Origin of the sequence: Streptomyces sp. NPDC051921, from assembly GCF_040680975.1 — a bacterium.
Classification (GTDB): Bacteria; Actinomycetota; Actinomycetes; order Streptomycetales; family Streptomycetaceae; genus Streptomyces.
In genome coordinates this window covers 1-115,049 of the sequence record NZ_JBFAXU010000028.1, presented here as the reverse complement: position 1 = coordinate 115,049, position 115,049 = coordinate 1, and the positions used below count along the sequence as shown (strand labels likewise).

Here is a 115,049-nt window from a genome sequence, read left to right as displayed (position 1 = left end):
CCACCGGTCTCCTCGACGGGTGGCAGCGCCTTTCGGTCCCTCGTGGCACGGCGCGTCGGGGCGTCAGGAACACAACCGAGAAACCCAAGGAGATACGGCCATGGCCGTCGTCACGATGCGGGAGCTGCTGGAGAGCGGCGTCCACTTCGGTCACCAGACCCGTCGCTGGAACCCGAAGATGAAGCGCTTCATCTTCACCGAGCGCAACGGCATCTACATCATCGACCTGCTCCAGTCGCTGTCGTACATCGACCGCGCCTACGAGTTCGTCAAGGAGACCGTCGCGCACGGCGGCTCCATCATGTTCGTCGGTACGAAGAAGCAGGCCCAGGAGGCCATCGCCGAGCAGGCGACCCGCGTCGGCATGCCGTACGTCAACCAGCGCTGGCTGGGTGGCATGCTCACCAACTTCTCGACCGTCTACAAGCGTCTGCAGCGCCTCAAGGAGCTCGAGCAGATCGACTTCGAGGACGTGGCCGCCTCCGGCCTCACCAAGAAGGAGCTCCTGGTCCTCTCCCGCGAGAAGGCCAAGCTGGAGAAGACCCTCGGTGGTATCCGCGAGATGCAGAAGGTGCCGAGCGCCGTCTGGATCGTCGACACCAAGAAGGAGCACATCGCCGTCGGTGAGGCGCGCAAGCTCCACATCCCGGTCGTCGCGATCCTCGACACCAACTGCGACCCCGACGAGGTCGACTACAAGATCCCGGGCAACGACGACGCGATCCGCTCCGTCACCCTGCTCACCCGCGTGATCGCCGACGCCGTCGCCGAGGGCCTCATCGCCCGTTCCGGCGCCGCGACCGGCGACTCGAAGCCGGGCGAGAAGGCCGCGGGCGAGCCGCTCGCCGAGTGGGAGCGCGACCTCCTCGAGGGCGAGAAGAAGGCTGACGAGGCCCCGGCCGCCGCCGAGGCCGAGGCCCCGGCCGCTGAGGCCCCGGCTGCCGAGGCCCCGGCCGCTGAGGCGCCGGCCGCCGACGCCGAGCAGGCCTGACCCTTCCGGTCCCTCAGGACCTTCGGGTGACGACGGCGGGGGCCCACGAAGCCCCCGCCGTCCACCCGTGGACCAGCCCGATCTTTCAGACTTCGAAAGAGAACAAGACTCATGGCGAACTACACCGCCGCTGACGTCAAGAAGCTCCGCGAGCTCACCGGCGCCGGCATGATGGACTGCAAGAAGGCCCTGGACGAGGCCGAGGGCGACGTCGACAAGGCCGTCGAGGCCCTGCGCATCAAGGGCCAGAAGGGTGTCGCCAAGCGTGAGGGCCGCTCCGCCGAGAACGGCGCCGTGGTCTCCCTCATCGCCGACGACAACACCTCCGGTGTCCTGGTCGAGCTGAAGTGCGAGACGGACTTCGTCGCCAAGGGTGACAAGTTCCTCGCCGTCGCCAACGCGCTCGCCGCGCACGTCGCCGCCACCTCCCCGGCCGACCTCGACGCGCTGCTCGCCTCCGAGATCGAGGCCGGCAAGACCGTCCAGGCGTACGTCGACGAGGCCAACGCCAACCTCGGCGAGAAGATCGTCCTCGACCGCTTCGCGCAGTACGGCGACGGTTTCGTCTTCGCGTACATGCACCGCACGATGCCGGACCTCCCGCCGCAGATCGGTGTCCTCGTCGAGTTCGACAAGGCCGACGCCGACGTCGCCAAGGGTGTCGCCCAGCACATCGCCGCGTTCGCCCCGAAGTACCTCACCAAGGAAGACATCCCGGCCGAGGTCGTCGAGTCCGAGCGTCGCATCGCCGAGGAGACCACCCGCGCCGAGGGCAAGCCCGAGGCCGCGATCGCCAAGATCGTCGAGGGTCGCGTCAACGGCTTCTTCAAGGACGCCACGCTGCTCGGCCAGCCGTACGCCCTTGACAACAAGAAGTCCGTCCAGAAGGTCCTGGACGAGGCCGGTGTCACCCTGAAGCGCTTCACCCGCATCAAGGTCGGCATCTGAGTCCGTACGCAACGGACACCGGACCCGGGTAGGGTCTGAGGCAGTCGTCCGCGCACGCGTGGGACGACCGCAGATCTGACGAGGAGGCCATTGCCGTACGGGAAACCGCAAGGACCCACAGGCAATGGCCTTCTTCGTATGTGCACGAGGAGATCTCCATGAACCAGGGCGCCGCACAGGGCGACGACAACAACGGCAAGAAGGCCGGCCGCTACATGCTGAAGCTGTCCGGAGAGGCCTTCTCCGGCGGTACCGGCCTCGGGGTCGACCCGGACGTCGTGCACGCGATCGCGCGCGAGATCGCCGCCGTCGTCCGCGACGGCGCGGAGATCGCGATCGTGATCGGCGGCGGCAACTTCTTCCGCGGCGCCGAGCTCCAGCAGCGCGGCATGGACCGGGCCCGCTCCGACTACATGGGCATGCTCGGCACCGTGATGAACTGCCTCGCCCTCCAGGACTTCCTGGAGAAGGAAGGCATCGACTCCCGCGTCCAGACCGCCATCACCATGGGCCAGGTCGCCGAGCCGTACATCCCGCTGCGCGCCGTGCGCCACCTGGAGAAGGGCCGCGTGGTCATCTTCGGCGCCGGTATGGGCATGCCGTACTTCTCCACCGACACGACCGCCGCGCAGCGTGCGCTCGAGATCGACGCCGAGGCCCTGCTCATGGGCAAGAACGGTGTCGACGGGGTCTACGACTCCGACCCGAAGACCAACCCGGACGCGGTCAAGTTCGACGCACTCGAGTACGGCGAGGTGCTCTCCCGCGACCTCAAGGTCGCCGACGCCACCGCCATCACCCTGTGCCGCGACAACAACCTGCCGATCCTCGTCTTCGAACTGCTCGCCGAGGGCAATATCGCGCGCGCGGTGAAGGGTGAGAAGATCGGCACTCTCGTGAGCGACCAGGGCACCCGGGCCTGACCCGAACCGGGAACCGCCCCGCGAGGGGGATGGACAGAGCCCTGCCGGTCGTACACCGTGCAGGACACAACGCGACGACACGCAGGAGCAAGTGGTGATCGAAGAGACCCTCCTCGAGGCCGAGGAGAAGATGGAGAAGGCCGTCGTGGTCGCCAAGGAGGACTTCGCCGCGATCCGCACGGGCCGTGCGCACCCGGCGATGTTCAACAAGATCGTGGCGGACTACTACGGTGCCATCACCCCCATCAACCAGCTGGCGTCGTTCTCGGTGCCGGAGCCGCGCATGGCCGTGGTGACCCCGTTCGACAAGTCCGCGCTGCGCAACATCGAGCAGGCCATCCGCGACTCGGACCTCGGCGTCAACCCGAGCAACGACGGCAACATCATCCGTGTGGTGTTCCCCGAGCTCACCGAGGAGCGCCGCCGCGAGTACATCAAGGTCGCCAAGGGCAAGGCCGAGGACTCCAAGATCTCGATCCGCTCCGTGCGCCGCAAGGCCAAGGAGACCATCGACAAGCTCGTGAAGGACGGCGAGGTCGGTGAGGACGAGGGCCGCCGCGCCGAGAAGGAGCTCGACGACACCACCGCGAAGTACGTGACGCAGGTGGACGAGCTGCTGAAGCACAAGGAAGCCGAGCTGCTCGAGGTCTGATGAACGACTCTTCCTGGGGGGCCCCGGCCGGAACCGGCTTCGGGGGACCCGACCAGGGGCCTGCCCCGGCGGGTCCCGCCTACGAAGGGCGGCAGGCGGCGCAGACTCGGCCCATGCCCATCGCGTCCGACGTTCCCGCCGGCGACAACCAGGACGATCACGACCGGGGGGCCGCTCAGCCGAGCGGTCCCCTGTTCCGTGACGAGACGCCGCACGAGCACCCGCAGGAGCCCATGTCCAGCCCGTCCCAGCCCGCGCCTGCGCCTTCGCCCCGGCAGAAGCCGCGGCAGAAGAAGAGCGCGGGTCGTGATCTGGGCGCTGCGATAGGGGTCGGTGTCGGGCTCGGAGCCGTGATCATCGCGTCGCTGTTCATCTGGAAGCCGGCGTTCGTCGGCGTGATAGCGGTCGCCGTGGTGGTCGGTCTGTGGGAGCTGACCTCCCGCCTGCAGGAGCGCAAGGGCATCAAGGCCCCGCTGGTCCCGCTCGCGGTCGGCGGTGCGGCGATGGTCGTCGCCGGTTACGTGCGGGGCGCGGAGGGCGCGTGGGTCGCGATGGCGCTCACGGCGCTCGCGGTGCTCGTATGGCGCATGACGGAGCCGCCCGAGGGCTATCTGAAGGACGTCACGGCCGGTGTCTTCGCCGCGTTCTACGTGCCGTTCCTGGCGACCTTCGTGGCGATGCTGCTGACCGCCGACGACGGGCCGCAGCGGGTGCTCACGTTCCTGGTGCTGACCGTGGTCAGCGACACGGGCGCGTACGCGGTCGGCTGGCGCTTCGGCAAGCACAAGCTGGCCCCGCGCATCAGCCCCGGCAAGACCCGCGAGGGCCTGGTCGGCGCGGTCGCGTTCGCGATGGCGGCGGGCGCGCTGTGCATGCAGTTCCTGATCGACGGCGGCACCTGGTGGCAGGGCCTCCTGCTGGGCCTGGCGGTCGCGGCCAGCGCGACCCTGGGCGACCTGGGCGAGTCGATGATCAAGCGTGATCTCGGCATCAAGGACATGGGCACGCTGCTGCCCGGCCACGGCGGCATCATGGACCGCCTGGACTCCCTGCTGCCGACGGCGCCGGTGGTGTGGCTGCTGCTGGTGCTGTTCGTGGGCAGCGGCTGACCCGCGATCCTCCTGCGCGAAGGGCTCGTCGTCCCCCCGGGCGGCGGGCCCTTCGCGCAGGCGAAAGGGTGTTCGTTTTTCTCCAATACGCGCCCACGTCCGGGGTGTGATTCTCGGTCTCCCACCGGAGAGATCAAGGAGCATCACGATGCGTTTCATGCGGAAGGCGATGATCGGCGCCGCCGGTCTCACGCTTGCCCTGGGCGTCGCGACCCCGGCGAACGCCACCGAATGGGAAGGGATCATCTACAAGAACGTCGCGGGCTGCCACGCCAACATGCGGGTGCAGGACTTCGACAGCTCGGAGACCTATCAGGCCCGGGGCGAGTTCTTCGCGGACGACTCGGTGCCCCTGGGCAGCGTCTGCCACTTCTGGCTGGAGCGCCGCACGCTCAGCGGCGGCTACGTGTACAAGCAGGTCAGCGGAACCCACCACCTGAAGCGTGGGGACCAGTGGAGCTACACCTACTTCTACTACGACGGCCCCGGCTACCGGATCCACGCCTGCGTGCAGCGCACGAACCAGTACGGCCAGGAGACGGCGTTGGGCTGCGGCGACGAGTACTGAGCCGCCACCGCCGGGGGGCCGGCCGGCAGGCCTGCTCACTGGCACCGACGGCCGGGCGCCGGCGGGGGTGACCCTGTTCACGGCCGCCGCTGACCGGGGTGCCGGCGGCCACCGCCGGCACCCCGCGCGGGGGCGCACACGGGTCTCAGGACCGGTCGCCCCCGCTTCCGGGGCGTCCCCGTCCGCCCGTCCGCCCGGCCTCCGAAGGCTCGCGGACCGGGTAACCGGCCGCCGTCTGCGACACTGGTAGCACCATGCCCAAGCCCGGAGAACTCACTTTCGTCGCCCCGCGCGGAGCCAAGCAGCCCCCGCGGCACCTCGCCGACCTCACGCCCGCAGAGCGCAAGGAGGCGGTCGCCGCGATCGGCGAGAAGCCGTTTCGCGCCAAGCAGCTGTCCACGCACTACTTCGCGCGGTACGCGCACGACCCGGCCGAGTGGACCGACATCCCGGCCGCCTCGCGCGAGAAGCTCGCGGGGGAACTGCTGCCCGATCTGATGTCGGTGGTGCGGCACGTCTCCTGTGACGACGACACCACCCGCAAGACGCTGTGGCGGCTGCACGACGGCACCCTCGTGGAGTCGGTGCTCATGCGCTACCCGGACCGGGTGACCATGTGCATCTCCTCGCAGGCGGGCTGCGGAATGAACTGTCCGTTCTGCGCCACCGGGCAGGCCGGGCTCGACCGGAACCTGTCGACCGCCGAGATCGTCCACCAGATCGTCGACGGCATGCGCGCGCTGCGCGACGGCGAGGTGCCCGGGGGCCCGGCGCGGCTCTCGAACATCGTCTTCATGGGGATGGGCGAGCCGCTCGCCAACTACAAGCGGGTCGTCGGCGCCATCCGGCGGCTGACGGACCCCGAGCCGGACGGGATCGGTCTGTCGCAGCGCGGCATCACCGTCTCCACCGTCGGTCTGGTGCCGGCCATGCTGCGGTTCGCCGACGAGGGCTTCAAGTGCCGGCTCGCCGTCTCGCTGCACGCGCCCGACGACGAGCTGCGCGACACGCTCGTCCCCGTGAACACGCGCTGGAAGGTCCGCGAGGTCCTCGACGCGGCCTGGGAGTACGCGGAGAAGTCCGGCCGCCGGATCTCCATCGAGTACGCCCTGATCCGGGACATCAACGACCAGGCCTGGCGCGGCGACCTCCTCGGCCGCCTGCTCAAGGGCAAGCGGGTGCACGTCAACCTGATCCCGCTGAACCCGACGCCCGGATCCAAGTGGACCGCGTCCCGCCCCGAGGACGAGAAGGCGTTCATCGAGGCCATCGCCTCCCACGGTGTTCCCGTCACCGTCCGCGACACCCGCGGTCAGGAGATCGACGGTGCCTGTGGACAGCTGGCCGCCGCCGAACGCTGACCTTGTACTCTGAGCTCGAACACATCTGCATATTCCGACAGGGGAGCGCCACAGCGCTGAGAGTGCGGTGACCGTCAGACCGCAGACCCTCTGAACCTCGCCCAGGTCATTCTGGGTAGGAAGTTCGGTCGTAACTCGAGCTGTTGCGCCCTGCCCGCGTCCGCCGCCCGGACGCGGGCAGGGCCGCGTCTCTTCCTGGTCACACCCAGGAGGAAGAACACGTGAACACCAAGAAGGCCGCCGCCGCCGCGCTCGTCGCGGCGCTCGGCGTCACCACCCTCGCCGCGTGCGGCACCGAAGGCGCCAGGGGATCGGCCGGCAAGAGCGGCGAGCCCGCGCCCAAGACCGTGACCCTGGTCAGCCACGACTCCTTCAACGCCTCCAAGGAGGTGCTGGCGGAGTTCACCAAGCAGACCGGCTTCACGGTCAAGGTGCTCAAGAGCGGCGACGCCGGCGAGGCCGTCAACAAGGAGATCCTCACCAAGGGCTCCCCGCAGGGCGACGTCTTCTTCGGCGTCGACAACACCCTGCTGTCCCGGGCCCTCGACAACGGCATCTTCACTCCGTACGAGGCCAAGGGCCTGGACCGGGTGCCGGCCGCGCTGCAGCTGGACAAGGAGCACCGGGTCACCCCGATCGACACCGGAGACATCTGCGTCAACTACGACAAGCAGTACTTCACCGACAAGAAGCTGGCCCCGCCGCAGACCTTCGACGACCTGGCCAAGCCCGCGTACAAGGACCTCCTCGTCGTCGAGAACCCCGAGCGCTCCTCCCCGGGCCTCGGCTTCCTGCTCGGTACGGCCGCGAAGTACGGCGACGCCGGGTGGCAGGACTACTGGAAGAAGCTCAAGGCCAACGGTGTGAAGACCGTCGACAGCTGGGAGCTCGCCTACAACCAGGAGTTCTCCGGCTCCGCCGGCGGCAAGCAGGCCAAGGGCGACCGCCCGCTCGTCGTCTCGTACGCCTCCTCCCCGCCGGTCGAGGTGCTCTACGCCCAGCCGCAGCCGAAGGTGGCCCCCACCGGCGTCTCCACCGGCACCTGCTTCCGGCAGACCGAGTTCGCCGGCCTCCTGAACGGGGCGAAGAACCCCGAGGGCGGCAAGGCGCTGATCGACTTCCTGATCTCCAAGAAGTTCCAGGACGACATGCCGCTGCAGATGTTCGTCAACCCGGTGGCCAACGACGCCTCCCTCCCCGAGCTGTTCACCAAGCACGGCGTGGTGATCGACAAGCCGGAGACCATGGCGCCCGAGAAGATCGCCCAGAACCGCGACCAGTGGATCGAGCAGTGGACCTCGCTCGTCCTGAAGTAGGCCGGGAAGGCCTCCCGGCGGTCCCCGTCCGAGCGGACCGCCGGGGGACGGCGGCGCGGTTGGCCCTCATGGTGCTGCCGGTCGCCTTCTTCGCCGTCTTCTTCGCCTGGCCCGTCGTCTCGATCGTCGAGCGCGGGCTCAGGCCGGACGGCCACTGGGAGCTCGGCCGCTTCGGCGACACGCTGGCCCGGCCGGAGATCCTCGACGTCCTGTGGTTCACGCTGTGGCAGGCGCTCGCGTCCACGGCACTCACCCTGCTGGTGGCGTTGCCCGGCGCGTACGTCTTCGCCCGGCTCGACTTCCCCGGGAAGCGCATCCTGCGGGCGGTCGTCACCGTGCCGTTCGTGCTGCCCACGGTCATGGTCGGCACGGCGTTCCTCGCGCTGGTCGGGCGGCGGGGCCTGCTCGACGAGTGGTGGGGCGTGCGGCTCGACACCACGGTGTGGGCCATCCTCATCGCCCACGTCTTCTTCAACTACGCCGTCGTCGTGCGCACCGTCGGCGGCCTGTGGTCCCAGCTCGACCCGCGCCAGGAGGAGGCCGCGCGGGTGCTCGGCGCCTCCCGGTGGCGGGCCTGGCGAACGGTGACGCTGCCCGCGCTCGGCCCGGCCGTCGCGGCCGCCGCGCTCATGGTGTTCCTGTTCACCGCCAGCTCCTTCGGCATCGTGCAGATCCTCGGCGGCCCCGCGTACTCCACCCTGGAGACCGAGATCTACCGGCAGACCGCGGACCGGCTCCAGCTGTCCACCGCCTCCGTGCTCACGATGGTGCAGTTCGTCGCCGTCGGCGTGGTCCTCGCCGTGCACGCGCGGATGGTGCGGCGCCGGGAGACGGCGCTGAGGCTCGTCCCGCCGGAGCGGACCGCGGCCCGGCCGCGCGGCGCCGGACAGTGGCTGCTGCTCGGCGCGGTCCTGCTCTCCGTCGGCCTGCTGATCCTCGCCCCGCTCGGCGTCCTCGTCGAACGCTCCCTCGCCACCCCCACCGGCTACGGCCTCGACTACTACCGGGCGCTGCAGCACGTCGACGAGAACGGCACCTTCCTCGTGCCCATGACCGACACCATCGTCAACTCGCTGCAGTACGCGCTCGTCGCGACCGCCGTCGCCGTCGTCATCGGCGGCCTCGCCGCAGCGGCCCTCACACGGCGGGCCGGGCGGCTGGTCCGCGGCTTCGACGGGCTGCTGATGCTGCCGCTCGGGGTCTCCGCCGTCACCGTCGGCTTCGGCTTCCTCATCACCCTCGACGAGCCGCCGCTCGACCTGCGCGCCAGCTGGATCCTCGTCCCCCTCGCCCAGGCCCTGGTCGGCGTGCCCTTCGTCGTACGGACCATGCTGCCCGTGCTGCGGGCCGTCGACGAACGCCTCCGGGAGGCCGCCGCCGTCCTCGGGGCCTCGCCCTGGCGGGCCTGGCGGGAGGTCGACCTGCCGCTCGTGCGGCGGGCGCTGCTCATCGCCGCCGGCTTCGCCTTCGCGGTGTCCCTCGGCGAGTTCGGGGCGACGGTGTTCATCGCCCGCCCCGACAACCCGACCCTGCCGGTCGCCGTGGCCCGGCTCCTGAACCGGCCGGGCGAGCTCAACTACGGCCAGGCCATGGCCCTTTCGACGATTCTCATGGTGGTGTGCGCGGTGTCCCTGCTGCTGCTCGAACGCCTGCGCACCGACCGCACCTCGGGGGAGTTCTGATGCTGACGCTCGACCGGGCGACCGTACGCTTCGGGGACCGCGCCGTCCTCGACGGGGTGCACCTCGACGTCGCCGACCACGAGATCGTGTGCGTGCTCGGGCCCAGCGGCAGCGGCAAGTCCACCCTGCTGCGGGTGGTCGCCGGACTCCAGCCGTTGTCCGCCGGCCGGGTGCTGCTCGGCGGGGCGGACCAGGCCGGGGTGCCCGTGCACCGGCGCGGGGTCGGCCTCATGTTCCAGGACCACCAGCTCTTCCCGCAGCGGGACGTGGCGGGAAACGTCGCCTTCGGGCTGCGCGTGCGCGGCGTCGCCAGGGCCGAACAGGCGGCGCGCGTCGAGGAGTTGCTCGACCTCGTCGGACTGCCCGGCGCCGGCCGCAGGGCCGTCTCCGCGCTCTCCGGTGGCGAGCAGCAGCGCGTCGCCCTCGCCCGGGCGCTCGCGCCCCGTCCCCGGCTGCTGATGCTCGACGAACCGCTCGGCCAGCTCGACCGCGGCCTGCGTGAACGCCTCGTCGTCGAACTCCGTCGACTCTTCGGGCAGTTGGGCACGACGGTGCTCGCCGTCACCCACGACCAGGGCGAGGCTTTCGCCCTCGCCGACCGGGTCGTCGTGATGAACGACGGCCGGATCGCCCAGACCGGCACGCCCCTGGACGTGTGGCGGCGCCCCGCCTCCGAGTTCGTCGCGCGCTTCCTCGGCTTCGACAACGTCGTCCCCGCCACCGTCACCGCCGCCGCGGCCGACACCCCGTGGGGCAAGGTCCCCGTCCCCGACGGCTCCCCCCAGGGCGACCGCCGGCTCCTCGTCCGCCCCACCGGAGTCCGGCTCGTCGCCCCCGGCGAGGGACTGGCCTGCCGCGTCGAGACCCGCGTCTTCCGCGGCGACCACGTGGCCGTCACCCTCCGGCCGGCCGAGGGCCCCCCGCTGGAAGCGGAGTTCACGCTCCGGGACGCCCCCGAGGAGGGGGCCGAGGTGGAGGTGGAGTTCCACGCGGAGGACGTCGTCGTCCTCGACGGGCCGTAGGCCCGTCCTCCGCCTACGCCCCCAGCCGTCCCAGAGCCTGCGGTGCCTCGTCGATGGAGTCGACCAGGGCGATCCGGTCCGCCATCGGGCGGTCGGCCGCCAGGGACCGGAGGAGGGGCCAGGCGGGCAGGGCCTCGGTCCAGTGCGCGACGTTCACCAGCACCATCGGGGTGGGGGCGGTGCGGGACGCGTAGTAGTTCGGGGTCGCGTTGTCGAAGATCTCCTGCACCGTGCCCGCCGCGCCGGGCAGGAACACCACGCCCGCGGTGCAGCGGGCGAGGAGGCCGTCCTCGCGGGTGGCGTTCGCGAAGTACTTGCCGATGCGGGCCGCGAAGGGGTTCGGCGGCTCGTGGCCGTAGAACCAGGTCGGGATGCCGACCGAGTCGCCGCCGCCCGGCCAGCGGGACCGCACCTCGAAGGCGGCGCGGGCCCAGTCCGTGACCGACGGGGTGAAGGAGGGGGACTTCGCGAGGAGTTCCAGCGCCTCGTCCAGGACCGCGTCCGGCAGCGGGGCGGTGTACGCGCCGAGGTTGGCGGCCTCCATGGCGCCCGGCCCGCCGCCCGTCGCGACCGTGAGGCCCGAGCGGGCCAGGGACCGGCCGAGCCGTGCGGCGCCGGCGTACGCGTCGGTGCCGCGGCCCATCCGGTGCCCGCCCATCACGCCGACGACCCGCGCCCCGGCCAGATGCTCGTCCAGCGCGTCCGTCACGGCGTCGTCGTGGAGGGAACGGAGCACCGACGAGAAGATGTCGCCGTCCGCCTTGGTCCGCTGGAACCAGGCGTACGCGCGGGCGTCGGGGGTCTCCTCGTACGGGTGCCCGGCGATGCCCTCGAACAGTTCCTCGGGGGAGTAGAGCCGGGACCGGTAGGGATCGAACGGCACATCCGGCACGGGCGGGAACACCAGCGCCCCGTCGGCGCGGACCTTGGTCGCGGCCTCCGGCTGCATGGCGCAGCCCAGGAAGACGGCGTCGTCGGTGGAGACGGACAGCAGCGCGAAGGTGCGGTCCGTGAGGTCCACGGACTGGATCCGGAAGCCGGCGAGGGACGGGCGCGAGCCGAGGGCCGCGTCGAACTCGTCGAGCGAGTGGATCTCCCGGTCGTGCCGCTGGGTCGCCATGGGCCCACGATAGGCGCGCCGGACGCCGGACGCCGGACGCGCCCGTCAGCCCCGCAGGGGGATCGCCGCCAGCGCGCCCACCGTCCAGGTGAGGGGGACGAAGACGACGAGCAGCACGCCGGCGCGGAGCAGCGCCGTGGTGCGCAGGACCGTGGGCGGGGCGCCGAGGCGGAGGAGGGCCTCGGTGGTGTGGGTGCGCGACTGCTTCGACTCCAGGGCCGCGGTGAGGAGGGTCGCCGTGGTGCAGCCGACGACGAGGACCGAGCCCAGCCAGGTCAGCGGGCCGGGGACCGCGCCGCCGTGGAGCGACAGGGCGGCGACCGCGCCGGAGCCGACGGCGCAGACCACGCCGAGCGGGCGTCCGATGCGGCGGGACTCGTCCATCAGGACGCGGCCCGCGAGGAGGCGTACGGCTCCGGGACGGATCATCTGCAACAGGCGCCCGCACCAGTGCGTCAGGCCGGGGCCCATCATCGCGAGCCCGACGGCCGTGAGGATCCAGCCGGCGAGGACGCCGCCGCCGTCGCCGCGGGCCGTGTACGTCTCGACGGCCAGGCCCAGGGCGAGGAGCGCCACGCCCCAGGGCAGTCCGGAGGGTACGCCCGGCGCCTCGGCCGGTGCCTTCCTCGGGCGCAGGGCCAGGCCGGCCGCCGCCGCGCCCGTGACGGGGACGATCGCGAGGAGGGTGAGGGCCGCGGCGAGGGGGACGGGCTGATCGGCGGCGAGCAGGTCGGCGGCCGCGCCGTCGAAGGGGAGGCCGGTGATGTCGCCGCGCAGGTGCAGGTAGAAGAGCAGGGCGACGGCGGAGCCGAGGGTGCAGGCGACGGCCGTGGAGGCCGCGGCGATGGCGGTCAGCCGGGCCGGGCCGAGGCCGATCGCGGAGAGCCCCGGCCGCGGCCGGGTGCTGGGGTCCGTGCGGGCCACGGCCACCGCCAACTGCACCGTCGCGGCGAGCGGCAGCACGCACCACAGCAGGCGCAGCACGGCGGCGGGGTCCGCGGGGTGCCCGACGGCGAAGCCGAGGGCGCACAGCAGGAGGAAGCCCACGCCGGCGGCCGCCGCCGCCACCAGGAGGCGGCGGAGCTGGACGACCGGGTGGGTCCCGCGGACTAGACGGAGAGCGAGCACGCGGCGACGCCCTCCGCCCCGGTGGCCGGCGGTACGGAGCCGACGCGGCGTCCGTCGAGGAGCCCGACCGTGCGGTCGGCGAGGCCCGCCACCTCGGCGTCGTGGGTGGCGAGGAGCACGGTGATGCGGTGGGAGCGGGCCGCGGCGGTGAGGGTGCGCAGCACCTGCGCGCCGTCGGCGCGGTGCAGGGTGGCGGTCGGCTCGTCGGCGAAGAGCACGGAGGGCGTGGTGACGAGGGCGCGGGCGATGGCGATGCGCTGGCGCTGCGACTGGGTGAGGGCGTGCGGGCGCTTACGGGCGCACGCGCCGATGTCGAGGCGGTCCAGCCACTCGCCGGCGGCTGCCTTGGCCGCCCGGTGCGACACCCCGCGCAGCAGCAGGGGGAGGGCGGCGTTCTCCCAGCCGGTGAGCTCGGGGACGAGCCCCGGTTGGGGGTCGATCCAGCCGAAGCGGTCGCGGCGCAGGCGTTCGCGCTGGGGCCCGCTCAGGGTGTGGATGGGGGCGCTGTTGAACCAGACCTCGCCCTGCTCGGCGACGAGCTGGCCGGAGAGGCAGCGCATGAGGGTGGTCTTGCCGCTGCCGCGGGGGCCGACGAGGGCGAGGATCTCGCCTTCGCGCACGCCGACGGAGACGCCGGTCAGTACGTCCGAGCCGCCCAGGGCGCAGCGCAGGGAACGCGCCCAGAGCACGTCGTTGTCCGGTGGGGCCATCGCGTACACCTCGATGTCGAAGCCAGTCCGTGTCCGTTCCCCCGGACGGGGGAACGAATGGGCGGGCCGGTCGGTCACTGGGGTCTTCCCGGCACCGTAAGGATTCAGATCGGGTTGTACGGACAGCACGCGGCCCGGGCCGCCGCCATCCACTCGGATGGCGGCATGCCCGGGCCGGGGTCACGCCGTGAGGGCGGCGTGAGGTCCTACGGGATCAGAGCTTCGTCCACGCCTCGGTGAGGGTGGCGCGGAGGATCTGCTCGATCTCGTCGAACGTGGACTGGTCCGAGATCAGCGGCGGAGCCAGCTGGATGACCGGGTCGCCACGGTCGTCGGCGCGGCAGTACAGGCCGTTCTCGAAGAGCGCCTTCGAGAGGAAGCCGTACAGGACGCGCTCGGTCTCCTCGTCGTTGAAGGACTCCTTGGTGGCCTTGTCCTTGACGAGCTCGATGCCGTAGAAGAAGCCGTTGCCGCGGACGTCGCCGACGATCGGCAGGTCGTGCAGCTTCTGCAGCGTGGAGAGGAAGTTGCCCTCGTTGTCCAGCACGTGCTGGTTGAGCTTCTCCTTCTCGAAGATGTCGAGGTTGGCGAGGCCCACGGCCGCGGAGACCGGGTGGCCGCCGAAGGTGTAGCCGTGCAGGAAGGTGTTGTCGCCCTTGTAGAACGGCTCGGCGATGCGGTCGGAGACGATGCAGGCGCCGATCGGGGAGTAGCCCGAGGTCATGCCCTTCGCGCAGGTGATCATGTCCGGCACGTAGCCGAACTTGTCGCAGGCGAAGGTGGTGCCGAGGCGGCCGAAGGCGCAGATGACCTCGTCGGAGACGAGCAGCACGTCGTACCGGTCGCAGATCTCGCGGACCCGCTGGAAGTAGCCGGGCGGCGGCGGGAAGCAGCCACCGGCGTTCTGCACCGGCTCCAGGAAGACGGCGGCGACGGTGTCCGGGCCCTCGAAGAGGATCTGCTGCTCGATCTGGTCGGCGGCCCAGCGGCCGAAGGCCTCCGGGTCGTCGCCGAAGAGCGGGGCGCGGTAGATGTTGGTGTTCGGCACCTTGTGCGCGCCGGGGACCAGCGGCTCGAAGGGGGCCTTCAGGCCCGGCAGGCCGGTGATGGACAGGGCGCCCTGCGGGGTGCCGTGGTAGGCGACCGCACGGGAGATGACCTTGTACTTGGTGGGCTTGCCGATGAGCTTGAAGTACTGCTTGGCGAGCTTCCAGGCGGTCTCGACCGCCTCGCCGCCGCCAGTGGTGAAGAAGACCTTGTTCAGGTCGCCCGGGGCCTCGTCGGCGAGGCGCTCGGCCAGCTCGACGGCCTTCGGGTGGGCGTAGGACCACACCGGGAAGAACGCGAGCTCCTGGGCCTGCTTGGCGGCGGTCTCGGCGAGCTCGGTGCGGCCGTGTCCGGCCTGCACGACGAACAGGCCGGCAAGGCCGTCGAGGTACTTCCTGCCCTTGTCGTCGAAGATGTACGTGCCCTCACCGCGGACGATGGTGGGGACGGGGTTGTTCTCGTACGACGACATGCGGGTGAAGTGCATCCACAGGTGGTCGTAGGCGGTCTTGGAGAGGTCCTGGCTCACGGCTATCGGGTTCCCCACATATAGGTCTGCTTCTTGAGCTTCAGGTAGACGAAGCTCTCGGTGGAGCGCACCCCGGGGAGGGTGCGGATGCGCTTGTTGATCACATCCAGGAGGTGGTCGTCGTCCTCGCAGACGATTTCCACCATGAGGTCGAACGAGCCCGCGGTCATCACCACGTACTCGCATTCGGCCATGGCCGTCAGAGCGTCCGCAACCGGATCAAGGTCACCCTCGACGTTGATGCCGACCATCGCCTGCCGCCGGAATCCCACGGTGAGCGGGTCGGTGACGGCGACGATCTGCATGACGCCCTGGTCGAGCAGCTTCTGGACGCGCTGCCTCACGGCGGCTTCGGAGAGGCCGACGGCCTTGCCTATCGCCGCGTAGGGACGGCGACCGTCCTCCTGGAGCTGTTCGATGATCGCCAGGGAGACGGCATCGATCGTCGGGGACGAACCGGATGCGGTCCTGGACTCTGTGCTTCGACTGGCCACGACCTCACTGTGCACCGAACCTCGTCGTTCTTGCAAGCCCAGAGCGATGAAATTCGTTGTCGAAGGCTGTTGATCTCACTGAATCCGAAGTTGAGGGGGGTCGGGCCTGTTGAAAGCGTCAGTGGACCGATTAGGCTGGGGTGTCTCGCCCATCGGGACACCGCACGATGGAGTGCGGAGACAGAACGTGACAGGAGGGGTGGCAAGTGACCACCGAGCTGCGCCGGCTGCGCAACTACATCAACGGGGAGTTCCGGGACGCGGCCGACGGCCGCACGATCGACGTGATCAACCCGGCCACCGGTGAGGTGTACGCCACCTCCCCGCTGTCCGGCCAGACGGACGTCGACGCCGCCATGGAGGCCGCCGCGGCCGCCTTCCCCGCCTGGCGTGACACCACGCCGTCGGAGCGCCAGAAGGTCCTCCTGAAGATCGCGGACGCCTTCGAGGAGCGCGCCGAGGACCTGATCGCCGCCGAGGTCGAGAACACCGGCAAGCCGGTCGCCCTCACCGCGAGCGAGGAGATCCCGCCGATGGTGGACCAGATCCGCTTCTTCGCGGGTGCCGCCCGGATGCTCGAGGGCAAGTCCGCCGGCGAGTACATGGAGGGCATGACCTCGATCGTCCGCCGCGAGCCGGTGGGTGTCTGCGCCCAGGTCGCGCCGTGGAACTACCCGATGATGATGGCCGTGTGGAAGTTCGCCCCGGCACTCGCCGCGGGCAACACGGTCGTCCTCAAGCCCTCGGACACCACGCCGGCGTCCACCGTGCTCATGGCCGAGATCATCGGCGCGATCGTCCCCAAGGGCGTCTTCAACGTCATCTGCGGCGACCGCGAGACCGGCCGTGCCATGGTCGAGCACCCGACTCCGGCGATGGCCTCCATCACCGGCTCGGTCCGCGCCGGCATGCAGGTCGCCGAGTCGGCCTCCAAGGACGTCAAGCGCGTCCACCTGGAGCTGGGCGGCAAGGCCCCGGTCGTGGTGTTCGAGGACACCGACATCGACAAGGCCGTCGAGGACATCGCGGTCGCCGGCTACTTCAACGCCGGCCAGGACTGTACGGCCGCGACCCGTGTGCTCGTGCACGAGTCCATCCACGACGAGTTCGTCGCCGCCCTGGCGAAGGCCGCCACGGAGACCAAGACCGGTCAGCCGGACGACGAGGACGTGCTGTACGGCCCGCTGAACAACGCCAACCAGCTGAAGCAGGTCACCGGCTTCATCGACCGCCTCCCGGCGCACGCCAAGGTCGAGGCCGGCGGTCACCGGGTCGGCGACAAGGGCTACTTCTACGCCCCGACCGTCGTCTCCGGCCTCAAGCAGGACGACGAGATCGTCCAGAACGAGGTCTTCGGCCCGGTCATCACCGTCCAGTCCTTCAGCGACGAGGCCCAGGCCCTGGAGTTCGCCAACGGCGTCGAGTACGCCCTCGCCTCCTCCGTCTGGACCAAGGACCACGCCCGCGCCATGCGGATGTCCAAGTCCCTCGACTTCGGCTGTGTGTGGATCAACACCCACATCCCGCTGGTCGCCGAGATGCCGCACGGCGGCTACAAGAAGTCCGGCTACGGCAAGGACCTCTCCGCCTACGGCTTCGAGGACTACACGCGCATCAAGCACGTGATGACCTCCCTGGGCTGATCCGCCCGACCCGCGGCCCCGGCACCTTGATCGACAAGGTGTCGGGGCCGCGGCGTCCCGGTCGACGGAGCGTCCATTGCCGCCCTTCGCAACGGCGGACGATGCTGTCGGGGTGACAGCGAACGTTCCCGCCAGGAAGACCGTGTCCCGCCGTGCGCTGCTGCGGGGGATCGGCGGCACCGGCACAGCGGCCCTGCTGGCCGGCTGCGGGGTGCCCCCCGCGTACGTCGACCCCGAGGACCGGGCCGGCCGCGACCTGTCCGCGCGCGACCGGGTGCTCGACTTCGCCAACTGGCCGCTCTACATCGACACCGACGACGCCGACAGGTCCAAGCGGCCCACTCTGGACGCCTTCCGGAAGCGCACCGGCATCTCCGTGCGCTACACGGAGGAGATCAACGACAACGACGAGTTCTTCGGCAAGATCAGCCCCGCCCTGACGAACCGCCAGGAGACCGGCCGGGACCTCGTCGTCGTCAGCGACTGGATGGCCGCCCGCTTCGTCCGCCTCGGCTGGGTGCAGGAGATGGACCGCGCCAGGCAGCCGAACGTCGCCCGGTACCTGGACCCGCTGCTGCGCTCGCCCGCGTTCGACCGGGGCCGACTGCACTCGGTGCCCTGGCAGTCCGGCATCACCGGCATCGCGTACAACCGCAAGCGGCTCGGCCGGGAGATCCGCTCCACCAAGGAGCTGTGGGCCGACGACCTGCGCGGCAAGGTCACCCTGCTGTCCGGGCTCGACGAGTCCATCTCCCTGCTCATGCAGGGCAACGGCGTCGACGTCACCCGCTGGACCGCGGACGACTTCCACGCCCTGTGCGAGCAGATCGAGGGGCTCGTGCGGAGGAGGCACATCCGCCGTTTCACCGGCAACGACTACGTCAAGGACCTGTCGACCGGCGACGTGCTCGCCTGCCAGGCCTATTCCGGCGACGTCATCCAGCTCCAGGCCGACAACCCGGACATCGAGTTCGTCGTGCCCGAGGAGGGGGCCGAACTGTGGGCGGAGTCGCTGATGATCCCCAACCTGGCGCGGCACAAGGCCAGCGCCGAGCGGCTCGTCGACTACTACTACGAGCCCGAGGTCGCCGCCGAACTCGCCACCTGGGTCAACTACGTCTGCCCCGTGCCCGCCGCCCGCGACGTCCTCGCCGACTCGGGCGACGAGGAGCTCGTCGCCCTCGCCGAGGACCCGCTGATCTTCCCCGACGACGCGATGCGCAAGCGGCTCGCGATCGCCCGGGACATCACGGCGGAGGAGCGGACCGGGTTCGCCAAGCGCTGGAACGCGATCGTCGGCCTGTGACCGCCAGGGGTACGGGCGCCGCCCGGGACGGCATGCCGGCGGCGCGGGCGGTGACTGCTCGGTCGGGGCCGGCGCCCGGCTCGCCTCCGGCCCTGACGTACCGGCGGCGCGGGCGGTGACTGCTCGTTCCGGCCCGGCGCCCGGCTCGCCTCCCTTACGTCGGCGCGGCCAACCCTGACGTCCGCGACGAGCGGCTTCAGGGCTGCGCCCCGGTCCACGCGGAACACCTGGGGAACCGGCGGGCCACCAGCCTGCCCGCGCCGGGCCGGACGGGCGAACCCGAGGGGCCGGACGGGTGAGGTGCGCGCGCCGTGCCCCGTGACGTCACCCGGATCGCCCAGTCCGCCGAGCGGCCGGACGGGGGCGGGGCAAGTCTGGCGGTGACGTCTCACCTCAGTTCCCAGGGAGGGCCCATGGCATCGATGGACGTCCCGGCCGACGTGCCGAGGCAGCCGGCGCGAGCCGCGACGAGACCGGCCACGCCGGTGATGACCTGGGTCACGCTGGCACTGATGACCACCGCGTCCGTGGCGAGTCTGCGGGCCGCGCCGACGATGGCCGTGTACGGCCTGGCGTGCGTGTTCCTCTATCTGGTGCCGGCGGTGGTGTTCCTGCTGCCCACCGCGCTGGTCTCGGCCGAGCTGGCGTCGGGATGGTCGGGCGGCGTCTACCGATGGGTGAGCGAGGGGCTGTCCAAGCCGCTCGGATTCCTCGCGGTGTGGTGCCAGTTCGCCATGACGATCTTCTACTACCCGAGCCTCCTCGGGTTCGTCGCCTCCACCATCGCGTACATCATCGATCCGGCCCTCGCCTCCAGCGGCCCCTACACGGCGATCGTCATCGTGGTCCTCTACTGGACCGGCGTGTGGGTCTCCTCGCGCGGCACGAAGGCGCTGGCCGGGCTCGCCAGTTGGGGTCTGATCATCGGCACCCTGATCCCCGGCACGCTGCTGGTGGTCCTCGGCATGGTCTTCCTCGGGCAGGGCAACCCCTCGGCCGCTCCGATGACGGCCTCCCACCTGCTTCCCCAGTGGACGGGTCTGGCGAGCCTGGTCCTGATCGTCAACAACTTCCTGTCGTACTCCGGCATGGAGATGAACGCCGTCCACGTCTCCTCCCTGAAGAACCCGGGCAAGGAGTACCCGAAGTCGATGTTCCTGGCCACGGGGCTGGTGCTGCTGATCTTCATCCTCCCGGCGCTCGCGATCAGCTGGGTCGTCCCCGCCGACCAGCTCAGCCTGACCGCCGGAGTGATGCAGGCCTTCGACGCCTTCTTCGCCTACTTCGACATCGGCTGGATGACGCCCATCGCCGCCGTGATGCTGATCTCCGCGTCCCTCGCGGGCATGCTGACCTGGCTGGCCGGACCGTCCAAGGGCCTGTTGGAGATCTCCCGCCAGGAGGGCTACCTGCCCCCGTTCCTGCAGAAGCTCAACAAGTACGGCATCCAGCAGAACATCCTGGTCACCCAGGGCGTCGTCACCACCGTCATCGCCCTGGGATACGCGCTGATCCCGAACGTCTCCAGCGTCTACTGGATCTTCTCGGTCATCACCACGCAGGTGTACCTGATCGTCTACCTGCTGATGTTCGCCGCGGCGATGCGGCTGCGGAAGACCCAGCCCGACCACCCCCGCGGCTACCGGGCGCCCGCCCTCGGCGTCCTGTGCGTCGTCGGCCTGCTCGCCTCCCTCGCCGCGCTCGTCATCGGCTTCGTCCCGAGCTCGCAGTTCGGCAGCGGCAGCGTCTGGGTGTACATCGCCATCGTCGGCGGTGGCCTGGTCATCCTGGGCTTCCTGATCCCGTGGGCCTTCCTCAAGTTCCGCAAGCCGAGCTGGCGCACCGCGTCGGCGGCGCAGGACGGAGAGCTGTCATGAGCCCCACCGAGTTCGCCGCCCAGCACAAGTGGATCTACATCGGCGCGATCGTGCTGCTGGTCGCGCTGGCCGTCGCAGGCATCGTCAAGTACGCGACCGTCACGACCTCCAACCAGTCCGTGGCGAAGGCGAACCAGCTCGCCGACGCCGCCGTGGCGGCCGGCTACCCCCGCCCCGACACCGACGTCATCGAGCAGGTCCTGGGCACGGACGGCGGCGCCGTCTGCGAGGATCCCGCCTCGGCCCTGAAGACGGCCCTGTGGAGGATCAACCTCTCCAACGGCGCGGCCTTCGTGGGGCAGCGGCCGGTCATCGCCGACGGCCGCGTCCTGCGCGCGGGAGCCAAGATCATGGAGATCTACTGCCCGGACGAACTCGACGACATCCTGGACGAGATCGAGGGCCTGAAGACCGACGACACCGTGCGGCCCAGGTGAGCGACCCGGCCCCGCCGTCCCCGGGAACCGGGTCGGCGGGGCCGGGAGGCCCGAAAGATCGCCCCCCATTTTTGAACGCGTTCATGAGGGGCGTACGCTGCCCTCATGAGCGACACGAACGGGCCGAGAGCCCTCCTCAAGCGCATCCGCGTCTGGCTGGTCGTCTTCATCGTCTGCCTGGTGCTCAGCGGAGCCACCGCGTTCCCCCTGGTCACCGAACTGCGCCTGGTCGACGGCGCACTGGACTCCTGGGCCGCGCCCCTCGCCGACACCTTCCCCGGCCTCGCCGAGTGGATCACCCGGGTGCGGACCGGGATCGAAGGGGCCGACGCGCAGGCTCCGTACCTGCTCTACGGCACCGACTGGCTGGCCTTCGCCCACCTCGTCATCGCCGTCGCCTTCTACGGGCCCTACCGCGACCCGGTCCGCAACATCTGGGTGATCGAGTTCGGCATGATCGCCTGCGTCGGCATCATCCCGCTCGCCCTGATCTGCGGACCCGTCCGCGGCATCCCCTTCTGGTGGTCGGTGATCGACATGTCCTTCGGGGTCGTCGGCATCCTGCCGCTGCTCGCCGTCCGCCGGCTGATCAAGCGCCTCGAAGCCCTGCCGACCGCGCCGCCGCTCACGCCGACGGCAAGCCGTACGTCGCCAGCATGACGTTCATGGCGACCCTGTTCATGCCCTGGCCCTTGGCGTCGGTGGCGTTGACGCTGTAGACGAGGGTCCGCTCGCCGTGGCGGGTCGAGGCGATGGCCGCGTTGTAGCCCCAGCGGCCGCCCGTCTTGCCCCACACCTCGCGCCCGCCCAGCTTCTTCATCGACAGACCCACCGCGTACGCGGCCGGATCGCCGGTCGTGACGTCCTCGACCTTCGGCAGCGTGAACATCTCCTCCAGCAGCGGTCCGCGCACCACCCGGCCGGCGAACAGGGCCTTCGTGAACCGCTCCAGGTCCGCGGTGGTCGAGATCAGGTCGCCGGCCGCCCAGCCGTCCGTCGTGCCCCACACACTGACGTCGCGCAGGCCGGTCGTCCCGTCGTCCAGCTTCATCAGCTGGTAGCCGTGGTTGTGCCGGCCCTCGATCCGGGGGTTCGTGCCGGGCGCGTACGTGTCGCGCAGACCGAGCGGCCGCAGCACCCGCGCCGCCAGCTGGTGCTCGTACGAGTCGCCCGTGACGCGCTCGACGATCAGCCCGGCGATCGTGTAGCCGATGTTCAGGTAGTGCTGCTTCTCGCCGGGGGCGAACTCGCGCGGCTGCGCGGTCGCCGCGCGGACCAGATCGCGCGGGTCGTACTCCACGAAGCGGCGCTCGTACCACTCCTCGACCGTCTCGCCCGGCAGGTTCGCCGCCGGGATGCCGTGGGTGTGGTTGAGCAGCTGCCGCACCGTGACCCCGGCGTACGCCGCCGGGATCAGCTCCGGCAGGTACGAGCGGGCCGGCCGGTCCAGGTCGATCCGCCCCTCGCCCGCCAGCCGCAGGACGACCGCCGCGGTGAACACCTTGGTCACCGAACCGGCCCGGAAGCGGGCGCCCGGGTCCGCCGGACGCCCGGTCCTCAGGTCGTGGACACCGGCGCTGCCCTGCCAGGAGCCCTCCGAGCCACCGACCCGCACCAGGGCCGCCGTCGCGTCCTTCGACGGCAGTCCGGCGATCGCCGCCTCCAGGCCGGCGAACGAGGAGGCGGACACGGGCGCGACCGTCGGCGCGGCCGGCGCGGCACCGGCCGGCAGGACCGCCGGGCCCCCGGCGACCCCCAGCACCAGGGCGGCGGCGAGCAGCGTGCGGGTGGTGTTCCTCATGGTCAACTCCGTGGGTGTGAGCCGTCGTTCTCGATGGCTCCATCCTGCTGACCAGCGGCGATGAGCGGATCGCCCGCACCGGCGGTCTTCGCCGGCCTAGTTCCTCGCCCGCCCGGGGGAGGCGCCCGCGCCCCTCCCTCCCCCGCCCGGGGGACCGCCCGCCGCGACCAGGCCCGTCTCGTACGCGCAGATCACCGCCTGGATCCGGTCGCGCAGCCCCAGCTTGGCGAGCACGTTCCCCACGTGCGTCTTCACGGTGTGGTCGCTCACCACCAGCTCGGCCGCGATCTCCGCGTTCGACAGCCCCCGCGCGAGCAGCAGCATCGTCTCCCGCTCCCGCGCCGTCAGTACGTCCAGACGCGGATCCGTCCGCCGAGGGCCGCCCGAGGTGTACTGCTCCACGAGCCGCCGCGCCACCGACGGGGCGAGCAGCGCCTCGCCCTCCGCCACCACCCGCACCGCGTGCACCAGGTCGTCCCGGCGCACGTCCTTCAGGAGGAAGCCGCTGGCGCCCGCGTGCAGCGCCTCGTACACGTACTCGTCCGAGTCGAAGGTCGTCAGCATCACCGTCCGGCAGGCGGACTCCGCGGAGATGATCCGGCAGGCCTCGATGCCGTCCATCCGGGGCATCCGGATGTCCAGGAGCGCGACGTCGGGCCGGTGCCGCCGGACCGCCGCCACGGCCTCCGCGCCGTCCCCGACCTCCGCCACCACCTCGATGTCCTCCTGCACGTCGAGGATCAGCGCGAAGCCGCTGCGCACCAGCTCCTGGTCGTCCGCCACCACCACGCGGAGCGTCATCCCCGCACCTCCCGCACGTCCCGTCCGTCCAGCGGCAGCACCGCCCGCACTTCGAAACCCCGCCCGTCCGGGCCGGGCCCGGCCGAGGCCGCACCGCCGTGGGCGGCCGCCCGCTCCCGCACGCCCACCAGGCCGTGGCCGCCGGATCCGCCGGGCCGCGGCCCGCGCCCGTCGTCCGTCACGCGTACCTCCACCTCGCCCGTGCCGTAGCCGAGGCGCACCGTCACCGAGCCGGCCTGCGCGTGCTTGACCACGTTGGTCAGCGCCTCCTGCACGATCCGGAAGACGGTCGCCCCAGTCGCGGCGGGCAGCGGCCGTACCGTGCCCCGCGTCGCGTACCGCACGTCGAGCCCGCCGCCCCGTACCCGCTCGACGAGACCGGGCAGTTCGCCGACGCCCGGCTGCGGGTCGCGGGGCGCGTCGCCGTCGCCCTCGTCGCGCAACAGGCCCAGCATGCGCCGCAGTTGCACCATGGCGTCCCGGCCCGTCTCGGAGATCGCCTCGAACGCGGCCTCCGCCCGCTCGGGCGCCGCCCGCACCGCCAGCGGTCCGGCCTCCGCCTGCACGATCATCAGGCTCACCGCGTGCGACAGGATGTCGTGCATCTCCCGGGCGATCCGGGCCCGTTCACGGGACGCGGCCCGCTCCGCCTCGATCCGGTGCGCCCTCTGCCGGGCGTCCGTGAGCCGCCCGAAGGCGTACGCGGCCCCGAACACGAAGAGGGAGAAGGTCAGTTCGCGCGCCGACTGGGTGTTGAGCCAGACCGAGAAGGGCACCGCGACCAGCATCAGCAGACCCGTCGCCAGCCGCTTCCGGGGCGGCGAGAGCACGGCGATCGTGTAGACGATCACCAGGCCCGTGTACGGCAGCGGCTGCCCCGGCCCCTCCAGGGCGAGCCGGTACAGCGCACTCGTCGCGAGGATCGCGAGGAGCACCGCCATCGGCGCCCGCCGGCGCCACACCAGCGGCACCACCGTGAGCGTGGTGAGCCCGTACGCCGGCCAGGTCGCCGGCTCGATGTCGGGCGGGCGCGGCACCACGAACGGCATGGTCATCGCCGCCTGCACGAGCAGGGCGAGCCCGATGTCGACGGCCCACGGATTGGCCGCGGCCCAGCCGCGGACCTCCCGGATCCGCGCTCTCCCCCCGCTCCGCATTACGGCTTGCGGCCCACCGCGCCGAACTGCGCCACCTCGGCGGCCTCCGGGGCGCGCCAGCGCGCGCACGAGACGATGCCCGGGTCCAGGACGTCGAGGCCCTCCAGGAAGCCCGCGAACTCCTCCCGGCTGCGCGCCGTGATCGGCGGGGTCGCGTGGGCGTTCCAGAACTCCATCGCCGCCACGTTCGCCTCCCCGCCGAGGTCGGCGTCGTACGTCGGGTGGGTCAGGACCAGATGGCTGCCCGACGGGACGGCGTCCATCAGGGTCCGGACGATGGCCCGGGCCTCACCGGTGTCCAGGACGAAATTGAGGATGCCCAGCATCAGGACCGCCACCGGGCGCGAGAGGTCGAGCGTCCGGGCCGCCGCCGCCAGGATCTTCTCCGGGTCGTGGGCGTCCGCGTCCACGTACTCCGTGGCGCCCTCCGGCGAGCTCGTGAGCAGCGCCCGGGCGTGCGTCAGGACGATCGGGTCGTTGTCGACGTAGACGATGCGCGCGTCCGGCGCGATCCGTTGCGCCACCTCGTGGGTGTTGTCGGCCGTGGGCAGCCCCGTGCCGATGTCCAGGAACTGGCGCACGCCCGCCTCGGCCGTCAGATGGGTCACGGCCCGGCCCAGGAAGGCCCGGTCCGCGCGGGCCACCGCCCCGATGCTCGGGTGGAACGACGTCACCTGGTCGCCGACCGCCCGGTCCACCGGGTAGTTGTCCTTGCCGCCCAGCCAGTAGTTCCACACGCGGGCGTTGTGCGCGATGTCGGTGCGGATCCTGTCGGTCATTCACGGACCTTTCGCAGTACGGCGGTCAGCGCGTCGACACGGTTGGTCGTGATCGAGTCGACGCCGTTCCTGATCAGCTTACGCATGTTGCGTTTCGTGTCCGGCGTCCAGACCGAGACCATCAGGCCGGCCCGGTGCACCCGCTCCACCAGCTCCCGACTCGCCAGTCCGAAGCGGTAGTTGAGCCATCGCGGCCGGACCGCGTCGAGCAGGACGGGGCGGGGCGGGGCCAGGGTGTTCCAGGTCAGCGCGATCTCCGCGGACGGGTCCGCCGCCCGCACCTGCAGCATGGCCGTGCCGCCCGCGCAGTAGTAGACGCGCTCGCCCGCGCCGCACTCGCGGACCGTGCCCACGATCGTGCGCACCGAGTCCTCGTTCCCGCCCGGCAGGTCCAGCATCAGGCGCCTCGGACCGGCGGCGATCAGGGCCTCGCGGAGGGTCGGCACCCCGCCCTCGGTCAGCTCCGCCAGCTGGGACACGGTGAGGGAGGTGAGCGGCCGGTCGTGGCCCCACAGGCGTTTCAGGGTGTCGTCGTGCAGCAGCACCGGAACGCCGTCCTTCGTCAGCCGGACGTCGACCTCCACCGCGTCCGCGCCCCGCGCGATCGCCGACAGGACCGAGGGGAGGGTGTTCTCGCGGACGCGGTAGGGGTCACCGCGGTGGGCTACGACAGTGAGAGGGGCCATGCCCTCATTCTGCTGGGGTTCAGCGCGCCAGCCACTGCTCCGTGTACGTGTCGATCTCCTCCGTGAGCCGCGCCTTGCCGGTCTCGTCGAGGAAGGAGGCCTCCACCGCGTTCTTCGCGAGGGCCGCCAGACCGCGCTCGTCCAGGTCCAGGAGGCGGGCGGCGACCGCGTACTCGTTGTTCAGGTCCGTGCCGAACATCGGCGGGTCGTCGCTGTTGATCGTCACCAGCACGCCGGCCTCCACCATCTGCTTGAGGGGGTGGTCCTCCATGCGCTCCACCGCGCGGGTGGCGATGTTCGAGGTCGGGCAGACCTCCAGGGCGATCCGGTGCTCCGCCAGGTGCTTGAGGAGCTCCGGGTCCTGGACGGAGCTGGTGCCGTGGCCGATGCGCTCCGCGCCCAGGTCATTCAGGGCGTCCCAGATCGTCTGCGGGCCCGTGGTCTCGCCCGCGTGCGGGACCGAGCGCAGGCCGGCCGCGCGGGCCCGGTCGAAGTACGGCTCGAACTGCGGGCGCGGCACACCGATCTCCGGGCCGCCGAGGCCGAACGACACCAGACCCTCCGGGCGCAGGTCGACCGCCAGGCGCGCGGTCTCCTCCGCCGCCTCCAGGCCCGCCTCGCCGGGGATGTCGAAGCACCAGCGGAGGATCACGCCGAGCTCCGTCTCGGCCGCCTTGCGGGCGTCCTCGATCGCCGCCATGAACGCGCGCTCGTCGATGCCGCGACGGGTGGAGCTGTACGGGGTGATGGTCAGCTCCGCGTAGCGGATGTTCTGCCGGGCCATGTCCCGGGCGACCTCGAAGGTCAGCAGCCGCACGTCCTCCGGGGTGCGGACCAGGTCCACGACGGAGAGGTAGACCTCGATGAAGTGGGCGAAGTCGGTGAACGTGAAGTAGTCGACGAGGGCTTCCGGGTCCGTCGGGACCTTGGAGTCCGGGTGACGGGCGGCCAGTTCGGAGACGATCCGGGGCGACGCGGAGCCCACGTGGTGGACGTGCAGCTCGGCCTTGGGGAGTCCGGCGATGAAGGAATGCAGGTCGGTCATCACGTCATCGTAGGCCGGGACCTTCCCCCGGAAGGGGCAGGTCGTAGCATGGCGGGACCACGATGGGGGAGGCCCATGTCCGAGAACAACGACCAGCCGGTGGACCCGTGGGCGCCGCCGAACCAGGACGGCGTCGAACTGAGCAAGCCCGCACCCGGCGCCGCCGTGCCGCCGCAGGTGCACAACCAGCCGACCGTGGCGTCGATGCCGGGCGCCGAGCTCCCGCCGCCGCCGGCGGCACCGGGAGCGACGGGGGCCGGCTTCGGCCTGCCGACCGGGCCCGCCGCGCCGCAGCAGCCGGGGTACGGGTATCCGGCGGCGCCGGCAGCCTCGTACCCGGGCTACGGGGCGGGGTACCCCGGCGGCTACGGCCAGCCGGGCTGGACGCCGGCTCCGTCGAACGGCATGGGAACGGCGGCGATGGTCCTCGGCATCCTGGCCGTGGTCCTCGCCTTCTGCAGCTACGGCGTCCTCGGCCTGATCCTGGGCGGCGTGGCGCTGGGCCTCGGCATAGCGGCGAAGAAGAAGTCCGACCGCGGCGAGGCCACCAACCGCGGCCAGGCCGTCGCGGGCATCACGCTCGGTGCCATCGGTCTCGCGCTCGGCGTCGCAGGCATCGCCCTGATCATCTTCATCGCCACCCACGCCGACGAGTGGGACAAGAGCGACTCCGGCGACGACCCCTGGTCGACCCGCCTGACCGTGGCCTCCGCGCCGCGCTGACCACGAGAAGGACGACGCCCGGGCGGCATCCCTGCCGCCCGGGCGTCGTGCTTGGGGCTCACCGCAGCCTCTTCCGCGCCTCCATCAGCGCGAATCCCAGCAGGTTCAGGCCCCGCCAGCGGTCGGGGTCGCTCACTCCCGGCGCGTCCGCCGCCAGGCCGATGCCCCAGATCCTGTCGACGGGGCTCGCCTCCACCAGGACGCGGGAGCCCGTGCCGAGGAGGTACGAGCGGAGGGCGTCGTCCGAGGCGAACTTGTGCACGCTGCCGGCCACGACGACGTCGTAGCGCCGCTCCGTCCAGACGCGCTCGTCGAATCCGCGGACCAGACGACCCGCCGCCTTCGCCTGCGCGGGGGACCCCGCGGACAGGGCCGCCGCCTCCGCCTCCGCGTCACCGAAGAGGCGCGCCTTCTCGGCCATCATCCAGTGCTCGGCCGTCGCGTACCGTACGCCGTCCACCTCGAAGGGTGACGGCCACCACTGGCTCAGACAACTCGCCGAAAGGCGCCCGTCGGGGTGCGGACGGTGGCCCCAGAAGTGCAGCCATTTGATCCGCTCGCCACGCCTGACCTGCTCCTTCAGCCGTTCCAGATCGTTCATGCATGCCACTGTTTCAGTTGCCACGGACAGTCCGTACGGCAATTTCCCGCCGTCCTCGACACTTGGTCGACCGATTCCGTCGCGTAACCAAAAGGCAACAACGGAATCACTTGTTGGACCTGGTGCCCTCTGTCAGGATCGGCACTCAACTCGAGCTGGAACAACGGAGAGCGTGATGGGCAACCGCTTCCAGGTGTCGGACCGCTTCGCGGACGGCGCGCAGTACATCGGGGGGCGGCTCCGCCCCGGAACCTCGGAGGACCGGCACAGCGTCATCGACCCGGCGACCGGGGAGAGCGTGCACACCTACACCCTGGCGTCGACCGGCGACGTGGACGCCGCCGTCGCCGCCGCCGCGGAGGCGTTCCCCGGCTGGGCGGGCGCCACCCCCGGCGAGCGGTCCGACGCCCTGCACCGGCTCGCCGGCGTGCTGGCCGAGCGGGCCGAGGACTTCGCCAGGGTCGAGTCCCTCCAGTGCGGCAAGCCCATCAAGCTGACGACCGAGTTCGACGTCCCGGGCACGGTGGACAACACGGCCTTCTTCGCGGGGGCCGCCCGGCACCTGCAGGGGCAGTCGGCGGGGGAGTACAGCGGCGACCACACCTCGTACGTCCGGCGAGAGGCGATCGGTGTCGTCGGCTCCATCGCGCCGTGGAACTACCCGCTGCAGATGGCGGCCTGGAAAATCCTCCCGGCGGTCGCCGCGGGCAACACCGTCGTGCTGAAGCCGGCCGAGCTGACACCGCTGACCTCGCTGATGTTCGCGCAGGCCGCGGCCGACGCCGGAATCCCGGACGGTGTGATCAACGTGGTCACCGGGGCCGGCCGGGTGGCCGGCGAGCACCTGGTCGGACACCCCGACGTGGTCATGACCTCGTTCACCGGGTCCACTCCGGTCGGCAAGCGGGTCGCGGAGATCGCGACCGCCACCGTCAAGCGGCTCCACCTGGAGCTGGGCGGCAAGGCGCCGTTCGTGGTCTTCGACGACGCCGACCTGGAGGCCGCCGCCCACGGAGCCGTCGCCGCCTCGCTCATCAACAGCGGGCAGGACTGCACCGCCGCGACGCGGGCGTACGTGCAGCGACCGCTGTTCGACGCCTTCGTGGCACGGGTCGCCGAGCTCATGGAGACCGTCCGGCTCGGGGACCCCTTCGACCCGTCCACCGACCTCGGGCCGCTCATCAGCCACGCGCAGCGCGACCGGGTCGCCGGTTTCGTGGACCGCGCCCGCGCCTACGCCACCGTCGTCACCGGCGGCGAAGCCCCTGGTGGCGAGCTGAAGAACGGCGCATACTATCGGCCCACCCTGATCACCGGCGCCCCGCAGGACAGCGAGGTCGTGCAGTCGGAGATCTTCGGACCGGTCCTGGTGGCCCTGCCCTTCGACGGTGACGACGAGGGCATCCGGCTCGCCAACGACACCCCGTACGGGCTCGCCGCCTCCGCCTGGAGCCGTGACGTCTACCGGGCGAACAGGGCCACCCGCGAGATCAAGGCCGGTTGCGTCTGGGTCAACGACCACATCCCGATCATCAGCGAGATGCCGCACGGGGGCTACAAGGCCTCCGGCTTCGGAAAGGACATGTCGGCGTACTCCTTCGAGGAGTACACGCAGGTCAAGCACGTGATGTACGACAACACGGCGGTGGCGGCCAAGGACTGGCACCGCACGATCTTCGGGGACCGATAGCAGCCAGCCGTCCGACCAGCGGCGAACCATCCCGAAAGGGCACAGCGCATGGAGCAGTACCAGCCCGACAGCCTGTCCGCCGCGCAGATAGCGGCGATGCGGCGCAGCCTCACGAGCGGCCGGGGCGCGCTCACCCGCCGCTCGGTGCTGCGGGCGGGCGGCGTCGGCGCGCTCACCGTCGGCGGGCTCGCCGGCCTGAGCGCCTGCGGCATCCCGCCCGCGAAGCGGGAGGGGCAGGGGCCGGCGTCCACGGACTTCTCGGCCAAGGAGAAGAGCGTGAACTTCTCCAACTGGACCGAGTACATGGACGTCAGCGAGGACGAGAAGTCCCGCCCGACGCTGGAGGCGTTCGCCCAACGCACCGGGATCAAGGTCAAGTACACCGAGGACATCAACGACAACGTCGAGTTCTTCGGCAAGATCAAGCCGCAGCTCGCGGCCGGCCAGGACACCGGCCGCGACCTGATCTGCGTGACCGACTGGCTCGCCGCCCGGATCATCCGCCTCGGCTGGGCGCAGAAGCTCGACCCGGCCCACCTGCCCAACGCGTACGCGAACCTGTCGCCGCAGTTCCGGCGGCCCGACTGGGACCCGGGCCGGGCCTACTCCTACCCGTGGACCGGCATCTCGACCGTCATCGCCTACAACGAGAAGGCGACCGGCGGGAAGAAGGTCGACTCCGTCACCCAGCTGCTCGACGACCCCGCCCTGAAGGGGCGGGTCGGCTTCCTGACGGAGATGCGCGACTCGGTCGGCATGACGCTCCTCGACATGGGCAAGGACCCCGGTGCCTTCACGGACGCCGACTTCGACGCCGCCCTCGGACGCCTCCAGAAGGGCGTCGACAAGAAGCAGATCCGCCGCTTCACCGGCAACGACTACACCTCCGACCTCGACAAGGGCGACCTGGCGGCCTGCCTCGCCTGGGCCGGCGACGTCATCCAGCTCCAGGCCGACAACCCGGACATCAAGTTCGCCATCCCGTCCGCCGGTTACATCACGTCCAGCGACAACCTGCTCGTCCCGGCCAACGCACGCCACAAGACCAACGCCGAGAAGCTCATCGACTACTACTTCGAGCTCCCGGTCGCCGCGCAGCTCGCCGCGTACATCAACTACGTGTGCCCGGTCGACGGCGTGAAGGACGAGCTCGCCAAGATCGACCCCGAGCTCGCGAACAACACGCTGATCGTCCCCGACAAGGCGATGGCCAAGAAGTCGCACGCCTTCCGGTCGCTCAGCAGCGCGGAGGAGACGGCGTACGAGGAGAAGTTCGCCAAGCTCATCGGCGCCTGAGGCCGTCGTCCATTCCCTCTCCGACACCGGGACCGCAACCCATGACTGAAAAGAACACCGGCGGCGACGTCCGACTCACCGGCATCAGCAAGACCTACGGCTCCTTCACCGCCGTCCACCCGCTCGACCTGACGATCCCGCAGGGCTCCTTCTTCGCCCTGCTCGGCGCGTCCGGCTGTGGCAAGACCACGACGCTGCGCATGATCGCCGGCCTGGAGGACCCGACCACGGGCACCGTCCTGCTCGGCGACCGGGACGTCACCGACCTCCCGCCGTACAAGCGGCCGGTGAACACCGTCTTCCAGTCCTACGCGCTCTTCCCGCACATGGACATCACCGAGAACATCGCCTTCGGTCTGCGCCGGCGCGGCATCAAGTCGGTGAAGAAGCAGGTCGACGACATGCTGGAGCTCGTCCAGCTCGGCGACAAGGCGCGGCACAAGCCGCACCAGCTCTCCGGCGGCCAGCAGCAGCGCGTCGCCGTCGCCCGAGCGCTCATCAACCACCCGCAGGTGCTGCTGCTCGACGAGCCGCTCGGCGCCCTCGACCTCAAGCTGCGCCGCCAGATGCAGCTGGAGCTGAAGCGCATCCAGACCGAGGTGGGCATCACCTTCGTCCACGTCACCCACGACCAGGAGGAGGCCATGACCATGGCCGACCAGGTCGCGGTGATGAACGGCGGCCGGGTCGAGCAGCTGGGCGCCCCCGCCGACCTGTACGAGAACCCGCAGACGACCTTCGTCGCCAACTTCCTCGGCACCTCCAACCTGATCGAGGCCGAGGTCGTCGAGGCCGGTGCCGACGTGCTCGTCACGGCCGGCGGCGGCAAGCTCCGGGTGCCGGGCGAGCGCTGTACGAAGGCCGTCCGCGTGGGCGGCAAGGTCCTGGTCGGCGTACGGCCGGAGAAGATATCGCTCGCGCACGCCGACGAGGCGGGCGAGATCGCGGACGGCCGCAACCGGGTCACCGGCCGGATCGTCGACTCCTCCTTCATCGGCGTCTCCACGCAGTACGTGGTCGACAGCCCCGCCGGGGCCGGCCTGCAGGTCTACGAGCAGAACGTCGAGAGGGACGCGCGGCTCCGGCCCGGTGCCGAGGTCGTCCTGCACTGGAACCCGGCGCACACCTTCGGCCTCGACGCCGCCCAGGACATCGACGCGGGCGTGGAGACGGTGGAGGACTCCCTGTGAGCGACGCACGCGGGGCCGTCGCCCCGCAGCCGACGACGATGCCCGAGCCACTGGGCCCCGCGGGCGGAGAAGCGAACGAAGGAGACCGGGCATGAGCGCCACCCTCGTGAAGGAGGAGGTGGCGCCACCGGCCGAGGAGCCGGTGCTGCGCAAGCCCTCCACCCGCAAGCGGCTCGTACCGTACTGGCTGCTGCTGCCCGGCATCGTGTGGCTGCTGGTCTTTTTCGCGCTGCCGATGGTCTACCAGGCCTCGACCTCCGTGCAGACCGGCTCCCTGGAGAAGGGCTTCGAGGTCACCTGGCACTTCCAGACCTACTGGGACGCCTTCCAGGAGTACTGGCCGCAGTTCGTCCGCTCGCTGCTCTACGCGGGCACGGCCACGCTGCTGTGCCTGCTCCTCGGCTACCCGCTGGCGTACCTGATCGCCTTCAAGGCCGGACGCTGGCGGAACCTGCTGCTCGTGCTCGTCATCGCGCCGTTCTTCACCAGCTTCCTCATCCGGACGCTGGCGTGGAAGACGATCCTCGCGGACGACAGCCTGGTCGTCGACGCGCTGAACACGCTGCACGTCCTCGACGTGACCAGCTGGCTCGGCTGGACCGAGGGCAGCCGGGTGCTCGCCACCCCGATGGCCGTGGTCTGCGGTCTCACGTACAACTTCCTGCCGTTCATGATCCTGCCGCTCTACACCTCCCTGGAGCGCATCGACGGGCGGCTGCACGAGGCGGCACAGGACCTGTACGCCTCGCCGGCGACCACCTTCCGCAAGGTGACGTTCCCGCTCTCCATGCCGGGCGTCGTCTCCGGAACGCTGCTCACCTTCATCCCGGCGAGCGGTGACTACGTCAACGCCGAGCTGCTCGGCTCGACCGACACCAAGATGGTCGGCAACGTCATCCAGTCGCAGTTCCTGCGGGTCCTGGACTATCCGACGGCCGCCGCCCTGTCGTTCATCCTCATGGCGATCGTGCTGCTCATGGTCACCGTCTACATCCGCCGTGCGGGAACGGAGGACCTGGTCTGATGCGTTGGATCCGACAGCACCTCGTCGTCATCGCGGGCCTGCTCACGCTGGCCTACATGATCCTGCCCAATGTCGTGGTCATGGTCTTCTCGTTCAACAAACCGAACGGGCGCTTCAACTACGCGTGGCAGCAGTTCTCGGTCGACGCCTGGAAGGACCCCTGCGGCGTCGCCGACATGTGCGAGTCGCTCTCGCTCTCGCTCCAGCTCGCCGCGTGGGCCACGGTCGGCGCGGTCGTCCTCGGCACGATGATCGCCTTCGCGCTGGTCCGCTACCGCTTCCGGGCGCGCGGCGCGATCAACTCCCTGATCTTCCTGCCGATGGCGATGCCCGAGGTCGTCATGGCCGCCTCGCTGCTCACCCTGTTCCTCAACATGGGCGCGGAACTGGGCTTCTGGACGGTCCTGATCGCCCACATCATGTTCTGTCTGTCGTTCGTGGTGACGGCGGTCAAGGCGCGCGTGATGTCCATGGACCCGCGCCTGGAGGAGGCCGCCCGCGACCTCTACGCGGGCCCGGTGCAGACCTTCCTGCGGGTCACGCTGCCGATCGCGGCGCCCGGCATCGCGGCCGGCGCGCTGCTCGCCTTCGCCCTGTCGTTCGACGACTTCATCATCACCAACTTCAACGCGGGCTCCACCGTGACCTTCCCCATGTTCGTCTGGGGCTCGGCGCAGCGCGGAACCCCCGTTCAGATCAACGTCATCGGCACCGCGATGTTCGTCCTCGCGGTACTGGTGGTCGTGGCCGGGCAAATCATTACGAACCGGCGCAAGAAAACAGCAACAGCCTGACCGGCAGCCGGTCAGGCACCGAAGGAGTTGGAAACCATGGCCCCAGTCGCCATGCGTCTCGCTGCACAATCTCTCTCCGACGCCCAGCCCGTCCCCTTCTGGCTGGAAGACCCCGGCAAGCCCGGAGCCCTGCCCGCCCTCGCCGGCCCCGAGCGGTGCGATCTGCTCGTGGTGGGCGGCGGCTACAGCGGACTGTGGACCGCGCTCCTCGCCAAGGAGCGCGACCCCTCCCGGGATGTCGTGCTCCTCGAAGGCCGCGAGGTGGGCTGGGCCGCCTCGGGCCGCAACGGCGGATTCTGCGCCGCGTCCCTGACGCACGGCTTCGGCAACGGACTCGCCCGCTGGCCGGGCGAGCTCGCGAAGCTGGAGCACATGGGCGAGCGGAACCTCGACGCCATCGAGGAGGCCGTCGCCCGCTACGCGATGGACTGCGACTTCGAGCGCACCGGTGAGATCGACGTGGCCACCGAGGCCTACCAGCTCGACGAGCTCCACGAGTGGTACGAGGAGGCCGACCGGCTCGGCCTGGCCGACGGCCTGGAGCTCCTGGACAGCGACGCGCTCCGCGCCGAGGTCGACTCGCCGACCTTCCGGGGCGGCCTGTGGGACCGCCGCGGCGTCGCCATGCTGAACCCGGCGAAGCTGGCCTGGGGGCTCAAGCGGGCCTGCCAGGACCTGGGCGTGCGGATCTACGAGAACACCCCGGCGCTCGACCTGGTGTCGGCCGGCGGCGGCATGGCCGTGCGCACCCCGTACGGCCGGGTCGCGGCCCGCCGGGTCGCCCTCGGCACCAACGTCTTCCCGTCGCTGGTCAAGCGGGTGCGGCACTACACCGTCCCGGTGTACGACTACGCGCTGATGACGGAGCCGCTGAGCGCGGAGCAGCTGGCCGCGGTCGGCTGGAAGAACCGGCAGGGGCTCGGCGACTCCGCCAACCAGTTCCACTACTTCCGGATCACGGCCGACCACCGCATCCTGTGGGGCGGCTACGACGCCGTCTACCGTTTCGGCGGCAAGGTGGCGGCGGAGATGGACAACCGTCCGGAGACGTACCTCAAGCTGGCCCAGCACTTCTTCACGTGCTTCCCGCAGCTGGAGGGCCTGCGCTTCAGCCACGCCTGGGGCGGGGCGATCGACACCTGCTCGCGCTTCTCGGCCTTCTTCGGCACGGCGCACCAGGGCAAGGTGGCGTACGCGGCCGGGTACACGGGGCTCGGCGTGGGTGCGACGCGCTTCGGCGCGGACGTGATGCTGGACCTGCTGTCGGGGGAGCGGACCGAGCGGACCGAGCTGGACATGGTGCGCTCCAAGCCGCTGCCCTTCCCGCCGGAGCCGATCGCCTGGGCGGGCATCGGACTCACCAAGTGGTCCCTCGCGCGCGCCGACGAGAACGGCGGGCGCCGGAACCTGTGGCTGAAGACGATGGACCGGCTGGGCCTCGGCTTCGACAGCTGACCCTCCGGGGTGTGACGCAGGTCACCATGCGCGGGGAGGGAACCCGCGTCATAGCCACGAGGCAGCGCCCTCTCTCCGTGTGGACACCGCAATCGGCGGGTCCCTGTGGAGAGAGGGCTTTCGTGATGACGGGTACAGGTACGGGGGCGGGCTCCGGCTCGGGGGGCGGTTCGGCGGCCAGGGCCGTGGTGGAGTGGCTCGCCTCGGTCGCGCCGGACCCCGAGGCCTGCCGCTGGGAGTGGGAGCGCAACCCGCACGGGGTCGCCCTGCTGCCCGCCGGTCGCCGTTGGGACGTGCTGATCCTGTCGGCCGAGCTCGGCCACCCCACGCTCGACGTGCTGACCCGGCTCGTGGACCGGCCGGGTCCGGTCCTCGCCGACTTCGGCGACGCCCGGATGGGCTTCTTCGTGCCGCCGGGCACCGCCGCCCGCTGGCTCGGTACGGGGATCCGCGGCGCCGGTGCCGGGACCTGGATCGTCGTCCCGTACCCGGGGCGGGTGGTGGGCGGGGTGCGCTGGCTGGTGGCGCCGGACGCGACGGGCACGCTCACGGACACCGCGCTGCTCGAACGGGCGATGCACGAGGCCGCGGGCGGGCTCGCCCGTGGGGGAGGGGGGATCGGCGGCGTCTGACCGCGGGCACCTTCCGTGCAGAGGTCTTGACCACTTGATTGGTCTGGACCATGCTGTGGCGCGCTCCACCTCGATTCCCCCCACTCCCGGAGGCAGTTGTGGACCGCACCAGACCCCTGACCCTCGCCCTGGCGGGCGTGCTCGCCGCCGGCGGACTCGTGGCGCTGACCCCCACGGCCCACGCCGCCGACAGTGAACTCGCCCGCAACGGCGGCTTCGAGTCCGGCCTGGACGGCTGGAGCTGCAGCGCGGGCAGCGGGGCCGTCGTCACCACCCCCGTGCACGCGGGGGCGAAGGCCCTGCAGGCCACCCCGGCCGGCAGCGACAACGCCAAGTGCTCCCAGAGCGTCACCGTCAAGCCGAACTCCACGTACACCCTGAGCGGTTGGGTCCGCGGCAGCTACGTCCACCTCGGCGCTTCCGGCACCGGCACCACCGACGTCTCCACCTGGACCCAGTCGGCCCCCGACTGGCAGAAGCTCGGCGCCACCTTCACGACGGGCGCCTCGACGACCTCGGTCACGATCTACACCCACGGCTGGTACGGCACCGGCGCCTACGTCGCCGACGACCTCTCCCTGCTCGGCCCCGGCGGCGACCCCGTCCAGATCCCGGCCACACCCACCGGCCTCGCGGCGGGCCCGCCCACCTCCACCTCGGTGACCCTGACCTGGCCGGCGGTCTCCGGTGCCACCTCGTACAAGGTCTACCGCGACGGCATCCTCGTCGCGACCGTCACCGGCACCTCGTACACCGCGACCGGCCTCGCGCCCAGCACCTCGTACGGATTCCAGGTCTCGGCCGCCAACAACGCCGGCGAGTCGGCCAGGTCGGCCGCCGTCGCCGTCGCGACGACCTCCGGTGGCGGCGGCAACCCCGGCGGCCAGCTGCCCGCCCACGCCCTCGTCGGCTACCTCCACGCCAGCTTCGCGAACGGCTCCGGCTACACCCGCATGGCCGACGTCCCCGACTCCTGGGACGTCGTCAACCTCGCCTTCGGCGAGCCGACCTCGGTGACCTCCGGCGACATCCGCTTCAAGCTGTGCCCCGTGACCGAGTGTCCGAACGTCGAGTCGGAGGCGGACTTCAAGGCCGCCATCAAGGCCAAGCAGGCCGCCGGCAAGAAGGTCCTCATCTCCATCGGCGGCCAGAACGGCCAGGTCCAGCTCGCCACCACCGCCGCGCGCGACACCTTCGTCGCCTCGGTGTCGAAGATCATCGACGACTACGGACTCGACGGCCTGGACATCGACTTCGAGGGCCACTCCCTCTCGCTCCAGACCGGGGACACCGACTTCCGCAACCCGACCAGCCCGGTCATCGTCAACCTGATCTCGGCGGTGAAGACCCTCAAGGCCAAGTACGGCACGAAGTTCGTCCTCACGATGGCCCCGGAGACCTTCTTCGTCCAGCTCGGCCACCAGTACTACGGCTCCGGCCCCTGGGGCGGCCAGGACCCGCGCGCCGGCGCCTACCTCCCGGTCATCCACGCCCTGCGCGACGACCTCACCCTGCTGCACGTCCAGGACTACAACTCGGGCTCCGTCATGGGCCTCGACAACCAGTACCACTCCATGGGCGGGGCGGACTTCCACATCGCCATGACCGACATGCTGCTCACCGGCTTCCCGGTCGCCGGCAACACCGACCGCGTCTTCCCGGCCCTCCGCCCCGACCAGGTCGCCATCGGCCTCCCCGCCTCCACCCAGGCCGGCAACGGCCACACCACCCCGGCCGAGGTGAACAAGGCACTCAACTGCCTGACGAGGAAGACCGACTGCGGCACCTACCAGACCCACGGCACCTGGCCCGCGCTGCGCGGGCTGATGACCTGGTCGATCAACTGGGACCGCTACAACCAGTGGGAGTTCAGCCGGAACTTCGACGCCTACGGCTGGAGCTGACCGGCCGCGGCCTCCCGGTCGAGCCCCGTTCGCCGCAGCGCCCGGACCATCGCCGGAAGGTCCGGGTCGCCGCGGTCCTCCGCCACGACGTGCGCCGCCAGCAGTTCCGGCGTCAGCCGCCGCTCCTCGGCGGCCGCCATCAGGATCTCCGCCGCGGGCCGGTCGTACGCCACGAGGTCCGCCAGCAGGCCCAGCGCCTCACCCCGGTCCACGAACCGGCTCATCCCGCAGTCGAGTCCGTCGTCGTCCAGGTCCGCGGGGTAGGGGGCCCGGCCCCAGGCGCCGTTCTCGTACCAGTACGCACATCCCAGCTCGTTCCCCGTGAGCCGGTCGCGCAGCTCCTCGTACGGCAGCCAGTGGGGGCCGCCGGCCAGCATGTCGACCGGCGGCTCGTACCACTTGCAGCCGCTCGACTCGTCCTCGCCGTACAGCACGTAACGCCCCTCGGAGAGCCGGGAGAACGTCCACCAGGTGCAGCCGCAGTCGTCGAGGTGCAGCCCCTCGTCGTCGATCCAGACGCCGGTCCGGTGGACGCCGTCCCCCTCCTTCGCGGTCGTCGCCCGGACCACCGCGTTCAGGGCCCAGCGCGCCCACAGGAGTCCGGGGTCGGGCAGGTCGGCCGGCAGTCCGGGCCGGTGGATCGTCATGTGCTCTCCCGTTCTTCGTGGCGCGAGCCTGGAACGCGACCGTATCGCGCGGCGAGCGCCGGCCAGCGCAGCAGCGGGAGGCACAGGGCGAGGGAGGCGAGGACGTCGAGGGGCCAGTGGAAGCCGCGCAGGACCAGCCCCGTGGCCGTGACCGCGGTGAGCACGGCCGCGACCGGGAGCAGGCGGCGGGAGACGAGCAGGGCCGCGCCGAAGTACGCCACCGCCGCCGTGGCCGTGTGGCCCGAGGGGTAGTAGCCGTGCGCCCAGGGTTCGAGCGGGCCGGGGCGGGCCGTCCAGAGCTTCAGGGGGACGACCAGGAGCGGGACCAGCGCCATCGCCAGGCCCGCGAAGAGGGCGGCGGCGCGGCGGCCGCGCCAGGCCGCGTGGGCCATCGCGCAGGCCAGGACCGGGAGGGCGACGGTCACGTCGCCCAGGTCGGAGGCGGCTTCGCTCAGGCCGCGCGGGACGGTGTCCACGAGGGCGCGGGAGAGACGTTCGTCGAGGCGGGCGAGCGGGCCGTGGACCTGGACCTGCCAGGTGGTGACGGCGAGGGTGACGAGCGCCCAGAAGACAGCCGACTGCCCCGGAACAGGGGGGGTGGTTCCGGGGCAGTCGCCTGGACCGGGCTGCCGCGCGCCCCGGGGGGTGTGGGGCGGGCGGCCATCCGATCGGTGAGGAGTTCCGGAGCCCAGGGCGCCGGGGGTGTGCGCGACGGCACGGTGTGGGCGGGGCTGGGGAGGCTCCGCCCGGGGTGTTTCTCTCATCTGCAGAAACCGTACGGCACGGAAGGGGGGACAGACAGCGGGAACTCCATCCCGCCATCGGCCCCCCACAGCTTCTTCACACAGGGTGTCAGAAGTCGCTGTCCGATCGTCAGATCTGCGCGAGCGCGGCCTCGATGACGTCCAGACCCTCGTTGAGCAGGTCCTCGCCGATGACCAGCGGCGGCAGGAAGCGCAGCACGTTGCCGTAGGTGCCACAGGTGAGGACCAGGACGCCCTCGTTGTGGCAGTACTTGGCGAGCGCGGCGGCGGCCTCGGCGAACGGCTCCTTGGTCGCCGGGTCCTTCACGAGCTCGATGGCGATCATGGCGCCGCGGCCGCGGATGTCGCCGATGACCGGGAACTTCTCCTGCATGGCCGTGAGGCGGGTCTTCATGACCTCCTCGATGCGCTTGGCCTTGCCGTTGAGGTCGAGCTCCTTCATGGTCTCGATGGCGCCGAGCGCACCGGCGCACGCGACCGGGTTGCCGCCGTAGGTGCCGCCGAGGCCGCCACCGTGCACGGAGTCCATGATCTCGGCGCGGCCGGTCACGGCGGCGAGCGGCAGACCGCCCGCGATGCCCTTGGCGGTGGTGATGAGGTCCGGGACGATGCCCTCGTCCTCGCAGGCGAACCACTGGCCGGTACGGCAGAAGCCGGCCTGGATCTCGTCCGCGACGAAGACGATGCCGTTGTCGTTGGCGAACTTCACGATCGCCGGCAGGAAGCCCTTGGCCGGCTCGATGAAGCCGCCCTCGCCGAGGACCGGCTCGATGACGATCGCGGCGACGTTCTCGGCGCCGATCTGCTTGGTGATGTTGTCGATCGCCTGAGCGGCGGCCTCGGGGCCGCAGTTCTCGGCACCCGTGGGCCAGCGGTAGCCGTAGGCGACCGGGACGCGGTAGACCTCGGGCGCGAACGGGCCGAAGCCCTGCTTGTACGGCATGTTCTTCGCCGTCATGCCCATGGTGAGGTTGGTGCGGCCGTGGTAGCCGTGGTCGAAGACGACGACGGCCTGGCGCTTGGTGTACGAACGGGCGATCTTGACCGCGTTCTCGACCGCCTCGGCGCCCGAGTTGAACAGCGCGGACTTCTTGGCGTGGTCGCCCGGGGTCAGCTCGGCGAGGGCCTCACAGACCTCCACGTAACCCTCGTACGGGGTCACCATGAAACAGGTGTGGGTGAAGTCCTGGAGCTGCGCGGAGGCGCGGCGCACGACGGCCTCGGCGGAGGCGCCCACGGAGGTCACGGCGATGCCGGAACCGAAGTCGATCAGCAGGTTGCCGTCGACGTCCTCGATGATGCCGCCGCCCGCGCGCTTGGTGAAGACGGGCAGCGTGGAGCCCACGCCACCGGCGACCGCGTCGAGACGGCGGGCCTGAAGCTCCTGCGACTTCGGGCCGGGGATGGCGGTGACGACGCGCCGCTCCTGCGGGACAGCGTTCATGCGGGGCTCCTGGGGGTGTTCTGGACGCACTTGCGGGTTTCCTCCGCAGGCTAGGCGCGGCCGTGGGCCCGGCGCATGCTACGGATGGGAGTGATCCCGGCGTGTCCTTGTCCGTATCGGCCATACGCGCTGTTGTCAGGACCGTCGCCACGTCATCGGCCTGATCCGGGGCATGATCCGCACGCGAGGCCCTAGATTGGGCGTCGGACGCGGCACGGACGCGCGGCAGAGTGAAAGTGAAGGGGCCAGGGGGCAGGGGTCATGGAGTTCGAGGGCACGCAGGGCTCGCGGGGCACGCACGACGGTCGCCCCCGCGCCGACCAGGTCCCCCGCCCGGCCGGCCCGCCACCGATGCCGACGGCCCCGCCGACCGCACCGGAGACGCCTTCGGCCGTGCCCGAGGCGCCCTCGGTCGCGGTGCCCGCCGGAGCCGCGACCGTGCCCGCCGGAGCCGCGACCGTGCCCGCCGGAGCCGCGACCGTGCCCGCGGGCCCGCCGGCCGCGGCGCCCGCGGCCTCCGCCGGCCTCTCCCTCGCCGACTGGCTCCGCACCCCCCGGCCCGCCGCCGGGCCCGGGGTCTGGCGCTACGGGCACGTCCCCCGGCCCGACCAGGAGCCGACCGAGACGCCGTTGCGGGCCGTGCTCTCCGGTGCGGTGATCTCGTTCCTCGCCTGCGTCCTGCTGTGGTCGCTGCTGCGCAACGGCTACATCCCCTATTGGAGCGTCCCGCTCAAGCTGTTCACCCCCGACGACTGGTGGCACCCGCTCGGCGGCGGGCCGCAGGCCGGGACCGGCGGGGTGCTCGCGCTCGCCGTCTACGAGCTCGTGCTGTTCACCGGCGTCTTCTACGGGCTCGGCCGCTTCGGCCGCTGGCCGTACGCGTGGCGGCGGCTCACCGAGGCGCGCGGTCACGCCGCCCAGGTCGTCCTCGCCGTCGTCGCCGGACTCGTGACCGTCGCGCTCGTCCGCGGCGGCTGGATCCCGGTCAAGGGCGTCGTCTACGCCCTGCTGCCGTACGAGCGGGGCACGCCCACCGCCGCGTACGCCAACCAGGAGATGGTCGAGACGGCCGACCTGTTCGTCACCGTGGCCGCCGCCCTGCCCTTCGTCTGGCTCGCGCTGCGCCGCACCGTCCGCCCCGGCCCGGCCGCGCCGCAGCCGGCGGTCGCCGACCCGCCCGCGTCCGACCCCGCCGACTGGCCGGAGCTGCGGGCCGCCGGGCTCGCCGAGGCCGCCGACCGGCTCGCCGGCGAGGGTGCCGCCGGGCGCATGAACGACGTCGACCACACCCGTATCCGCGCCGCCTGGGACACCGCCCGCACCGGCCCCGACCGGCAGGCCGCCTTCGTCCGGGACGTGCACGCGCGCGGCGCCGCCGCCTTCCTCCACCCGTCCGGCGCACGTCAGCTGCCCGGCCGCGCAGCCGCCCACGACCTGAGCCTGCGGCAGGTCAGGCTCGGCACCGTCGCCGACGTCCCCCGCAACCCGTACCCCCGCCGCGGCACCGGCCTCGCCGTCGACCCCGCCGTCCTCGGCACCTCCATGCTCGTCGTCGGCCCCTCCGGCAGCGGCAAGACCACCCGGCTGCTCCGCCCCGTCGTCGAGTCCCTCGCCCTGCAGGCGCTCGCCGGGCAGGCCGCCGTCGTCGCCGTCGGCCCCGCCGGCGCACCGCTCGGCCCGGACGAGGCGTACGACGTCGTCATCCGCGTCGGCGACCCGGCCTCGCCGCACGACCTCGACCTCTACGGCGGCACCGGCGACCCCGACCAGGCCGCCGCCCTCCTCTCCGACGTCCTCGTCGACGACACCACCGACCCGCGGCGCGCCGCGACGGCGCTCGCCCAGCTCCTCGGCCCGTTCCACGCCGTCCACGGGCGGTTCCCGTCGGTCCCCGAACTCCGCGAACTCCTCGACGGCGCGCCCGCCCCCCGCCAGGCGTTGCGCGCCGCGCTGGAGCGGGCCGGCCACGCCTCCCTCGTCCGCGAACTCGACGCCCGCGAACGGCAGCACGGCACCGCCGGGGACCCCGCCACCGCCCTCGCCGACCGGATCGCCCTGCTCGACCGGCCCGCGTTCGCCGGCTTCTTCGACACGTCGGGCCACGGGCAGCCGTTCACCATGCGTGCCCTGGAACACCCCGTACGGGTCCGGATCGACCTGCCCGAGACGGGCCACGCCGAGGCCTCCAGGCTGCTCGCCCGGCTCGTCCTCGCCCAGTTCCTCGCCCGTGCCGTCACCCGCACCGACCGGTCCCGCTTCGTCTGCCTCGTCCTCGACGACGCCGCCCACACCCTCACCGCGGGGACCGTGCGCGGGCTGCAGCGACTGCGTTCGGCGAACGCCGGGGTCGTGCTCGGCCTGCGGAGCCTCGACGACGTCCCCGAGCACCTGCGCACCCCCCTCTTCGGGGCGGTCGGCTGCCGGGTCGCGCTGGCCGGCGTCACCACCTGGGACGGCAAGCGGTTCGCCGAGACCTGGGGCACCGAGTGGGTCGAGACCCGGGACGTCACCAGCCGGACCGTGCTCGCCGACGAGCCGCTGACCCGCGTCATGCACACCCTGCGCAAGCTGGTCACCGGGCGGGCCGTCACCACGGACGCCGTGACCGTGCGCGAGGTCGAACGCGAACGCTGGTCCGCCTCCGACCTGGCCCACGCGGTCCCGCCCGGCCACGCCGTCCTGTCCCTGACCCACGTACGCGGCGAGCACACCCCTCCGCTCCTGGTCGACCTGCGCGGCTGACACCGGGCGGCGGCGGGAGGCGGAGCCGGGCGGCGGGCGGCGGGCGGCAGGCCGGGCGTCGGCGCCCGGGGCCGGGTGTCGGGCAGTCGGACCACGCCCGGGGCCGGGCGGTGGGTCTCGGTACTGCGGGCCTGGGTGTCGGGCTGCGGGGCGGGCGTTCGGCGCCCGTGGCCGCCGGGTCGGGCCTGCGGCGTCCGGGTCCGGGCGGCGGCACCTGGGGCCGGGAGTCGGGCGGGGGCGCATGCGGCCGGGGCCGGGGGGTGGGTCTCGGTACCTGGGGCCGGGTGTCGGGCTGCGGGGCGGGCGTCGACCTGCGAGGCTGAAGGCGGGCCCCGGAACGGGCTGGCACAATCGGGGGCGCGTCGCCCGCAGACGGCGTTGCTCCCTCCCCCCACGCGCCTCCCCTCCCCCCAGAACCTCAAAGGTCCCGACGGTCCCCAATGCCGCCCACCCTCGCCTCGCTCCTCCAGCACTCGGCGCTCAAACTCACCGTCCGCGCCGGTGAGGACCGCCTCGACACCCCCGTGCGCTGGGCCCACGTCAGCGAACTCGCCGACCCCGTCCCGTACATGGAGGGCGGGGAGCTGCTGCTCACCACCGCGCTCACCCTCGACGCCGAGGACCCCGAGGCGATGCGGCGCTATGTGCGGCGACTGCTCGGCGCGGGCGTCGTCGGGCTCGGCTTCGCCATCGGCGTCAACTACGAGGACATCCCGGCCGCGCTCCTCGAAGCGGCCCGCGAGGAGCGGCTGCCGCTGCTCGAAGTGCCCCGCCGCACCCCGTTCCTCGCCATCAGCAAGGCCGTGTCCGCGGCCATCGCCGCCGACCAGTACCGGGCCGTGACCGCGGGCTTCGAGGCCCAGCGCGAGCTGACCCGGGCCGCGCTCGCCGAGGGCCCCGACGCCGTCGTCGCCCGGCTCGCCGCGCACGTCGACGGCTGGGCCGCGCTGTACGACACCTCGGGCACCGTGCTCGCCGCCGCGCCCGAATGGGCCGCGCGCCGGGCCGCCCGGCTCACGCCCGACGTGGAACGCCTCCGGGAGCGGCCGGCGCCCGCCAGCGCCGTCGTCGGCGGCACCGAGGACCGGGTGGAGCTCCAGTCCCTCGGCACCGGGCGGCGGGTGCGCGGGGCGCTCGCGGTCGGCACGGGCGCGCCGCTCGGCACGGCGGAGCGGTACGCGGTGCACTCCGCGATCGCCCTCCTCACGCTCACGACGGAGCGTTCCCGCTCCCTCCAGGCCGCCGAGCAGCGGCTCGGCGCGGCGGTGCTGCGGATGCTGCTCGCCGGGCAGCCGGACCACGCCCGGGGCGTCGCCGGCGACCTCTACGGGGGCCTCCTCGACGCCCCCTTCCGGCTGCTCATCGCCGAGCCCGTGCCGGCCGAGCCGCGAGAGGGCGAGACGCCGCTCGCCGTGTTCGCCGAGACCCTGGAGGCCGCCGCGGCCCGCGCGGGCGAGTCCGTCCTGACCGTGCCGGAGGGACCGGAGGGCGGGGAGCGGCTCGTCGTCCTCGCCGGCGACGGGGGAGCGGTCGTCACCGCGTGCGAGGGCTACGCGTCGCGCGAGGCGGAGGACGCCGGGCTCGTCGTCGGGCTGTCCGCGCCGACCGGTCCGATCGCCGCGGCCGCCGCCTACAAGCAGGCCGAGCAGGCGCTGTCCGTCGCCCGGCGGCGCGGCCGCGCGCTGGTCGAGCACGAGGAACTGGCGGCCGGCTCCGTCCTGCCCCTCCTCGCCGACGACGCCGTCCGCGCCTTCGCCGACGGCCTTCTCCGCGCCCTGTACGAACACGACGCCACCGGCCGCGGCGACCTGGTGGCCTCCCTCCGCGCCTGGCTGTCCCGGCACGGCCAGTGGGACGCCGCCGCCGCCGACCTGGGCGTCCACCGTCACACCCTCCGCTACCGGATGCGCCGCGTGGAGGAGATCCTCGGCCGCTCCCTGGACGACCCGGACGTCCGCATGGAGCTGTGGCTGGCCCTGAAGGCGACGGGCGACGGCGGCGCCACGGGACCGGGCGCGAGCACCGGCAGCGGCGCGGCGTCGGCCGGGCACTGAGGGCCGGGCCGCTCCCCGCCCGTCCGCCGCCCCTCGCGGGCGTCGTCCGCCCGGCGTCCGATAGGCCGCCACCGGCTTTCCGTAGGCCTTCCTGCGGGCCCGCGCCTTCGAATCGCCGCTTCCCTGCCCGATCGCGGGCAGAATTCCTGGCACGGGAGCCGCTCCCTCCGTAATCTCCTGGGCATGACAAGCCCCGCCGTCGATCCGGCCGCTCCCGAGGTCCCGTCCGTCCCGGCTCCCGCCCCGCGGCGCATACCCGTCGCCGTCTGGGCGGCCCTCGCGATCGTGTACGTCGTCTGGGGGTCCACGTACCTCGGCATCCGGATCGTCGTCGAGACGCTGCCGCCGTTCCTCTCCGCCGGGGCGCGCTTCATCACGGCCGGGCTGCTGCTCGCCGGGATCATCGCCTGGCGGCAGGGGCCGGCCGCGCTCAAGGTGACCCCGCGACAGCTGGCCTCGGCGGTCGGCGTCGGACTGCTGCTCATCCTCGGCGGCAACGGGCTCGTCGTGCTCGCCGAGACCTCCGTGCCCTCCGGGCTCACCGCACTGCTCATCGCCGTCGTCCCGGCCTGGGTCGTCCTGCTCAAGGCCGGCTCCGGCGAGCGGCCGAGCGCGGGCGGGGTCGTCGGCGTGCTGCTCGGGCTCGCGGGACTCGCCGTGCTGACGCTGCCCGGGCTCAGCGGCGAGGTGCACGTCGGCGGGGTCCTGCTGGTCATCGCCGCGACCGTCTGCTGGTCGGTCGGATCCTTCTCCTCCTCGCGCGTCCCGATGCCGCGCAACCCGTTCACCGCGAGCGCGTACGAGATGCTGGCCGGCGGTCTCGCCGGCGTCGGCGTCGGGCTGGTGCGGGGCGAGCAGCACGGCCTCGACCTGTCGGCCGTGTCGGGGCGCTCCTGGGTCGCCCTCGCGTACCTCGTCGTCTTCGGCTCGCTGATCGCCTTCACCGCGTACGCCTGGCTCCTCCAGGCCGCGCCCCTCTCGCTCGTCGCGACCTACGCCTACGTCAACCCCGTCGTCGCCGTCGCCCTCGGTGCCCTGGTCCTCGGCGAGGCGCTGTCGTGGCCCATCGTGCTCGGTGGCGCGATCGTCGTGGCCGGGGTCTGCCTGATCGTCTCGACCGAGCGACGCGGGTGATCATCCATCGTCCACCCTGACGCCGCTTCCGGCGAGCAGCTGGACGTGCGCACCTTCGCCGAGGAGGCCGACAGGGGCGAGGGCCGGATCGCCGGCCTCCTCCAGCACGGGGACCACCTCATCGCCGCCCGCTGGGCGAGGGCGTCCGGCCCTTCTCCGCCTGCCGCCCCTGGTGGGTCCCACGACGAGCCCGCGACGGAGCCCGCGCCGCCGGCTCCGGCCGGGGCTTCGACAGGGCTCCGACAGGGGTCCTCGGCCACGTCCTCGGCAGGGGATCCCACGGGGCCGCGCCCCCCGTCGCTGCCGGGGCCGCCCGCCCCCTTCCGCCAAAGCGGACAGAAGGCCCGCGGCACTACTCCACAGCGGACAAGCGCCCCTTCGCCCGCTTCGCCCTAACGTGGCACAAGAGCGCGAGAACACCCCCTCGCCACCACCCCGAAACGGAAAGGGCCGGTACGCAATGACGACCACCCACGCCTTCTGGCTCGCCGGCCGCGAGGCCACCGGCGAGGCCGCCTTCGACGTCACGAACTCGTACGACGGACGTCTGGTCGGCAAGGTCAGCGTGCCCACAGAGGCCCAGGTCGAAGAGGCCGTCGCCGCCGCCCACGCCGTCGTCGACGAGTTCGCCGCCACCCCGGCGCACGTCCGCGCCGCCGCCCTCGACCACGTGTCGAAGCGGCTCGCCGAGCGCACCGAGGAGATCGCCCAGCTGATCTCCGCCGAGAACGGCAAGCCCATCAAGTGGGCCCGCGGCGAGGTCGGCCGTGCCGTCTCCGTGTTCCGTTTCGCCGCCGAGGAGGCCCGCCGCTGGAACGCCGGCGAGGCCCAGCGCCTGGACACCGAGGCCGGCGGCGCGGGCCGTCTCGCGCTCACCCGCCGCATCCCCAAGGGCGTCGTGCTCGGCATCGCGCCCTTCAACTTCCCGCTGAACCTCAGCGCCCACAAGGTCGCCCCGGCCATCGCCGTCGGTGCCCCGATCATCCTCAAGCCGGCCCCGGCCACCCCGATCTCCTCCCTGATCCTGGGCGAGATCCTGGCCGAGACCGACCTGCCGGCCGGCTCCTGGTCGATCCTGACCGTGCCGAACGACCGCATGCCCGCCCTGGTCCAGGACGAGCGCCTCCCGGTCATCTCCTTCACCGGCTCCGACAAGGTCGGCTACGCCATCCAGCAGTCCGTGCCGCACAAGCACTGCACCCTGGAGCTCGGCGGCAACGCCGCCGCCGTCGTCCTGCCCGACTGGTCCTCCGAGGCGGACCTGGACTGGGCCGCGAGCCGCATCGCGACCTTCTCCAACTACCAGGGCGGCCAGTCCTGCATCTCCGTGCAGCGCGTGATCGCCGACGCCTCCGTCTACGACCGCCTGCTGCCGAAGATCGTCGCCGCGGTCGAGGCCCAGGTCACCGGCGACCCGGCGGACGACGCCACCGACGTCGGCCCGCTGGTCGACGAGGCCGCCGCCCAGCGCGTCGAGGCCTGGGTGGACGAGGCCGTCGCGGCCGGCGCCAAGCTGCTCGCCGGCGGCAAGCGCGAGGGCGCCACCTACGCGCCGACCGTGCTCGCCGACCTCCCGGCCGATGTCACCCTGGCCCGCGCCGAGGTCTTCGGCCCGGTGCTGACCGTCGCCAAGGTCGACGGCGAGGCCGAGGCCTTCGCCGCGGTCAACGACTCGGACTTCGGCCTCCAGGCCGGTGTCTTCACCCGCGACCTGCAGGCCGCCTTCCGCGCCCACCGCGCCCTGGAGGTCGGCGGCGTGATCGTCGGCGACGTCCCGTCCTACCGCGCCGACCAGATGCCGTACGGCGGCGCCAAGCGCTCCGGCGTCGGCCGCGAGGGCGTCAGGTTCGCCATGGACGACTACACCTACGAGCGCGTCCTGGTCCTCACCGGCCTGGCGCTCTAGGCAACCCGTACGGACCAGGACGTCCGTACGCGCGAGACCGACGGTCCGAGCCCACTGTGCGGGGGCTCGGACCGTCCTCGTTCCTCCCCGCCCGCCGGGAACCGCCGCCGCGCCCGTTTCCGAAACCGTCGATTTCGGGTACGACGGACGAGTAGCCACCCGGCACCCCGACGAGCGGCGAGGTGAGCCCCTCATGTCCGCACCCACCCAGCGGCCGCCCAAGGTCACCGAACGCGAGGCCCGGCAGGTCGCCGAGGCGGCCCGCCAGCAGGACTGGCACAAGCCGAGCTTCGCCAAGGAACTCTTCCTCGGCCGCTTCCGACTCGACCTCATCCATCCGCACCCGCTGCCCGCCGACGAGGACGTCCGGCGCGGCGAGGCCTTCCTCGCCAAGCTGCGCGAGTTCTGCGAGACCCGGGTCGACGGCGCCCGCATCGAGCGCGAGGCCCGCATCCCCGACGAGACCGTCACCGGCCTCAAGGAGCTCGGTGCGCTCGGCATGAAGATCGACCCCAAGTACGGCGGCCTCGGCCTCACACAGCTCTACTACAACCGGGCCCTCGCCCTGGTCGGCTCCGTCAGCCCCGCGCTCGGCGCGCTGCTCTCCGCCCACCAGTCGATCGGCGTGCCGCAGCCGCTGAAGCTCTTCGGCACCCAGGAGCAGAAGGACGCCTTCCTGCCCCGGCTCGCCCGCAGCGACATCTCCGCCTTCCTGCTCACCGAACCCGACGTCGGCTCCGACCCGGCCCGGCTCGCCACCACCGCCGTACCCGACGGGGACGACGCGTACGTCCTCGACGGCGTGAAGCTCTGGACGACCAACGGCGTCGTCGCCGACCTCCTCGTCGTCATGGCCCGCGTCCCCGCGTCCGAGGGCCACCGCGGCGGCATCACCGCCTTCGTCGTCGAGGGCGACTCGCCGGGCATCACCGTCGAGCACCGCAACGCCTTCATGGGCCTGCGCGGCCTGGAGAACGGCGTCACACGCTTCCACCAGGTGCGGGTCCCGGCCGCGCACCGCATCGGCCCCGAGGGCTCCGGCCTCAAGATCGCCCTCACCACCCTCAACACCGGCCGCCTCTCGCTGCCCGCCGCCTGCGCCGGCGCCGGCAAGTGGTGCCTGAAGATCTCCCGGGAATGGGCCGCCGAGCGCGAGCAGTGGGGCAAGCCCGTCGCCCGGCACGAGGCGGTCGGCACCAAGATCTCCTTCATCGCCGCCACCGCCTTCGCCCTGGAGGCCGTCGTCGACCTCGCCTCCCAGATGGCCGACGAGGACCGCAACGACATCCGCATCGAGGCCGCCCTCGCGAAGCTGTACGGCTCGGAGATGGCCTGGCGGATGGCCGACGAACTGGTCCAGATCCGCGGCGGCCGGGGCTACGAGACCGCCGACTCGCTCGCCGCCCGCGGCGAACGGGCCGTCCCCGCCGAACAGGTCCTGCGCGACCTGCGGATCAACCGCATCTTCGAGGGCTCCACCGAGATCATGCACCTGCTGATCGCCCGCGAGGCCGTCGACGCCCACCTCGCCGTCGCCGGCGACATCATCGACCCCGACAAGGACCTCGCCGACAAGGCCATGGCGGGCGTCCGAGCCGGCGGCTTCTACGCCCGCTGGCTGCCGAAACTCGTCGCCGGACAAGGGCAGCTCCCCGGCGCGTACGCGGAGTTCGGCGAGCTCGCGACCCATCTGCGCTACGTCGAACGCACCTCCCGCAAGCTCGCCCGCTCCACCTTCTACGCCATGTCCCGCTGGCAGGGGAAGATGGAGCTCAAGCAGGCCTTCCTCGGCCGGATCGTCGACATCGGCGCCGAACTCTTCGCCATGAGCGCCGCCTGCGTACGGGCCGAGCTGCTGCGCACCACCGGCCCCCACGGACGCGAGGCCCACCAGCTCGCCGACGCCTTCTGCCGACAGGCCCGGCTCCGCGTCGCCGAGCTCTTCGGCCGCCTCTGGGCCAACACCGACGACCTGGACCGCAAGGTCGTCGACGGCGTCCTGGCCGGCTCGTACACCTGGCTGGAAGAGGGCATCCTCGACCCGAGCGGCGACGGCCCGTGGATCGCCGACACCGCACCGGGCCCGTCGGACCACGAGAACGTCCACCGGAAGATCCGCTAGCGCCCCGCGCCCCGCCCCCCGGCGGCCTCGCGGTCGCGGGACGGCGCCGTCCACGTGGCGGACCGTCCCCCGGCCGCGGACCGCCGCACGGCAGGATGGCGGCCGTGACCGTCATCGACATCCCCGGCTCCAAGTCCGTCACCGCCCGCGCCCTCTTCCTCGCGGCCGCGGCCGAAGGCACCACCACGCTGCTCCGGCCGCTGCGCTCCGACGACACCGAGGGCTTCGCCGAAGGCCTGAAGGCCCTCGGGTACGCCGTACGGCAGGAGCCGGGAGCCTGGCACATCGAGGGCCGGCCGGCCGGCCCGGGGGTCGCCGAGGCCGACGTGTACTGCCGGGACGGCGCCACCACCGCACGCTTCCTGCCGGCGCTCGCCGCCGCCGGCCACGGCACCTTCCGCTTCGACGCCTCCCCGCAGATGCGCCGCCGCCCGCTCGGACCGCTCACCACCGCCCTGCGCGAGCTCGGCGTCGAGCTCACGCACGGCGGGCGCGAGGGGCACCACCCCCTCACCGTCACCGGCCGCGGCATCGAGGGCGGCGCCGTCCGGCTCGACGCCGGGGAGTCGTCCCAGTACCTGACCGCGCTGCTGATGCTCGGCCCGCTCACCGCCGAAGGCCTGTCCGTCACCGTCACCGACCTGGTCTCGGAGCCGTACGTCGAGATCACCCTCGCGATGATGCGGAGCTTCGGCGCCGAGGTCACCCGCGCGGACGGCCCCGAGGGGCGCACGTACACCGTCGCCCCCACCGGCTACCGCGCGACCACGTACGCCATCGAGCCCGACGCCTCCACGGCCAGCTACTTCTTCGCCGCCGCGGCCCTCACCCCCGGCGCCGCCGTCACCGTCCCCGGCCTCGGCACCGGCGCGCTCCAGGGCGACCTCGGCTTCGTCGACGTCCTGGAGCGCATGGGCGCCGACGTCGAGATCACCGACGGGGGGACGACGGTCCGGTCGACCGGCGTCCTGCGCGGCCTCACGGTCAACATGCGCGACATCTCCGACACCATGCCGACGCTCGCCGCGATCGCCCCCTTCGCCGACGGGCCGGTCCGCATCGAGGACGTCGCCAACACCCGCGTCAAGGAATGCGACCGGCTCGACGCCTGCGCCGAGAACCTGCGCCGACTGGGGATCGACGTCGCCACGGGCCCCGACCGGATCGAGATCCGCCCCGGCACCCCCACCGGGCCCGCCGAGATCGCCACCCACGGCGACCACCGCATCGTGATGTCCTTCGCGGTCACCGCGCTGCGCACCCCGGGCATCACCTTCGACGACCCCGGCTGCGTCCGGAAGACCTTCCCGGACTTCCACACCGCCTTCGAGGCGTTCCGACGGGCGCTGTGAGGCGGGCGGTGTGAAAGGCGCACAGTCTTTGCGGCAAGAATGGGGGGCATGAGCGACCGCCCCTCTCCTCTCGCCGACCCGCACATCGCCTTCGACGTATCCGAAGGGCGCCGGGACATCGTCGTCCTCGGTTCGACCGGGTCCATCGGCACCCAGGCCATCGACCTGGTCCTGCGCAACCCCGACCGCTTCCGGGTCACCGCCCTCGCCGCCTCCGGCGGGCGCATCGGGCTGCTCGCCGAGCAGGCGCACCGGCTGCGGGTCGACGCGGTCGCCGTCGCCCGCGAGGAAGCGGTGGCGGAGCTCCGTACGGCCCTGAAGGCGCTGTACGGCTCCGAGCCGCTGCCCGAGATCCTGGCGGGCCCGGACGCCGCCACCCAGCTCGCCGCCTCGCCGTGCCACACGGTCCTCAACGGCATCACCGGCTCCATCGGCCTGGCGCCCACCCTCGCCGCCCTGGAGGCCGGCCGCACCCTCGCGCTGGCCAACAAGGAGTCGCTGATCGTGGGCGGCCCGCTGGTGAAGGCGCTGGCGAAGCCGGGCCAGATCATCCCGGTCGACTCCGAGCACGCCGCGCTGTTCCAGGCGCTGGCCGCCGGAACCCGCGCCGACGTCCGCAAGCTGGTCGTCACCGCCTCCGGCGGCCCCTTCCGCGGCCGTACCCGCGAGGAGCTGGCGAACGTGACCCGCGAGGACGCCCTCGCCCACCCGACCTGGGCGATGGGCCCGGTCATCACGGTCAACAGCGCGACCCTGGTGAACAAGGGCCTGGAGGTCATCGAGGCCCACCTGCTCTACGACATCCCGTTCGACCGCATCGAGGTCGTGGTCCACCCGCAGTCGTACGTGCACTCCATGGTCGAGTTCACCGACGGCTCCACCCTCGCCCAGGCCACCCCGCCGGACATGCGCGGCCCGATCGCCATCGGCATCGGCTGGCCCGAGCGGGTCCCCGACGCGGCCCCCGCCTTCGACTGGACCAAGGCCTCCACCTGGGAGTTCTTCCCGCTCGACGACGAGGCCTTCCCGTCGGTGAACCTCGCCCGGCACGTCGGCACCCTCGGCGGCACCGCCCCGGCCGTCTTCAACGCGGCCAACGAGGAGTGCGTGGACGCCTTCCTCGCCGGAAGGCTGCCCTTCAACGGAATCATGGATACCGTCACCGCAGTCGTCACCGAGCGCTTCGGATCCGTGGAAGAGGAAAAGAGCACGGCCGAAGGCGGAGCGGAGCGGGGCGGGGACCCGGGCAAGGGAACCTCGCTCACGGTGTCGGACGTCCTGGAAGCGGAGACCTGGGCACGCGCCCGGGCCCGGGAACTCGCGGCGAAGGCAATCGCGGAGGCGCGCGCATGACCATTCTCCTGACCGTCCTCGGCATCGTGCTGTTCGCGGTGGGACTCCTCGTCTCCATCGCATGGCACGAGCTGGGCCACCTCTCCACGGCCAAGCTCTTCGGCATCCGGGTGCCGCAGTACATGGTGGGCTTCGGCCCGACCATCTGGTCGCGGAAGAAGGGCGAGACGGAGTACGGCATCAAGGCCATCCCGGCCGGCGGCTACATCCGCATGATCGGCATGTTCCCGCCCGGCAAGGACGGCCGGATCGAGGCCCGTTCGACCTCCCCCTGGCGCTCCATGATCGAGGACGCCCGCGAGGCCTCCTTCGAGGAGCTGCAGCCCGGTGACGAGGAGCGGCTCTTCTACACGCGCAAGCCGTGGAAGCGCGTCATCGTCATGTTCGCCGGCCCGTTCATGAACCTGGTCCTCGCGGTCGTGCTGTTCTTCGGCAGCGCCATGGCCATCGGCTTCGAGACCCAGACCACCAAGGTCGCCGGCGTCACCAACTGCGTCATCGACCAGAGCGAGAAGCGCGACACCTGCAAGCCGAGCGACCGCCCCTCGCCCGCGAAGGCGGCCGGGCTCCTCAAGGGCGACCGGATCGTCGCCTTCAACGGCGAGCGCGTCTCCGACTGGAACACCCTCTCCGACCGCATCCGCGCCCACACCGGCCCCGTCACCGTCACCGTCCAGCGCGACGGCAAGGAGCTGGAGCTCCACGCGACGCTCCTGGAGAACAAGGTCCTCAAGAAGGACGCGGACGGCAACGTCGTCCAGCCCGCGCAGTACGTCTCCGCCGGCTACCTCGGCTTCGAGTCCGGCCGCGAGGTCGTCCCGCTCACCTTCGGCCAGTCCGCCGAGCGGATGACCGACCAGCTCCAGGCCGGCGTCGAATCCGTCCTCGCCCTGCCGAGCAAGATCCCCGCCCTGTGGGACGCCGCCTTCGGCGACGGTGAGCGCAAGCAGGACTCGCCGGTCGGCGTCGTCGGCGCCGCCCGGATCAGCGGCGAGCTGATGAGCGTCGAGGCCCCGCCGCAGACCCGGCTGGTCTTCTTCCTCCAGCTGGTCGTCATGTTCAACGTGTCGCTGTTCCTCTTCAACATGCTTCCGCTGCTCCCGCTCGACGGCGGCCACATCGCCGGCGCCGTCTGGGAGTCGCTCCGCCGGCACACCGCGCGGATCTTCAAGCGGCCCGACCCGGGCCCGTTCGACGTGGCGAAGCTGATGCCGGCCGCGTACGTGGTGGCGGGCGTGTTCGTCTGCTTCACCCTGCTCGTCCTCGTCGCCGACATCGTCAACCCGGTGAAGCTGACCTAGCGCGCACCCGGCCGGACACCCCCTGCGGTGTCCGGCCGCCCGCCCCCGGGGCGGTAATCTCGAAGACCTGAGCCCGATGAACCACACCTTGGGGTTGTACAGCTGATGACCGCGATCTCTCTCGGTATCCCGACCGTTCCGACCCGGCTCGCCGAACGGCGCAAGAGCCGCCAGATCCAGGTCGGATCGGTGGCCGTCGGCGGCGACGCCCCCGTGTCGGTGCAGTCGATGACCACCACCCGCACCTCCGACATCGGCGCCACGCTCCAGCAGATCGCCGAGCTGACCGCCTCCGGCTGCCAGATCGTGCGCGTGGCCTGTCCCACCCAGGACGACGCCGACGCCCTCGCGACCATCGCGAAGAAGTCGCAGATCCCGGTCATCGCCGACATCCACTTCCAGCCGAAGTACGTGTTCGCCGCGATCGACGCCGGCTGCGCCGCGGTCCGGGTCAACCCGGGCAACATCAAGCAGTTCGACGACAAGGTCAAGGAGATCGCCAAGGCGGCCTCCGCGGCCGGCACCCCGATCCGGATCGGCGTCAACGCCGGCTCGCTCGACGCCCGTCTGCTCGCCAAGTACGGCAAGGCCACCCCCGAGGCGCTCGTCGAGTCCGCCCTCTGGGAGGCCTCCCTCTTCGAGGAGCACGGCTTCCGGGACATCAAGATCTCGGTCAAGCACAACGACCCCGTCGTGATGGTCAACGCCTACCGCCAGCTCGCCGCCCAGTGCGACTACCCGCTGCACCTCGGCGTCACCGAGGCCGGCCCCGCCTTCCAGGGCACCATCAAGTCCGCCGTGGCCTTCGGCGCGCTGCTCGCCGAGGGCATCGGCGACACCATCCGGGTCTCCCTCTCCGCCCCGCCGGCCGAGGAGATCAAGGTCGGCATCCAGATCCTGGAGTCGCTCAACCTGCGCCAGCGCCGCCTGGAGATCGTCTCCTGCCCGTCCTGCGGCCGTGCCCAGGTCGACGTCTACAAGCTCGCCGAGGAGGTGACCGCCGGCCTGGAGGGCATGGAGGTCCCGCTCCGCGTCGCCGTCATGGGCTGTGTCGTCAACGGCCCCGGCGAGGCCCGCGAGGCCGACCTCGGCGTCGCCTCCGGCAACGGCAAGGGCCAGATCTTCGTCAAGGGCGAGGTCATCAAGACCGTCCCCGAGTCGAAGATCGTCGAGACCCTCATCGACGAGGCGATGAAGATCGCCGAGCAGATGGAGAAGGACGGCGTCATGAGCGGCGAGCCGACGGTCTCGGTCGCCGGCTGACCACCCCGCCCGCGCAAGAAGCCCCTCCGCCATGGAGGGGCTTTTTTCGTACCCCCCCATCAGCGGGAACGGGGGTAAAGTGCCAGGACCAGCAGAACCGTACGGTGAGGCCCCACGTGTTGACGCAATCATCGACGCGGGTCCTCGAACCCGCCGACCTCGGCGCCGCGCTCGCCGTCCTGGAGAGCGCCCCCGTCGAGAACGCCTTCGTCACGGCCCGCGTCCAGCTCGCCGGGCTGGACCCGTGGCGCCTCGGTGGCGAGATGTGGGGCTGGTACACCGACGGGCACCTGACCTCGCTGTGCTACTCCGGCGCCAACCTCGTGCCCATCTGCGCCACCCCCGAGGCCGTCCGCGCCTTCGCCGACCGGGCCCGCCGCACCGGCCGCCGCTGCTCCTCCATCGTCGGCCCCGCCGAAGCCACCGCCGAGCTCTGGCGGCTCCTCGAACCCAGCTGGGGCCCGGCCCGCGACGTCCGCGCCCACCAGCCGCTGATGGTCGCCGAGGCGCCCTCCGCCACCGTCCCCTCCGATCCACTGGTCCGCCGGGTCCGCAAGGACGAGATGGAGGTGATCATGCCCGCGTGCGTGGCCATGTTCACCGAGGAGGTCGGCGTCTCCCCGCTCGCCGGTGACGGCGGACTGCTCTACCAGGCCCGGGTCGCCGAGCTCGTCGGCGCGGGCCGCTCCTTCGCCCGCATCGAGGACGGCAAGGTCGTCTTCAAGGCCGAGATCGGCGCCGCCACCCGGCAGGCCTGCCAGATCCAGGGCGTCTGGGTGGCCCCCGAGCACCGCGGCCGCGGCCTGTCCGAGACCGGCATGGCCGCCGTCCTCGCGTACGCGCTCGCCGACGTCGCGCCCGTCGTCAGCCTCTACGTCAACGACTACAACGCGCCCGCCCGGGCCGCGTACCGCCGCGTCGGCTTCCAGGAGGTCGGCGCCTTCATGAGCGTGCTCTTCTGAGCGGCTTGTAGGGTGCGGCGCATGGATGACACCGAGGTCGTGATCGCGCCGGTCAATCTCGCCGCACGGGTCGACGAGGCCCTGGCCGTGCAAGCCGTCGCCTTCGGCCTCGACGCCGCCGAGGTCGCCGTACGCCGGCACATCGTGCTGCGCCACCTCCTCAACCCCGGCGCGTGCGCCTACGGTGCGACGACCCCCGACGGGCGGCTCGTCGGCTTCGTCTACGGGATGCCCAACGACCGCTCCCACTGGTGGTCGACGATCGTGGAGCCGTACCTGCGCGCCCTGGGCAACGTCGAGTGGCTCGACGACTCCTTCGTCATCACCGAGCTGCACGTCCACCCCGGCTTCCAGGGCCGCGGCGTGGGCCGCGAGCTGATCACCACCATCACCGACCGCTCCGACCTGCCGCGCTCGATCCTCTCCGCGATCGACACCGAGAGCCCGGCCCGCGGCCTCTACCGCTCGCTCGGCTACACCGACCTCGCCCGGCAGGTCGTCTTCCCCAGCGCGCCCCGTCCATACGCGGTGATGGGCGCGCCCCTGCCGCTCAAGCGCCGGTAGTCGAAGGGTTACTGATTTCACCGAGCCGGGCTCGCCCGGCTAACCTCGGGGCCATCACCCAACCAGCAGGAGTACGAGAACCATGGCCAACGCACCGGTCCAGCGCATGTCCCAGTTGATGGCGAAGACGCTGCGCGACGACCCGGCGGACGCCGAGGTCCTCAGCCACAAGCTCCTCGTCCGCGCCGGCTACGTCCGCCGCACCGCCGCCGGCATCTGGAGCTGGCTGCCCCTCGGCAAGAAGGTGCTCTCCAACGTCGAGCGCATCGTCCGCGAGGAGATGGACGCCATCGGCGCCCAGGAGGTCTCCCTCCCGGCCCTGCTGCCCCGCGAGCCCTACGAGGCGACCGGCCGCTGGGAGGAGTACGGCGCCGAGCTGTTCCGCCTCCAGGACCGCAAGGGCGGCGACTACCTCCTCGGCCCCACCCACGAGGAGATCTTCACCCTCCTGGTGAAGGACCAGTGCTCGTCCTACAAGGACCTCCCGGTCACCCTGTACCAGATCCAGACGAAGTTCCGCGACGAGGCCCGCCCCCGGGCCGGCATCCTGCGCGGCCGCGAGTTCCTGATGAAGGACTCGTACTCCTTCGACCTGGAGGACGAGGGCCTCGCCCGGTCCTACGCCCTGCACCGCCAGGCCTACCAGCGCGTCTTCGAGCGCCTCGGCCTCGACTACCGCATCTGCGCCGCGACCGCCGGCGCCATGGGCGGCTCGAAGTCCGAGGAGTTCCTCGCCCCCGCCGAGGCCGGCGAGGACACCTTCGCCGACTGCCCGAACTGCGACTTCGCCGCGAACACCGAGGCGATCACGTACGAGCTGAAGGCCGTCGACGGCTCCGCGGTGCCGGCCGCCGAGGACATCCCGACGCCCGACACGCCCACCATCGAGACCCTGGCCGCCTCCCTCGGCGTCCCGGCCTCCGCCACGCTCAAGAACCTCCTCGTGAAGGTCGACGGCGAGATCGTCGCCGTGGGCGTGCCCGGCGACCGCGAGGTCGACCTGGGCAAGGTCGAGGCGCACTTCGCCCCGGCGACCGTCGAGATGGTCACCGAGACCGACTTCGCCGGGCGCGCCGACCTGGTCCGCGGCTACGTCGGCCCGCAGGGCCTCGACAAGGTGACGTACCTGGCCGACCCGCGCGTCGCGCCGGGCACGGCCTGGATCACCGGTGCCAACCAGGAGGGCATGCACGCGAAGAACGTCGTCGCGGGCCGCGACTTCGAGGTCGACGAGTACGTCGACGTCGTCGTCGTGCAGGAGGGCGACCCGTGCCCGAAGTGCGGCACCGGCCTGAAGCTGGACCGCGCCATCGAGATCGGCCACATCTTCCAGCTGGGCCGCAAGTACGCCGACGCCCTCAAGCTCGACGTCCTCGGCCAGAACGGCAAGCCGGTCCGCGTCACCATGGGCTCGTACGGCATCGGCGTCTCGCGTGCCGTGGCCGCCCTGGCCGAGCAGTCCGCCGACGACAAGGGTCTGTGCTGGCCCGCCGAGGTCGCCCCGGCCGACGTCCACGTCGTCGCCGCCGGCAAGGCCCTCCAGACCGAGCTGGCCCTGGAGGTCTCCGACAAGCTCTCGGCCGCCGGCCTCCGGGTCCTGGTCGACGACCGCGCCGGTGTCTCCCCGGGCGTCAAGTTCACCGACGCCGAGCTGATCGGCGTCCCGAAGATCCTCGTCGCCGGCCGCCGCTCCGGCGAGGGCGTCGTCGAGCTGAAGGACCGCCGCACGGGCGAGCGCGAGGAGCTCACCGTCGACGAGGCGATCGCCCGCCTCACCGCGTAACACCGACCGCCCGGAGGGGTGCGGGGCCCGGCGGCCCCGCACCCCTCCGGCGCACGGTCCCGCTCAGGCCCCGTCGTCCTCCCGGGGCGCCGGCTCCACCGACGCGCCCGTCAGGTCCTCGATCGCCTCCACCGCGTCCGCCCGGCCCGCGAGGTAGGCCTCGGACGGGGCCTCCGGCGGCACCGGCGGCGGCACCGGGGGCGCCATGAGGCCCGGCAGGGGCTCCTGGTTCACCGGCGGGTGCCCGGACTCCTGGTCCGGTGCGGCCGCGGGGGCCGCGCGCTCCAGGAAGCGGAGCAGCTCCACCGGGATCGGCAGCACCAGCGTGGAGTTCTTCTCCGCGGCGACCGCCATCACCGTCTGCAGCAGTCGCAGCTGCAGCGCCGCGGGTGCGTCCTCCAGGTGGTGCGCCGCCTCCGCCAGCTTCTTCGAGGCCTGCAGCTCCGCGTCCGCGTTGATCACCCGCGCCCGCCGCTCCCGGTCCGCCTCCGCCTGCCGGGCCATCGACCGCTTCATCGTCTCCGGCAGCGACACGTCCTTGATCTCGACACGGTCGATCGCCACGCCCCAGCCCATCGCCGGGCTGTCGAGCATCAGCTCCAGGCCCTGGTTGAGCTTCTCCCGGTTGGACAGCAGATCGTCCAGGTCGCTCTTGCCGATGATCGACCGCAGCGAGGTCTGCGCCATCTGCGAGACGGCGAACTTGTAGTCCTCCACCCGCACCAGCGCGTCCGCCGCGTCGACCACCTTGAAGTACACGACCGCGTCCACGCGCACCGTCACGTTGTCCCGGGTGATGCCCTCCTGCGCGGGCACCGGCATCGTGACGATCTGCATGTTCACCTTGTGAAGGCGGTCGATGACCGGCACGATCATCGTGAATCCGGGCGAACGGATCTCGTCGCGCAGCCGGCCGAAGCGGAAGACCACCCCGCGCTCGTACTGCTTCACCACACGTGCGGCTGCGCCCGCGTACACCGCGACCACCGCGGCGGCCGACGCGGCCGCCACCAACAGATCCTGGATCATCACGGCCCCCTAAGGGTTACAAAAAGGGTATTCCCCTCAGCCGTGCCGTGGACTCACAGCCAGCCCGCGAACTCCAGCAGCAGCTCCGCGTCCGCCCGCCGTCCGGCGCTCAGCGCCCGGGTCGCGGACTCCACCGCGCGGAACAGCGTCCAGCCGCGCAGCCGCTCCCGGTCGATCTCCAGGGAGTCCGCCAGCTTGTTCACCCGGCGCCGGGCCGCCGACGCGCCCGCCGACGCGGCCACCAGGTCCTCGACCCGGTCCCGGACCAGCCGTGCCAGGTCGTAGGCCCGCTCGCCGACCAGGGCTTCGGGGCCGACCGCGAGCCACGGGGTCCGGTCGCCGGCCAGGACCTTGCCCTGCCGGAAGTTGCCGTGCAGCAGCAGCGTCTCCGCCGGGCCGGCCACCAGCTCCTCCCGCGCGGCCAGCGCCGCGGTCACGAGGGCGCCGGTCTCGTCGTCCTCGGCGCCGTACCGCGCCATGCCCTCGGTCTGCCGCCCGGTGCGCTCGGCCACCGACTCGAAGCCGTGCCCGGCCGGCGGCTCCACCCACAGCTTCCGCACCGTCCCGGCCGCCTCCAGGAGCGCCTTCGCCTCCGGCAGGGAGCGCAGGGACACCTCGGGGTGCAGCCGCTCCAGGACCAGCGCGCCCTCCTGGGTCTCGTCGAGGACCCGGACCGCGCCCCAGCCGTTCCAGTGCGCGAGCGCGTCGCGCTCCAGGTCCGGACGGGTGAATCCGGGCGCGATCTTCACGACGGTGTCGGGGGCGAGGACGACGAGACTGCTGCGCCCGCCCGGGGCCACCACCCGCTCGGCGACCAGGCCGGCGTGCTCCAGCGCGTCCTGGGCGAGCTCGGGAAGCTTTCCGAGCCACTCGGCCGCGGCAGCGTCCCCGTACGTCTCGCCGAGAGCCCGCACCAGTCGCTGCGGCGGTTCGAAACCCATACGTGCGTTGTTCCTTCGTTCGGCTCAGGCCCGTTCGGCGAGCCCAGGAAAGGTTACGTCGCTGCCGCGCCAGCGGACCGCCCGCACCGCCGCCTCGCGCAGCGCCGCCGCCGCGTCCCGGCGCAGCGGGCCTTCGGCTGCGCGGACGAGGTCCGAGCAGACCCCGGCGACCCGGTCCTCCAGGACGGCCGCGAGGCGCACGGCGGCCGCCCGGTCCGGCACCGCGAACGGCAGCTCGTACGCGGCGGCCGCGGCGACCGGCTCGCCGCCCAGGTCCCGCACGGTGCGGCGCAGCGCGTCACGCCGGGCCCGATGGGCCTCGTAGGCGGCGGTCGCCTCGGCGCGCCGGGCCTCGCCGACACGGGCGCCGACGACCCCGTAGCCGTACACGGCGGCGTGCTCGGCGGCGAGGGCGGCCTGGGCCGCGTCGAGCGCGGTCATCCGCGTCCCCCTTCGGTCAGCAGATAGGCGTGGGCCGCGCCGGAGGCGGCGACGGAGGCGAGCAGCCGCGCGTACTCGGGCGGCGCGGTCAGCAGTGCGGCCGTATGGGTGTCGGCGGTGGCCCGTACGGCGGCGGCGAGCTCCCGGAGCGCGGCGGCCGGGTCGGCCGGCACCCGGACGAAGGCGAGGGAGCGGGAGGGTGAGGGGGAGGCGGAGGACGGGGCGGGGACGGACGACGAGGCGGCGGGGCCGGGTGCGGCGGCCGTGCCCCCTTCGGCCAGGGCCTTCACCTGTGCCGCCACCGAGGCCCGCAGCGGCGCGAGGCGCGCCGCGAGGGCCGGGTGTGCGTGGACGACCGCGTCGTACCGCAGCAGCAGGTCGCGACTCGTGGTCGCCGAGCGGGCGCGCAGGGCCGCTTCCGCGGCCGCCGCCCGTTCGGCGGCGGTCGGCTTCCGGGGGCCCTCTTCCCCGCCGGACGTGCAGCCCGCGAGCGTCATCGCCGTCCCCGCCGCGCCCGCCGTCAGGAGCGCGCGTCTGCCCACCGTCGTCACGCCTTCTCCCTCGCGCTCACGTTTTCGAAGATTCGAAGATCACCGCAGGCGAGCGTACCCGCGACCCCCGGCCCGGTGGACGGCAACACCCTCCGGGACCGGATACCCTTTGATCTGACACGCGACGAACCCACAACAGCACACGCGGCCGAGGAGTCACCCGGATGAGCACCACCCAGAGCGAACGGCTGCGCGGTCTTCTGGAGCCGCTCGTTCACGCGAAGGATCTCGACCTCGAAGAGATCGAGGTGTCCCGGGCCGGCCGCCGCGGACTGCTGAGGGTCATCGTCGATTCGGACGAGGGCGTCGAGCTGGACGCCTGTGCCGAGCTGAGCCGCGTCATCTCCGAGAAGCTCGACGAGACGGACGTGATGGGCGAGGGCGAGTACGTCCTCGAAGTCAGCTCCCCGGGCGCCGACCGCCCCCTCACCCAGCACCGCCACTACGAGCGCGCCACCGGCCGCCTGGTGAAGCTCCAGCTGACCCCCGAAGCGGGCGGCGGCGAGGTCGTGACCCGCATCCTGGCCGTGGACGAGAACGGTCTGGACACCGAGGTGCCGGGCGTGAAGGGCCGCAAGGCCACCGCCCGCCGGGTGGAGTTCGCCGAGATCGCCAAGGCGCGTGTCGAGATCGAGTTCAACCGCAAGGACAAGAAGGAAGAGGAGGCGTAGCCGTGGACATCGACGTGAAGCTCCTGAAGGGCTTGGCACAGGAGAAGGAAATCTCCTTCGAGATGCTGGTCGAGGCGATCGAGTCGGCCCTCCTCATCGCCTACCACCGCACCCCCGACGCCCGCCGGCACGCGCGCGTGGAGCTGAACCGGCAGACCGGTCACGTGACGGTGTGGGCGAAGGAAGACCCCTCCGATCTGGAGGAGGGCCAGGAGCCCAAGGACTTCGACGACACCCCGTCGGACTTCGGCCGGATCGCGGCGAGCACCGCCCGCCAGGTCATCCAGCAGCGTCTGCGGGACGCCGAGAACGACGTCACCTTCGGCGAGTACGCGCGCCGCGAGGGCGACATCGTGGCCGGCCAGGTGCAGCAGGGCAAGGACCCGAAGAACGTCCTCGTCAAGCTGGACGACAAGCTGGAGGCCATCCTTCCGGTGCAGGAGCAGGTGCCGGGCGAGGAGTACACGCACGGCCTGCGACTGCGCACGTACGTCGTGCGGGTGGCGAAGGGTGTCCGCGGTCCGTCCGTCACCCTGTCGCGCACGCACCCCAATCTGGTGAAGAAGCTGTTCGCCCTGGAGGTGCCGGAGATCGCCGACGGTTCCGTCGAGATCGCCGCCATCGCCCGAGAGGCCGGCCACCGCACCAAGATCGCCGTCCGTTCCACCCGTTCGGGCCTGAACGCCAAGGGCGCCTGCATCGGCCCCATGGGCGGCCGGGTGCGCAACGTGATGGCGGAGCTCCTCGGCGAGAAGATCGACATCGTCGACTGGTCGGACGACCCGGCCGAGATGGTGGCGAACGCGCTCTCCCCGGCCCGGGTCTCCAAGGTCGAGATCGTCGACCTGGCCGCCCGGTCCGCCCGGGTGACGGTGCCGGACTACCAGCTGTCGCTCGCGATCGGCAAGGAGGGGCAGAACGCCCGTCTGGCCGCGCGGCTGACCGGCTGGCGGATCGACATCCGCCCGGACACCGAGCAGCAGGGCGAGGGCTCGGCCCAGTAGCACGGCTGCCCGGTCCCGTACCGGCACTGATCCATTTTGGCCAACAACTGTTCGATTCTTGCCCCAAACGGGTGAGGTCGGTACGGGGAGGTAGACTTAAGCGTGTCTGGCCGGACGCATGCCCGCGTGTGCCCTGAGCGAACCTGTGTGGGATGCCGGGAGCGAGCGGCCAAGAGCGATCTGCTGCGGATCGTGGTGAATAAGGACGAGTGCGTTCCCGATCATCGCGGTACGCTGCCCGGCCGGGGTGCGTACCTGCACCCCGCCTCGGTCTGTCTCGACCTGGCGGTGCGTCGCCGGGCGTTCCTCAGGGCCTTCAAGGTCCAGGGGCCGCTCGACACCGCGGCGCTTCGCGCACACGTCGAGCAGGGCGCACCGTAGAGAAGTACGGCACAACAGATGTACGGCACGGAACCCCGTGCGGTCAGGTACCTCGCGAGTTGGAAGTAGGTCGAGATTGCGATGAGCACTCGATGAGTACGCGATGAGTACGCCCATGAAGTAGCAACGGTCCGGCGGTAACCGGACCTAAAAGGAGCGAAGTGGCTAAGGTCCGGGTATACGAACTCGCCAAGGAGTTCGGCGTGGAGAGCAAGGTCGTCATGGCCAAGCTCCAAGAACTCGGTGAATTCGTCCGTTCGGCGTCCTCGACGATCGAGGCGCCGGTCGTGCGCAAGTTGACTGATGCTTTGCAGGGTCCCGGCGGTGGCGCCGGCAAGACCGCTGCCAAGCCCGGCGCGCCCCGCAAGGCGGCGCCCGCCCCCAAGCCCGCGGCACCGGCTCCGGCCTCCGCGGCACGTCCCGCTGCCCCCAAGCCCGGCGCCCCGGCCCCCAAGCCGGCCCCCGCCGCGCCTGCGGCCCCGGTCACCCCGGCCGCGCCCGCGAGCAGCACCCCCTCTCCGGCTCCGGCCGCGTCGGGCCCCCGTCCGGGTCCGAAGCCCGCGCCCAAGCCGGCTCCGACCACCCCGGAGTTCACCGCGCCTCCGACGGCCCCGGCCGCCGGTCAGCGCCCCGGTGGCGCCACTCCCGGCCCGCGTCCCGCCGCTGCCCGTCCGGGCCAGCAGGCGCCGCGTCCGGGTCAGCAGGCCCCCCGTCCCGGCCAGCAGGCCCCGCGTCCGGGCGGTCGCCCGGCCGGCCCGCGTCCGGGCAACAACCCCTTCACGTCCGGCGGCTCCACCGGCATGGCGCGCCCGCAGGCGCCCCGTCCGCAGGGTGGCGCGCCGCGTCCCGGCGGCCCCGGTGCCCCGGGCGCCCCGCGCCCGCAGGGCCAGGGTGGCGTTCCCGGCGCCCCGCGTCCCCAGGGTGGCGCGCCGCGTCCGACCCCGGGTGGCATGCCCCGCCCGCAGGCTCCCCGTCCGGGCGGCGCGCCCGGCGGTAACCGTCCGAACCCGGGCATGATGCCGCAGCGTCCCGCTGCCGGCCCGCGTCCCGGCCCCGGCGGCCGTGGCCCGGGTGGCCCCGGCGGTCGTCCCGGTGGCGGCGGTGGCGGCGGCGGTCGTCCCGGCTTCGCCGGTCGTCCGGCCGGTCCCGGCGGCGGTGGCGGCGGCTTCGCCGGCCGTCCCGGCGGTCCGGGTGGCGGCGGCGGTCGTCCCGGTGGTCCCGGCGGCGGTGGCGGCGGCTTCGGCGGTCGTCCCGGCGGCTTCGGCGGCCGTCCCGGCGGTCCGGGTGGCCGTGGTGGCACGCAGGGCGCCTTCGGTCGTCCCGGCGGTCCCGCGCGTCGCGGTCGCAAGTCGAAGCGTCAGAGGCGCCAGGAGTACGAGGCCATGCAGGCCCCGTCCGTGGGCGGCGTGATGCTGCCTCGCGGCAACGGCGAGAGCATTCGCCTGTCGCGCGGTGCGTCCCTCACCGACTTCGCGGAGAAGATCGGCGCCAACCCGGCGTCGCTCGTCGCGGTCATGATGAACCTCGGCGAGATGGTCACGGCCACGCAGTCCGTCTCCGACGAGACGCTGCAGCTCCTCGGCGACGAGATGAACTACACCGTTCAGATCGTCTCGCCGGAGGAGGAGGACCGTGAGCTGCTCGAGTCCTTCGACATCGAGTTCGGCGAGGACGAGGGCGGCGAAGAGGCCCTGGTCTCCCGTCCGCCGGTCGTGACCGTCATGGGTCACGTCGACCACGGTAAGACCCGACTCCTCGACGCGATCCGCAAGACCAACGTGGTCGCGGGCGAGGCCGGTGGCATCACCCAGCACATCGGTGCCTACCAGGTCGGTACCGAGGTCAACGGCGAAGAGCGTCGCATCACCTTCATCGACACCCCGGGTCACGAGGCGTTCACCGCCATGCGTGCCCGTGGTGCGAAGTCGACCGACATCGCGATCCTCGTGGTCGCGGCCAACGACGGCGTCATGCCGCAGACGATCGAGGCGCTCAACCACGCCAAGGCCGCCGGCGTCCCGATCGTCGTCGCGGTCAACAAGATCGACGTCGAGGGCGCGGACCCGGTCAAGGTCCGTGGTCAGCTGACCGAGTTCGGTCTGGTGGCCGAGGAGTACGGCGGCGACACGATGTTCGTCGACATCTCCGCCAAGCAGGGTCTGCACATCGACTCCCTGCTGGAGGCCGTGGTCCTCACCGCGGACGCCTCGCTCGACCTGCGGGCCAACCCGAACCAGGACGCGCAGGGTATTGCGATCGAGTCCCACCTCGACCGTGGTCGCGGTGCCGTCTCGACCGTCCTCGTCCAGCGCGGAACGCTGCGCATCGGCGACACGATGGTCGTCGGCGACGCGTACGGCCGCGTCCGGGCGATGCTCGACGACAAGGGCAACAACGTCGAGGAGGCGACCCCGTCGACTCCCGTCCTGGTCCTCGGTCTGACCAACGTTCCGGGCGCCGGCGACAACTTCCTCGTCGTCGACGAGGACCGTACGGCCCGTCAGATCGCCGAGAAGCGCGCTGCGCGTGAGCGCAACGCCGCCTTCGCCAAGCGCGTCCGCCGGGTGTCCCTCGAGGACCTCGACAAGGTGCTCAAGGCCGGTCTGGTCCAGGAACTCAACCTCATCATCAAGGGCGACGCGTCCGGTGCGGTCGAGGCTCTCGAGTCCTCGCTGCTCCAGCTCGACGTCGGCGAAGAGGTCGACATCCGCATCCTGCACCGCGGTGTGGGTGCGGTGACCGAGTCCGACATCGACCTGGCCATGGGCTCCGACGCCATCGTCATCGGCTACAACGTCCGTGCGGCCGGCCGTGCCGCGCAGATGGCGGAGCGCGAGGGCGTCGACGTCCGGTACTACTCGGTCATCTACCAGGCGATCGAGGAGATCGAGGCGGCGCTCAAGGGCCTCCTCAAGCCGGAGTACGAAGAGGTCGAGCTCGGTACGGCGGAGATCCGCGAGGTCTTCCGCTCGTCCAAGCTGGGCAACATCGCCGGTGTCCTCATCCGCTCCGGCGAGGTCAAGCGCAACACCAAGGCGCGCCTCATCCGCGACGGCAAGGTCATCGCCGAGAACCTCAACATCGAGGGTCTGCGCCGCTTCAAGGACGACGTCACCGAGATCCGCGAGGGCTTCGAGGGTGGTATCAACCTCGGAAACTTCAACGACATCAAGATCGACGACGTCATCGCGACGTACGAGATGCGCGAGAAGCCGCGCGTGTAACACGCACAGCGCGTAGCCCGCGCGAAGCGCGGACCACCAGGTGTGGTGGTCGGGCGACGGGTGGGCTCGGGGCCGGTCGGCGGAAGTATTTCCGTCGATCGGCCCCGGCCTTTGCGTGTACGGTTTTGATGTTCCTGCCGGGCGAGGGCCCGGCAGGCCGTCGAACCCGAACCGGCGGGACATCCGGCACCGCATGTACGTGGGGACTCTGTCCTTCGATCTGCTCCTCGGCGACGTTCATTCGTTGAAGGAGAAACGCTCCGTCGTCCGGCCCATCGTCGCCGAGCTCCAGCGCAAGTTCTCCGTGAGCGCGGCCGAGGTGGGCGACCAGGACCTTCACCGCAGGGCCCGTATCGGGGTCGCTCTGGTGTCCGGGGACGCGGGGTTCGTATCGGACGTGCTCGACCGCTGTGAGCGGCTGGTCGCGGCCCGGCCCGAGGTGGAGCTGCTGTCGGTGCGACGCAGACTCCACACTGATGAAGACTGAATGAGCAAGGCAAAGAAGGAGAAGGACCAGTGGCCGACAACGCGCGGGCGAAGAAGCTGGCGGACCTCATCCGGGAGGTGGTGGCCGAGAAGCTGCAGCGCGGCATCAAGGACCCGCGCCTGGGTACGCACGTGACCATCACGGACACCCGCGTCACCGGTGACCTGCGGGAGGCCACGGTCTTCTACACGGTCTACGGCGACGAGGAGGACCGGGCGAGCGCCGCCGCCGGCCTGGAGAGCGCCAAGGGCATCCTGCGCTCGGCCGTCGGCAAGGCCGCGGGCACCAAGTTCACCCCGACGCTGACCTTCGTGGCGGACGCCCTCCCGGAGACCGCCAAGAACATCGAGGACCTCCTCGACCAGGCGCGCGCCTCCGACGCCAAGGTGCGGGAGGCGTCCTCGGGCGCCACCTTCGCCGGTGACGCCGACCCGTACAAGAAGCCGGGCGAGGACGAAGCCGCCGAATGAGCACCGCAGGGAACACGCCCGACGGCCTTGTCATCGTCGACAAGCCGTCGGGCTTCACTTCGCACGACGTCGTGGCCAAGATGCGCGGGATCGCCAAGACCCGCCGGGTCGGCCACGCGGGCACGCTCGACCCCATGGCCACGGGCGTCCTCGTCCTCGGCGTGGAGCGGGCCACCAAACTGCTCGGTCACCTCGCGCTGACCGAGAAGGAGTACCTGGGCACCATCCGCCTGGGCCAGACCACGATCACGGACGACGCCGAGGGCGAGATCACGGCGTCGGTCGACGCGTCGAAGGTCACCCGCGAGCAGATCGACGCGGGCGTGGCCGAGCTCACCGGCGACATCATGCAGGTGCCGTCGAAGGTCTCCGCCATCAAGATCGACGGCAAGCGGTCCTACGCACGGGTGCGCGGCGGCGAGGAGTTCGAGATCCCGGCCCGGCCGGTCACCGTCTCCTCCTTCCGGGTGTACGACGTGCGCGAGGACACCGCGGAGGACGGCACCCCGGTCATGGACCTGGTGGTCTCCGTCGTCTGCTCCTCCGGCACGTACATCCGGGCGCTCGCCCGTGACCTGGGCGCCGGGCTCGGCGTGGGCGGTCACCTGACCGCGCTGCGCCGCACCCGGGTCGGCCCGTACAAGCTGGACGGCGCCCGCACCCTGGACCAGCTCCAGGAGGAGCTCACGGTCATGCCGGTCGCCGAGGCGGCCGCGGCGGCGTTCCCGCGCTGGGACGTCGACGAGAAGCGGGCCCGGCTGCTCCTGAACGGCGTGCGCCTGGAGATGCCGGAGTACCCGGCGGGCCCGGTCGCGGTCTTCGGACCGGACGGGCGTCTGCTCGCGCTGGTCGAGGCCCAGCGGGGCAAGGCGAAGAGCCTGGCCGTCTTCGGCTGAACCACGCTCGACATCGCGTCACGGTGGGGCGGGCACGCGTGCGTGCCCGCCCCACGATCCCCCTCCGGGAGAGGTCTGTCCTCCCGACGATCACCCATTCACCCCTTCGGGTAGGCGCTCGGAGCGAAGGGGGGAGTGCAAGGGGGCGCGTTCGTCTCATGCGCTTCTCCCGCTGATCACCGGCGACCTACCGTCGACCCATGGGGAGAGGGGACCGGGCGACACTGGTGCGGATCGAGGATCCGACCGGGCGACCCGTCGGGACCGGCTTCCTCGCCGACCACCGGGGCACCCTCCTCACCGGCCACGAGGTGGTCGCCGGACACGCCTCCCTCCGTCTGGTCACCCCCGACCGGCCCGCCTGGCACGCCACCGCCGCCGACATCACCCCGCTGCCCGGGACCGGACTCGCGCTCGTCCGCACCCACGACCTGGGCGCCCGCCCGCTGCCCCTCGCGGCCCGGCAGGGCATCGAACCCGGCACGTACGTACGGATCTCCGCCCACGGCTGGCGCGAGGCCCGCGTGCTCGGCGCCACCGCCGGACCCGCCCTCGAACTCGCCATCGGCACCGAGGGCGCCGAAGCCCTGCACAACGGGGGAGCGGCCGCCGGAGGCCCGGTCCTCGACCCCGTCACCGGCGCCGTCCTCGGCGTCCTCGGCACGGCCGCCCACGGCGACCGGCGCGCCGCCGGGCACGCCCTGCCCGTCCCGCCCGACGGGCCGCTCGCCGCGCTGCTGGCCCGTAACGCCGCGACCGTCCCCTGCTACGGGCCGGACCTCAACCTGGCCGGCGTCCTGGAGCTCACGGCCACCACCACCGGAACCCCCGAGGACCCGCCCGCCCTCCGCGTCCCTGACGACGGCACCGCGCTCGTCCTCGCCGTCGTCGGCGTCCCCGGCACCGGCCGCACCACCGCCCTCGCGGCCCTCTCCGCCGCCCGCGCCCGCGGCCCCGCCCCGGCGCCCACCGTCTGGCTGCGCGGCGCCGACCTGCGCTCCGACGACCGGTGCGTCGCCGACGCCATCGGGCGCGCCCTGCGCCGCGCCGGGCGCGTCGCCGCCGCCTCCGGCACTCCCGGCGACCCGGCCGCCGTCACCCCGGAACAGGCCGCCGCCCTCGCCCGGGCCGCCGGCCGGCCGCTGCTCGTCCTGCTCGACGCCCCCGAGGAGATGCCGCCGGTCCTCGCCCACCGGCTCGCCGCCTGGACCGGCGCCACCGAGCAGTGGCTCACCGCCCACGGCGCCCGCCTCGTGATCGCCTGCCGCCCCGAGCACGCCGAGCAGGCCGTCGGCCTGTACGCCACGGAGCCGGCCGTCGTCCACCTCGGCGACCTCACCGAGGCGGAGGCGGTGGAGGCACGCCGCCGGCACGGGGTCCCCGACGACGGCATCGCCGCGCCGGACGCCCGGCACCCGCTCGCGCTGCGGCTGCTCGGCGAGGTCCGGGCGGCGGCGCGCGGCGAGCTGCCGGGCTCGCCCGACCGCGACGCGATCTTCCAGGCGCACCTGGACCTCATGTGCCTGCGGATCGCGGTACGGATCGCCGCCGCCGGCCGCCCCGTGCAGCGCGGCACCGCCGTCCGCCGCCTGGCCGCCCGGGTCGGCGGCCGGGTCCACGAGGCCGCCCGCCGCTGCCTCGGCCCCGGGCAGGGCGAACTCGACCGGGAGTCCTTCGAGGAGCTCTTCCCGTGGCGCACCGGCTGGGCCTCCGCCGTCCTCACCGAGGCCCTGCTCGTCCCGGCGGGCGGCGGCTACCGCTTCGCCCACGAGGAGCTCGCCGACTGGCTCCAGGGCGCTCACCTCGACATCGACCGCGCGCTCGACACCCTGATCCACCACCCCACCCCGCTCCCCGTGCCACGCCACCGCATCGGCCCCGTGCTCCAGGCCCTGCGCCAGCTCCACCGCGACCACGGCCCGGCCGGCCTCGCGCCGAGACTGGCGGCCCTCACGGACGCCCTGGCCGCGTTCGCGGACGCCGAGGACATCCCCGGCCGAGCCCCGGCACCGCCCCCGACCCCGGGGTCCGCGTCGCCGCCGCCACTGGGCTCGGTCCCGGGCTCGGTCCCGGTCCCGGTCCCGGGCTCTGTGCCGGGCTCTGTGTCGGGGTCCGCCTCGGGTTCTGCACCGGTGCCGCCCCTGGGCGCGGCCCCGGGTTTCGCGTCGGCCTCCGCCCCGGCGCCGCCCCCGGGCGTGGGCCCGGCCTCGGGCGTGGGCCCGGCCTCGGTCCCTGCCCCTGCCCCTGGCCCGGCCCCGGCGTTCGCGCCGGCCTCCGCCGTGGTGCCGCCGGGTCCCGCGTCGGGCTGCGTCTCGGGTGCCGGCGCGGCTTCCGCCTCGGCGCCCGGGTCGGCTGTCCGGACGCACGGTTCCGGGCCGGCCTCGCCGTGCGCCGGGGTGTCGGCCAGCGCCGCTCCGGGTCCGGCTGACGGCGGGGCCGGCCGGGAGGCGGGTGCGGGGGGACCCGGCGCCGGCCCCGGGCCGCGCGGTGGGCGCCCGCCACGGGCGGCGGTCGGGTGCGCCCCCCAGGCCGCCGAGGGCGTCTGGTGGGCCTCCCGGCTGCTCGCCGGAGCGCTGGAGGGCGTACCGGATCTCCGGCCGTATCTGGGCGTGCTGCGGCGGCTCGCCGATCACATCGGGGCGCGGCCGGGGGAGCGGGCGGCCTTCGACGCCTTCGGCGTCGCCTTCTGGGACGCGCTCGCGCCGGGCGAGGGTGAGGGGACGGACCTGCTGCGCCGGCTCGTGCCCGCCGACCCGGCGCCAGGAGGCGCCCGCTACCTCGACCTGGCCGCCGCGCGGCTCAGGGCCGACCCGCGCGGGGTGCAGCCGCTGCTCTGCCGCTGGTTCGGAGACGAGCGGCCGCTGGCCGGAGCACCCGGCGCCACCGTCGGAACGGCCGCGCAGGCGCTCCTGCACACCCACCGGGCGCTCGCCGTGGACGACCTGTGCGAAGCCCTGGTCGCGACCGCGCACCCGCTCGCCGAGGGCCTGCTCGCCGCACTCGCCGAGGACGAACCGGCCGCGCTGTGCCGGGCCGTGGACCGATGGGCGCACGACGACGGGCGCCCCGAGCGGCGCGCCGCGGCCGCCGCGTACGGGCAGCTCGTCGCCCCCCACGTGCGGACCGCGGACGACCGGAGCACCCTGCGCTACGCGGCCCTCGCCCTGCTCGCCCGGCCCGGCGACCGGGCGCTGCACGGCGCCGCCGTCGGGCTGCTCGTCCGCGACCCGGACTCCCGCGCCCGGTTCCTGCCGCGCGCGCTCGCCGAGCCGGGCGTGCCCGTCGACGCCCTCGCCGCCGCGCTCGGCACCCACCCCGAACCCGTGCTCGACGCCCTTCGGACCCGACTGCTCGGCGCCGAGCCCGCGCCCGTCCTGCGGGCCCTCGCCCGGGTCGACACGCCGCGCCTCGCGCGGCGCGCCGCCGCCCTCGTCGGCGAGTACGCCCAGCGGCACCCCGAAGGCGCCCCGCTGGTGGCCGCCTTCGTCGACGCCCGGCTCGAGGAAGGGCCCGTCGTACGCTGCGTGCTGCACCCCCTGGTCAGGCACCTCCTCGGGCTCCCGGCCCCGCGCGCCGCGCTCGCCCCGGTGCTCGCCGCGCCCGGCAGCGGAGCCTCCCGCTTCCTGCGCGCGGAGCTCCGAGACATGGCGCACACCATGCCGATGCCTACGCAGCCGCATGCTCATGGCAGTCTTAGACCTGCGCCAACAGGCGTACACGCGGACTTGGGTACAGGCGGACGAGGAGCGGTCACAGTGCAGCGCTGGCGTGGCTTGGAGGACATCCCCCAGGACTGGGGGCGCAGCGTCGTCACCATCGGCTCCTACGACGGAGTGCACCGCGGTCACCAGCTGATCATCGGGCGGGCCGTGGAGCGCGCCCGCGAGCTCGGCGTCCCCTCGGTCGTCGTCACCTTCGACCCGCACCCCTCCGAGGTCGTGCGCCCCGGCAGCCACCCGCCGCTGCTCGCCCCGCACCACCGCCGCGCCGAACTGATGGCCGAGCTCGGGGTGGACGCGGTGCTGATCCTGCCGTTCACGGCCGAGTTCTCGCAGCTGTCCCCGGCGGACTTCATCGTGAAGGTCCTCGTCGACAAGCTGCACGCCAAGCGGGTCATCGAGGGTCCCAACTTCCGCTTCGGCCACCGCGCAGCCGGCAACGTCGCGTACCTCGCCGAGCTCGGCGCCACCTACGACTACGACGTCGAGGTCATCGACCTGCGCGTGTCCGGCGCCGCGGGCGGCGGCGAGCCCTTCTCGTCGACGCTCACCCGCCGGCTCGTCGCCGAGGGCGACATGGCGGGCGCCGCCGAGATCCTGGGCCGCCCGCACCGTGTCGAGGGCATCGTCGTGCGCGGCGCCCAGCGCGGCCGCGAGCTCGGCTTCCCGACGGCCAACGTCGAGACCCTGCCGCACACCGCGATCCCGGCCGACGGCGTCTACGCGGGCTGGCTGACCGCCGCGGGCGAGCGGATGCCCGCCGCGATCTCGGTGGGCACCAACCCGCAGTTCGACGGCACCGAGCGGACCGTGGAGGCGTACGCGATCGACCGCGAGGGCCTGGACCTGTACGGCCTCCACGTCACCGTCGACTTCCTCGCCTACGTGCGCGGGATGCTCAGGTTCGACACCCTGGACGACCTGCTCGTGGCGATGGCCGACGACGTCAAGAAGTGCCGCGAGCTCACCGCCGCCTACGACGCGACCGCCCCGCACGACGCCTGACGGCCCTTCGGCGCGCCGCTCAGCCCGGCGCGACCGCCCGCCGCGTCCAGTGGCAGGCCGCGGAGCCTTCCCCGCCCGCACCGAGGACCTGCGGGTCCTCGGTGCGGCAGCGGTCGGCCACCTCGGCGGCCGCACCCGAGGCGAGGACCTGGCAGCGGACGTGGAAGCGGCAGCCCGACGGGATGCGCGCAGGGTCCGGAGGCTCCCCGGTCAGCACCACCGGGTCGCCCCCGGATTCCGGCAGGACGGACAACAGTGCCTGGGTGTAAGGGTGCTGAGGGTCCGTCAGTACGGACTCCACCGGGCCCGTCTCCACGATCCGGCCCAGGTACATGACCGCCACCCGGTCCGCGATGTTCCACGCCAGGCCCAGGTCGTGCGTCACCACGAGGGCCGAGAGGCCCAGTTCGTCGCGCAGACGCAGCAGCAGGGCCAGGATCTCGCCCCGTACCGACGCGTCGAGCGAGGCCACCGGCTCGTCCGCCACGATCAGTTCGGGCTCCAGGACCAGCGCACCCGCGATCACCACGCGCTGCCGCTGCCCGCCGGACAGCTCGTGCGGGTAGCGCAGGAAGAAGCGCTCCGGCGGGCGCAGCCCGGCCCGGGACAGCGCCTCGGCGACCGCCGCCCGCTCGTCCCCTCCGTAGCCGTGGATGCGCAGCCCCTCCGCCACCGCGTCGTACACGGTGTGCCGCGGGTTCAGCGAACCGCTCGGGTCCTGCAGCACCAGCTGGGCCCGTCTCCGGTACGCCTTCAGCGACCTGCCCGCGTACGACAGCGGCGCGCCGGCGAAGCGCACCTCGCCCCCGCTCGGCCGGACCAGGCCGAGCAGCGAGCGGGCGAGCGTCGTCTTGCCGCAGCCGGACTCGCCGACCAGCGCCACGATCTCGCCCGCGCCGATGTCCAGGTCCACCCCGTCCACGGCCCGGGCGGCCGCCGCGCCCCGACGCCCGGGGAACACCACCCGCAGGCCCTCCGCCGACAGCAGCGGCGCTCCCGCATCCCGGCTCATACCCTGCTTCCCTTCACGACCCGCTCCCCACGTGTACGCAGGCCGCCCGGCGCCCCGCGCCCGCGTCCCGCAGCTCCTGGTCCTCCAGCGCGCACCCCTCGACCGCCACCGGGCAGCGGGGGTGGAAGGTGCACCCGGGCGGCAGGTCCGCCGGGTCCGGCGGGTCGCCCGGCAGGCCCCGCGGGGCCCGCCGCGAGGCCGGGTCGCCGATCCGCGGGAACGCCGAGGACAGCGCACGCCCGTAGGGGTGCGCGGCGGCCTCGTACACCGCTTTCGCCGGCCCCTCCTCGACGACCCGCCCCGCGTACATCACGGCCAGCCGGTCGCAGGTGTCGGCCAGCACCGCCAGGTCGTGGCTGATCATCAACAGGCCGATGCCCTGCTCGGCGACCAGCTGCTCGATGAGCCGCAGGATCTGCGCCTGGATCATCACGTCCAGCGCGGTCGTCGGCTCGTCCGCCACGATCAGCCGCGGATCGCAGGCGAGCGCCATCGCGATCATCACGCGCTGCCGCTGCCCGCCGGACAGCTCGTGCGGATACGCCGCCGCCCTCGCGGCCGGCAGGCCGACGTGCTCCAGCAGCTCCCCGGCCCGGGTGCGGGCGGTCGCCGGGGTGGCCCGGCCGTGCACGAGCAGCGGCTCGGCGATCTGGTCACCGATCCGCCGCACCGCGTTCAGCGAGTGCATCGCGCCCTGGAAGACGATCGACGCGCCCGCCCAGCGCACCGCCCGGAGCCGCCCCCACTTCATGGCGAGGACGTCCTCGCCGTCGAGCAGGATCTCCCCGGTCGTCCGCGCCGTGGCCGGCAGCAGCCGCAGCAGCGCGAGCGCCATGGTCGACTTCCCGCACCCGGACTCCCCGGCGATCCCGAGCTTCCGCCCGGCGGGCAGGCTGAGGTCGACGCCGCGCACGGCCGGGACGGCGGCGGCCCCCGACCCGTACGTCACGCTCAGGTTCCGTACTTCGAGCAGACCCGGCGTGCTCATCGGCTCACCCCCAGCTTCGGGTTGAGGACGGACTCGACCGCCCGGCCGCACAGCGTGAAGGCGAGCGCGACCAGCGCGATGGCGATCCCCGGCGGTGCCAGGTACCACCAGTGCCCGGACGACACCGCTCCCGCCTCACGGGCGTCCTGGAGCATCCCGCCCCAGGACACCACGGTCGGGTCGCCGAGCCCGAGGAAGGCCAGGGTCGCCTCGGTGAGGATGGCCGTCGAGATGCCGAGCGTGGTCTGGGCGAGGACGAGCGGCATCACGTTCGGCAGCACGTGCCGGGTCATGACGTGCCCGTGCCCGCCGCCGAGCGCGGTCGCCCGCTCGATGTACGGGCGGGACTCGACCGCGATGGTCTGCGCCCGCACGAGTCGCGCGGTGGTCGGCCAGCTGGTGACGCCGATCGCCACGATCACCGTCCACATCGACCGGGACATGACGGTCGCGAGCACGATCGCCAGGACCAGCGTCGGCATCACCAGGAACCAGTCGGTGATCCGCATGACGACCGTGGAGAACCAGCCGCCGTAATGCCCCGCGACGATCCCCACCAGGGTGCCGATGGCCACCGACAGCGTCGCCGCCAGCAGTCCAACGAGCAGCGAGATCCGTGCGCCCCAGATCAGCAGCCCGAGCAGCGACCGCCCGAACTGGTCGGTCCCCAGCGGGAACTCGGCACTGGGCGGTTCCAGGGCGGTGCCCGGCGCGTTCGTCACCGACTGCACGTCGGCGCCGACGGTCAGCGGCGCCGTGAGCGCGAGGAGCCCGATCAGGGCGAGCCCGGCCAGGCCCCACAGCCCGGCCCGGTGCCCGCGGTACTGCTTCCAGAAGCGGGCGACGGTGCCGCGGCGCCGCTCCCATGCCAGTGACGTCATCGGCCCACCCGGGGGTCGAGCAGCGGATAGAGCAGGTCGGCGATCAGGTTCATCACGATCATCGCGCCGGCGAAGACCACGAACAGGCCCTGCACGAGCGGCAGATCGGGCACGCTGAGCGCCTGGTAGAAGAGGCCGCCGAGTCCCGGCCAGGAGAACACCGTCTCCACCAGGATCGAACCGGCCGCGACATGGCCGAGGTTGATGAAGACCATGGTGACCGTCGGCAGGAGCGCGTTCGGCACGGCGTGCCGGCGCCGTACGGTGTCGTCGCGCAGGCCCTTGGCCCGGGCGGTGGTCAGATAGTCGCTGCCCATCTCGTCGAGCAGCGAGGACCGCATCACGAGCAGGGTCTGGGCGTACCCGACCGCGACCAGGGTGAGCACCGGCAGGACCATGTGGTGGGCCACGTCGAGGACGTGGCCGAAGCCGGTCTCGCCGGTGCCGGACTCCATGCCGCCGGTGGGGAAGAGGCCCGGGATCGGACCCATGCCCACCGAGAACACGATGATCAGCAGCAGGCCCAGCCAGAACGACGGCACCGACCACAGGGTGAGGGCCACGCCGGTGTTCAGCCGGTCGCCGAGACTGCCGTGCCGCCACGCCGAACGGGTGCCCAGCCACAGGCCGAGTGCCGAGTAGAGCAGGACGGCCGTGCCGGTGAGCAGCAGCGTCGCCGGGAGCTTCTGCGCGATGAGCTCGCCGACCGGGGCGCGGAACTGGTAGGAGGTGCCGAGATCGCCGGTCAGCGCCTTGGCGCAGTAGTCGGTGAACTGCTGCCAGATCGGCAGGTCGAGGCCGAACTGCCGTCGCAGGGTCGCGAGTTGCTCGGCGGTGGTCGGCATGCCGTGGGTCATCGTCTTCACCGGGTCGCCCGGGATGATCCGGAACAGGAAGAAGCTGGTGACCAGGACGGCGAGCAGCGAGACGGCCGCGCCGGCGACCTTCGTCGCCGCGTGCCGCAGATAGGGCAGGGCCGTACGGGTGCGGGGGGCGCCGCCCTCCGTGGTGCGGGCCGCGTCGGCCCGGACCACGGAGGAGGCGGATGTGCTTGCGCTCGTCACGGGGCTACTCGCGGTCGTCGGCGGTGGAGCGGCGGCGCATCATCAGGAAGATCCCGGCGCCGGCGACGACCACGACGGCCGCGCCGATGCCGACGATCACGCCCGTGGACGAGCCGCCGCCGTCCGACTCCGCGCCGGCGGCCCCCGCCGCGGGTGTGGCCGACCACCAGCTCCAGTAGCCGTCCTGGCCGTACAGGTTGCCGCCCGCCTCGGGCATCGTGGTGATGGAGCCGATCTGGTCGGTGCGGTAGGCCTCCAGGGCGTTCGGGTACGCGATGACGTTCATGTACCCGGTGTCGTACAGCCGCGACTGCATCTGCTTGACGAGGGCGGCGCGCTTGCCGGCGTCGTACTCGACGGCCTGCTGGGCGTACAGCGCGTCGAAGCGCGGGTCGCAGATGAAGTTGTCGGTGGCGCCGGTGTCCTTGGGCGTGGCGGGCAGCGTGCCGCAGGTGTGGATGGACAGCACGTAGTCCGGATCCGGGTTGACCGACCAGCCGTCGAAGGCGAGGTCGTAGTCGCCCTTCACCCACGGGTCGGAGACGCTGTCGAGGCACTCGACCTTGAGCCCGATGCCGAGCTTGCCCCACCACTCCTGGAGGTACTTGCCGATCGCTTTGTCGTTGGGGTCGGTGGCGTGGCACAGGATGCGGAAGTCCAGCGGCCTGCCGTCCTTGCCGGCCCGCTTGCCCTCGGCGTTCTTCCGGTAACCGGCCGCGTCCAGGACCTGCTCGGCCCTGGCGGGGTCGTAGGAGCGCTCCTGGGCGTCGTCCGGCTGCCAGAAGTACGAGCCGAAGCGCGGCGGGATGTAGCCCTCGCCCTCGACGGCGTGGCCCTGGTAGACCTTGTCGACCAGGGTGGCGCGGTCCACGGCGAGGAAGAGCGCCTTGCGCACCTCGGGGTCGAGCAGCGCCTTGTTCCCGTTGCCGAAGGCCCTGCCGTCCTTGGCGCGGGCGCCGGGGTTGGTGGCGAGCGCGAAGAAGCGGCGGCCGGGGGCGTCGTTGACCTTGATGTTCTTCTGGGTCTTCAGGGCGGCGGCCTGAGCGGGCGTCAGGTTCGGTACGAAGGACACCTCGCCCTTCTGGAGGGCCGCGACCGCCGCGTCGCCGTCCTTGTAGTACTTGAAGACCAGTTCGTCGAACTTGGGCGCCCCGCGCCAGAACGTCTTGTTGGGCTTCAGCTTGATGTACTGGTCGACCTTGAAGTCGGTGATGACGAACGGGCCGTTGCCCACGATCGGGAACTGCTGGTCGTTGTTGAACTTCGAGAAGTCGCCGACCTTCTCCCAGACGTGCTTCGGCACGATCGGCACGTCGAGCGCCGTCATCGTCGCCTGGGGCTTCTTCAGCTCGATGACCAGGGTCTGCGGGTCCGGCGCGGTGACCTTCTTGAAGTTGGCCGTGAAGCTGCCGTTGGCGGTGGCCGCGTTCGGGTCGGTCATCATCTTGTTGAAGGTCCAGGCCGCGTCCTCCGCGGTGGCCTGCTGCCCGTCGGACCACAGCGAGTCCTTGCGGATCGTGTACGTCCAGGTGAGCTTGTCAGGCGAGGACTTCCACTCGGTCGCGAGGCCCGGGATCGGGTGCGCGTCCTTCGCGTCGTAGTTCGTCAGGTACTCGTAGGCCAGCCGGTGGATGCTGGTGGAGACGAGCTTCTGGGCGAGGAACGGCGAGAGCGAGTCGACGCTCTGCGAGACGGCGACGGTGAGCGTCGTGCCGCCGCCCGCCTTTCCGTCCGCCCTGGCGTCCACCGCCTGGGCCTGCGGGGCGGCCACGAGCGAGGCGGCCGTGACGCCCGCCGCGGCCAGCAGGCGGAGGGCTCTGTGGGTGGGTGCCGGACGGGGTGGAACCTTCGTGACCATGACCATGGGACGTGACCTCGCGTCGGGGATGCGTGCGTCGGTGAGCTGCCGTGGATCTTGGGCTGACGATGGATGAAGCGAAGGTGTATCAGCGGTGGTCTGCCGTCGTCAACGATGTCTCAAACACCGTGTGGGCTGCGGGAATGCCAAAAGGCCCCGTACCGGAACACCGGTACGGGGCCTCATTGGTCTACTCCTGTGACGCCCTACTGCTGAGGGGCTGGCGGAGCCTGCGGAGGCTGCTGCGGGGCCTGCTGCTGCCAGTTGGGCGGCGGGACCTGCCCCTGACCCTGCCCGTGCGGATCCGCCTGGGGCGGCAGCGGCTGCGCCGGGGGCTGCTGCCACCCCTGCGGCACGCCCGGCTGACCGGGCTGCGCCCCGTACGGATGTCCGGGCGCCGGCTGTGCTCCGTACGGCTGACCCGGCTGACCCGGCGCCGGCTGCGGCAGATAGGGCTGCTGGTACGGCTGACCGGGCGCGGGCGGCTGCGGCGGGTAGGGCTGCCCGGGCGCCGGCGGCTGGGGCGCGTACGGCTGGCCGGGCACCTGCTGCCCCGGCATCGGCTGACCGGGCGCGAACTGGTCCGGCGCCTGCTGCCCCGGCATGGGCGGAGCCATGTGCGGGGGCAGCGCGCCCTGGCCGTCGGCGGTCCACAGGCCCTGCGCCTGCTGCGCCCGTACGAAGTCCTCCGCCACCATCGCCGACAGGTTGAAGTACGCCTCGCGGGTCTTCGGCCGCATCATGTCGAGGTCGACCTCGGCGCCGGCCGCCAGGTGCTCGTCGAACGGCACCACGACCACACCGCGGCAACGCGTCTGGAAGTGCTGCACGATGTCCTCGACCTTGATCATTTTTCCGGTCTCGCGCACGCCGGAGATCACCGTGATCGAGCGCTGCACCAGCTCCGCGTAGCCGTGCGCCGACAGCCAGTCCAGCGTCGTCGAGGCGCTGGAGGCACCGTCCACGGACGGCGTGGAGATGATGATCAGCTGATCGGCCAGGTCGAGCACCCCGCGCATCGCGCTGTACAGCAGACCCGTGCCGGAGTCCGTCAGGATGACCGGGTACTGCTTGCCCAGGACGTCGATCGCGCGCCGGTAGTCCTCGTCGTTGAAGGTCGTCGAGACGGCCGGGTCGACGTCGTTGGCGAGGATCTCCAGGCCGGACGGCGCCTGCGAGGTGAAGCGGCGGATGTCCATGTACGAGTTGAGGTACGGGATCGCCTGCACCAGGTCGCGGATGGTCGCCCCGGTCTCACGCCGTACGCGGCGGCCGAGCGTGCCGGCGTCCGGGTTGGCGTCGATCGCGAGGATCTTGTCCTGCCGCTCGGTGGCCAGCGTCGCGCCCAGCGCGGTGGTCGTCGTGGTCTTGCCGACACCGCCCTTGAGGGAGATGACCGCGATCCGGTAGCAGGAGAGCACCGGCGTCCGGATCAGCTCCAGCTTCCGCTGCCGCTCCGCCTCCTCCTTCTTGCCGCCGAGCTTGAACCGCGCCGAAGCGCCCGGGTTCCGGCTGGACTTGGGCTTCTGCTTGTTGTTGCGCAGCAGCCGGTCGGAGGACAGCTCGACGGCCGCCGTGTACCCGAGCGGCGCGCCCGGCACGGACCGCTCCCGCTGGTCGTGCGTCACGGCGGAGGGCCAGGCGGCGCCGGTCCGGGGGTCGATGGGGCTGCCCGGTCCGACGGGACCGGCGGGACCGGCGGGGGGCTGGCCCGGCTGACCCGGCTGTCCCGGGTGGGGGAAGCCGTAGCCGGCCTGCGGCGGCTGGGGCGCCTGCGGGGGTACGGACGCGGGGGCGCCGGGCTGGGGCAGCGGCTGGCCGGGCTGCGCGGCCTGGCCGGGGTGCGGGAAGCCGTATCCGCCCTGCGGGGGTACGGGCGGCTGGCCGGGCTGGCCCTGCTGGCCCGGCTGCGGGAAGCCGTATCCGCCCTGCGGGGGCAGGGGAGGCTGGGCCGCCTGCTCGGGCCCGCCCGGGTGGGGGAAGCCGTATCCGCCCTGCGGGGGTACGGGCGGCTGGCCGGGCTGGCCCTGCTGGCCCGGCTGCGGGAAGCCGTATCCGCCCTGCGGCGGCTGCGGGGCCTGCGGCGGGACGGGGCCGGGGGCGGCCGGCGTCGCGGGCGCGGGCCAGGTCCCGGCGGCGGGCAGCGGCGCGGCCTGCGGCACCGGCCGGTCGGCCGGGGCCGGCTGGGCGGGCCACTGCGTCGCGGGCGCGGGCGTCGCGGGCTGGAACGACGGCGGCAGCGGCGGCAGTCCGGCACCCTGCCCCGGAATCTGCCCGGCCACGGGCGGCAGGGCGCCGGGCAGGGCGTCCTGCGGGGCCGCGTCGGAGGGCACGGAGGGCACGGAGGGCACGGAGGGCACGGGGGGCGCGGCGAGCGGAGCGTCGGCGGGGCCGTCCGTACCGGGCGCGGGCGGGGCCGGCGCGAGATCGGAGCCGGGCGCTGCCGGGGCCGTCGCGTCGGGCGTCGCGGTGTCCCGGGTGCCGTCGAAGGCGGGTGCGGGCGCGTCCGGCGGGGTCGTACCGGCGGAGGCGTCCGTGGACGTGTGCGCCGGGGCGGCGGCGTCGGAGGCGGTGCCGTCGGGCGTGTCCGCGGTGGCCGAGTCCGAGGTCTCGGCCGACGTGGCGTCGGCGGACCCGTCCGCGTCGACGACCGCCGGGACGGCGTCGCCGTCGGTGGCCGGCGCGGCGGTGTCGTCGGCGCCGTCCGCCGAGCCGAAGCCCGGGGCGGCGACCGCGTCGGACGCTTCGTCAGCCACCGGAGCGGTCTGCACCGGCTCGGCGTCGACGCTCCCCGCGTCGTTCGCGTGCGCGACGGCGGGGGCGGCCGGGGCGGTCGGAGAGAGGTCCGCGGAGGGCGTCTGTGCCGTCCCGTCCGCCGGGGTGACGGCACCGGCGGTGTCCAGGGGCGCGGGCGCGGGAGCCGCGGCGGGCAGGACCGGGGCGGGAGGAGCAGCGGGCGCGGCAGGCGGGGGCGCGAAAGGCGCCGAAGCCTCGCCCGCGGTCGTCTGCTGCTCCGCCAACTCCGCCATCTCGCGCTTCAGCGCGGCGGGGGAGAAGCGCATGGTCGCACCGCTCTCCACGTCTCCGCCGCCGAACGGCGCGGCCGCGGCGGGCGCCGGGGCGGCGGCCGGAGGGGTGACGGGCGTCGGAGCGACAGGTGCCGCGACAGGGGCCGGAGCGGCAGGTGCCGGAGCGGCAGGTGCCGGGGCGCCGGCGGCGGGCGGGACCGGCTCCGCAGGCGCGGCCGGGGGCGGCGGCGGGGTCGGAGCACCCCAGCTCGGCTCGAAGCCGCCGCTCGCCGGAAGGCCGGGAACGGCGACCGGCGCGCCGGTCGGCGGCGGAGGCGTGGGCGCCCCGCCGCCCGTGCCTCCGGACGCGTTCTGCGTGTACCAGGCGGGAGGGGTGTAGTCGATGGTGAACTCACCCGTCATCTCGGCGGGATCTGCGTCGGACTGATCGTCGACGGGTGGGTTCCAGCCCCCGTGGCTCTCGTCCCGATCGCGGTTCACTTTGCCTCCTGGTGTGGTCCTGCACCCTTGTGCCGTCATGGGCGGGCACATCCCACCCTAAACGCCAACCGTGTCGGTCGGGCAGGGCCGACGGCCCACCGCTGCCCGCCGTGAGGACCGGTCGCGTCCCCCAAGTGACCCGCGGGTACCGGAGAGTTAAACCCTCGGTGCTCCAAACCCATACAAAAGCGGACAGGTTCGGCGGTACCCCACGGACTCGTTCCGGCTCAGTCCATCCGGCGGGCGCTGCCCAACAATCCGGTCTCGGCGTCCGTGGCCTGCGTCATCACGAACTGCCGGTCGCCGGGGGTGCACCACAGGGTCACCCCGTCGGCCAGCGTCGACAACGTCTCCCACTCCGCGCGCTGGAGCCCCATGATGCGGCCGATCTGCGCGGCCTCGTCGGGGGAGACCCGCTGCACGCCGACGAGCGAGGACTTCTCCAACAGACGCGGCGCCACCGGGCTCAGATAAGGAAGGAGCGTGAGGACCGACTGCCAGGGGCCGGACACGACCCGGCCGCGCGGCGGCCGCATGCCGCAGTCGCGGATCACGACCACGGGGCTGCCCGCGGACGCGCCCTGCGGCGGCACCCGGCCCACGTCGTGCAACGTGATGCAGGGCTGGCCGCCCCCGGCCGCCTGGGCCAGCGCCGTCCAGGCCTGGGCGCGGCCGGTCTCGACGGCCACCCGGGCGCCGGTCGCCGCCGCGCGCAGCGCGAGCACCTGCGCGGTCCACAGACCGCCGATGAGCGTGACGTCGTACGGGCTGGGCCGGTTGATGCCGAGCACCGCGGGCCGGCCCTCGGCGTCCACGCCGACCACCATGCCGTCGTCGCCCACCGGCAGTGCCAGCGCGCCGAGTTGGTCGACGGGTACGGAGTGGCGGTCGCGGCGCGGGCCGATGAGCCCGAAGCCGAACCGGGGCTTCGAGCCCCGCCCCGCACGCCGACCGCCGTGTCCACCGCCGCCGGTACGGGCTGCCGCCCGCCGCCCGGGCACACCACCGGTCACACCGCCGGGCGCCGCGGCACCGAAGGGCGAGGCAGCGCCACCCGTCGCGGGCCCGCCGCCCGGGCCAGGACCGCCCGCACCCGGCACCGTGCCAGGACCCGCCGGACTCCCCGGACCGCCAGGACCGGCGTGACCTCCCGGTCCCGCCGGGTTCACCGCCCCCGTAGGAATGGTCATCAGCGCGCACCCCCCAGCGGCAGCGTCGCCAGCATGCCCGGGCCCTGTTCGCGGTCGAGCCGCACCAGCCCCGTCTTCACGCCGCGCGCCGCGCGCTCCAGTTCGTGCCGGGCGGCCACCAGTTCCTCGTCGCTGCGCCCGGTGATCCGTACATGTCCGGTGACCGTCACCTCCTGGCGGTCACCACCGCTCAGCGTCAGGCTGAAGGTCGTCGCGAGCGCCGGCAACGAGGTGAGCAGCGCCACCAGCTGCGGCATCGACGCCCCCGCACCGCCCGCGCCGCCCAACTGGGGCCAGCGGCCCACCCAGTACGTCGTGTGGCGCCGGTCGTCGACCCGCCAGGTGCGGGCCGTCTCCTGCGTGCGCCGCCCCTGCGCCTGCCCGCGGCCCGCCTGCGCTATCGCCATCGGGCTGGCGCACGTGGAGGTGGCGAGGGCCGAGACGAGCTCCTGCTCGGTGAGGACCGTGGCCCGGAACCCGGCACCCGCGAGTCGGCTCGCCAGCTGGTCCGCCGCCCGTACGACGCACTTCTGCGCGCCCTCCAGGCCGCCCCCGCGCGCCTCGACCGCCTCCGGGCACAGCTCGGGGTCGAGCTTCAGCGCGATCCAGGTGATCCGGACCGCGGGCGAACCCGTCTGCGCCTGCAGGGGACCGTAGTTGCGGGCCGCCATCGACTGCGCGGGCAGGTGCGGCGCGGGCGCGGGCTGGGTGTGCTGCACGACCTGCGCGGACTCCAGGCGGATGCCGTCCACGGACAGGACGTCCTGGATCAGTCCGACGGGCAGCGGGCGCGCCCCGCGGTCGGGGCGCAGTGCCGTGGCCTCGGACTCGACCCGGACGACCGCGGTGAGGAAGGTGCCGTCGCCGATCATCCCGATCGGCCGCCGGTCACGGTCGCTGTACGCGTACGTCCGCAGCGCCGGGTCGCACTCCACGAGCGGGGCGAGCCCCGGCTCCGTGCCCTCCGGCACGGTGAAGGAGGCGGCGCGGCGGGAGCGGGCGCGCAGGGAGAAGAAGGTGGAGAGCCACTCGGGCAGCGAACGCCGGTGCCGGCGCACCACCGCGAGCAGCACCAGCAGCGCCGCCGCCACACCGGCCGGCACGAGCATCAGTTTGTCGACGACCGCGGCCACCAGTAGCAGCGCCGCCGCCACCTCGATCAGCACGAGTTGTTGCAATCGGAACGAACCGAAGTGTCCCGGACGTGCCTGGAGTCTCGGGGAGACCGAGGACGGAACCGGCGAATCGGGCCCCGAGGAGGGGGAGACGGAGGGTGCGGAAGGCGCCGCGGCCGCCCTGGGCCGCGTCCGCGTCGCGGAAGCCATGATGGAGAATCCCCCTCAATTCGTCCCGATCACCGTGGCCCGCCAGGCCTTTGGCGGCTGGATCACCCTACCCGCCCCACGCGCACCGACGGACAGCAGGCATAGTAGGGGGCCGGTCCGACAGGCCGGGGGCCGGGCGCCATGCTCCCCGGACTCCCGCGCGGAGACTGCGCCAGACGAAAATGGGGACTCATGGCATCACGGCGGGACGAGCTCAACGCGTACACCTTTGCGAAGAAGCGCACGGTCGCGGCATTCCTCCAACCCACTCCCTCGGGCACGGAGGAGGGGGCGCCCAAGCCGCTGCGCGCGGTCGTTCCCGGCCTGGTCATCGGCGCGCTGGTGATCGCGGGCTTCGGCGCGTGGGGCATGTTCAGGCCGACCGCGCCCAAGGGCTGGGACGAGCCCGGCACGAAGGTGATCGTCGGCAAGCAGTCCACCACCCGCTACGTGGTCCTCACCACCGGCAAGGGCAAGGACAAGAAGACCCTGCTCCACCCCGTGCTCAACCTGGCCTCCGCCCGGCTCCTGCTCAACCCGGACGACTTCCAGGTCATCCAGGTCGACGACAAGACCCTGGACGAGGGCAAGCCGCCGCGCGGCCCGATCCTCGGCATCCCGTACGCCCCCGACCGGCTCCCCGCCGCCGAGGACGCGGGCACGCAGAAGCGCTGGGCCGTGTGCGAACAGCCCGGCGGCGGCAGCGGCGGCAGCGTCCAGAAGGCCACGTTCCTGTTCGCCCCAAGGGACTTCAAGCGCACCGACGACAAGACCAGGAAGCTGGGCGCCGGCGAGATCCTGTACGTGAAGGGGCAGAAGGACAGCGCCCAGTACCTCGTCGACCACACCGGCACGAAGTACCTGGTCAACGACAAGTCCCCGAACCTCACCACGGCGCTCTTCGGCGTCAACCGGCAGCCGCAGCAGGTCACCGACGACTGGCTGGCCACCCTGAAGACCGGCGAGCCCGTCGACTTCCCGACCGTCCCCGGCGTGGTCGGCACCAAGGCCGGCGCGAGCACCGAACTCAGCCAGACCGAGGACCAGGTCGGCATGGTGCTGCTCGCCCAGACCGGCTCCGGCCCCCAGCACTACGTCGTGCTCCAGGGCAAGGTGCAGCCCGTCTCCGACTTCACCGCCTGGCTGCTCATCAACTCCCCGAAGGCCGTGGGCCTCGGCATGAAGGGCAAGCCGAAGCCCGTCGACGCGGCGTCCGTCGCGAGTGCCACGCCCGAGGCCTTCGAGGGCACGCGCCGCTGGCCGCAGCGGAAGTCCACCCAGATCAACTCCACCGGCGGCACGGGCGCCCGCGACACCATCTGCTCGGTCCTGGAGAAGGTCGGAGAGAAGGGCGAGACGACCCTGTCGACCTGGGCGGGCCCCAAGTACCCGGCTGACATCACGGCCGGCGGCACCAGCACGTACGTCACCCCCGGCACCGGCCTGCTCTACACCCAGACCCAGGGCCGGCAGTCCAAGCCCGACGGCTCCCTCTTCCTGGTCACCGACACCGGCCTGCGCTACGCGGTGCAGGCCAACGGCGACAGTGACGCGGGTCGTTCGGAGATCGGCGCGGGGGAGCAGCAGCAGCCGGACGGACGCCCGGAACCCAGTGACGCCCAGAAGCGCCTCGGCTACGAGAAGGTCGTCCCGGTCCTCGTACCGCTGGAGTGGTCGGAGTTCCTGTCGAAGGGCCCGCGCCTGGACACCAACAGCGCGCGCCAGCCGCAGGGTTCGTGAGAGGGCGGCACAGGTGACGACACCCACGCGCAGGAGCGCGGCCCTGCTGGCGGCCGCGACCCTCACGGCCCTGCTGGCGGCATCCCCGGCGTCGGCGGTACCCGCGGTGTCCGCCGAGACCCCGGGTCCGGTGGGCGTGGACGGCAGTGGCGAGTGCACATTCCCGATGAAGAAGCAGATCGAGGGCATTCCCTGGGCGCTCCAGCGGGTGCTGCTCGACGAGCTGTGGCAGGACACCAAGGGCAAGGGCGTCCGGGTCGCCGTCATCGACACCGGCGTCGACGACGTCAACCCGCAGCTGAAGAGCGCGGTGGACGCCAAGGCGGGCAAGGACTACCTGAAGCCCGACAAGGAGAACCCGGGCAGCGGCGACGACCAGCGTGGCAAGACGGACGGCACCGTCGACCTGGTCGGCCACGGCACCAAGGTCGCCGGCATCATCGCCGCCCGCCCGAGCAAGGGCACCGGCTTCGTGGGTCTCGCTCCCGAGGCGACGATCATCCCGATCCGCCAGAACGACGAGAAGAACAGCGGCAAGTCCGACTCGATGGCCGAGGCCATCAAGCACGCCCTCGCCAAGGGCGCCGATGTCATCAACATCTCGCAGGACACCACCCAACCCCTCAGCGAGAACTCCTCGCTGGGCAGGGCGGTGGCCCAGGCCATCGACGCGGGCGTGGTGGTCGTCGCCTCGGCGGGCAACGACGGCATGGACGGCAAACTGAAGAACACCTACCCGGCGGCCTTCCCGGGCGTCCTGGCCGTGGCCTCCTCCGACCGCAACAACGAACGCGCCGCGTTCTCGCAGTCGGGCACCTTCGTGGGCGTCGCCGCACCGGGAGTCGACATGGTCTCCACCGTTCCGGGCGGCGGCCAGTGCGTCGACAACGGCACCAGCTTCTCGGCCCCGTACGTGGCGGGCGTGGCGGCCCTGCTGAAGGCCAAGTACCCCACGTGGAAGCCGGCCCAGATCGTGACGAGGATCGAGCAGACGGCGATCCGTTCCATCAACGGACATGACAATCACGTGGGTTGGGGAGTGGTCGACCCGGTGCGCGCCCTCGCCGACGGCCCGGTCCCGCCCCTCACGGGCCCCACCCCGGACCCGGGCCCCCCGAAGGCCCCGGCCCCCGAACCGGCCCACATGGCCATGTCGGAGACCCCCCAGGAGCGCGACGAACGCCTGGCCACGTACGCGCTGGGGATCGGCGCGGTGCTCGTCGCGGTGGTCGCGGGCGTGGCGGTCGTGATCCGCGACAGCCGGCGCCGAGGCGGGACCGCCTGATGAGCCGTCGGATGAGTAGGAATACCTAGGTAGCTTTGCAGTTGGAACTGTCGTACCGAGTGGTTAGAGTGGGCGAGTTCGTGCATGTGACGAGGGGGAACTGAAGTGGCAGGGCCGAACGGGGACGGCGGCAAGAAGGACCTGGAAGTCGAGGACGTGACGCTCCAGACCTTCCAGACGCGTATGCAGAAGCTGGTCGACGATCTGAAGGGCTCGCCCGCCGAGCACAAGAAGATCGGCGAGCAGAAGGTCACGGCAGCCTCCTACGGCACGGGCTTCGCCGCGGCCGGCGAGCTGCACGGGGCGTACGAGAAGGTGCGCACGCGGCTCGAAGAGCTGACGAAGATCTTCGGCGAGACGATCGAGGCGATGGGGATCCGGGCCCAGATCGCCGACAAGGGCTACACGGGTGTGGACGAGGAGGAGCGGCAGCGCTTCTCGGAGATCCAGAAGAGCACCAAGGCCGACTACGACAAGCACAACGAGGCGGCTCAGGACCCGGCCAAGCCGCAGCAGCCGGCCAAGCCGACCACGAACACCGGCGATTCCGGCGGATTCAGCTAAAGCGGGGGAGTGCAACACGATGTCTGGAGAGTTCGAGGGCAAGTCCCTGGACGCCTTGTACGCGATGATCGCGTCCGCCAAGCCCGACGACATCACGGGCGCCGGCGACGCACTGGCAGCCGCGGTGCCGAAGATCCTCGACATCGCCGCGGACCTTCGGCACTACATCTCCCGCGTGCAGTGGGAGGGCGAGGGCGCCGAGGCGTTCCGCACCTGGGGCGCCGGCATGGTCTCGGAGACGCTCGTCCTCGGTGACTTCACCAAGGTCGTGTCCGAGCAGATGAAGCACGCGGGCGGGGCCCTCAAGGTCGCGCAGACCTCCGTGCCGAAGCCCGCGGGCATGTGCTTCGCGGACCCGGAGAAGGAGAAGGCCCGCATCGAGGCGGAGACGGGTCCGAAGCTCCAGGAAGCGGTCAGCGCGATGGAGCGGCTGTCGTCGTTCTACGACACGACGAACAACCGGATCACGTCGGAGCGGCAGCCGGAGTTCAAGCCGATGGCGGGCGGCGACCGCTATGCCGGTGAGAGCGAGTACGGGACCGGCAGCGGAACCGGCTCCGGAACGTACTCAAGCACCGGTACGGGCAACACTCAGAGCGGTCACACCTCCCTTCAGCGCACCCAGGAGTCGACCCCGAGCGGCACCGATCGCCAGATTCGCGACCAGGTCACCCCGCCGCCGGCCACTCCGACCCGCCCGGACGCCGAGGTGGACACCAACCTGGACTCCGTGAAGACACCGCCGGAGACCACGACCCGGCCGCCCTTGCAGCCTCCGGTCACCACCACGCCTCCGCCGGCGACCCACCAGCCGAACCCGCTTCCGCTGCCCCCCACCGTCGTTCCGCCGCTGAGCCAGCAGGGCGGTCTCCAGCCGCCTCGCCTGCCCGTCACGGGCCTGCCGAGCCCCGCTACCCGGACAGGGCTTCCGGGACCGAGCACCTTGGGCCCCCTGGCCAGGCCGGAGGGCATCACCGGAGGCCGCCAGGTGCCCGGTCGCCCCGTCATGGGCCAGCAGATGGGACGGACGCCCATGGGCACCGTCATCGGCGAGGAGCGGGCCTCGTCGCCGTACGGGCGTGGTGCCGGCGGTCTCCACGGCCCCGGTGGCGCCGGCATGCACGGCGCACCGAGCGGTGGCCAGGGATACGGTGGGCGTCGCCTGGCGTCGCAGCCGGGCGGAACCGTAGGGGCTCCCTCGGCGTCCGGAGTGAGTGGACGCTCGGCCTTCACTCCCGGTGGCTCGGGCCTCGTGCGTCCGCCGGCTTCGCAGCAGCCGGGCGAGGAGGAGCGGCGCCAGCCGCGCCACCGTCCCGACTACCTGTCCGAGGACGAGGAGACGTGGACCTCGGGCCAGCGCCAGATCGTCCCGCCCGTCATCGACTAGGAGCACTCCCCTGATGTCCCCCCTCACCCGGGTCGCTCGCAACCGAGCGGTCGGCCTGCTCGGCGCCATGGCAGCCGTCGTCGCGACGTGGACCGTCGCGGCGCCGGCAGCGCAGGCGGACGACATGCGGTCGCGTCAGTGGTACCTGGACGCGATGAAGGCCGATGAGCTGTGGAAGGTGGCCACGGGCAAGGGCGTCACCGTCGCCGTGCTTGACAGCGGTGTCGATTCGACGCTCTCTGAGCTTCGTGGGCGGGTGCTGCCTGGCCGCAACTTCTCCGACGCGGGGGAGGGACCGGGCCGTGTGGATGACAAGGACAGGGACAGGCACGGCACGAACATGGCCCTCGCCATCGCCGGCAGTGGGGCGGGCGGAGGCGTGAAGGGTATCGCTCCCGATGCGACGATTCTCCCGGTCAAGACAGGCGACTTCGTGATCGACGGGTGGGGGTCGATGTACAAGGGCATCCGCTACGCCGTCGACAACGGCGCCCGCGTGATCAACATTTCCTCGGGCGGCGCGGCGGATGATGCAGAGAAGCCCAACTGGCTGGCCGCGGTGGAGTACGCCCAGAAGAAGGGTGTGCTGATCTTCGCGGCGTCGGGCAACGACGGGAGTGAGAGCCGGTCGTATCCAGCAGCCGTCCCCGGAGTGGTCGCCGTTGGTGCCCTCGACACCAAAGGCAAGGTCGCCAAGTTTTCCGACCATGGTTCGCATCTGGCGCTCGCCGCTCCCGGTGTCGACATGCCGGGGCGCTGCACCGACGACAAGACCAAGTACTGCGCCTTCGAGGGCACCAGCCACGCCACCGCCATCGCCTCCGGCACCGCCGCCCTCATCTGGTCCGCTCACCCCGACTGGACCGGGAACCAGGTCCTCCGGGTCATGATGGAGACCGCCGGCCACAACGGTCCGGTGCCGAGCAAGTACATCGGTTACGGTTCCGTGCGCCCCGCCCAGGTCCTGCTCGAAGGCAAGGGGAACCCGGGCGACCCCGACGTCAACCCGCTGCTCGCCGCGCAGAAGGCGGGCACGTCACCGACAACACCTCAGACCTCCCCCTCTCCTGAGAACACGGGGGCAAGCGGTAGCGACCAGGCCAAGGACAAGGACCAGGCCGCACGACCCGAAGAGGGCGGATTCCCGCTCTGGGCCATCGCCGCTGGTGCCGTCGCCGTCGTCGCCGTCATCGGCCTCGTCGTAGCGGCGGGAGTACGCAGGAGAGCGTCGACAGACGCATGAATCACGCCATCGACAACAACGAGGAGCTTCACAATGGGCACTCCCGCAGGTGGGTTCGGACTCGCAGACGATCCGATCGTCAAGGCGAAGAACAAGATCGTGGAGACCGGCGAGGCGGTCTCCAAGCAGGCGCGTGAGCTCGCCAACATCCTCGAGACCTGCAGCGCCGGCTGGACCGGTGTCGGTGCGGTGGGCTTCAAGCAGGCCCAGACGCTCCTCAACGAGGACCACGACACCATCCGTCGCCTGCTGAACGTCCTCCTCAACGCCGTCGGCGAGACGAAGAACCTCAGCAACGCCAACGACGACGAGGTGCGCGCCACCTTCGCCGCCGTCAACAACAGCTCGCTCAACAACATCTGACGACAAGGGGGAAGCACATGTCTGTCGACAACGCCGGGACCAAGGTCCGGTATGAGAGCGTCCAGGAGATGGCGAACCGTATCCGTACGGTCTCGCAGAACATCATCAAGGACATCCAGGAGATGGACGCCGCGCTCCGCGTCGTCACGGACACCTGGGACGGTGACGCGCACCGTGAGTACGAGATCCTCCAGGGCAAGTACAAGAAGCGCGCCGAGGACATGAAGGACCGTCTCGAGAAGACGGCCAAGATCATCGAGCAGGGCAAGGACAGCTACCGCTCCACGGACGTCAAGGCCTCGCGCCTGTTCACCGAGGCGTACTGACCCTGAGCCCTGCCGGCTGCTCAAGGCACACGAGAAGGGGCCCGCTCCACCCGGAGCGGGCCCCTTCCGCATGACTCCATGCCTCGTGACTCCGAGGGCTAACGGAGGTCGAACTCCCCGTCCTTGGCGCCCAGGACGAACGCGTCCCACTCGGCCTTGGTGTACCGCAGCACGGTGTCGTGGTCGAGGGAGGACCGCATCGCGACGCCGCCGCCCGGCAGGTGGGCGATCTCCACCCGCTCCTCGTCGGGGCTCGTCCCCGGGGCGCCCTCCCACTCGACGCCGCTGATGTCGAGCGCGTACAGCTCGTCCTTCTCCTGCTGAGTGCCCATCTGGCTCTGCTCCTTCACGCGGCACGGGAACGGCGTCGTTGCAGGTCAATCATGGGTGCGGGGGGACCCAGCTGTCAGCCGGATCCCCGGAATCGCCCCCGCCGGTTCACTCGGCCTGCGCGGCGAAGGTCTTGGCGAGCCCCAGGACCTGCTCCGGCGCGAGTGAGGCCTTGCCGTCCTCGCCGACGGTCAGAACCATCGCTACATCGCCCTTGTCCCCGGAGCGGAAGCGGACCGTCACGACGTTCCCGCCCTCGCTCTGGACGGGCTCGTGCAGCTCCGCCTCGGCGGCCTTCTTGGTGTATGCCCGCAGGGCGGTCGCGTCCATGGCGCCGGCATACTGGATGAGAGGCGCCAGGACGTACACCCCGCTGCCCTCGGCGACACCGGACGTGTTGATCTCCAGCTTCTCGTCACCCACGTGGTACACGCAGCTGATGAGCGCGCCCGGCTTGCCGGCCCAGGGCGACTGCTGGTCCGTCTTCTGTCCGCCCTCGGCGGTCGCGACGGGATCACCCGGTTCGGCCTTCGCCGCGCCCGGCTCGATCCGCTTCCCGAGGTCGGCGACCGACGCCGCCTTTTCCGGGTCGTACGGGAGCGGACAGCTGCCCGACCCGTCCTTCCCGACCTCGCCCGCGAGCCCGATGAGCCGGTCCACGGTCAGAGCTTCGGAGCCGCCCGCGTCGCTCGCCCCGCAGCCGACCAGCGTGGCGAGGAGGACGGTGCATGCGGCGCCCAGGACAGTGTGCTTCGCGCGGATCATGACGGTGTGCTTCCGGTGAGTGGCTTGACGACGGGGTCCTTGGCCAGTGGCTTGTTCGTGCAGCCGAGGTCTTCCGTCACCTCGCGGGTCATCAGATACAGGTAGGTAAGCTGCTGAGCTTCCATCTCCTTGCTCACGTCCTTGCCCCTGTTCACCGTGAGCGAGGCATCGGCTCGGAGCACGGCCTTGCTCGCCGGGTCGCGGAGTTCGCCCGCCAGGTCACACTTGACGTAGAGCGCCGCAGCCAGCTGCCCGGTCTCTCCCGCCGCGCCGGTCACGTCGTAGAACGTGCCGGACTCCCTGCGGTTCTTCGCGGGCTGGTCCGCGGGAGACCATGCGTAGGAGAGGACCACGCGCTCCTCACTGCCGTCCGGAAAATACCTGCAGACAAAGGCGGGCGACGAAGACCGCTCGCCACGCCTTTCCTTGAGATCGTCCTTGAGCTCCGACGTGAACCTCTGGTCGGACATCAACGTGTCCGCCTTGAAGTCATCCGTCCCGAGCACATGGCGAAGTGCCTCCTCGGTGGCAGAGTCGCCAGAGTGGCCGCACATGCCCTCGACCTGGGAGGCGGAGTCTGCGGAGGAACACGCGGTAGCGGCTAGCGAGATTGCCACAACGGCCGCTGCGGCGCACGGCAGCGCCTTCGCACGGCTACCCGTTCCCCAGGTGTGCCGCTGCGGCGCTGCGGCCGTCCTCGTAGCCGCCTGCCGCAGCGTCCCTCGCCGATTTGTGCGGGCCATTGTCGTAGATTCCTTCCTTCTTCCCCCAGGCGTTCAGGAGGTCGGTCGTGCCGTCCTGTGCCGGACGTGCATCGTGGCCCTCCCGGGCACGCGCGAGATCGGCGCCCTGAGCGCTCACGCGGGCGAAACGCTCTTCCGAGCCGACGCTCACCCCGCCGCGAGCGGCTTCGCGACCGGGTCCTTCGCCAGCGGCTCGTTCTCGCAGCCCAGGGCCTCGGTGGCTTTGCGTGCCATGCGGTAGACGAAGTCCATCTGCTGGTCCTGGGTGCCGTGGTCCTTGACGGCTCCCAGGTTGACGGTGAACGAGGCGTCCGCGTGCAGGAGCACCGTGGCCGAGCTGTCCGCCAGCTCGCCCGGCAGGCGGCACTGTACGTACAGATCCGTCGTGACGTCGTCGGACGTGCCCGTCGCGCCGTTCAGTTCGTACGAGCGCGCGCCTTTCGCGGCGCCCTTCTTCGCGTCGGCAGGCTGTGCCCAGCTGTACTCGATGGTCGCTTGACCGTCGCCGCGGCGGCCGTCGGGGAAGTACGAACACTGCCGGACGGAACGGGTGACCTGGCCTGCGGGGAGCCCCCGCAGATTGGTCTGCATCTTCTCGACGAAGCGAGGGGTCCGGTTTCCGTTCTGCGTCTCGTAGGAGTCGGCGCGGATCACCTGGCGCAGCAGCTTGTCCTCTGCGGAACCCGCGGGGATGGCACACACGTAATCGTCCGGGCGCCCCGCCTGCGGCTCCTCCGAGGAGCTGCAGGCGGTGACCGCGAACAGGGAGAGGGCCGCGACGGTCAGGAGCCGGCGCGCACGCGATTCGAGCATCATCACCCCAGGTACTTCTTCGCCGCGCCGATTCCATCGGAGTGGCCCGCGTTCGCCGCGTCCTTCGCCGAGTCGAAGGGCCCCTGCTCCAAGTTCTCGCGCTTCTTCCATTCGTCGAACATGAGGTTCATACCGTCCGTTCCCGAGGAGTAGGCGCCGCTCGACTCCTTCCTCGCTGTTTCCTCCGCCACCTCCTGGACGTCCTTGACCCAGTCAAACTTCACGGAGTCGATCAGTGCGCCACCTGCGGTGCCGACGACCGGGATCTCGCCGATCAGCGCGTTGCCGGCGATGGCCGAGTACTCGCCCGTCTTCTCGGCCCAGTCCGCCTTGTCCTTGCCCTTGTCGATGTAGACGTCGGCGCCGATCTCGTTGAGTGCGCCCATCGCGATGCCGACGTTCCGCGAGCGGTGGTCCCATTCGGCGCTCTGGCCGTGTACGGGGTTGGTCTCGAAGGGCGGCGCCTCCGCGAGCTGCTTCGCCGAGTAGGCGCGCTCCGCCTCGTACATCAGGGCGTACGACGGCCCGTCGTCGGCGATGCCGCGCATGACGCGGATCAGGCTCTCCTGGCCCACGGCGATGTGCGCGTTGTTGCCCGAGCCGTAGATGTCGTCCTTGCCCGCAGCACCGCCGTACGCCGACTCCTGGCCGTTGAGCGTGATGTGGGTGTCGGCCACGTAGTCGGCGAGCGCCCGGGCCATCGGCTGCTTGAGGTTGGCGAGGTTCTCGTTGAACTCGGCGCCGCCCTTGTCGTCGTCCAGGAACTTGATCGCGTTCTGCATGACGCGCGCCTGTCCCTCGGTGTGCGCGCCCACCTCGCCCAGCTTCTCGCCCGGCGCGTGTCCCGTCGCCGCCGCCTGGATGGCGTTGCCGAGGCCCTGGGCCTTGAACGGGTCGTCCATCTCCATGGGGGCCGAGTAGAGGGTGTTCATCAGCGGGTCCGGCCACTTGCGGTCGTTCAGCAGGAACTTCAGGTGCTCGTTGGAGTTGCCTGGTGCCTTGGGGTCGAGGAAGTACTCGGCGTCCGCCGGGTCCTTGCTCATGATGTTGAGGACGGTGTCCAGCGGGTCGTGGGCGATGTTGGGGCGCTGGCCGTCGAAGAAGTGCAGCCAGACCTCGGGCTTCTTCTTCTCGATCGAGATCATGTCGTCGCCGATCTCGTTGAGGAACTCCTTGCCGTAGGCCTTCGCGTCCCCCTGGCTCATCAGCGTGGCCAGCATCTGGTACCCGAGCGTCGGCTGGGTGTTGCTCGCGAGGTTCTTCCCGCCCAGCTCCTTCACACCGTCCACGAACGGCCGGTACGCGTAGCTGTTCGGGTCCTTCGTGCCGGAGGCGATCGTGTCCGCCAGGCCCGCCTGGATCGACTCGTACAGCTTCTTCTGGTCGGCCGGGATGCCCCGCTCGTTCGCCGCCAGGTTCATCTTGTCCGCGATCGCCAGGGTGTCCTTGGCGCCGAGACCGTTCAGGTACGCCTCGCTGAAGTGCTTGTCGCCCGAGTTCTGCTTCAGCAGGTCGCGGTAGTGCTCCAGCTCCGCCTTCGAGGCCTTGCCCTCGCGCACCTTGTCCGACAGGGCGAGCGCCTCGACGGCCTCGACGTCGTTGACCGGCTTGGAGTTGAAGCCGAACATGGCCGTGCCGTCGGCGCCCGACGCGTTGAGGAGGGCGACCTTGACGTCGGCGTCGAAGTCGGTGACCGCCTTGACCGCGTCGTTGATCTTGCGCGTGTAGGACATCTCCACTTCCCGCAGGTCCGGGTCGTGGCGGATGGTGTACGCCTCCTGCTGGCTGACCTTGCTGAAGTCGTAGCTCGCGCTGCCGGACTCGTTGACCTTCATGCCGGCGCCTATGGCCTCGTCGACCGCCGCCTTCACCCGGCCCTTGAGCTCGGTGAACGTGCCGTGCGCGTCACGGAGCAGCGACTCCATGGCGAGGGCTTCCTTCTGCGCCGCGTCGAGCTCGTTGCGCGTGATCCCGAAGTTCTGGGCGCTGAACTGCTGGGCCTGACCCGTCCAGAGGGGGTTCTTGGTGGCGACGCTCTGGACCTCCTTCTCGTAGAGGTCCTCCACCTTCTTGAGCTTCTCCGCCATGCTCTTCCAGCCGTCGGCGGCGGTGCTCAGCTTGCCCAGGTCGGTCTGCATGATCTCCTGGTACGTCGGCATCGTGATCCCCCTAGATTCCCGAGACCTTGGACTGCGTCGGAGCGAAGCTGTACCCCGTCGTCAGATCGTTGTTCTGGAACAGCGTCGACGTGTTCCGCAGCGCGCTCTTCTCCGATTCGAGGCGCGCGTTCAGCCGCTTCACCTGGCTGTCCCAGTGCTCGTGGGCCTTGCTCAGGCCTGCCGAGGTGTCCCAGCCCTTGAACTCCGTCACCGCGCCGTTCGTGCCCTCGTCCGCCGCGTCCGCGGCCGACTTCAGGTCCGGCTGGATCTGCGTCTCGATGGTGTTGGCGGCGGCCTTCTTCTTGGCGGGCGAGGTCGCCAGGTCGGGCTGGCCGCCCCCGCCCGGGTCGGCGGGCAGCTGGTTGAGCTGCATGCTCGTCGCCTGACGGTCCATGGCGGCGCTCTTCTGCTGTGCCCACTCGTCATCGAACGACACGGTTTCCCCCTTGGCTGACCTTGGGCTGAGTTACGGCGATGTTTGCATTTCTGAAGTGCTCACGTCCAACCACAGTGTCGCAGTCCGGCGGTGGGAGCCGGGGTCCGGCTCCGCACCGCCGTGTCGAAGCCGGACCTCCCTGTCGAGACCTGCCGATGCCTCACCTCTCCGGCAAACGCCCCGTCTGCACCAGCGAAGCCGCCCCGCGCCGCGACACGAAGTAGCCGCGGCCCGGCGGCATCGGCCGCGGCCGCACGTTGCCGAGCAGATCGCCCTCCTGCGGGTCGCCGGACAGGACCACGCCCTGGGCGCCCAGCTCCTTGATGCGCTGCATGAACGCCTCGTACATGGACCGCGAGGCCCCCGCGCTGTTGCGCGCGATGATGAAGCGCACGCCCGTGTCGCGGGCGAAGGGCAGGAACTCGGCCAGCGGGGCGAGCGGGTTGCCGGCGCTCGTCGCCACCAGGTCGTAGTCGTCCACGATGATGAAGACCTGCGGCCCCGACCACCAGCTGCGGTCCCGCAGCTGCTGCGGCGTCACGTCCTGCGGCGGCTGACGCCGCGCGAAGACCCCGGAGAGCGCCTCCATGTGCATCTGCATGGAGCTCGCCATCGGCGCGTACTCCAGCAGGTGCTCCTCCGGCAGGCTGCCGAGCAGCGCCCGGCGGTAGTCGCCGACGACGAGCTTCGCCTCGTCGGGGGAGTAGCGCTCACCGATCTGCTTGGCGATCAGGCGCAGCAGGTTCGTCTTGCCGGACTCGCTCTCACCGAAGATGAGGAAGAACGGATCGGTGTCGAAGTTGACGAACACCGGCTCCAGACGCGTCTCGTCGATGCCGATCGCGATGCCGTGCTGCGGGAACTCGAAGCCCTTCGGCAGCTGGTCGGCCGCCAGCTTGTGCGGCAGCAGCCGGACCGCCGGCGCCGAGGGACCGTGCCAGGCGGTGCGCACGGCCTCCACGAAGGCCGCCGTGCCCGTCGCGAGGTCCTGCGCCGAGCTCGACCCGTCGATCCGCGGCAGCGCCCCCATGAAGTGCAGCTTCTCCGGCACCTGGCCGCGCCCGGGCACGCCCGTCGGCACGTTCGCCGCGACCTTGCGGTCGAACTCGGAGTCCATGACGTCACCGAGCCGCAGCTCCAGCCGGCCCAGCATCTGGTCCTTGAGCGCCGCCCGCACCTCCATGTAGCGGGCCGCGGTGATGACGACGTGGATGCCGTAGCCGAGACCGCGCGAGGCCAGGTCGGCGACCGTGCCCTCGAGCCCCTCGTACTCGTTGCGGAAGCCGCCCCAGCCGTCGATGACCAGGAAGACGTCGCCCCAGGCCTCGCCCGGCAGTTCACCCGCCGCGCGCTTGCGCCGGTAGGTGGTCATGGAGTCGATGTTGTGCGCGCGGAAGAACTCCTCGCGCCGGTTCAGCACGCCGAGCACCTCGGCGACCGTCCGCCGCACGCGCTCCGGGTCCAGGCGGGACGCGACCCCGCCGACGTGCGGCAGCTCGGCCAGCGAGGACATGCCGCCGCCACCGAAGTCCAGGCAGTAGAACTGCACCTCGGCCGGCGTGTGGGTGAGCGCGAACGACGAGACCAGCGCCCGCATCAGCGTCGACTTGCCGGACTGCGGACCGCCGACCACCATCATGTGGCCCGCCGCGCCGGAGAAGTCCCGGTACAGCACCTCGCGGCGCTGCTCGAACGGCTTGTCGATCAGGCCGAGCGGCACCGTGAGGCCGCCCGGGCGGGTGTACTCGGTCGCCGTGAGCCCCCGGTCCGCGGTCTGCGCGAGCCCCGGCAGCAGCTGGTCGAGGGACGGTGCCTGGTCGAGCGGCGGCAGCCACACCTGGTGGGCGGGCACCCCCTGGCCCTCCAGACGGCGCACGATCACGTCGAGGACGGTGTCCGCGAGCGCGTCGTCGTCCTCGTCGCGCTGCGCCGTCAGGTACGCCGGGTCCGGCGCGGCGTACACGACCGGTACCGGCGACGCGGTGAACACCGCGGGCCGGCGTTCGATCGGCAGGCTCCCCGCCTCCAGGCGCGGACCACCGGTCCGGTACGTGCCCGAGACGTACGCCGCCTTGAAGCGGGTCATCTCGTCCGTGCCGAACTTCAGATAGCCCGAACCCGGCACCGACGGCAGGTGGTACGCGTCCGGCACACCGATCGCCGTGCGCGACTCGGCCGCCGAGAAGGTCCGCAGACCGATCCGGTACGAGAGGTACGTGTCCAGACCGCGCAGCTTGCCCTCCTCCAGGCGCTGCGAGGCGAGCAGCAGGTGCACACCCAGCGAGCGGCCGATGCGGCCGATCTGGATGAACATGTCGATGAAGTCGGGCTTGGCCGTCAGGAGCTCGCTGAACTCGTCGATGACCAGCACCAGCGAGGCCAGCGGCTCCAGGGGAGCACCGGCCGCGCGCGCCTTCTCGTAGTCGTGGATGTTGGCGTAGTTGCCCGCCGACCGCAGCAGCTCCTGACGCCGCTGCAGCTCACCGCGGATCGCGTCGCCCATGCGGTCGACCAGCGTCAGGTCGTCCGCGAGGTTGGTGATGACGGCCGCCACGTGCGGCATCTGCGACATGCCCGCGAAGGTGGCACCGCCCTTGAAGTCCGCGAGGACGAAGTTCAGCGTCTCCGAGGAGTGCGTCACCGCCAGACCGAGCACCAGCGTGCGCAGCAGCTCCGACTTTCCGGAACCCGTCGCGCCCACGCACAGACCGTGCGGGCCCATGCCCTCCTGGGCGGCCTCCTTCAGGTCCAGCATGACCGGCGAGCCGTCCTCGCCGACGCCGATCGGCACGCGCAGCCGCTCCGCGACCGACCGCGGCCGCCAGGTGCGGGCCACGTCCACCGAGGCCGCGTCGCCCAGGTTCAGCAGATCCGTGAAGTCCAGGTTGGCGAGCAGCGGTTCGTCGTCGTCCCCGCCGCCCATCCGCAGCGGCGCGAGCTGCCGGGCCAGCGCCTCGGCCGCCGGCAGCGACATGCCGTCGGGCACGCCCTCGTACGCGAAACCGCCGCCCGACTCCAGGCGCAGCCGCCCCGGCCGCACGACGACGGACAGACCGCCGCGCGGCTCGTCCAGCTCGCCGGAGACCACCTCCACGATGGTCACGCCCTGCAGCCCCTCGGCCGCCGCGAGCAGCGAGTCCGGCGGCACCATCCCGCCGTCCAGGATCACCACGACGTGCGGCTGGTCCAGGACCGGCTGGTTGTCCCGGCTGAACCGCGGCCGGCCGTCCAGCCGGGAGCGGATCAGCTGCTCCAGCTCGCCCAGGTCGTCGCCGAACAGGCGCTTCGTGCCGGCCCCGTCGACGGTGCCCGCCACCTGCGTGTGCGGCAGCCACTTCGTCCAGTCCCAGCGCTCCTGCGCGCCCCGCGCCGCGACCACGGCCAGCGTCAGGTCGTCGGGGGAGTGCAGCGTCACCAGCTGCGCCACCAGACCGCGCGCCGCCGACTGCGCCGCCTCCGGGTCGCCCGACACCGTCACGTGGTAGAACGCCCGCAGCGAGACCGCCATCGGCAGCCCGTCCAAGGTGCCGTGCACCGCGAGGAACTGCTGCATCGCACCCGCGCACAGCGGCTCCAGCTCGTCCACCGGCGCCGTCTCCGGCGCGACCAGCGGAGTCGCCAACTGCTGCGCGCCGAGCCCGATCCGGGCCTGCGCGAAGTCGTTGTCGCCGACCCGGCGCTCCCACACCCGCGAGCCCTCGGCGACCACCGACCACAACTGCTCGGGCGCCGGGTGCAGATACAGCTGGGCGTCCCGCTGCTTGCGCGCCGTGCGCCGCACCGTACGCCGGGTCTGTGCGAGGTATTTGAGGTAGTCCCGCCGCACATCGGCCATTTGCCCCTGCGACCCGCGACGGAATCTGACGAACTGGGCGATGGCCATGCCGACGGTCGACGCCAGCATCAGCGTGCCCATGATCCGCATGATCGGAGACGGCGTCATGAAGAAGAACACCACGGACGAACCCATGCCGAGCATCGGCAGGAGCTGCATCAACGCGGACTCCTGCTGCCCCCGCGGCAGTTCCGGCGGTGCCTCCAGGACCAGTTCCTCACCGGGTACTTCCGGAGGAAGGGACCTCGGCGGGCGTTTGACGACGATCTGGCTCACCGGCGCATCAATCCCTCGTTACGGGCGGGCTCGTGCGGGGACCTTCCGCTCCGGCGCCCCCGTCGGCGACGGCCTCCCCCGCGCGACGGCGATCCTACTTGCCACCACCGTCCCCACTCCCCGGTAGGGTGTCGCCGCACTGTGCGCAACCGCGAATCAGGGGGTCCAGACACGTGAGTACGACCGCAGCGACCGGCTTCTGCCGCGTCACCGTCGTGGCGCCGGACAGCCGCATCGACGTCGCACTCCCCGAGGACATCGCCGTCGCCGACGTCTACCCGGAGATCCTCCGGCTCACCGGGCAGACCCAGCCGGCCGGCGCCCCGACCGGTTACCACCTGGTCCGCCGCGACGGGACCGTCCTCGACGGCGCCCGCAGCCTCGCCGCCCAGCAGGTCCTCGACGGCGAGGTGCTCTCGCTGCGCCCCTTCGCGCAGTCCCTGCCGCCCGCCGTCTTCGACGACGTGTCCGACGCCGTCGCCTCCGCCGTCACCCGCGACCGGCACCTGTGGAGCGACGAGCTGCTGCGCGGCGCCGGACTCGTCGGCGGCGTGCTGCTCCTCGTCCTCATGGGCTTCGTGCTCTGGTTCGCCGACCCGGTCCGCCACGACATGCACAGCCTGCCCGGCGTGATCGCGGGCGCCGCAGGCCTGCTCCTCACCGCCTTCGCCGGCGTCCGCGCCCGGGTGTACGGCGACCGGGCCACCGCGGTCGCGCTCGGCCTCGGCGCGCTGCCGCTGCTCCTGATCGCCGGCTCCGGCATCGTCGCCGCCGACGCCGGGCAGGGCCCGGGCCGGCTCCAGTTCCTGCTCGGCTGCGTCACCGTCCTGGTCGCCGCCGTCGCCCTCGTCGCGCTCACGCCCAGCGGCGACGCCCCGTTCGTCGCCGCGACCTTCCTGGCCACCGTCGGCACCCTCGCGACGTTCGTCGCGATCCTCACCGAGGCCTCGGCCACCGGCACCGCCGCCGTGTGCGTGCCCGTCGCCATCGGCCTGGTCGCCTTCCTGCCCGGTCTCTCGGCCCGCTTCGCCCGGCTGCCCATCGGCTACGCCTCCCCGCGCAGCGCCACCGACGACGAGTTCCTCGCCGACCCGCACCAGGCCGTCCACGCGGAGGCGCAGCCGGTCGACGGCGAGCGCATCGCCCTCCAGGCCCGCCGCGGCCACGAGATGCTGCTCGGCCTGGTCGGCGGCTGCGCGGCCGTCGTCGTCGGTTCCTGCGCGGTGCTCGGCTTCGCCGGGAACGTCTGGGGCCAGCTGCTGGCCCTGGCCGCGGGTCTCGCGATGCTGCTGCGCGCCCGGCTCTTCCGCTACACCTCGCAGGTCGCCTGCGTCCTGGTGGCCGGTCTCGCCGCCATCGCCCTGCTGGTCCTGGGGCTCTCCCTGAACCCGCCGGTGGACCTCGTCAAGGACCTCCTCATGTACGGGGACCGCGGCGGCCTGGACATCCGTACGATCTGGCTGAGCGCGGCCGTCGCGGCCGGCGCCGCCCTGGTCACCGCGATCGGCCTGATCATCCCGAGGAAGGGCCTCTCGCCGTTCTGGGGCCGGCTGCTCGACCTCGCCGAGGGCTTCGTCCTGCTCTCCCTGGTCCCGCTGTGCCTCGCCGTCCTCGACGTCTTCATGCGGGCCCGCTCGCTGACCAGCTGACCAGCTGAGCTCCGGGCCGGGTGCCCCGCTCGCCACGTCGGCCCCAGGCGGGGCGACCGGGCCACCGGGCGACCGGCCGACCCGTTCGGCCGAACCCGGTCGGCCGAGTCGGGCGACGGGGAGTTCCCGGGCCCGATCCGGGGGCCCTCGGCCGAGCTGGTACGCTGTGTGACGGCCGTTTGTGTACGCGCTCCCGGAAGCCCCGAGCATCGGGGAGCAGCGCTCATCGGACCTTCGCTCCCGAGTCATGGAAGCTTCCCCTGAGATCAAGACCAGGGGCACTCGTGGGCGCACGAACCAGAGGAGATCCGCGTGGCTCTCGACGCCGCCGTCAAGAAGCAGATCATGGCCGAGTTCGGCACCAAGGAGGGCGACACCGGCTCCCCCGAGGTCCAGGTCGCCATGCTGTCCCGCCGCATCTCGGACCTGACCGAGCACCTCAAGACCCACAAGCACGACCACCACTCCCGTCGTGGTCTGCTGATCCTGGTCGGTCAGCGCCGCCGCCTGCTGCAGTACCTGGCCAAGAAGGACATCCAGCGCTTCCGTACGCTGGTCGACCGCCTCGGCATCCGCCGCGGTGCGGCCGGCGGCGCCAAGTAAGACGCCGTGAAGGGAGCGGTTCCCACTTTCAGGGGGCCGCTCCCTTTGCTGTACGTGCGCGATGTACCCACCGGCAATTAGTCTGGTCACACAACGCCACATCCACGCGCGAGAAGCAGCCGGCACGCCGCCGGTCCTCGGTAGTGGCCCCCGGGCATCGGTCCCGGGAGCTTCGATCGAAGACCGGCCCGCCACGACAGTGCTTCTCCCGCACCGCCCCGGGCCACACGGGCCCGTGGGCGCAAAGACGAAACGTAGGAGAAACCGCTAGTGGAGAACGAGACCCACTACGCCGAGGCCGTCATCGACAACGGCTCCTTCGGCACCCGCACGATCCGCTTCGAGACGGGCCGTCTGGCCCGCCAGGCCGCCGGCTCCGCCGTCGCCTACCTCGACGACGACACCATGGTGCTCTCCGCGACCACCGCGTCGAAGAAGCCCAAGGACCAGCTCGACTTCTTCCCCCTGACGGTGGACGTCGAGGAGCGGATGTACGCCGCCGGCAAGATCCCCGGCTCCTTCTTCCGCCGTGAGGGCCGCCCCTCCGAGGACGCGATCCTCACCTGTCGCCTGATCGACCGCCCGCTGCGCCCGTCCTTCAAGAAGGGCCTGCGCAACGAGATCCAGGTCGTCGCCACGGTCATGGCGCTCAACCCCGACCACCTGTACGACGTCGTCGCGATCAACGCCGCGTCCGCGTCCACCCAGCTGGCCGGCCTGCCCTTCTCCGGCCCGATCGGCGGCGTCCGCGTCGCCCTGATCAAGGGCCAGTGGGTCGCCTTCCCGACGCACACCGAGCTCGAGGACGCCGTCTTCGACATGGTGGTCGCGGGCCGCGTCCTGGAGGACGGCGACGTCGCGATCATGATGGTCGAGGCCGAGGCCACCGAGAAGACCATCGCCCTCGTCAAGGGCGGCGCCGAGGCGCCGACCGAGGAGATCGTCGCCGCGGGCCTCGAGGCCGCGAAGCCGTTCATCAAGGTCCTCTGCAAGGCCCAGTCGGACCTGGCCGCGAAGGCCGCCAAGCCCGAGGGCGAGTTCCCGGTCTTCCTGGACTACCAGGACGACGTGTACGAGGCCCTCGCGGCCGCCGTCAAGGGCGAGCTCTCCCAGGCGCTGACCATCGCGGGCAAGCAGGACCGCGAGGCCGAGCTGGACCGCGTCAAGGAGCTCGCCGCCGAGAAGCTCCTCCCGGCCTTCGAGGGCCGCGAGAAGGAGATCTCCGCGGCCTACCGGTCCCTGACCAAGGCCCTGGTCCGCGAGCGCGTCATCAAGGACAAGGTCCGCATCGACGGCCGCGGCGTCACGGACATCCGTACGCTCGCCGCCGAGGTCGAGGCCATCCCGCGCGTGCACGGCTCCGCCCTCTTCGAGCGTGGCGAGACCCAGATCCTGGGCATCACCACCCTCAACATGCTCCGCATGGAGCAGCAGCTGGACACCCTCTCCCCGGTGACCCGCAAGCGCTACATGCACAACTACAACTTCCCGCCGTACTCCGTCGGTGAGACCGGCCGCGTCGGTTCGCCGAAGCGCCGCGAGATCGGCCACGGCGCGCTCGCCGAGCGCGCGATCGTGCCGGTCCTGCCGACCCGCGAGGAGTTCCCGTACGCGATCCGTCAGGTGTCCGAGGCCCTCGGCTCCAACGGCTCGACGTCCATGGGCTCGGTCTGCGCCTCCACCATGTCGCTGCTGAACGCCGGTGTGCCCCTCAAGGCCCCCGTCGCCGGTATCGCCATGGGCCTGATCTCCCAGGAGATCAACGGCGAGACGCACTACGTCGCCCTCACCGACATCCTCGGTGCGGAGGACGCCTTCGGCGACATGGACTTCAAGGTCGCCGGTACGAAGGAGTTCGTCACCGCCCTCCAGCTCGACACCAAGCTGGACGGCATCCCGGCCTCCGTCCTGGCCGCGGCCCTCAAGCAGGCCCGCGACGCCCGCCTCCACATCCTCGACGTGATGATGGAAGCGATCGACACCCCGGACGAGATGTCCCCGAACGCCCCGCGGATCATCACCGTGAAGATCCCCGTGGACAAGATCGGCGAGGTCATCGGCCCCAAGGGCAAGATGATCAACCAGATCCAGGAGGACACCGGCGCCGAGATCACGATCGAGGACGACGGCACCATCTACATCGGTGCCGCCGACGGTCCGGCCGCCGAGGCCGCCCGCGCCACGATCAACGGCATCGCCAACCCGACCATGCCGGAGGTCGGCGAGCGCTACCTGGGTACGGTCGTCAAGACCACCACCTTCGGTGCCTTCGTCTCCCTCATGCCCGGCAAGGACGGCCTGCTGCACATCTCGCAGATCCGCAAGCTCGCCGGTGGCAAGCGCGTGGAGAACGTCGAGGACGTGCTCGCGGTCGGCACCAAGGTCCAGGTCGAGATCGCCGAGATCGACCAGCGCGGCAAGCTCTCCCTCATCCCCGTGATCGAGGGCGAGGACGAGGCGAAGGACGACACCGACCAGTGACGTCCCGCAGTTCCGCGACGACGGCCCGCCCCTCTTCCGAGGGGCGGGCCGTCGCCCGTACCCAAACGCTTCTCCCGGGCAAGGACGGCATCGGCACGGTCCGCCGCACCACCCTCCCCGGCGGCCTCCGCATCGTCACGGAGACCCTGCCCTCGGTGCGCTCCGCCACCTTCGGCATCTGGGCGCACGTCGGCTCCCGGGACGAGACCCCGGCGCTCAACGGCGCCACCCACTACCTGGAGCACCTCCTCTTCAAGGGCACCCACAAGCGGTCCGCCCTCGACATCTCCGCCGCGATCGACGCGGTCGGCGGCGAGATGAACGCCTTCACGGCGAAGGAGTACACCTGCTACTACGCCCGGGTCCTCGACACCGACCTGCCGCTGGCGATCGACGTCGTCTGCGACATGCTCACGGGCTCGCTCATCCTCGACTCCGACGTGGACGCCGAGCGCGGCGTCATCCTCGAGGAGATCGCGATGACCGAGGACGACCCCGGCGACGTGGTGCACGACCTGTTCGCGCAGACGATGTTCGGCGACACCCCGCTGGGCCGCCCCGTCCTCGGCACCGTCGACACCATCAACGCGCTCACCCGGGACCAGGTCGCCCGCTTCTACAAGAAGCACTACGACCCCACCCACCTGGTCGTCGCCGCCGCCGGCAACGTCGACCACGCCACGGTGGTACGGCAGGTCCGCCGCGCCTTCGAGAAGGCCGGCGCCCTCGGCCGCACGGACGCCCGCCCGATCGCCCCGCGCGACGGCCGGCGCACCATCCGCACCGCCGGCCGGGTCGAACTGCTCGGCCGCAAGACGGAGCAGGCCCACGTCGTCCTCGGCATGCCGGGCCTGGCCCGCACCGACGAGCGCCGCTGGGCCCTCGGCGTGCTGAACACCGCCCTCGGCGGCGGCATGTCCTCCCGCCTCTTCCAGGAGGTCCGGGAGAAGCGCGGCCTCGCCTACAGCGTGTACTCGTACACCTCCGGATTCGCCGACTGCGGCCTCTTCGGCGTGTACGCGGGCTGCCGGCCCAGCCAGATACACGACGTGCTGCGGATCTGCCGGGACGAGCTCGACAAGGTCGCCACGGACGGACTCACCGACGACGAGATCGCCCGCGCCATCGGCCAGCTCTCCGGCTCGACCGTCCTCGGCCTGGAGGACACCGGCGCGCTGATGAACCGCATCGGCAAGAGCGAGCTGTGCTGGGGCACCCAGATGTCGGTCGACGACATGCTGACCCGGATCGCCGCCGTCACCCCCGACGACGTACGGGACGTGGCACGCGACGTGCTGCAGCAGCGGCCCTCGCTCTCGGTGATAGGTCCGCTCAAGGAAAAGCAGGCGAGCCGCCTCCACGAAGCGGTCTCCTGACCCCCGGGTCCCCCGATTCCCTCGAGTACGAGTAAGGAAGAGCAATGAGCAAGCTGCGCGTGGCGGTCCTCGGAGCCCAGGGCCGGATCGGGTCCGAGGCGGTCAAGGCCGTCGAGGCCGCCGAGGACATGGAACTGGTCGCGACCCTCGGCCGCGGCGACAAGCTGGAGACGCTCGTCGAAGCGGACGCCCAGGTCGCCGTCGAGCTGACCACCCCCGCCTCGGTCATGGGCAATCTCGACTTCTGCGTGCGCCACGGCATCCACGCGGTCGTCGGGACCACCGGCTGGACCGAGGAGCGCCTCGCGCAGCTCAACGGCTGGCTGGCCCAGTCGCCGGAGACCGGTGTCCTGATCGCCCCGAACTTCTCCATCGGCGCGGTCCTCACCATGAAGTTCGCGCAGATCGCGGCCCCGTACTTCGAGTCCGTCGAGGTCGTCGAGCTGCACCACCCGCACAAGGTGGACGCGCCTTCGGGCACCGCCACCCGCACGGCGCAGCTGATCGCCAAGGCGCGTGCCGAGGCCGGCCTGGGCGCCCAGCCGGACGCGACGACGACCGGGGTGGACGGGGCGCGCGGCGCCGACATCGACGGCGTCCGGGTGCACGCCGTGCGTCTGGCGGGGCTCCTGGCCCATCAGGAGGTGCTGCTCGGCGGTGAGGGCGAGACCCTCACCGTCCGGCACGACTCCCTGCACCACTCCAGCTTCATGCCGGGCATCCTCCTGGGCGCCCGTCGTGTCGTCACCACCCCGGGCCTCACCTTCGGCCTGGAGCACTTCCTGGACCTGGGCTGACGTCATGGGCGGAAAGATCACGTACGTCTTCCTCGCCACCGTCCTCGTCCTCGTCTTCGGCGTGGTGGGGATGGAGGGGATCCTGCTCCTGCTGACCGGCGAGCCGGCGGCCATGGGCATGGGCGCGGTCGCGTTCCTGCTCCCGCTGGTCGGCGGCTGGTTCCTGTGGAAGAACACCCGTTTCGCGCGCCGGGCGAACCACCTGGCCGCGGAGCTGGAGGCCGAGGGCGGGCTGCCCGTCGACGAGCTGAGGCGCACGGAGGGCGGCCGGATCGACCGCGACTCGGCCGACGAGGTGTTCGCCCGGCGCAAGGCCGAGACGGAGGACGCCCCGGACGACTGGCGCTGCTGGTTCCGGCTCGCGGTGGCCTACCACGACGCCCGCGACACCCCCCGCGCCCGCAAGGCCATGCAGCGCGCGATCGCGCTGCACGAGGCGGGCTGACACGCCCGGCGCGCTCAGTGCGCGCCGGCGTACTCCGCGTTCCAGGCCTCGATCGTGTCCGCGGCGCGGTCGAAGGCCTCGACGCGGGAGAGGAAGTCGGCGTTGTGGTCGGTGAGCAGCGGGGTCTGCTCGCCGCTCCGCCGTACGAGCACCAGGGCCTGGCCCTGGACCGTGCGGGGGAGCCCCAGCCAGCGCACCGGCTGCTGGGTGGTCCGCACGGCGGTGACCTGGCCCCACGGCACGGTCCGGGTCGAGAAGAACGAGACGTGGCGCAGGCCGGCCCGGCTCACCCACACGCCCATGCGCAGCACGCGCAGCGCCGCGCCGATGATCAGCGCGGCGAAGCCGAAGGTGAACAGGGCCCCACCGCTCGCGCCGGCCGCGGCGATGATGACGGCCGCGAGCAGCACGAACGAGGCGAGCAGCAGCGCGAGCGCGGCGATCCCCACCCGCCACGGCCCCGGCCGGTACGGACGACGCCACTGGTCGTGGTCGTCGAACGGCAGCGCGATGTCGTCGTCCGCTTCGAAATCTCGGTCGGCCGTCAGAAAGGGCAGGGGCACGACAGGTCCTCACTCACAAGCACGTTCGGTGGGCTGTGCCCGGTGAGGCTACCTCAGCGCCCGTCGGAAGCCTCGGACTGCTGTTGCCGTCCGCCCGTCTCCCCGGTCTGCAGGGAGGGCATACCGAGGACGAGCGAGCCGACGAGCCCGGCGACGATGGTCAGCCCGAACAGCGTACGGCCCAGGCGCTGGGAGCGCGTGAGACGCTCCGGAGGTGGCGGAGTGACGTTACTGCGGAAGCGGTCGGACTCCGCGACGAACGCGAACGGTACGGCCTCTCGCCGGCCAAACATCAGGGCCACTCTCCTCGGGTCGGTGGTGCTCGTGTATGTCACAGGTACAGACGAGCGAACCGACTCTTTGGTGCCGTTTTTTCATCAAAGCGGCCGAATCTCATCCTTGAGTCGTAGGTAGATAGAGTGGGCGACTGCAACGAGCCCCGCCGGGAAGGACCGCTGGTGACTGACACCCCCACCGAGCACGACGCGAAGATCGACATCCGGAGCGACGTCACGGTCGAACTCGTACGGAGCGCCGCCACCGACTCCGACGTCCTGTGGGCGGCGCGCGTGTCCACGGCGGGCGAGCAGTCCCTCGAAGAGCTCCAGAAGGACCCGGAGCGCTCCAAGGGCCTCATCAACTTCCTGATGCGGGACCGGCACGGCAGCCCCTTCGAGCACAACTCGATGACGTTCTTCATCAGCGCCCCGATCTTCGTGTTCCGCGAGTTCATGCGGCACCGGGTGGGCTGGTCCTACAACGAGGAGTCGGGTCGCTACAGGGAGCTGCAGCCCGTCTTCTACGTGCCGGACGCCTCCCGCAAGCTGGTCCAGCAGGGCCGCCCGGGCAAGTACGTCTTCGTCGAGGGCACCGAGGAGCAGCACCAGCTGGTCAGCCGGACGATGGAGGACTCCTACCGCCAGGCGTACGCCACGTACCAGGAGATGCTGGCGGCCGGCGTCGCCCGCGAGGTGGCCCGTTCGGTCCTGCCGGTGGGTCTTTTCTCCTCGATGTACGCCACCTGCAACGCGCGCTCGCTGATGCACTTCCTCGGTCTGCGCACCCAGCACGAGCTCGCCGCCGTGCCGTCCTTCCCGCAGCGTGAGATCGAGATGGTCGGCGAGAAGATGGAGGCCCACTGGGCCCGGCTGATGCCGCTGACCTACGAGGCCTTCAACAAGAACGGGCGTGTGGCGCCGTAACGCCCACCCCGTCGAGCACATAAGTACGAACTTCGCGCACGAAGTGTCCGTATTGCGACGTTTCACGAAGTTCATCTAGGCTGATCAAACGGACCCGGCACTGCTTGAACCCCCGAGCAGGCAGTGCCGGGCTCCCCTTATCGCGTCCCCCGAGGGGACACCCGGCGCTGAGCAGCGAGTAGCGTGTTACCCATGGCTCCGATCTCCACTCCGCAGACCCCCTTCGGGCGGGTCCTCACCGCCATGGTCACGCCGTTCACGGCGGACGGCGCACTCGACCTCGACGGCGCCCGGCGACTCGCCTCCCACCTCGTCGACGCGGGCAACGACGGCCTGATCGTCAACGGCACCACCGGCGAGTCCCCCACCACCACCGACGCGGAGAAATCGCAGCTCGTACGAGCGGTACTGGAGGCGGTCGGCGACCGCGCCCACGTCGTCGCCGGCATCGGAACCAACGACACCCACCACACCCTCGAGCTCGCCCGCGCCGCCGAGCGTGACGGCGCGCACGGCCTGCTCGCCGTCACGCCGTACTACAACAAGCCCTCCCAGGAGGGCCTGTACCGGCACTTCTCGGCCATCGCCGACGCCACCGAGCTCCCGGTGATGCTCTACGACATCCCCGGCCGCAGCGGCGTCCCCATCGACACCGAGACCATCGTCCGGCTGGCCGAGCACCCGCGCATCGTGGCCAACAAGGACGCCAAGGGCGACCTCGGCCGCGCCAGCTGGGCCATCGCCCGGTCCGGCCTCGCCTGGTACTCGGGTGACGACATGCTCAACCTGCCGCTGCTCTCCGTGGGCGCCTGCGGCTTCGTCTCCGTGGTCGGCCACGTCGTCGCCCCGGAGCTCCGCGCCATGGTCGACGCCTACCTGGCCGGCGACGTCCAGAAGGCCACCGAGATCCACCAGCGGCTGCTCCCGGTCTTCACCGGCATGTTCCGCACCCAGGGCGTCATGACCACCAAGGCCGCCCTCGCCCTCCAGGGCCTCCCGTCCGGCCCCCTGCGGCTGCCGCTCGTCGAGCTCTCCCCCGAGGAGACCGCCCAGCTCAAGGTCGACCTGGCCGCCGGCGGGGTACAGCTCTGACTACAGACTTCACAACTGAAGATCCGTAACTGAACACGACAGCAAGTGCACGAATGTCATGCGCGCCACGTGCCGAGCCGGTACGTGGCGCGCGTGGTGAGGAGAGTCTTTTGAGCCATCCGCATCCTGAACTCGGCGCCCCGCCGAAGCTGCCCAAGGGCGGCCTGCGCGTCACCCCGCTCGGCGGTCTCGGTGAGATCGGCCGGAACATGACGGTCTTCGAGTTCGACGGCCGCCTTCTGATCGTCGACTGCGGCGTCCTCTTCCCCGAGGAGGAGCAGCCGGGCGTCGACCTGATCCTGCCGGACTTCACCACCATCCAGGACCGCCTCGACGACATCGAGGGCATCGTCCTGACGCACGGCCACGAGGACCACATCGGTGGCGTGCCCTACCTGCTCCGCATGAAGCAGGACATCCCGCTCATCGGCTCCAAGCTGACCCTCGCCCTGATCGAGGCGAAGCTCCAGGAGCACCGGATCCGCCCGTACACCCTTGAGGTGGCCGAGGGGAACCGCGAGCGGTTCGGTCCCTTCGACTGCGAGTTCATCGCCGTCAACCACTCCATCCCCGACGCCCTGGCCGTCGCCATCCGCACCCCCGCGGGCATGGCCGTCCACACCGGCGACTTCAAGATGGACCAGCTCCCGCTGGACAACCGCCTCACGGACCTGCACGCCTTCGCGCGCCTGAGCGAGGAGGGCATCGACCTCCTGCTCACGGACTCGACGAACGCCGAGGTCCCGGGCTTCACGGCACACGAGCGCGACATCTCGAACGTCCTGCGCAACGTCTTCGCGAACGCCCAGAAGCGCATCATCGTGGCCAGCTTCGCCAGCCACGTGCACCGCATCCAGCAGATCCTGGACGCCGCCCACGAGTACGGCCGCAGGGTCGCCTTCGTCGGCCGTTCCATGGTCCGCAACATGGGCATCGCCCGCGACCTCGGCTACCTGCGGGTCCCCGCCGGCCTGGTCGTGGACGTGAAGACCCTCGACGACCTCCCGGACGACGAGGTCGTGCTGGTCTGTACCGGCTCCCAGGGCGAGCCCATGGCCGCCCTGTCCCGGATGGCCAACCGCGACCACCAGATCCGGATCGTCCCCGGGGACACGGTCATCCTGGCCTCGTCCCTGATCCCGGGCAACGAGAACGCGGTCTACCGCGTGATCAACGGCCTGACCCGCTGGGGCGCCAACGTCGTCCACAAGGGCAACGCCAAGGTCCACGTCTCGGGCCACGCCTCGGCCGGCGAGCTGCTGTACTTCTACAACATCTGCAAGCCGAGGAACCTCATGCCGGTCCACGGCGAATGGCGCCACCTGCGCGCCAACGCCGAGCTCGGCGCGATGACGGGTATCCCGAAGGACCACATCGTCATCGCCGAGGACGGCGTCGTCGTCGACCTGGTCGACGGCCGCGCCCGCATCACCGGCAAGGTCCAGGCCGGCTACGTGTACGTGGACGGCCTCTCGGTCGGCGACGTCACCGAGAGCTCCCTCAAGGACCGCCGGATCCTCGGCGAGGAGGGCATCATCTCGGTCTTCGTGGTCGTGGACTCCTCGACCGGCAAGATCGTGGGCGGCCCGAACGTCCACGCCCGGGGCTCCGGCATCGAGGACTCCGTGTTCGACGCGGTGCTCCCCAAGATCGACCAGGCCCTGAACAAGTCCGCCCAGGACGGCGTGGTCGAGCCGCACCAGCTCCAGCAGCTGATCCGCCGCACGGTCGGCAAGTGGGTGTCCGACACCTACCGCCGCCGGCCGATGATCCTCCCGGTGGTCGTGGAGGTCTGACGGACCGTCCGTACGGCTGAGAGGGGGGCGCCTCGATTTGCATCGGGGCGCCCCCCTCAAGTACGTTTACGGCTCCGCCAGAGGGGAAGCCCCGGGCACCACTGTGTGCCAGGAGCTCGAACCGGGAGGCGGAAATTCCGACTCAGAACTTCTGATAAAGTCGGAACGCGCCGGAAGGCCTCGGAAAGAAGACGAAAGTCGGAAAGCCCGGGACCGGAAAGCACCGAGGAAATCGGATCGGAAAGATCTGATAGAGTCGGAAACGAAGGAAGCGCCCGGAGGAAAGCCCGCGAGGGTCGGTA

96 protein-coding genes, 1 pseudogene and 1 riboswitch are annotated in these 115,049 nt (G+C 71.9%); of the genes and pseudogenes, 61 read left to right on the top strand and 36 right to left on the bottom strand.

The features are described 5' to 3' along the window. Positions 1–100 precede the first annotated feature (100 nt). The 10 genes from rpsB (at position 101) to AB0M16_RS31105 (ending at position 10,572) form a co-directional block, all read left to right on the top strand. Entirely contained in the window at positions 101–991 is an 891-nt protein-coding gene (gene rpsB / locus AB0M16_RS31150) for a 30S ribosomal protein S2 (protein ID WP_365348893.1), read from the top strand. A gap of 111 nt (positions 992–1,102) precedes the next feature. Beyond that, the gene (tsf, locus tag AB0M16_RS31145) at positions 1,103–1,939 is read left to right on the top strand and encodes a translation elongation factor Ts (protein WP_365348891.1); all 837 of its coding nucleotides are present in this window, start codon (positions 1,103–1,105) and stop codon (positions 1,937–1,939) included. A 158-nt stretch (positions 1,940–2,097) separates the two neighbouring features. Then, a complete protein-coding gene (pyrH, locus tag AB0M16_RS31140) occupies positions 2,098–2,862 on the top strand; it encodes a UMP kinase (RefSeq protein ID WP_365348889.1) in 765 nt (254 codons plus the stop codon). 94 nt (positions 2,863–2,956) lie between these two features. After that, a complete protein-coding gene (gene frr, locus AB0M16_RS31135; RefSeq protein WP_148006369.1) occupies positions 2,957–3,514 on the top strand; it encodes a ribosome recycling factor in 558 nt (185 codons plus the stop codon). Beyond that, positions 3,514–4,623, top strand: coding sequence for a phosphatidate cytidylyltransferase (locus AB0M16_RS31130; protein WP_365348886.1), 1,110 nt, complete (start codon positions 3,514–3,516; stop codon positions 4,621–4,623). The genes frr and AB0M16_RS31130 overlap by 1 nt, the downstream gene beginning before the upstream one ends. A gap of 148 nt (positions 4,624–4,771) precedes the next feature. Then, positions 4,772–5,191, top strand: coding sequence for a hypothetical protein (locus tag AB0M16_RS31125; protein WP_365348884.1), 420 nt, complete (start codon positions 4,772–4,774; stop codon positions 5,189–5,191). 254 nt (positions 5,192–5,445) lie between these two features. Continuing rightward, entirely contained in the window at positions 5,446–6,552 is a 1,107-nt protein-coding gene (gene rlmN / locus AB0M16_RS31120) for a 23S rRNA (adenine(2503)-C(2))-methyltransferase RlmN (RefSeq protein ID WP_365348882.1), read from the top strand. A 29-nt stretch (positions 6,553–6,581) separates the two neighbouring features. Continuing rightward, a riboswitch (TPP riboswitch) is annotated at positions 6,582–6,692 on the top strand. An 81-nt stretch (positions 6,693–6,773) separates the two neighbouring features. Further along, the gene (locus AB0M16_RS31115) at positions 6,774–7,868 is read left to right on the top strand and encodes a thiamine ABC transporter substrate-binding protein (RefSeq protein ID WP_365348880.1); all 1,095 of its coding nucleotides are present in this window, start codon (positions 6,774–6,776) and stop codon (positions 7,866–7,868) included. Positions 7,869–7,936: 68 nt separating this feature from the next. Next, positions 7,937–9,550 (top strand): iron ABC transporter permease, encoded by a 1,614-nt coding sequence (locus tag AB0M16_RS31110; protein ID WP_365348878.1) that lies wholly within the window; start codon positions 7,937–7,939, stop codon positions 9,548–9,550. Further along, entirely contained in the window at positions 9,550–10,572 is a 1,023-nt protein-coding gene (locus AB0M16_RS31105) for an ABC transporter ATP-binding protein (RefSeq protein WP_365348876.1), read from the top strand. Before AB0M16_RS31110 ends, AB0M16_RS31105 begins: the two co-directional genes overlap by 1 nt. 13 nt (positions 10,573–10,585) lie before the next feature. Here AB0M16_RS31105 and AB0M16_RS31100 read toward each other — a convergent pair whose 3' ends face one another. The 5 genes from AB0M16_RS31100 to AB0M16_RS31080 form a co-directional block, all read right to left on the bottom strand. Then, positions 10,586–11,692 (bottom strand): Rossmann fold nucleotide-binding protein, encoded by a 1,107-nt coding sequence (locus AB0M16_RS31100; protein WP_365348874.1) that lies wholly within the window; start codon positions 11,690–11,692, stop codon positions 10,586–10,588. A gap of 45 nt (positions 11,693–11,737) precedes the next feature. Continuing rightward, on the bottom strand, positions 11,738–12,820 hold the full coding sequence (locus AB0M16_RS31095) for a hypothetical protein (protein WP_365348872.1): 1,083 nt from the start codon (positions 12,818–12,820) through the stop codon (positions 11,738–11,740). Next, complete coding sequence (locus AB0M16_RS31090; RefSeq protein WP_365348870.1) at positions 12,802–13,530, bottom strand: ATP-binding cassette domain-containing protein; 729 nt, start codon at positions 13,528–13,530, stop codon at positions 12,802–12,804. The genes AB0M16_RS31095 and AB0M16_RS31090 overlap by 19 nt, the downstream gene beginning before the upstream one ends. 214 nt (positions 13,531–13,744) lie before the next feature. Then, complete coding sequence (locus AB0M16_RS31085; protein WP_365348868.1) at positions 13,745–15,124, bottom strand: aspartate aminotransferase family protein; 1,380 nt, start codon at positions 15,122–15,124, stop codon at positions 13,745–13,747. Then, on the bottom strand, positions 15,109–15,615 hold the full coding sequence (locus AB0M16_RS31080) for an Lrp/AsnC family transcriptional regulator (protein WP_365348866.1): 507 nt from the start codon (positions 15,613–15,615) through the stop codon (positions 15,109–15,111). Before AB0M16_RS31080 ends, AB0M16_RS31085 begins: the two co-directional genes overlap by 16 nt. Positions 15,616–15,806: 191 nt before the next feature. Between AB0M16_RS31080 and AB0M16_RS31075 the strand changes: the two genes are divergently transcribed. The 5 genes from AB0M16_RS31075 (at position 15,807) to AB0M16_RS31055 (ending at position 21,523) form a co-directional block, all read left to right on the top strand. After that, entirely contained in the window at positions 15,807–17,243 is a 1,437-nt protein-coding gene (locus AB0M16_RS31075) for a gamma-aminobutyraldehyde dehydrogenase (protein ID WP_365348864.1), read from the top strand. A 142-nt stretch (positions 17,244–17,385) separates the two neighbouring features. Further along, entirely contained in the window at positions 17,386–18,549 is a 1,164-nt protein-coding gene (locus AB0M16_RS31070; protein ID WP_365348903.1) for a spermidine/putrescine ABC transporter substrate-binding protein, read from the top strand. A 413-nt stretch (positions 18,550–18,962) separates the two neighbouring features. After that, entirely contained in the window at positions 18,963–20,426 is a 1,464-nt protein-coding gene (locus AB0M16_RS31065; RefSeq protein ID WP_365348862.1) for an APC family permease, read from the top strand. Further along, positions 20,423–20,863, top strand: coding sequence for a hypothetical protein (locus tag AB0M16_RS31060; protein ID WP_365348860.1), 441 nt, complete (start codon positions 20,423–20,425; stop codon positions 20,861–20,863). The genes AB0M16_RS31065 and AB0M16_RS31060 overlap by 4 nt, the downstream gene beginning before the upstream one ends. A gap of 105 nt (positions 20,864–20,968) precedes the next feature. Beyond that, positions 20,969–21,523 (top strand): hypothetical protein, encoded by a 555-nt coding sequence (locus AB0M16_RS31055; protein ID WP_365348858.1) that lies wholly within the window; start codon positions 20,969–20,971, stop codon positions 21,521–21,523. Here AB0M16_RS31055 and AB0M16_RS31050 read toward each other — a convergent pair. From AB0M16_RS31050 to AB0M16_RS31025, 6 genes are all read right to left on the bottom strand, one after another. After that, positions 21,489–22,664: a serine hydrolase domain-containing protein gene (locus tag AB0M16_RS31050; protein WP_365348856.1), complete on the bottom strand. Its 1,176-nt coding sequence runs from the start codon at positions 22,662–22,664 to the stop codon at positions 21,489–21,491. The two genes, AB0M16_RS31055 and AB0M16_RS31050, sit on opposite strands and share 35 nt — an antisense overlap. 96 nt (positions 22,665–22,760) lie before the next feature. Next, the gene (locus AB0M16_RS31045; RefSeq protein WP_365348854.1) at positions 22,761–23,465 is read right to left on the bottom strand and encodes a response regulator transcription factor; all 705 of its coding nucleotides are present in this window, start codon (positions 23,463–23,465) and stop codon (positions 22,761–22,763) included. Beyond that, positions 23,462–24,622 (bottom strand): histidine kinase, encoded by a 1,161-nt coding sequence (locus AB0M16_RS31040; RefSeq protein WP_365348852.1) that lies wholly within the window; start codon positions 24,620–24,622, stop codon positions 23,462–23,464. The genes AB0M16_RS31045 and AB0M16_RS31040 overlap by 4 nt, the downstream gene beginning before the upstream one ends. Beyond that, positions 24,622–25,401, bottom strand: a complete 780-nt coding sequence (locus AB0M16_RS31035) for an SAM-dependent methyltransferase (RefSeq protein WP_365348850.1) — start codon at positions 25,399–25,401, stop codon at positions 24,622–24,624. Before AB0M16_RS31035 ends, AB0M16_RS31040 begins: the two co-directional genes overlap by 1 nt. Further along, complete coding sequence (locus AB0M16_RS31030; protein ID WP_365348848.1) at positions 25,398–26,087, bottom strand: glycerophosphodiester phosphodiesterase; 690 nt, start codon at positions 26,085–26,087, stop codon at positions 25,398–25,400. The genes AB0M16_RS31035 and AB0M16_RS31030 overlap by 4 nt, the downstream gene beginning before the upstream one ends. Positions 26,088–26,106: 19 nt before the next feature. After that, a complete protein-coding gene (locus AB0M16_RS31025; RefSeq protein ID WP_365348846.1) occupies positions 26,107–27,132 on the bottom strand; it encodes an adenosine deaminase in 1,026 nt (341 codons plus the stop codon). Between the two features lie 75 nt (positions 27,133–27,207). Between AB0M16_RS31025 and AB0M16_RS31020 the strand changes: the two genes are divergently transcribed. Continuing rightward, positions 27,208–27,855, top strand: coding sequence for a DUF4190 domain-containing protein (locus tag AB0M16_RS31020; RefSeq protein ID WP_365348844.1), 648 nt, complete (start codon positions 27,208–27,210; stop codon positions 27,853–27,855). A 58-nt stretch (positions 27,856–27,913) separates the two neighbouring features. Here the strand turns inward: AB0M16_RS31020 and AB0M16_RS31015 are convergent, their stop codons facing one another. Then, a complete protein-coding gene (locus AB0M16_RS31015; RefSeq protein ID WP_365348842.1) occupies positions 27,914–28,456 on the bottom strand; it encodes an NADAR family protein in 543 nt (180 codons plus the stop codon). Between the two features lie 175 nt (positions 28,457–28,631). Between AB0M16_RS31015 and AB0M16_RS31010 the strand changes: the two genes are divergently transcribed. The 8 genes from AB0M16_RS31010 (at position 28,632) to AB0M16_RS30975 (ending at position 38,441) form a co-directional block, all read left to right on the top strand. Next, positions 28,632–30,146: a gamma-aminobutyraldehyde dehydrogenase gene (locus tag AB0M16_RS31010; RefSeq protein ID WP_365348840.1), complete on the top strand. Its 1,515-nt coding sequence runs from the start codon at positions 28,632–28,634 to the stop codon at positions 30,144–30,146. Between the two features lie 48 nt (positions 30,147–30,194). Further along, complete coding sequence (locus tag AB0M16_RS31005) at positions 30,195–31,442, top strand: spermidine/putrescine ABC transporter substrate-binding protein (protein WP_365348838.1); 1,248 nt, start codon at positions 30,195–30,197, stop codon at positions 31,440–31,442. A gap of 41 nt (positions 31,443–31,483) precedes the next feature. Then, a complete protein-coding gene (locus AB0M16_RS31000) occupies positions 31,484–32,632 on the top strand; it encodes an ABC transporter ATP-binding protein (protein WP_365348836.1) in 1,149 nt (382 codons plus the stop codon). A 91-nt stretch (positions 32,633–32,723) separates the two neighbouring features. Then, a complete protein-coding gene (locus tag AB0M16_RS30995; RefSeq protein WP_365348834.1) occupies positions 32,724–33,656 on the top strand; it encodes an ABC transporter permease in 933 nt (310 codons plus the stop codon). Next, positions 33,656–34,450 (top strand): ABC transporter permease, encoded by a 795-nt coding sequence (locus AB0M16_RS30990; protein ID WP_365348832.1) that lies wholly within the window; start codon positions 33,656–33,658, stop codon positions 34,448–34,450. Before AB0M16_RS30995 ends, AB0M16_RS30990 begins: the two co-directional genes overlap by 1 nt. Positions 34,451–34,486: 36 nt before the next feature. Then, positions 34,487–35,905, top strand: coding sequence for an FAD-dependent oxidoreductase (locus AB0M16_RS30985; RefSeq protein WP_365348830.1), 1,419 nt, complete (start codon positions 34,487–34,489; stop codon positions 35,903–35,905). Between the two features lie 125 nt (positions 35,906–36,030). Then, on the top strand, positions 36,031–36,537 hold the full coding sequence (locus AB0M16_RS30980; protein ID WP_365348828.1) for a hypothetical protein: 507 nt from the start codon (positions 36,031–36,033) through the stop codon (positions 36,535–36,537). A gap of 98 nt (positions 36,538–36,635) precedes the next feature. Next, complete coding sequence (locus AB0M16_RS30975; RefSeq protein ID WP_365348826.1) at positions 36,636–38,441, top strand: glycosyl hydrolase family 18 protein; 1,806 nt, start codon at positions 36,636–36,638, stop codon at positions 38,439–38,441. Here AB0M16_RS30975 and AB0M16_RS30970 read toward each other — a convergent pair. From AB0M16_RS30970 to gabT, 3 genes are all read right to left on the bottom strand, one after another. After that, the gene (locus AB0M16_RS30970) at positions 38,426–39,088 is read right to left on the bottom strand and encodes a hypothetical protein (protein WP_365348824.1); all 663 of its coding nucleotides are present in this window, start codon (positions 39,086–39,088) and stop codon (positions 38,426–38,428) included. The genes AB0M16_RS30975 and AB0M16_RS30970 overlap by 16 nt on opposite strands. Next, a complete protein-coding gene (locus AB0M16_RS30965; protein WP_365348822.1) occupies positions 39,085–39,852 on the bottom strand; it encodes a phosphatase PAP2 family protein in 768 nt (255 codons plus the stop codon). The genes AB0M16_RS30970 and AB0M16_RS30965 overlap by 4 nt, the downstream gene beginning before the upstream one ends. A gap of 109 nt (positions 39,853–39,961) precedes the next feature. Next, positions 39,962–41,296, bottom strand: a complete 1,335-nt coding sequence (gabT, locus tag AB0M16_RS30960) for a 4-aminobutyrate--2-oxoglutarate transaminase (RefSeq protein WP_365348820.1) — start codon at positions 41,294–41,296, stop codon at positions 39,962–39,964. 261 nt (positions 41,297–41,557) lie between these two features. On the opposite strand from gabT, the gene AB0M16_RS30955 reads away from it, so the two are divergent. The 12 genes from AB0M16_RS30955 (at position 41,558) to AB0M16_RS30900 (ending at position 59,832) form a co-directional block, all read left to right on the top strand. Continuing rightward, positions 41,558–44,038, top strand: a complete 2,481-nt coding sequence (locus AB0M16_RS30955) for an ATP/GTP-binding protein (RefSeq protein ID WP_365348818.1) — start codon at positions 41,558–41,560, stop codon at positions 44,036–44,038. Positions 44,039–44,478: 440 nt separating this feature from the next. Continuing rightward, complete coding sequence (locus AB0M16_RS30950; RefSeq protein ID WP_365348816.1) at positions 44,479–46,092, top strand: PucR family transcriptional regulator; 1,614 nt, start codon at positions 44,479–44,481, stop codon at positions 46,090–46,092. Between the two features lie 183 nt (positions 46,093–46,275). Then, complete coding sequence (locus AB0M16_RS30945) at positions 46,276–47,226, top strand: EamA family transporter (protein ID WP_365348814.1); 951 nt, start codon at positions 46,276–46,278, stop codon at positions 47,224–47,226. Positions 47,227–47,686: 460 nt separating this feature from the next. Then, a complete protein-coding gene (locus AB0M16_RS30940) occupies positions 47,687–49,132 on the top strand; it encodes an aldehyde dehydrogenase family protein (RefSeq protein WP_365348812.1) in 1,446 nt (481 codons plus the stop codon). 193 nt (positions 49,133–49,325) lie between these two features. After that, a complete protein-coding gene (locus tag AB0M16_RS30935; protein WP_365348810.1) occupies positions 49,326–51,254 on the top strand; it encodes an acyl-CoA dehydrogenase family protein in 1,929 nt (642 codons plus the stop codon). A gap of 104 nt (positions 51,255–51,358) precedes the next feature. After that, positions 51,359–52,606, top strand: coding sequence for a 3-phosphoshikimate 1-carboxyvinyltransferase (gene aroA / locus AB0M16_RS30930; RefSeq protein ID WP_365348808.1), 1,248 nt, complete (start codon positions 51,359–51,361; stop codon positions 52,604–52,606). Between the two features lie 48 nt (positions 52,607–52,654). Next, a complete protein-coding gene (gene dxr, locus AB0M16_RS30925) occupies positions 52,655–53,959 on the top strand; it encodes a 1-deoxy-D-xylulose-5-phosphate reductoisomerase (protein ID WP_365348806.1) in 1,305 nt (434 codons plus the stop codon). Then, on the top strand, positions 53,956–55,260 hold the full coding sequence (locus AB0M16_RS30920; protein ID WP_365348804.1) for a site-2 protease family protein: 1,305 nt from the start codon (positions 53,956–53,958) through the stop codon (positions 55,258–55,260). The genes dxr and AB0M16_RS30920 overlap by 4 nt, the downstream gene beginning before the upstream one ends. A gap of 105 nt (positions 55,261–55,365) precedes the next feature. Next, complete coding sequence (gene ispG / locus AB0M16_RS30915) at positions 55,366–56,523, top strand: flavodoxin-dependent (E)-4-hydroxy-3-methylbut-2-enyl-diphosphate synthase (protein ID WP_365348802.1); 1,158 nt, start codon at positions 55,366–55,368, stop codon at positions 56,521–56,523. 116 nt (positions 56,524–56,639) lie between these two features. Next, on the top strand, positions 56,640–57,485 hold the full coding sequence (locus AB0M16_RS30910; RefSeq protein WP_365348800.1) for a GNAT family N-acetyltransferase: 846 nt from the start codon (positions 56,640–56,642) through the stop codon (positions 57,483–57,485). Between the two features lie 21 nt (positions 57,486–57,506). Continuing rightward, positions 57,507–58,049 carry a GNAT family N-acetyltransferase gene (locus AB0M16_RS30905; RefSeq protein WP_365348798.1) on the top strand — a complete coding sequence of 181 codons (543 nt, stop codon included), beginning with the start codon at positions 57,507–57,509 and terminating at the stop codon, positions 58,047–58,049. Positions 58,050–58,131: 82 nt separating this feature from the next. Beyond that, entirely contained in the window at positions 58,132–59,832 is a 1,701-nt protein-coding gene (locus AB0M16_RS30900) for a proline--tRNA ligase (protein WP_365348796.1), read from the top strand. A gap of 63 nt (positions 59,833–59,895) precedes the next feature. Here the strand turns inward: AB0M16_RS30900 and AB0M16_RS30895 are convergent, their stop codons facing one another. Genes AB0M16_RS30895 through AB0M16_RS30880 form a run of 4 tightly spaced genes read right to left on the bottom strand, consistent with a single transcriptional unit; the run spans position 59,896 to position 62,794 of the window. After that, positions 59,896–60,861 carry a slipin family protein gene (locus tag AB0M16_RS30895; protein WP_365348794.1) on the bottom strand — a complete coding sequence of 322 codons (966 nt, stop codon included), beginning with the start codon at positions 60,859–60,861 and terminating at the stop codon, positions 59,896–59,898. Between the two features lie 53 nt (positions 60,862–60,914). Further along, complete coding sequence (locus tag AB0M16_RS30890; RefSeq protein WP_365348792.1) at positions 60,915–61,802, bottom strand: aminoglycoside phosphotransferase family protein; 888 nt, start codon at positions 61,800–61,802, stop codon at positions 60,915–60,917. A 24-nt stretch (positions 61,803–61,826) separates the two neighbouring features. Continuing rightward, a complete protein-coding gene (locus AB0M16_RS30885; protein ID WP_365348790.1) occupies positions 61,827–62,243 on the bottom strand; it encodes a ferritin-like domain-containing protein in 417 nt (138 codons plus the stop codon). Continuing rightward, positions 62,240–62,794 carry a hypothetical protein gene (locus tag AB0M16_RS30880; protein WP_365348786.1) on the bottom strand — a complete coding sequence of 185 codons (555 nt, stop codon included), beginning with the start codon at positions 62,792–62,794 and terminating at the stop codon, positions 62,240–62,242. Before AB0M16_RS30880 ends, AB0M16_RS30885 begins: the two co-directional genes overlap by 4 nt. A gap of 164 nt (positions 62,795–62,958) precedes the next feature. Between AB0M16_RS30880 and rimP the strand changes: the two genes are divergently transcribed. The 9 genes and pseudogenes from rimP (at position 62,959) to AB0M16_RS30835 (ending at position 74,651) form a co-directional block, all read left to right on the top strand. Beyond that, a complete protein-coding gene (gene rimP, locus AB0M16_RS30875; RefSeq protein ID WP_365348784.1) occupies positions 62,959–63,465 on the top strand; it encodes a ribosome maturation factor RimP in 507 nt (168 codons plus the stop codon). A gap of 2 nt (positions 63,466–63,467) precedes the next feature. Next, entirely contained in the window at positions 63,468–64,469 is a 1,002-nt protein-coding gene (gene nusA / locus AB0M16_RS30870) for a transcription termination factor NusA (RefSeq protein WP_365348782.1), read from the top strand. 102 nt (positions 64,470–64,571) lie between these two features. Further along, a complete protein-coding gene (locus tag AB0M16_RS30865) occupies positions 64,572–64,850 on the top strand; it encodes a YlxR family protein (protein ID WP_365348780.1) in 279 nt (92 codons plus the stop codon). Between the two features lie 161 nt (positions 64,851–65,011). After that, positions 65,012–68,074 (top strand): translation initiation factor IF-2, encoded by a 3,063-nt coding sequence (infB, locus tag AB0M16_RS30860; protein ID WP_365348778.1) that lies wholly within the window; start codon positions 65,012–65,014, stop codon positions 68,072–68,074. 193 nt (positions 68,075–68,267) lie between these two features. Beyond that, entirely contained in the window at positions 68,268–68,561 is a 294-nt protein-coding gene (locus tag AB0M16_RS30855) for a DUF503 domain-containing protein (RefSeq protein ID WP_365348776.1), read from the top strand. Between the two features lie 29 nt (positions 68,562–68,590). Next, positions 68,591–69,031 carry a 30S ribosome-binding factor RbfA gene (gene rbfA, locus AB0M16_RS30850; protein WP_365348774.1) on the top strand — a complete coding sequence of 147 codons (441 nt, stop codon included), beginning with the start codon at positions 68,591–68,593 and terminating at the stop codon, positions 69,029–69,031. After that, positions 69,028–69,927 (top strand): tRNA pseudouridine(55) synthase TruB, encoded by a 900-nt coding sequence (gene truB / locus AB0M16_RS30845; protein WP_365348772.1) that lies wholly within the window; start codon positions 69,028–69,030, stop codon positions 69,925–69,927. Before rbfA ends, truB begins: the two co-directional genes overlap by 4 nt. 200 nt (positions 69,928–70,127) lie before the next feature. Next, positions 70,128–70,571: pseudogene (locus AB0M16_RS30840) on the top strand (trypsin-like peptidase domain-containing protein); the annotation flags it as partial. 3,111 nt (positions 70,572–73,682) lie between these two features. Then, the gene (locus AB0M16_RS30835; RefSeq protein ID WP_365348901.1) at positions 73,683–74,651 is read left to right on the top strand and encodes a bifunctional riboflavin kinase/FAD synthetase; all 969 of its coding nucleotides are present in this window, start codon (positions 73,683–73,685) and stop codon (positions 74,649–74,651) included. A 19-nt stretch (positions 74,652–74,670) separates the two neighbouring features. Here the strand turns inward: AB0M16_RS30835 and AB0M16_RS30830 are convergent, their stop codons facing one another. The 8 genes from AB0M16_RS30830 to eccE all read right to left on the bottom strand — a co-directional run bounded on the left by AB0M16_RS30830 (position 74,671) and on the right by eccE (position 86,478). Further along, the gene (locus tag AB0M16_RS30830) at positions 74,671–75,663 is read right to left on the bottom strand and encodes an ABC transporter ATP-binding protein (RefSeq protein WP_365348770.1); all 993 of its coding nucleotides are present in this window, start codon (positions 75,661–75,663) and stop codon (positions 74,671–74,673) included. Between the two features lie 13 nt (positions 75,664–75,676). Further along, positions 75,677–76,651, bottom strand: a complete 975-nt coding sequence (locus AB0M16_RS30825; RefSeq protein WP_365348768.1) for an ABC transporter ATP-binding protein — start codon at positions 76,649–76,651, stop codon at positions 75,677–75,679. Continuing rightward, positions 76,648–77,532, bottom strand: coding sequence for an ABC transporter permease (locus AB0M16_RS30820; protein WP_365348766.1), 885 nt, complete (start codon positions 77,530–77,532; stop codon positions 76,648–76,650). Before AB0M16_RS30820 ends, AB0M16_RS30825 begins: the two co-directional genes overlap by 4 nt. Next, positions 77,529–78,566 carry an ABC transporter permease gene (locus AB0M16_RS30815; RefSeq protein WP_365348899.1) on the bottom strand — a complete coding sequence of 346 codons (1,038 nt, stop codon included), beginning with the start codon at positions 78,564–78,566 and terminating at the stop codon, positions 77,529–77,531. The genes AB0M16_RS30820 and AB0M16_RS30815 overlap by 4 nt, the downstream gene beginning before the upstream one ends. 34 nt (positions 78,567–78,600) lie before the next feature. After that, complete coding sequence (locus tag AB0M16_RS30810) at positions 78,601–80,454, bottom strand: ABC transporter substrate-binding protein (RefSeq protein ID WP_365348764.1); 1,854 nt, start codon at positions 80,452–80,454, stop codon at positions 78,601–78,603. A 206-nt stretch (positions 80,455–80,660) separates the two neighbouring features. Then, positions 80,661–83,963: an SCO5717 family growth-regulating ATPase gene (locus AB0M16_RS30805; RefSeq protein ID WP_365348762.1), complete on the bottom strand. Its 3,303-nt coding sequence runs from the start codon at positions 83,961–83,963 to the stop codon at positions 80,661–80,663. 227 nt (positions 83,964–84,190) lie between these two features. Further along, positions 84,191–84,868: a hypothetical protein gene (locus AB0M16_RS30800; RefSeq protein WP_365348897.1), complete on the bottom strand. Its 678-nt coding sequence runs from the start codon at positions 84,866–84,868 to the stop codon at positions 84,191–84,193. 284 nt (positions 84,869–85,152) lie between these two features. Next, positions 85,153–86,478 carry a type VII secretion protein EccE gene (gene eccE / locus AB0M16_RS30795; RefSeq protein ID WP_365348760.1) on the bottom strand — a complete coding sequence of 442 codons (1,326 nt, stop codon included), beginning with the start codon at positions 86,476–86,478 and terminating at the stop codon, positions 85,153–85,155. A 192-nt stretch (positions 86,479–86,670) separates the two neighbouring features. Between eccE and eccB the strand changes: the two genes are divergently transcribed. The 7 genes from eccB to AB0M16_RS30760 all read left to right on the top strand — a co-directional run bounded on the left by eccB (position 86,671) and on the right by AB0M16_RS30760 (position 93,386). Beyond that, positions 86,671–88,218, top strand: coding sequence for a type VII secretion protein EccB (eccB, locus tag AB0M16_RS30790; RefSeq protein WP_365348758.1), 1,548 nt, complete (start codon positions 86,671–86,673; stop codon positions 88,216–88,218). Positions 88,219–88,231: 13 nt separating this feature from the next. Continuing rightward, complete coding sequence (gene mycP, locus AB0M16_RS30785; RefSeq protein ID WP_365348756.1) at positions 88,232–89,503, top strand: type VII secretion-associated serine protease mycosin; 1,272 nt, start codon at positions 88,232–88,234, stop codon at positions 89,501–89,503. 105 nt (positions 89,504–89,608) lie between these two features. Next, positions 89,609–90,067, top strand: coding sequence for a hypothetical protein (locus AB0M16_RS30780; RefSeq protein ID WP_365348754.1), 459 nt, complete (start codon positions 89,609–89,611; stop codon positions 90,065–90,067). 19 nt (positions 90,068–90,086) lie between these two features. Next, positions 90,087–91,454: a hypothetical protein gene (locus AB0M16_RS30775; RefSeq protein WP_365348752.1), complete on the top strand. Its 1,368-nt coding sequence runs from the start codon at positions 90,087–90,089 to the stop codon at positions 91,452–91,454. A 13-nt stretch (positions 91,455–91,467) separates the two neighbouring features. Continuing rightward, on the top strand, positions 91,468–92,697 hold the full coding sequence (locus AB0M16_RS30770) for a S8 family serine peptidase (RefSeq protein ID WP_365348749.1): 1,230 nt from the start codon (positions 91,468–91,470) through the stop codon (positions 92,695–92,697). Between the two features lie 33 nt (positions 92,698–92,730). Continuing rightward, a complete protein-coding gene (locus tag AB0M16_RS30765) occupies positions 92,731–93,060 on the top strand; it encodes a hypothetical protein (RefSeq protein ID WP_365348747.1) in 330 nt (109 codons plus the stop codon). A 17-nt stretch (positions 93,061–93,077) separates the two neighbouring features. After that, positions 93,078–93,386, top strand: a complete 309-nt coding sequence (locus AB0M16_RS30760) for a WXG100 family type VII secretion target (RefSeq protein WP_365348745.1) — start codon at positions 93,078–93,080, stop codon at positions 93,384–93,386. A 98-nt stretch (positions 93,387–93,484) separates the two neighbouring features. On the opposite strand, the gene AB0M16_RS30755 is transcribed toward AB0M16_RS30760, so the two are convergent. The 7 genes from AB0M16_RS30755 to eccCa form a co-directional block, all read right to left on the bottom strand. Then, a complete protein-coding gene (locus AB0M16_RS30755) occupies positions 93,485–93,718 on the bottom strand; it encodes a DUF397 domain-containing protein (RefSeq protein ID WP_365348743.1) in 234 nt (77 codons plus the stop codon). A gap of 106 nt (positions 93,719–93,824) precedes the next feature. Continuing rightward, positions 93,825–94,481 carry a hypothetical protein gene (locus AB0M16_RS30750; RefSeq protein WP_365348741.1) on the bottom strand — a complete coding sequence of 219 codons (657 nt, stop codon included), beginning with the start codon at positions 94,479–94,481 and terminating at the stop codon, positions 93,825–93,827. Further along, complete coding sequence (locus AB0M16_RS30745) at positions 94,478–94,987, bottom strand: hypothetical protein (protein ID WP_365348739.1); 510 nt, start codon at positions 94,985–94,987, stop codon at positions 94,478–94,480. Before AB0M16_RS30745 ends, AB0M16_RS30750 begins: the two co-directional genes overlap by 4 nt. Positions 94,988–95,371: 384 nt before the next feature. Beyond that, a complete protein-coding gene (locus AB0M16_RS30740; RefSeq protein ID WP_365348737.1) occupies positions 95,372–96,040 on the bottom strand; it encodes a hypothetical protein in 669 nt (222 codons plus the stop codon). After that, positions 96,040–98,196: a hypothetical protein gene (locus tag AB0M16_RS30735; protein WP_365348735.1), complete on the bottom strand. Its 2,157-nt coding sequence runs from the start codon at positions 98,194–98,196 to the stop codon at positions 96,040–96,042. The genes AB0M16_RS30740 and AB0M16_RS30735 overlap by 1 nt, the downstream gene beginning before the upstream one ends. A 10-nt stretch (positions 98,197–98,206) precedes the next feature. Next, entirely contained in the window at positions 98,207–98,632 is a 426-nt protein-coding gene (locus AB0M16_RS30730) for a hypothetical protein (protein WP_365348733.1), read from the bottom strand. Between the two features lie 160 nt (positions 98,633–98,792). Beyond that, a complete protein-coding gene (gene eccCa / locus AB0M16_RS30725) occupies positions 98,793–102,743 on the bottom strand; it encodes a type VII secretion protein EccCa (RefSeq protein WP_365348731.1) in 3,951 nt (1,316 codons plus the stop codon). 173 nt (positions 102,744–102,916) lie between these two features. On the opposite strand from eccCa, the gene eccD reads away from it, so the two are divergent. The 6 genes from eccD (at position 102,917) to AB0M16_RS30695 (ending at position 110,094) form a co-directional block, all read left to right on the top strand. Next, positions 102,917–104,392, top strand: a complete 1,476-nt coding sequence (eccD, locus tag AB0M16_RS30720; RefSeq protein WP_365348729.1) for a type VII secretion integral membrane protein EccD — start codon at positions 102,917–102,919, stop codon at positions 104,390–104,392. Positions 104,393–104,704: 312 nt separating this feature from the next. Then, positions 104,705–104,995 (top strand): 30S ribosomal protein S15, encoded by a 291-nt coding sequence (gene rpsO, locus AB0M16_RS30715; RefSeq protein WP_128976159.1) that lies wholly within the window; start codon positions 104,705–104,707, stop codon positions 104,993–104,995. Between the two features lie 270 nt (positions 104,996–105,265). Continuing rightward, a complete protein-coding gene (locus AB0M16_RS30710; protein WP_365348727.1) occupies positions 105,266–107,476 on the top strand; it encodes a polyribonucleotide nucleotidyltransferase in 2,211 nt (736 codons plus the stop codon). After that, complete coding sequence (locus AB0M16_RS30705) at positions 107,473–108,852, top strand: pitrilysin family protein (protein ID WP_365348725.1); 1,380 nt, start codon at positions 107,473–107,475, stop codon at positions 108,850–108,852. Before AB0M16_RS30710 ends, AB0M16_RS30705 begins: the two co-directional genes overlap by 4 nt. A gap of 44 nt (positions 108,853–108,896) precedes the next feature. Continuing rightward, entirely contained in the window at positions 108,897–109,649 is a 753-nt protein-coding gene (gene dapB, locus AB0M16_RS30700; protein ID WP_365348723.1) for a 4-hydroxy-tetrahydrodipicolinate reductase, read from the top strand. A gap of 4 nt (positions 109,650–109,653) precedes the next feature. Beyond that, entirely contained in the window at positions 109,654–110,094 is a 441-nt protein-coding gene (locus tag AB0M16_RS30695) for a hypothetical protein (RefSeq protein WP_365348721.1), read from the top strand. A 14-nt stretch (positions 110,095–110,108) separates the two neighbouring features. On the opposite strand, the gene AB0M16_RS30690 is transcribed toward AB0M16_RS30695, so the two are convergent. Together AB0M16_RS30690 and AB0M16_RS30685 are read right to left on the bottom strand one after the other, a co-directional pair. Then, positions 110,109–110,657 carry a PH domain-containing protein gene (locus tag AB0M16_RS30690; protein ID WP_365348719.1) on the bottom strand — a complete coding sequence of 183 codons (549 nt, stop codon included), beginning with the start codon at positions 110,655–110,657 and terminating at the stop codon, positions 110,109–110,111. A 53-nt stretch (positions 110,658–110,710) separates the two neighbouring features. Then, positions 110,711–110,950, bottom strand: coding sequence for a hypothetical protein (locus AB0M16_RS30685; RefSeq protein ID WP_365348717.1), 240 nt, complete (start codon positions 110,948–110,950; stop codon positions 110,711–110,713). A gap of 165 nt (positions 110,951–111,115) precedes the next feature. Between AB0M16_RS30685 and thyX the strand changes: the two genes are divergently transcribed. The 3 genes from thyX (at position 111,116) to AB0M16_RS30670 (ending at position 114,747) form a co-directional block, all read left to right on the top strand. Further along, positions 111,116–111,859 carry an FAD-dependent thymidylate synthase gene (gene thyX / locus AB0M16_RS30680; RefSeq protein ID WP_365348715.1) on the top strand — a complete coding sequence of 248 codons (744 nt, stop codon included), beginning with the start codon at positions 111,116–111,118 and terminating at the stop codon, positions 111,857–111,859. A 192-nt stretch (positions 111,860–112,051) separates the two neighbouring features. Then, the gene (dapA, locus tag AB0M16_RS30675) at positions 112,052–112,951 is read left to right on the top strand and encodes a 4-hydroxy-tetrahydrodipicolinate synthase (RefSeq protein WP_365348714.1); all 900 of its coding nucleotides are present in this window, start codon (positions 112,052–112,054) and stop codon (positions 112,949–112,951) included. Between the two features lie 110 nt (positions 112,952–113,061). Next, positions 113,062–114,747, top strand: a complete 1,686-nt coding sequence (locus AB0M16_RS30670) for a ribonuclease J (protein ID WP_365348712.1) — start codon at positions 113,062–113,064, stop codon at positions 114,745–114,747. Positions 114,748–115,049: the final 302 nt, after the last annotated feature.

What these genes read in the sequence shown, in the direction of transcription:
- pyrH (WP_365348889.1), top strand. Translation starts at nt 2,098, where the DNA reads ATGAACCAGGGCGCCGCACAGGGCGACGACAACAACGGCAAGAAGGCC.
- AB0M16_RS30985 (WP_365348830.1), top strand. Translation starts at nt 34,487, where the DNA reads ATGGCCCCAGTCGCCATGCGTCTCGCTGCACAATCTCTCTCCGACGCC.
- AB0M16_RS30955 (WP_365348818.1), top strand. Translation starts at nt 41,558, where the DNA reads ATGGAGTTCGAGGGCACGCAGGGCTCGCGGGGCACGCACGACGGTCGC.
- AB0M16_RS30755 (WP_365348743.1), bottom strand. Translation starts at nt 93,718, where the DNA reads ATGGGCACTCAGCAGGAGAAGGACGAGCTGTACGCGCTCGACATCAGC.
- AB0M16_RS30855 (WP_365348776.1), top strand. Translation starts at nt 68,268, where the DNA reads ATGTACGTGGGGACTCTGTCCTTCGATCTGCTCCTCGGCGACGTTCAT.
- rlmN (WP_365348882.1), top strand. Translation starts at nt 5,446, where the DNA reads ATGCCCAAGCCCGGAGAACTCACTTTCGTCGCCCCGCGCGGAGCCAAG.
- AB0M16_RS30770 (WP_365348749.1), top strand. Translation starts at nt 91,468, where the DNA reads ATGTCCCCCCTCACCCGGGTCGCTCGCAACCGAGCGGTCGGCCTGCTC.
- AB0M16_RS31015 (WP_365348842.1), bottom strand. Translation starts at nt 28,456, where the DNA reads ATGAACGATCTGGAACGGCTGAAGGAGCAGGTCAGGCGTGGCGAGCGG.
- AB0M16_RS31055 (WP_365348858.1), top strand. Translation starts at nt 20,969, where the DNA reads ATGAGCGACACGAACGGGCCGAGAGCCCTCCTCAAGCGCATCCGCGTC.
- rimP (WP_365348784.1), top strand. Translation starts at nt 62,959, where the DNA reads ATGAGCACCACCCAGAGCGAACGGCTGCGCGGTCTTCTGGAGCCGCTC.
- AB0M16_RS30980 (WP_365348828.1), top strand. Translation starts at nt 36,031, where the DNA reads ATGACGGGTACAGGTACGGGGGCGGGCTCCGGCTCGGGGGGCGGTTCG.
- AB0M16_RS30965 (WP_365348822.1), bottom strand. Translation starts at nt 39,852, where the DNA reads ATGAGAGAAACACCCCGGGCGGAGCCTCCCCAGCCCCGCCCACACCGT.
- AB0M16_RS30890 (WP_365348792.1), bottom strand. Translation starts at nt 61,802, where the DNA reads ATGGGTTTCGAACCGCCGCAGCGACTGGTGCGGGCTCTCGGCGAGACG.
- AB0M16_RS30970 (WP_365348824.1), bottom strand. Translation starts at nt 39,088, where the DNA reads ATGACGATCCACCGGCCCGGACTGCCGGCCGACCTGCCCGACCCCGGA.
- AB0M16_RS31045 (WP_365348854.1), bottom strand. Translation starts at nt 23,465, where the DNA reads ATGACGCTCCGCGTGGTGGTGGCGGACGACCAGGAGCTGGTGCGCAGC.
- AB0M16_RS30940 (WP_365348812.1), top strand. Translation starts at nt 47,687, where the DNA reads ATGACGACCACCCACGCCTTCTGGCTCGCCGGCCGCGAGGCCACCGGC.
- AB0M16_RS30995 (WP_365348834.1), top strand. Translation starts at nt 32,724, where the DNA reads ATGAGCGCCACCCTCGTGAAGGAGGAGGTGGCGCCACCGGCCGAGGAG.
- AB0M16_RS30895 (WP_365348794.1), bottom strand. Translation starts at nt 60,861, where the DNA reads ATGATCCAGGATCTGTTGGTGGCGGCCGCGTCGGCCGCCGCGGTGGTC.
- AB0M16_RS30885 (WP_365348790.1), bottom strand. Translation starts at nt 62,243, where the DNA reads ATGACCGCGCTCGACGCGGCCCAGGCCGCCCTCGCCGCCGAGCACGCC.
- AB0M16_RS30695 (WP_365348721.1), top strand. Translation starts at nt 109,654, where the DNA reads ATGGGCGGAAAGATCACGTACGTCTTCCTCGCCACCGTCCTCGTCCTC.
- AB0M16_RS31030 (WP_365348848.1), bottom strand. Translation starts at nt 26,087, where the DNA reads ATGGCCCCTCTCACTGTCGTAGCCCACCGCGGTGACCCCTACCGCGTC.
- AB0M16_RS31065 (WP_365348862.1), top strand. Translation starts at nt 18,963, where the DNA reads ATGGCATCGATGGACGTCCCGGCCGACGTGCCGAGGCAGCCGGCGCGA.
- AB0M16_RS30945 (WP_365348814.1), top strand. Translation starts at nt 46,276, where the DNA reads ATGACAAGCCCCGCCGTCGATCCGGCCGCTCCCGAGGTCCCGTCCGTC.
- dxr (WP_365348806.1), top strand. Translation starts at nt 52,655, where the DNA reads ATGAGCGACCGCCCCTCTCCTCTCGCCGACCCGCACATCGCCTTCGAC.
- AB0M16_RS31000 (WP_365348836.1), top strand. Translation starts at nt 31,484, where the DNA reads ATGACTGAAAAGAACACCGGCGGCGACGTCCGACTCACCGGCATCAGC.
- AB0M16_RS30760 (WP_365348745.1), top strand. Translation starts at nt 93,078, where the DNA reads ATGTCTGTCGACAACGCCGGGACCAAGGTCCGGTATGAGAGCGTCCAG.
- ispG (WP_365348802.1), top strand. Translation starts at nt 55,366, where the DNA reads ATGACCGCGATCTCTCTCGGTATCCCGACCGTTCCGACCCGGCTCGCC.
- AB0M16_RS31040 (WP_365348852.1), bottom strand. Translation starts at nt 24,622, where the DNA reads ATGCGGAGCGGGGGGAGAGCGCGGATCCGGGAGGTCCGCGGCTGGGCC.
- AB0M16_RS31025 (WP_365348846.1), bottom strand. Translation starts at nt 27,132, where the DNA reads ATGACCGACCTGCATTCCTTCATCGCCGGACTCCCCAAGGCCGAGCTG.
- AB0M16_RS31125 (WP_365348884.1), top strand. Translation starts at nt 4,772, where the DNA reads ATGCGTTTCATGCGGAAGGCGATGATCGGCGCCGCCGGTCTCACGCTT.
- AB0M16_RS30820 (WP_365348766.1), bottom strand. Translation starts at nt 77,532, where the DNA reads ATGACGTCACTGGCATGGGAGCGGCGCCGCGGCACCGTCGCCCGCTTC.
- dapA (WP_365348714.1), top strand. Translation starts at nt 112,052, where the DNA reads ATGGCTCCGATCTCCACTCCGCAGACCCCCTTCGGGCGGGTCCTCACC.
- AB0M16_RS30685 (WP_365348717.1), bottom strand. Translation starts at nt 110,950, where the DNA reads ATGTTTGGCCGGCGAGAGGCCGTACCGTTCGCGTTCGTCGCGGAGTCC.
- AB0M16_RS31060 (WP_365348860.1), top strand. Translation starts at nt 20,423, where the DNA reads ATGAGCCCCACCGAGTTCGCCGCCCAGCACAAGTGGATCTACATCGGC.
- AB0M16_RS31035 (WP_365348850.1), bottom strand. Translation starts at nt 25,401, where the DNA reads ATGACCGACAGGATCCGCACCGACATCGCGCACAACGCCCGCGTGTGG.
- AB0M16_RS31090 (WP_365348870.1), bottom strand. Translation starts at nt 13,530, where the DNA reads ATGGCCCCACCGGACAACGACGTGCTCTGGGCGCGTTCCCTGCGCTGC.
- AB0M16_RS30900 (WP_365348796.1), top strand. Translation starts at nt 58,132, where the DNA reads ATGGCCAACGCACCGGTCCAGCGCATGTCCCAGTTGATGGCGAAGACG.
- AB0M16_RS30825 (WP_365348768.1), bottom strand. Translation starts at nt 76,651, where the DNA reads ATGAGCACGCCGGGTCTGCTCGAAGTACGGAACCTGAGCGTGACGTAC.
- AB0M16_RS30765 (WP_365348747.1), top strand. Translation starts at nt 92,731, where the DNA reads ATGGGCACTCCCGCAGGTGGGTTCGGACTCGCAGACGATCCGATCGTC.
- AB0M16_RS30935 (WP_365348810.1), top strand. Translation starts at nt 49,326, where the DNA reads ATGTCCGCACCCACCCAGCGGCCGCCCAAGGTCACCGAACGCGAGGCC.
- AB0M16_RS31110 (WP_365348878.1), top strand. Translation starts at nt 7,937, where the DNA reads ATGGTGCTGCCGGTCGCCTTCTTCGCCGTCTTCTTCGCCTGGCCCGTC.
- eccE (WP_365348760.1), bottom strand. Translation starts at nt 86,478, where the DNA reads ATGGCTTCCGCGACGCGGACGCGGCCCAGGGCGGCCGCGGCGCCTTCC.
- AB0M16_RS31020 (WP_365348844.1), top strand. Translation starts at nt 27,208, where the DNA reads ATGTCCGAGAACAACGACCAGCCGGTGGACCCGTGGGCGCCGCCGAAC.
- AB0M16_RS30830 (WP_365348770.1), bottom strand. Translation starts at nt 75,663, where the DNA reads ATGAGCCGGGATGCGGGAGCGCCGCTGCTGTCGGCGGAGGGCCTGCGG.
- AB0M16_RS30920 (WP_365348804.1), top strand. Translation starts at nt 53,956, where the DNA reads ATGACCATTCTCCTGACCGTCCTCGGCATCGTGCTGTTCGCGGTGGGA.
- AB0M16_RS31010 (WP_365348840.1), top strand. Translation starts at nt 28,632, where the DNA reads ATGGGCAACCGCTTCCAGGTGTCGGACCGCTTCGCGGACGGCGCGCAG.
- AB0M16_RS30905 (WP_365348798.1), top strand. Translation starts at nt 57,507, where the DNA reads ATGGATGACACCGAGGTCGTGATCGCGCCGGTCAATCTCGCCGCACGG.
- AB0M16_RS30735 (WP_365348735.1), bottom strand. Translation starts at nt 98,196, where the DNA reads ATGCCGACGTACCAGGAGATCATGCAGACCGACCTGGGCAAGCTGAGC.
- truB (WP_365348772.1), top strand. Translation starts at nt 69,028, where the DNA reads ATGAGCACCGCAGGGAACACGCCCGACGGCCTTGTCATCGTCGACAAG.
- AB0M16_RS31050 (WP_365348856.1), bottom strand. Translation starts at nt 22,664, where the DNA reads ATGAGGAACACCACCCGCACGCTGCTCGCCGCCGCCCTGGTGCTGGGG.
- AB0M16_RS31130 (WP_365348886.1), top strand. Translation starts at nt 3,514, where the DNA reads ATGAACGACTCTTCCTGGGGGGCCCCGGCCGGAACCGGCTTCGGGGGA.
- gabT (WP_365348820.1), bottom strand. Translation starts at nt 41,296, where the DNA reads ATGAACGCTGTCCCGCAGGAGCGGCGCGTCGTCACCGCCATCCCCGGC.
- AB0M16_RS30990 (WP_365348832.1), top strand. Translation starts at nt 33,656, where the DNA reads ATGCGTTGGATCCGACAGCACCTCGTCGTCATCGCGGGCCTGCTCACG.
- dapB (WP_365348723.1), top strand. Translation starts at nt 108,897, where the DNA reads ATGAGCAAGCTGCGCGTGGCGGTCCTCGGAGCCCAGGGCCGGATCGGG.
- AB0M16_RS31005 (WP_365348838.1), top strand. Translation starts at nt 30,195, where the DNA reads ATGGAGCAGTACCAGCCCGACAGCCTGTCCGCCGCGCAGATAGCGGCG.
- AB0M16_RS31105 (WP_365348876.1), top strand. Translation starts at nt 9,550, where the DNA reads ATGCTGACGCTCGACCGGGCGACCGTACGCTTCGGGGACCGCGCCGTC.
- AB0M16_RS30810 (WP_365348764.1), bottom strand. Translation starts at nt 80,454, where the DNA reads ATGGTCACGAAGGTTCCACCCCGTCCGGCACCCACCCACAGAGCCCTC.
- AB0M16_RS30740 (WP_365348737.1), bottom strand. Translation starts at nt 96,040, where the DNA reads ATGATGCTCGAATCGCGTGCGCGCCGGCTCCTGACCGTCGCGGCCCTC.
- AB0M16_RS30775 (WP_365348752.1), top strand. Translation starts at nt 90,087, where the DNA reads ATGTCTGGAGAGTTCGAGGGCAAGTCCCTGGACGCCTTGTACGCGATG.
- AB0M16_RS31100 (WP_365348874.1), bottom strand. Translation starts at nt 11,692, where the DNA reads ATGGCGACCCAGCGGCACGACCGGGAGATCCACTCGCTCGACGAGTTC.
- tsf (WP_365348891.1), top strand. Translation starts at nt 1,103, where the DNA reads ATGGCGAACTACACCGCCGCTGACGTCAAGAAGCTCCGCGAGCTCACC.
- eccB (WP_365348758.1), top strand. Translation starts at nt 86,671, where the DNA reads ATGGCATCACGGCGGGACGAGCTCAACGCGTACACCTTTGCGAAGAAG.
- AB0M16_RS30750 (WP_365348741.1), bottom strand. Translation starts at nt 94,481, where the DNA reads ATGATCCGCGCGAAGCACACTGTCCTGGGCGCCGCATGCACCGTCCTC.
- AB0M16_RS30950 (WP_365348816.1), top strand. Translation starts at nt 44,479, where the DNA reads ATGCCGCCCACCCTCGCCTCGCTCCTCCAGCACTCGGCGCTCAAACTC.
- rpsB (WP_365348893.1), top strand. Translation starts at nt 101, where the DNA reads ATGGCCGTCGTCACGATGCGGGAGCTGCTGGAGAGCGGCGTCCACTTC.